This is a genomic window from Ruegeria sp. YKSF070 (assembly GCF_059612725.1).
On sequence record NZ_JBXWRD010000007.1, the window covers coordinates 1 to 109,953 of the forward strand.

General features: G+C 64.5%; 114 protein-coding genes, 2 tRNA genes and 1 pseudogene (1 of these 117 only partly in view). 43 read left to right on the top strand and 74 right to left on the bottom strand.

Annotated features, from left to right (window positions below):
* Together AC2FL1_RS05270 and AC2FL1_RS05275 are read right to left on the bottom strand one after the other, a co-directional pair.
* A pseudogene (locus AC2FL1_RS05270) lies at window positions 1–537 on the bottom strand (IS5 family transposase); the annotation flags it as partial.
* Between the two features lie 142 nt (window positions 538–679).
* Window positions 680–765: transfer RNA gene (locus AC2FL1_RS05275), tRNA-Leu, on the bottom strand.
* Between the two features lie 134 nt (window positions 766–899).
* Here AC2FL1_RS05275 and AC2FL1_RS05280 point away from each other — a divergent pair.
* Together AC2FL1_RS05280 and AC2FL1_RS05285 are read left to right on the top strand one after the other, a co-directional pair.
* The gene (locus tag AC2FL1_RS05280; protein ID WP_496876207.1) at window positions 900–1,478 is read left to right on the top strand and encodes a YqaA family protein; all 579 of its coding nucleotides are present in this window, start codon (window positions 900–902) and stop codon (window positions 1,476–1,478) included.
* The gene (locus tag AC2FL1_RS05285) at window positions 1,478–1,939 is read left to right on the top strand and encodes a disulfide bond formation protein B (protein WP_496876208.1); all 462 of its coding nucleotides are present in this window, start codon (window positions 1,478–1,480) and stop codon (window positions 1,937–1,939) included. Before AC2FL1_RS05280 ends, AC2FL1_RS05285 begins: the two co-directional genes overlap by 1 nt.
* A 100-nt stretch (window positions 1,940–2,039) precedes the next feature.
* On the opposite strand, the gene AC2FL1_RS05290 is transcribed toward AC2FL1_RS05285, so the two are convergent.
* The gene (locus tag AC2FL1_RS05290) at window positions 2,040–2,465 is read right to left on the bottom strand and encodes an Lrp/AsnC family transcriptional regulator (protein ID WP_234136786.1); all 426 of its coding nucleotides are present in this window, start codon (window positions 2,463–2,465) and stop codon (window positions 2,040–2,042) included.
* A 106-nt stretch (window positions 2,466–2,571) separates the two neighbouring features.
* On the opposite strand from AC2FL1_RS05290, the gene rocF reads away from it, so the two are divergent.
* The 3 genes from rocF (at window position 2,572) to AC2FL1_RS05305 (ending at window position 5,077) form a co-directional block, all read left to right on the top strand.
* On the top strand, window positions 2,572–3,498 hold the full coding sequence (rocF, locus tag AC2FL1_RS05295; RefSeq protein ID WP_496876209.1) for an arginase: 927 nt from the start codon (window positions 2,572–2,574) through the stop codon (window positions 3,496–3,498).
* A gap of 22 nt (window positions 3,499–3,520) precedes the next feature.
* A complete protein-coding gene (gene ocd / locus AC2FL1_RS05300) occupies window positions 3,521–4,582 on the top strand; it encodes an ornithine cyclodeaminase (RefSeq protein ID WP_496876210.1) in 1,062 nt (353 codons plus the stop codon).
* A gap of 159 nt (window positions 4,583–4,741) precedes the next feature.
* Window positions 4,742–5,077 carry a zinc ribbon domain-containing protein YjdM gene (locus tag AC2FL1_RS05305; RefSeq protein WP_496823888.1) on the top strand — a complete coding sequence of 112 codons (336 nt, stop codon included), beginning with the start codon at window positions 4,742–4,744 and terminating at the stop codon, window positions 5,075–5,077.
* A gap of 3 nt (window positions 5,078–5,080) precedes the next feature.
* On the opposite strand, the gene AC2FL1_RS05310 is transcribed toward AC2FL1_RS05305, so the two are convergent.
* Window positions 5,081–5,665 (bottom strand): HNH endonuclease, encoded by a 585-nt coding sequence (locus tag AC2FL1_RS05310; protein ID WP_496876211.1) that lies wholly within the window; start codon window positions 5,663–5,665, stop codon window positions 5,081–5,083.
* 215 nt (window positions 5,666–5,880) lie between these two features.
* On the opposite strand from AC2FL1_RS05310, the gene AC2FL1_RS05315 reads away from it, so the two are divergent.
* Window positions 5,881–6,483 carry a pseudouridine synthase gene (locus tag AC2FL1_RS05315; protein WP_496876212.1) on the top strand — a complete coding sequence of 201 codons (603 nt, stop codon included), beginning with the start codon at window positions 5,881–5,883 and terminating at the stop codon, window positions 6,481–6,483.
* Window positions 6,484–6,487: 4 nt separating this feature from the next.
* Here the strand turns inward: AC2FL1_RS05315 and AC2FL1_RS05320 are convergent, their stop codons facing one another.
* Genes AC2FL1_RS05320 through AC2FL1_RS05330 form a run of 3 tightly spaced genes read right to left on the bottom strand, consistent with a single transcriptional unit; the run spans window position 6,488 to window position 8,276 of the window.
* A complete protein-coding gene (locus tag AC2FL1_RS05320) occupies window positions 6,488–6,985 on the bottom strand; it encodes a GNAT family N-acetyltransferase (RefSeq protein WP_496876213.1) in 498 nt (165 codons plus the stop codon).
* Window positions 6,982–7,647, bottom strand: coding sequence for an alpha/beta hydrolase (locus AC2FL1_RS05325; RefSeq protein WP_496876214.1), 666 nt, complete (start codon window positions 7,645–7,647; stop codon window positions 6,982–6,984). Before AC2FL1_RS05325 ends, AC2FL1_RS05320 begins: the two co-directional genes overlap by 4 nt.
* On the bottom strand, window positions 7,644–8,276 hold the full coding sequence (locus AC2FL1_RS05330) for a DNA-3-methyladenine glycosylase family protein (protein ID WP_496876215.1): 633 nt from the start codon (window positions 8,274–8,276) through the stop codon (window positions 7,644–7,646). The genes AC2FL1_RS05325 and AC2FL1_RS05330 overlap by 4 nt, the downstream gene beginning before the upstream one ends.
* A 103-nt stretch (window positions 8,277–8,379) precedes the next feature.
* On the opposite strand from AC2FL1_RS05330, the gene AC2FL1_RS05335 reads away from it, so the two are divergent.
* On the top strand, window positions 8,380–9,597 hold the full coding sequence (locus AC2FL1_RS05335) for an MFS transporter (protein WP_496876216.1): 1,218 nt from the start codon (window positions 8,380–8,382) through the stop codon (window positions 9,595–9,597).
* A gap of 131 nt (window positions 9,598–9,728) precedes the next feature.
* On the opposite strand, the gene AC2FL1_RS05340 is transcribed toward AC2FL1_RS05335, so the two are convergent.
* The 3 genes from AC2FL1_RS05340 to cysS form a co-directional block, all read right to left on the bottom strand.
* Entirely contained in the window at window positions 9,729–10,511 is a 783-nt protein-coding gene (locus tag AC2FL1_RS05340) for a squalene/phytoene synthase family protein (RefSeq protein ID WP_496876217.1), read from the bottom strand.
* Window positions 10,508–12,142: a citramalate synthase gene (gene cimA, locus AC2FL1_RS05345; protein ID WP_496876218.1), complete on the bottom strand. Its 1,635-nt coding sequence runs from the start codon at window positions 12,140–12,142 to the stop codon at window positions 10,508–10,510. The genes AC2FL1_RS05340 and cimA overlap by 4 nt, the downstream gene beginning before the upstream one ends.
* Window positions 12,143–12,257: 115 nt before the next feature.
* On the bottom strand, window positions 12,258–13,691 hold the full coding sequence (gene cysS, locus AC2FL1_RS05350; RefSeq protein WP_496876219.1) for a cysteine--tRNA ligase: 1,434 nt from the start codon (window positions 13,689–13,691) through the stop codon (window positions 12,258–12,260).
* A gap of 257 nt (window positions 13,692–13,948) precedes the next feature.
* Here cysS and AC2FL1_RS05355 point away from each other — a divergent pair, with 257 nt between their 5' ends.
* Entirely contained in the window at window positions 13,949–15,136 is a 1,188-nt protein-coding gene (locus AC2FL1_RS05355) for a pyridoxal phosphate-dependent aminotransferase (RefSeq protein ID WP_496876220.1), read from the top strand.
* Between the two features lie 43 nt (window positions 15,137–15,179).
* Here AC2FL1_RS05355 and AC2FL1_RS05360 read toward each other — a convergent pair whose 3' ends face one another.
* Window positions 15,180–15,698, bottom strand: a complete 519-nt coding sequence (locus AC2FL1_RS05360; protein WP_496876221.1) for an outer membrane beta-barrel protein — start codon at window positions 15,696–15,698, stop codon at window positions 15,180–15,182.
* Between the two features lie 418 nt (window positions 15,699–16,116).
* Here AC2FL1_RS05360 and AC2FL1_RS05365 point away from each other — a divergent pair, with 418 nt between their 5' ends.
* Window positions 16,117–17,661, top strand: coding sequence for a trimethylamine methyltransferase family protein (locus AC2FL1_RS05365; protein ID WP_496823906.1), 1,545 nt, complete (start codon window positions 16,117–16,119; stop codon window positions 17,659–17,661).
* 48 nt (window positions 17,662–17,709) lie between these two features.
* Here the strand turns inward: AC2FL1_RS05365 and AC2FL1_RS05370 are convergent, their stop codons facing one another.
* The 9 genes from AC2FL1_RS05370 to AC2FL1_RS05410 form a co-directional block, all read right to left on the bottom strand.
* Window positions 17,710–17,955 (bottom strand): EF-hand domain-containing protein, encoded by a 246-nt coding sequence (locus AC2FL1_RS05370; protein ID WP_234145141.1) that lies wholly within the window; start codon window positions 17,953–17,955, stop codon window positions 17,710–17,712.
* A 283-nt stretch (window positions 17,956–18,238) separates the two neighbouring features.
* Complete coding sequence (locus AC2FL1_RS05375) at window positions 18,239–19,177, bottom strand: acetamidase/formamidase family protein (protein WP_496876222.1); 939 nt, start codon at window positions 19,175–19,177, stop codon at window positions 18,239–18,241.
* 9 nt (window positions 19,178–19,186) lie between these two features.
* Complete coding sequence (locus AC2FL1_RS05380) at window positions 19,187–20,206, bottom strand: branched-chain amino acid ABC transporter permease (RefSeq protein ID WP_234145139.1); 1,020 nt, start codon at window positions 20,204–20,206, stop codon at window positions 19,187–19,189.
* Window positions 20,203–21,099 (bottom strand): branched-chain amino acid ABC transporter permease, encoded by an 897-nt coding sequence (locus tag AC2FL1_RS05385; protein ID WP_496823910.1) that lies wholly within the window; start codon window positions 21,097–21,099, stop codon window positions 20,203–20,205. The genes AC2FL1_RS05380 and AC2FL1_RS05385 overlap by 4 nt, the downstream gene beginning before the upstream one ends.
* Window position 21,100: 1 nt before the next feature.
* On the bottom strand, window positions 21,101–21,799 hold the full coding sequence (locus AC2FL1_RS05390; RefSeq protein WP_496876301.1) for an ABC transporter ATP-binding protein: 699 nt from the start codon (window positions 21,797–21,799) through the stop codon (window positions 21,101–21,103).
* A gap of 62 nt (window positions 21,800–21,861) precedes the next feature.
* On the bottom strand, window positions 21,862–23,064 hold the full coding sequence (locus tag AC2FL1_RS05395; protein ID WP_496876223.1) for an ABC transporter substrate-binding protein: 1,203 nt from the start codon (window positions 23,062–23,064) through the stop codon (window positions 21,862–21,864).
* Window positions 23,048–23,773: an ABC transporter ATP-binding protein gene (locus AC2FL1_RS05400; protein ID WP_496876224.1), complete on the bottom strand. Its 726-nt coding sequence runs from the start codon at window positions 23,771–23,773 to the stop codon at window positions 23,048–23,050. The genes AC2FL1_RS05395 and AC2FL1_RS05400 overlap by 17 nt, the downstream gene beginning before the upstream one ends.
* Window positions 23,766–24,407, bottom strand: a complete 642-nt coding sequence (locus AC2FL1_RS05405; protein WP_496876225.1) for a cysteine hydrolase family protein — start codon at window positions 24,405–24,407, stop codon at window positions 23,766–23,768. Before AC2FL1_RS05405 ends, AC2FL1_RS05400 begins: the two co-directional genes overlap by 8 nt.
* Entirely contained in the window at window positions 24,404–25,174 is a 771-nt protein-coding gene (locus AC2FL1_RS05410) for an N-formylglutamate amidohydrolase (RefSeq protein WP_496823919.1), read from the bottom strand. The genes AC2FL1_RS05405 and AC2FL1_RS05410 overlap by 4 nt, the downstream gene beginning before the upstream one ends.
* 82 nt (window positions 25,175–25,256) lie before the next feature.
* On the opposite strand from AC2FL1_RS05410, the gene AC2FL1_RS05415 reads away from it, so the two are divergent.
* Together AC2FL1_RS05415 and AC2FL1_RS05420 are read left to right on the top strand one after the other, a co-directional pair.
* Window positions 25,257–26,099, top strand: a complete 843-nt coding sequence (locus tag AC2FL1_RS05415) for a MurR/RpiR family transcriptional regulator (protein ID WP_496823921.1) — start codon at window positions 25,257–25,259, stop codon at window positions 26,097–26,099.
* Window position 26,100: 1 nt separating this feature from the next.
* On the top strand, window positions 26,101–27,402 hold the full coding sequence (locus AC2FL1_RS05420) for a type I glutamate--ammonia ligase (RefSeq protein ID WP_496876226.1): 1,302 nt from the start codon (window positions 26,101–26,103) through the stop codon (window positions 27,400–27,402).
* 120 nt (window positions 27,403–27,522) lie between these two features.
* On the opposite strand, the gene AC2FL1_RS05425 is transcribed toward AC2FL1_RS05420, so the two are convergent.
* The 5 genes from AC2FL1_RS05425 to dctP form a co-directional block, all read right to left on the bottom strand.
* Window positions 27,523–28,272, bottom strand: a complete 750-nt coding sequence (locus tag AC2FL1_RS05425; RefSeq protein ID WP_496876227.1) for a sulfite exporter TauE/SafE family protein — start codon at window positions 28,270–28,272, stop codon at window positions 27,523–27,525.
* Between the two features lie 103 nt (window positions 28,273–28,375).
* Window positions 28,376–29,125 carry a sulfite exporter TauE/SafE family protein gene (locus AC2FL1_RS05430; RefSeq protein WP_496876228.1) on the bottom strand — a complete coding sequence of 250 codons (750 nt, stop codon included), beginning with the start codon at window positions 29,123–29,125 and terminating at the stop codon, window positions 28,376–28,378.
* A gap of 63 nt (window positions 29,126–29,188) precedes the next feature.
* On the bottom strand, window positions 29,189–30,592 hold the full coding sequence (locus tag AC2FL1_RS05435) for a TRAP transporter large permease (protein WP_496823929.1): 1,404 nt from the start codon (window positions 30,590–30,592) through the stop codon (window positions 29,189–29,191).
* On the bottom strand, window positions 30,585–31,220 hold the full coding sequence (locus AC2FL1_RS05440) for a TRAP transporter small permease subunit (RefSeq protein ID WP_234215826.1): 636 nt from the start codon (window positions 31,218–31,220) through the stop codon (window positions 30,585–30,587). The genes AC2FL1_RS05435 and AC2FL1_RS05440 overlap by 8 nt, the downstream gene beginning before the upstream one ends.
* A 74-nt stretch (window positions 31,221–31,294) precedes the next feature.
* Window positions 31,295–32,308, bottom strand: coding sequence for a TRAP transporter substrate-binding protein DctP (dctP, locus tag AC2FL1_RS05445; RefSeq protein ID WP_234136561.1), 1,014 nt, complete (start codon window positions 32,306–32,308; stop codon window positions 31,295–31,297).
* A 149-nt stretch (window positions 32,309–32,457) separates the two neighbouring features.
* Here dctP and AC2FL1_RS05450 point away from each other — a divergent pair, with 149 nt between their 5' ends.
* The 9 genes from AC2FL1_RS05450 to AC2FL1_RS05490 all read left to right on the top strand — a co-directional run bounded on the left by AC2FL1_RS05450 (window position 32,458) and on the right by AC2FL1_RS05490 (window position 42,314).
* Entirely contained in the window at window positions 32,458–32,733 is a 276-nt protein-coding gene (locus AC2FL1_RS05450; RefSeq protein ID WP_496876229.1) for a hypothetical protein, read from the top strand.
* 42 nt (window positions 32,734–32,775) lie between these two features.
* Window positions 32,776–34,740: an acetate--CoA ligase gene (acs, locus tag AC2FL1_RS05455; RefSeq protein WP_496876230.1), complete on the top strand. Its 1,965-nt coding sequence runs from the start codon at window positions 32,776–32,778 to the stop codon at window positions 34,738–34,740.
* Between the two features lie 10 nt (window positions 34,741–34,750).
* On the top strand, window positions 34,751–35,434 hold the full coding sequence (locus AC2FL1_RS05460; RefSeq protein ID WP_496876231.1) for an adenylate kinase: 684 nt from the start codon (window positions 34,751–34,753) through the stop codon (window positions 35,432–35,434).
* A gap of 172 nt (window positions 35,435–35,606) precedes the next feature.
* Window positions 35,607–35,891: a DUF4212 domain-containing protein gene (locus AC2FL1_RS05465; protein WP_496823937.1), complete on the top strand. Its 285-nt coding sequence runs from the start codon at window positions 35,607–35,609 to the stop codon at window positions 35,889–35,891.
* Between the two features lie 6 nt (window positions 35,892–35,897).
* Window positions 35,898–37,682 carry a sodium:solute symporter family protein gene (locus AC2FL1_RS05470; protein ID WP_496876232.1) on the top strand — a complete coding sequence of 595 codons (1,785 nt, stop codon included), beginning with the start codon at window positions 35,898–35,900 and terminating at the stop codon, window positions 37,680–37,682.
* Between the two features lie 109 nt (window positions 37,683–37,791).
* Window positions 37,792–39,615, top strand: coding sequence for a DUF294 nucleotidyltransferase-like domain-containing protein (locus AC2FL1_RS05475; RefSeq protein WP_496823940.1), 1,824 nt, complete (start codon window positions 37,792–37,794; stop codon window positions 39,613–39,615).
* Window positions 39,616–39,698: 83 nt separating this feature from the next.
* The gene (locus tag AC2FL1_RS05480; protein WP_496823942.1) at window positions 39,699–40,217 is read left to right on the top strand and encodes a hypothetical protein; all 519 of its coding nucleotides are present in this window, start codon (window positions 39,699–39,701) and stop codon (window positions 40,215–40,217) included.
* A gap of 1 nt (window position 40,218) precedes the next feature.
* On the top strand, window positions 40,219–41,631 hold the full coding sequence (locus AC2FL1_RS05485) for a 3'-5' exonuclease (protein ID WP_496876233.1): 1,413 nt from the start codon (window positions 40,219–40,221) through the stop codon (window positions 41,629–41,631).
* 182 nt (window positions 41,632–41,813) lie between these two features.
* Entirely contained in the window at window positions 41,814–42,314 is a 501-nt protein-coding gene (locus tag AC2FL1_RS05490; RefSeq protein ID WP_234184732.1) for a flavin reductase family protein, read from the top strand.
* Between the two features lie 12 nt (window positions 42,315–42,326).
* Here AC2FL1_RS05490 and AC2FL1_RS05495 read toward each other — a convergent pair whose 3' ends face one another.
* The 10 genes from AC2FL1_RS05495 to AC2FL1_RS05540 all read right to left on the bottom strand — a co-directional run bounded on the left by AC2FL1_RS05495 (window position 42,327) and on the right by AC2FL1_RS05540 (window position 51,496).
* Window positions 42,327–43,010: an ATP-binding cassette domain-containing protein gene (locus AC2FL1_RS05495; RefSeq protein WP_496876234.1), complete on the bottom strand. Its 684-nt coding sequence runs from the start codon at window positions 43,008–43,010 to the stop codon at window positions 42,327–42,329.
* The gene (locus AC2FL1_RS05500; protein ID WP_496876235.1) at window positions 43,007–44,752 is read right to left on the bottom strand and encodes a branched-chain amino acid ABC transporter ATP-binding protein/permease; all 1,746 of its coding nucleotides are present in this window, start codon (window positions 44,750–44,752) and stop codon (window positions 43,007–43,009) included. Before AC2FL1_RS05500 ends, AC2FL1_RS05495 begins: the two co-directional genes overlap by 4 nt.
* Window positions 44,727–45,575, bottom strand: coding sequence for a branched-chain amino acid ABC transporter permease (locus tag AC2FL1_RS05505; RefSeq protein ID WP_496876236.1), 849 nt, complete (start codon window positions 45,573–45,575; stop codon window positions 44,727–44,729). Before AC2FL1_RS05505 ends, AC2FL1_RS05500 begins: the two co-directional genes overlap by 26 nt.
* Window positions 45,576–45,583: 8 nt before the next feature.
* Entirely contained in the window at window positions 45,584–46,720 is a 1,137-nt protein-coding gene (locus tag AC2FL1_RS05510; RefSeq protein WP_496823951.1) for a substrate-binding domain-containing protein, read from the bottom strand.
* Between the two features lie 41 nt (window positions 46,721–46,761).
* Window positions 46,762–48,144, bottom strand: a complete 1,383-nt coding sequence (gene iaaH, locus AC2FL1_RS05515; protein ID WP_496876237.1) for an indoleacetamide hydrolase — start codon at window positions 48,142–48,144, stop codon at window positions 46,762–46,764.
* Window positions 48,145–48,203: 59 nt separating this feature from the next.
* Window positions 48,204–48,962: a helix-turn-helix transcriptional regulator gene (locus AC2FL1_RS05520; RefSeq protein WP_496823954.1), complete on the bottom strand. Its 759-nt coding sequence runs from the start codon at window positions 48,960–48,962 to the stop codon at window positions 48,204–48,206.
* A gap of 98 nt (window positions 48,963–49,060) precedes the next feature.
* The gene (locus AC2FL1_RS05525) at window positions 49,061–49,540 is read right to left on the bottom strand and encodes a DUF6505 family protein (RefSeq protein ID WP_496876238.1); all 480 of its coding nucleotides are present in this window, start codon (window positions 49,538–49,540) and stop codon (window positions 49,061–49,063) included.
* Complete coding sequence (locus AC2FL1_RS05530; protein WP_496876239.1) at window positions 49,537–50,244, bottom strand: biotin/lipoate--protein ligase family protein; 708 nt, start codon at window positions 50,242–50,244, stop codon at window positions 49,537–49,539. The genes AC2FL1_RS05525 and AC2FL1_RS05530 overlap by 4 nt, the downstream gene beginning before the upstream one ends.
* Window positions 50,241–51,302 (bottom strand): Mrp/NBP35 family ATP-binding protein, encoded by a 1,062-nt coding sequence (locus AC2FL1_RS05535; RefSeq protein WP_496876240.1) that lies wholly within the window; start codon window positions 51,300–51,302, stop codon window positions 50,241–50,243. The genes AC2FL1_RS05530 and AC2FL1_RS05535 overlap by 4 nt, the downstream gene beginning before the upstream one ends.
* Window positions 51,299–51,496 carry a DUF6494 family protein gene (locus tag AC2FL1_RS05540; RefSeq protein ID WP_234136550.1) on the bottom strand — a complete coding sequence of 66 codons (198 nt, stop codon included), beginning with the start codon at window positions 51,494–51,496 and terminating at the stop codon, window positions 51,299–51,301. The genes AC2FL1_RS05535 and AC2FL1_RS05540 overlap by 4 nt, the downstream gene beginning before the upstream one ends.
* Window positions 51,497–51,564: 68 nt before the next feature.
* Here AC2FL1_RS05540 and AC2FL1_RS05545 point away from each other — a divergent pair, with 68 nt between their 5' ends.
* A complete protein-coding gene (locus AC2FL1_RS05545; protein ID WP_496823962.1) occupies window positions 51,565–52,293 on the top strand; it encodes a hypothetical protein in 729 nt (242 codons plus the stop codon).
* A 100-nt stretch (window positions 52,294–52,393) separates the two neighbouring features.
* Here the strand turns inward: AC2FL1_RS05545 and AC2FL1_RS05550 are convergent, their stop codons facing one another.
* Window positions 52,394–54,343, bottom strand: a complete 1,950-nt coding sequence (locus AC2FL1_RS05550) for a 4Fe-4S binding protein (protein ID WP_496876241.1) — start codon at window positions 54,341–54,343, stop codon at window positions 52,394–52,396.
* Window positions 54,344–54,630: 287 nt separating this feature from the next.
* On the opposite strand from AC2FL1_RS05550, the gene AC2FL1_RS05555 reads away from it, so the two are divergent.
* From AC2FL1_RS05555 to AC2FL1_RS05600, 10 genes are all read left to right on the top strand, one after another.
* The gene (locus AC2FL1_RS05555) at window positions 54,631–55,161 is read left to right on the top strand and encodes a DUF3305 domain-containing protein (RefSeq protein WP_496876242.1); all 531 of its coding nucleotides are present in this window, start codon (window positions 54,631–54,633) and stop codon (window positions 55,159–55,161) included.
* The gene (locus AC2FL1_RS05560; RefSeq protein WP_496876243.1) at window positions 55,158–55,787 is read left to right on the top strand and encodes a DUF3306 domain-containing protein; all 630 of its coding nucleotides are present in this window, start codon (window positions 55,158–55,160) and stop codon (window positions 55,785–55,787) included. The genes AC2FL1_RS05555 and AC2FL1_RS05560 overlap by 4 nt, the downstream gene beginning before the upstream one ends.
* Window positions 55,788–55,790: 3 nt before the next feature.
* Entirely contained in the window at window positions 55,791–56,402 is a 612-nt protein-coding gene (locus AC2FL1_RS05565) for a TorD/DmsD family molecular chaperone (protein WP_496876244.1), read from the top strand.
* Window positions 56,403–56,466: 64 nt separating this feature from the next.
* Entirely contained in the window at window positions 56,467–56,658 is a 192-nt protein-coding gene (locus AC2FL1_RS05570) for a twin-arginine translocation signal domain-containing protein (protein WP_496823971.1), read from the top strand.
* A 106-nt stretch (window positions 56,659–56,764) separates the two neighbouring features.
* On the top strand, window positions 56,765–59,659 hold the full coding sequence (locus AC2FL1_RS05575) for a formate dehydrogenase subunit alpha (RefSeq protein WP_496876245.1): 2,895 nt from the start codon (window positions 56,765–56,767) through the stop codon (window positions 59,657–59,659).
* 12 nt (window positions 59,660–59,671) lie between these two features.
* Window positions 59,672–60,265 (top strand): formate dehydrogenase FDH3 subunit beta, encoded by a 594-nt coding sequence (gene fdh3B / locus AC2FL1_RS05580; protein WP_011047528.1) that lies wholly within the window; start codon window positions 59,672–59,674, stop codon window positions 60,263–60,265.
* A gap of 124 nt (window positions 60,266–60,389) precedes the next feature.
* The gene (locus tag AC2FL1_RS05585; RefSeq protein WP_496876246.1) at window positions 60,390–61,571 is read left to right on the top strand and encodes a formate dehydrogenase subunit gamma; all 1,182 of its coding nucleotides are present in this window, start codon (window positions 60,390–60,392) and stop codon (window positions 61,569–61,571) included.
* Window positions 61,571–62,836 (top strand): c-type cytochrome, encoded by a 1,266-nt coding sequence (locus AC2FL1_RS05590; protein WP_496876247.1) that lies wholly within the window; start codon window positions 61,571–61,573, stop codon window positions 62,834–62,836. The genes AC2FL1_RS05585 and AC2FL1_RS05590 overlap by 1 nt, the downstream gene beginning before the upstream one ends.
* On the top strand, window positions 62,833–62,958 hold the full coding sequence (locus AC2FL1_RS05595) for a hypothetical protein (protein WP_496876248.1): 126 nt from the start codon (window positions 62,833–62,835) through the stop codon (window positions 62,956–62,958). Before AC2FL1_RS05590 ends, AC2FL1_RS05595 begins: the two co-directional genes overlap by 4 nt.
* Entirely contained in the window at window positions 62,959–63,831 is an 873-nt protein-coding gene (locus AC2FL1_RS05600) for a substrate-binding domain-containing protein (RefSeq protein WP_496876249.1), read from the top strand.
* 91 nt (window positions 63,832–63,922) lie between these two features.
* Here AC2FL1_RS05600 and AC2FL1_RS05605 read toward each other — a convergent pair whose 3' ends face one another.
* From AC2FL1_RS05605 to AC2FL1_RS05635, 7 genes are all read right to left on the bottom strand, one after another.
* Entirely contained in the window at window positions 63,923–64,738 is an 816-nt protein-coding gene (locus AC2FL1_RS05605) for an ABC transporter substrate-binding protein (protein ID WP_496876250.1), read from the bottom strand.
* Between the two features lie 19 nt (window positions 64,739–64,757).
* Window positions 64,758–65,492 carry an ATP-binding cassette domain-containing protein gene (locus AC2FL1_RS05610; RefSeq protein ID WP_496876251.1) on the bottom strand — a complete coding sequence of 245 codons (735 nt, stop codon included), beginning with the start codon at window positions 65,490–65,492 and terminating at the stop codon, window positions 64,758–64,760.
* The gene (locus AC2FL1_RS05615; protein WP_496823986.1) at window positions 65,485–66,198 is read right to left on the bottom strand and encodes an ABC transporter permease; all 714 of its coding nucleotides are present in this window, start codon (window positions 66,196–66,198) and stop codon (window positions 65,485–65,487) included. Before AC2FL1_RS05615 ends, AC2FL1_RS05610 begins: the two co-directional genes overlap by 8 nt.
* A gap of 168 nt (window positions 66,199–66,366) precedes the next feature.
* A complete protein-coding gene (locus tag AC2FL1_RS05620) occupies window positions 66,367–67,353 on the bottom strand; it encodes an ABC transporter substrate-binding protein (RefSeq protein WP_496823988.1) in 987 nt (328 codons plus the stop codon).
* A gap of 72 nt (window positions 67,354–67,425) precedes the next feature.
* Window positions 67,426–68,271, bottom strand: a complete 846-nt coding sequence (locus AC2FL1_RS05625) for an ABC transporter permease (RefSeq protein WP_496823990.1) — start codon at window positions 68,269–68,271, stop codon at window positions 67,426–67,428.
* A gap of 94 nt (window positions 68,272–68,365) precedes the next feature.
* On the bottom strand, window positions 68,366–69,280 hold the full coding sequence (locus tag AC2FL1_RS05630; protein ID WP_496823992.1) for an ABC transporter permease: 915 nt from the start codon (window positions 69,278–69,280) through the stop codon (window positions 68,366–68,368).
* Between the two features lie 111 nt (window positions 69,281–69,391).
* A complete protein-coding gene (locus AC2FL1_RS05635) occupies window positions 69,392–70,195 on the bottom strand; it encodes an ABC transporter ATP-binding protein (RefSeq protein WP_496876252.1) in 804 nt (267 codons plus the stop codon).
* 32 nt (window positions 70,196–70,227) lie between these two features.
* Between AC2FL1_RS05635 and AC2FL1_RS05640 the strand changes: the two genes are divergently transcribed.
* Window positions 70,228–70,641 carry a cupin domain-containing protein gene (locus AC2FL1_RS05640; protein ID WP_496876253.1) on the top strand — a complete coding sequence of 138 codons (414 nt, stop codon included), beginning with the start codon at window positions 70,228–70,230 and terminating at the stop codon, window positions 70,639–70,641.
* Window positions 70,642–70,646: 5 nt separating this feature from the next.
* On the opposite strand, the gene hydA is transcribed toward AC2FL1_RS05640, so the two are convergent.
* The 3 genes from hydA to AC2FL1_RS05655 all read right to left on the bottom strand — a co-directional run bounded on the left by hydA (window position 70,647) and on the right by AC2FL1_RS05655 (window position 73,777).
* Window positions 70,647–72,101 (bottom strand): dihydropyrimidinase, encoded by a 1,455-nt coding sequence (gene hydA / locus AC2FL1_RS05645; RefSeq protein WP_496876254.1) that lies wholly within the window; start codon window positions 72,099–72,101, stop codon window positions 70,647–70,649.
* A 24-nt stretch (window positions 72,102–72,125) separates the two neighbouring features.
* Entirely contained in the window at window positions 72,126–72,422 is a 297-nt protein-coding gene (locus AC2FL1_RS05650) for a hypothetical protein (RefSeq protein ID WP_496823996.1), read from the bottom strand.
* Window positions 72,423–72,526: 104 nt separating this feature from the next.
* Window positions 72,527–73,777 carry a Zn-dependent hydrolase gene (locus tag AC2FL1_RS05655; protein WP_496876255.1) on the bottom strand — a complete coding sequence of 417 codons (1,251 nt, stop codon included), beginning with the start codon at window positions 73,775–73,777 and terminating at the stop codon, window positions 72,527–72,529.
* A gap of 163 nt (window positions 73,778–73,940) precedes the next feature.
* Between AC2FL1_RS05655 and AC2FL1_RS05660 the strand changes: the two genes are divergently transcribed.
* On the top strand, window positions 73,941–74,558 hold the full coding sequence (locus AC2FL1_RS05660; protein WP_234136529.1) for a TetR/AcrR family transcriptional regulator: 618 nt from the start codon (window positions 73,941–73,943) through the stop codon (window positions 74,556–74,558).
* Here the strand turns inward: AC2FL1_RS05660 and AC2FL1_RS05665 are convergent.
* The 5 genes from AC2FL1_RS05665 to AC2FL1_RS05685 form a co-directional block, all read right to left on the bottom strand.
* Window positions 74,539–75,816: an MFS transporter gene (locus AC2FL1_RS05665; RefSeq protein WP_496876256.1), complete on the bottom strand. Its 1,278-nt coding sequence runs from the start codon at window positions 75,814–75,816 to the stop codon at window positions 74,539–74,541. The genes AC2FL1_RS05660 and AC2FL1_RS05665 overlap by 20 nt on opposite strands.
* A 106-nt stretch (window positions 75,817–75,922) precedes the next feature.
* Window positions 75,923–76,138 carry a hypothetical protein gene (locus AC2FL1_RS05670; protein WP_496876257.1) on the bottom strand — a complete coding sequence of 72 codons (216 nt, stop codon included), beginning with the start codon at window positions 76,136–76,138 and terminating at the stop codon, window positions 75,923–75,925.
* Between the two features lie 81 nt (window positions 76,139–76,219).
* Entirely contained in the window at window positions 76,220–77,524 is a 1,305-nt protein-coding gene (gene preA, locus AC2FL1_RS05675) for an NAD-dependent dihydropyrimidine dehydrogenase subunit PreA (protein ID WP_496876258.1), read from the bottom strand.
* Window positions 77,525–77,566: 42 nt separating this feature from the next.
* Window positions 77,567–78,901, bottom strand: a complete 1,335-nt coding sequence (locus tag AC2FL1_RS05680) for an NAD(P)-dependent oxidoreductase (protein WP_496876259.1) — start codon at window positions 78,899–78,901, stop codon at window positions 77,567–77,569.
* A gap of 179 nt (window positions 78,902–79,080) precedes the next feature.
* The gene (locus AC2FL1_RS05685) at window positions 79,081–79,713 is read right to left on the bottom strand and encodes a cupin domain-containing protein (protein WP_496876260.1); all 633 of its coding nucleotides are present in this window, start codon (window positions 79,711–79,713) and stop codon (window positions 79,081–79,083) included.
* Between the two features lie 315 nt (window positions 79,714–80,028).
* On the opposite strand from AC2FL1_RS05685, the gene nbaC reads away from it, so the two are divergent.
* From nbaC to AC2FL1_RS05705, 4 genes are all read left to right on the top strand, one after another.
* The gene (gene nbaC, locus AC2FL1_RS05690) at window positions 80,029–80,571 is read left to right on the top strand and encodes a 3-hydroxyanthranilate 3,4-dioxygenase (protein ID WP_496824308.1); all 543 of its coding nucleotides are present in this window, start codon (window positions 80,029–80,031) and stop codon (window positions 80,569–80,571) included.
* Window positions 80,572–80,621: 50 nt separating this feature from the next.
* A complete protein-coding gene (locus tag AC2FL1_RS05695) occupies window positions 80,622–81,605 on the top strand; it encodes a TRAP transporter substrate-binding protein (RefSeq protein ID WP_234136523.1) in 984 nt (327 codons plus the stop codon).
* A 66-nt stretch (window positions 81,606–81,671) separates the two neighbouring features.
* Window positions 81,672–82,214: a TRAP transporter small permease gene (locus tag AC2FL1_RS05700; protein ID WP_496824010.1), complete on the top strand. Its 543-nt coding sequence runs from the start codon at window positions 81,672–81,674 to the stop codon at window positions 82,212–82,214.
* Window positions 82,211–83,470, top strand: coding sequence for a TRAP transporter large permease (locus tag AC2FL1_RS05705; RefSeq protein WP_496824011.1), 1,260 nt, complete (start codon window positions 82,211–82,213; stop codon window positions 83,468–83,470). Before AC2FL1_RS05700 ends, AC2FL1_RS05705 begins: the two co-directional genes overlap by 4 nt.
* Window positions 83,471–83,495: 25 nt before the next feature.
* Here the strand turns inward: AC2FL1_RS05705 and AC2FL1_RS05710 are convergent, their stop codons facing one another.
* Entirely contained in the window at window positions 83,496–84,068 is a 573-nt protein-coding gene (locus tag AC2FL1_RS05710; RefSeq protein WP_496824012.1) for a hypothetical protein, read from the bottom strand.
* 118 nt (window positions 84,069–84,186) lie between these two features.
* Here AC2FL1_RS05710 and AC2FL1_RS05715 point away from each other — a divergent pair, with 118 nt between their 5' ends.
* The gene (locus tag AC2FL1_RS05715) at window positions 84,187–85,203 is read left to right on the top strand and encodes a GT-B fold glycosyltransferase domain-containing protein (protein ID WP_496876261.1); all 1,017 of its coding nucleotides are present in this window, start codon (window positions 84,187–84,189) and stop codon (window positions 85,201–85,203) included.
* A 56-nt stretch (window positions 85,204–85,259) separates the two neighbouring features.
* Here the strand turns inward: AC2FL1_RS05715 and AC2FL1_RS05720 are convergent.
* Window positions 85,260–85,336, bottom strand: a tRNA-His gene (locus tag AC2FL1_RS05720).
* A 46-nt stretch (window positions 85,337–85,382) separates the two neighbouring features.
* Window positions 85,383–85,865, bottom strand: a complete 483-nt coding sequence (locus AC2FL1_RS05725; protein ID WP_496876262.1) for a GNAT family N-acetyltransferase — start codon at window positions 85,863–85,865, stop codon at window positions 85,383–85,385.
* Between the two features lie 78 nt (window positions 85,866–85,943).
* On the opposite strand from AC2FL1_RS05725, the gene AC2FL1_RS05730 reads away from it, so the two are divergent.
* Window positions 85,944–86,135, top strand: coding sequence for a DUF6324 family protein (locus AC2FL1_RS05730; protein ID WP_234136517.1), 192 nt, complete (start codon window positions 85,944–85,946; stop codon window positions 86,133–86,135).
* Window positions 86,136–86,211: 76 nt separating this feature from the next.
* Here AC2FL1_RS05730 and AC2FL1_RS05735 read toward each other — a convergent pair whose 3' ends face one another.
* Window positions 86,212–86,658: an MmcB family DNA repair protein gene (locus tag AC2FL1_RS05735; protein ID WP_496876263.1), complete on the bottom strand. Its 447-nt coding sequence runs from the start codon at window positions 86,656–86,658 to the stop codon at window positions 86,212–86,214.
* A gap of 279 nt (window positions 86,659–86,937) precedes the next feature.
* Complete coding sequence (locus tag AC2FL1_RS05740) at window positions 86,938–87,243, bottom strand: hypothetical protein (protein WP_496876264.1); 306 nt, start codon at window positions 87,241–87,243, stop codon at window positions 86,938–86,940.
* Window positions 87,244–87,339: 96 nt separating this feature from the next.
* Here AC2FL1_RS05740 and AC2FL1_RS05745 point away from each other — a divergent pair, with 96 nt between their 5' ends.
* On the top strand, window positions 87,340–88,116 hold the full coding sequence (locus AC2FL1_RS05745; protein WP_496876265.1) for a response regulator transcription factor: 777 nt from the start codon (window positions 87,340–87,342) through the stop codon (window positions 88,114–88,116).
* Between the two features lie 174 nt (window positions 88,117–88,290).
* Here the strand turns inward: AC2FL1_RS05745 and nusB are convergent, their stop codons facing one another.
* From nusB to AC2FL1_RS05775, 6 genes are all read right to left on the bottom strand, one after another.
* Window positions 88,291–88,773 carry a transcription antitermination factor NusB gene (nusB, locus tag AC2FL1_RS05750; RefSeq protein WP_234220053.1) on the bottom strand — a complete coding sequence of 161 codons (483 nt, stop codon included), beginning with the start codon at window positions 88,771–88,773 and terminating at the stop codon, window positions 88,291–88,293.
* Window positions 88,770–89,321, bottom strand: a complete 552-nt coding sequence (locus AC2FL1_RS05755; RefSeq protein ID WP_496876266.1) for a 6,7-dimethyl-8-ribityllumazine synthase — start codon at window positions 89,319–89,321, stop codon at window positions 88,770–88,772. Before AC2FL1_RS05755 ends, nusB begins: the two co-directional genes overlap by 4 nt.
* 1 nt (window position 89,322) lies before the next feature.
* Complete coding sequence (gene ribB / locus AC2FL1_RS05760) at window positions 89,323–90,444, bottom strand: 3,4-dihydroxy-2-butanone-4-phosphate synthase (protein ID WP_496876267.1); 1,122 nt, start codon at window positions 90,442–90,444, stop codon at window positions 89,323–89,325.
* A gap of 198 nt (window positions 90,445–90,642) precedes the next feature.
* Complete coding sequence (locus AC2FL1_RS05765; protein ID WP_496876268.1) at window positions 90,643–91,215, bottom strand: hypothetical protein; 573 nt, start codon at window positions 91,213–91,215, stop codon at window positions 90,643–90,645.
* A 3-nt stretch (window positions 91,216–91,218) separates the two neighbouring features.
* Window positions 91,219–91,806 (bottom strand): riboflavin synthase, encoded by a 588-nt coding sequence (locus AC2FL1_RS05770; protein WP_496876269.1) that lies wholly within the window; start codon window positions 91,804–91,806, stop codon window positions 91,219–91,221.
* A 14-nt stretch (window positions 91,807–91,820) separates the two neighbouring features.
* Window positions 91,821–91,964: a hypothetical protein gene (locus AC2FL1_RS05775; RefSeq protein ID WP_496876270.1), complete on the bottom strand. Its 144-nt coding sequence runs from the start codon at window positions 91,962–91,964 to the stop codon at window positions 91,821–91,823.
* A gap of 13 nt (window positions 91,965–91,977) precedes the next feature.
* Here AC2FL1_RS05775 and AC2FL1_RS05780 point away from each other — a divergent pair, with 13 nt between their 5' ends.
* From AC2FL1_RS05780 to AC2FL1_RS05790, 3 genes are all read left to right on the top strand, one after another.
* Entirely contained in the window at window positions 91,978–93,270 is a 1,293-nt protein-coding gene (locus tag AC2FL1_RS05780) for a capsule polysaccharide biogenesis protein (RefSeq protein WP_496876271.1), read from the top strand.
* A 95-nt stretch (window positions 93,271–93,365) separates the two neighbouring features.
* On the top strand, window positions 93,366–94,499 hold the full coding sequence (locus AC2FL1_RS05785) for a polysaccharide biosynthesis/export family protein (RefSeq protein WP_496824032.1): 1,134 nt from the start codon (window positions 93,366–93,368) through the stop codon (window positions 94,497–94,499).
* 3 nt (window positions 94,500–94,502) lie between these two features.
* On the top strand, window positions 94,503–96,506 hold the full coding sequence (locus tag AC2FL1_RS05790; RefSeq protein WP_496876272.1) for a capsule polysaccharide biogenesis protein: 2,004 nt from the start codon (window positions 94,503–94,505) through the stop codon (window positions 96,504–96,506).
* Between the two features lie 204 nt (window positions 96,507–96,710).
* On the opposite strand, the gene ribD is transcribed toward AC2FL1_RS05790, so the two are convergent.
* The 12 genes from ribD to AC2FL1_RS05850 form a co-directional block, all read right to left on the bottom strand.
* Window positions 96,711–97,799: a bifunctional diaminohydroxyphosphoribosylaminopyrimidine deaminase/5-amino-6-(5-phosphoribosylamino)uracil reductase RibD gene (gene ribD, locus AC2FL1_RS05795; protein WP_496876273.1), complete on the bottom strand. Its 1,089-nt coding sequence runs from the start codon at window positions 97,797–97,799 to the stop codon at window positions 96,711–96,713.
* A gap of 2 nt (window positions 97,800–97,801) precedes the next feature.
* Window positions 97,802–98,272 (bottom strand): transcriptional regulator NrdR, encoded by a 471-nt coding sequence (gene nrdR, locus AC2FL1_RS05800; protein ID WP_234136505.1) that lies wholly within the window; start codon window positions 98,270–98,272, stop codon window positions 97,802–97,804.
* A 128-nt stretch (window positions 98,273–98,400) separates the two neighbouring features.
* Window positions 98,401–98,811 carry a secondary thiamine-phosphate synthase enzyme YjbQ gene (locus AC2FL1_RS05805; protein ID WP_496824037.1) on the bottom strand — a complete coding sequence of 137 codons (411 nt, stop codon included), beginning with the start codon at window positions 98,809–98,811 and terminating at the stop codon, window positions 98,401–98,403.
* A 19-nt stretch (window positions 98,812–98,830) separates the two neighbouring features.
* Entirely contained in the window at window positions 98,831–99,244 is a 414-nt protein-coding gene (locus tag AC2FL1_RS05810) for a hypothetical protein (protein ID WP_496876274.1), read from the bottom strand.
* Window positions 99,245–99,604: 360 nt separating this feature from the next.
* Window positions 99,605–101,587, bottom strand: coding sequence for an RNA polymerase sigma factor RpoD (gene rpoD / locus AC2FL1_RS05815; protein WP_496824041.1), 1,983 nt, complete (start codon window positions 101,585–101,587; stop codon window positions 99,605–99,607).
* Window positions 101,588–101,698: 111 nt separating this feature from the next.
* The gene (gene dnaG, locus AC2FL1_RS05820; protein WP_496876275.1) at window positions 101,699–103,648 is read right to left on the bottom strand and encodes a DNA primase; all 1,950 of its coding nucleotides are present in this window, start codon (window positions 103,646–103,648) and stop codon (window positions 101,699–101,701) included.
* A 92-nt stretch (window positions 103,649–103,740) separates the two neighbouring features.
* Window positions 103,741–104,037 (bottom strand): hypothetical protein, encoded by a 297-nt coding sequence (locus AC2FL1_RS05825; protein ID WP_234136502.1) that lies wholly within the window; start codon window positions 104,035–104,037, stop codon window positions 103,741–103,743.
* 35 nt (window positions 104,038–104,072) lie between these two features.
* Complete coding sequence (locus AC2FL1_RS05830; RefSeq protein WP_496876276.1) at window positions 104,073–104,618, bottom strand: sarcosine oxidase subunit gamma; 546 nt, start codon at window positions 104,616–104,618, stop codon at window positions 104,073–104,075.
* A complete protein-coding gene (locus tag AC2FL1_RS05835) occupies window positions 104,611–107,544 on the bottom strand; it encodes a sarcosine oxidase subunit alpha family protein (RefSeq protein ID WP_496876277.1) in 2,934 nt (977 codons plus the stop codon). Before AC2FL1_RS05835 ends, AC2FL1_RS05830 begins: the two co-directional genes overlap by 8 nt.
* A complete protein-coding gene (locus AC2FL1_RS05840) occupies window positions 107,541–107,804 on the bottom strand; it encodes a sarcosine oxidase subunit delta (protein ID WP_496824049.1) in 264 nt (87 codons plus the stop codon). Before AC2FL1_RS05840 ends, AC2FL1_RS05835 begins: the two co-directional genes overlap by 4 nt.
* Window positions 107,805–107,859: 55 nt before the next feature.
* Window positions 107,860–109,113, bottom strand: a complete 1,254-nt coding sequence (locus AC2FL1_RS05845) for a sarcosine oxidase subunit beta family protein (RefSeq protein WP_496876278.1) — start codon at window positions 109,111–109,113, stop codon at window positions 107,860–107,862.
* 208 nt (window positions 109,114–109,321) lie between these two features.
* A protein-coding gene (locus tag AC2FL1_RS05850; protein WP_496876279.1) for a hypothetical protein crosses the window boundary here: on the bottom strand, window positions 109,322–109,953 show its 3' portion. Its footprint extends 268 nt past the window's final position; the window shows 632 of its 900 coding nt (coding positions 269–900); the start codon falls outside the window, past its right edge; its stop codon occupies window positions 109,322–109,324.

A 109,953-nucleotide genomic window follows, 5' to 3' on the forward strand; every position in this document is an offset into this window, starting at 1 on the left:
CGCGGAACCAGTCGGCATCATAGCCTCGGTCAGCGATCATCCAATCAGCGGCCGGCAAGCTGCTCAGGAGTGCCCTGGCGCCCGTGTAGTCACTGACCTGACCGGCGGTCATAAAGAACCGGATGGGGCGGCCCGAGGCATCGGTGACAGCGTGCAGCTTTGTGTTCATGCCCCCCTTGGTTCGCCCAATCAGACGTCCGCGCCCCCCTTTTTCAACCGCAGGCTCGACGCCGTGCGGTGGGCTTTCAGGTAGGTCGCGTCAATCATGATCGCCGTGTGATCGGAATGCTCGGCGGCTAGCCCCTCCATGATCCGAGCGAACACGCCCTTGTCGCTCCAACGCTTCCAGCGGTTGTAGAGCGTCTTGGGTGGGCCATACTCCGGTGGAGCATCAGACCAGCGCAACCCGTTGCGATTGATGAAGATAATCCCACTCAGAACGCGCCTGTCATCCACGCGAGGCTTGCCATGGCTCTTCGGAAAATAGGGCCGCAACCGCGCCATCTGTTCGTCGGTCAGCCAAAACAAGTTGCTCATCACGCCTCCTGAAGTTCAGGAGCTTGAATCAGCCCGGCGCCACGACTGCAACCAAATCAATGGGTCCAGAGCCTAAAGGGGGGACAGGAACACAAGCCAGATAACCAATATATTGATTTAAAAAAAGATATCTGGATTTAAGTGGTGCCCAAGGAGAGACTCGAACTCTCACGCCCGTAAAGGCGGGGGATTTTGAATCCCCTGCGTCTACCATTCCGCCACTTGGGCCACCTGAGGACATGGATTAGCCGCAGCCGCGGCGAAGGTCCAGAGGCAAAAACGAGATCGGCAAGACGGTTGACCCGGGCCGCGCCGCATGGTTTGCAACCTGCAACCTCAATCACAGGGCAGGCACGGGCGGCATGCTGACATCGCTCTATCACCGGACCATGGCGCTTGCCGATCACCGTCACGCGCTCTGGGCGCTGGCGCTGGTCGCGTTTCTGGAAAGCTCGGTCTTTCCGATCCCGCCCGACCTTCTGATGATCCCGATGATTCTCGCCCGCCCCTCGCGGGCCTGGCTGATTGCGCTGGTGGCGCTGGTGGCCTCAGTGCTTGGGGGGCTGCTGGGCTATGCCATCGGCGCTTTCTTCTATGACAGTATCGGTGCACCGATCCTCGAGGCGATGGGCAAGGCTGAGGCGATGGAGGCCTTCAACACCCGCTTCAACGATTTCGGATTCTGGGCGGTGCTGACGGCGGGCGTCACCCCCTTCCCCTACAAGGTGATCACCATCATGTCGGGCTGGACGGGCATGCCGCTGGGCACCTTCATTGCCACCTCGATCCTGGCGCGGGCGCTGCGCTTCTTCCTGGTGGCCGCGTTGCTCTGGAAATTCGGGGCCCCGGTGCGCGATTTCATCGAAAGGCGTCTCGGGTTGGTAATGACCGTCTTCATGGCGCTGCTGATCGGCGGCTTCTTTCTGGTGAGGTATCTGTGATGACACGTAAGCGCTTGGTTCTCCTGGCCGCTGGCGGCTCGGCGGCGATGCTGCTGGCGGCCTGGGGATTTCAATATCTGGGCGGCATGGCGCCTTGCAAACTGTGCATCTGGCAACGCTATCCGCATGGGGCGGCAGTGCTCATCGGGGCGGTGACGCTGGCGACCGGCTGGCGCATTCTGCCTTGGGCCGGCGCCTTGGCGGCACTGACCACAGGTGGCATCGGCCTCTATCACGCGGGTGTCGAACAGGGCTGGTGGGAGGGCCCCACCACCTGCACCTCCGGCCCGATCGGCGGGCTCAGCGCCGAACAGCTGATGGCGCAAATCATGGAGGCGCCGCTGGTGCGCTGCGACGAGATCCCGTGGGATCTGTTCGGCATCTCGATGGCGGGCTGGAACGGCCTGATCTCGCTGGCCCTGGCGCTGGTCTGGCTGCTGGCCGCGACCCGGCGGGCCTGACCGCACTCGCAATGGGCCGCACCCGCCCTGCCTCTTCATTTCGCTGAAAATACTCCGGGGGAGTCGCCCTTTGGGGCGACGGGGGCAGCGCCCCCTCCCCTCAGGTGGCTTTCTTGGTTGACAACAGCAGGCTGGTTTCGCTGGCCTGTACGCCTTCGAACAGGCGGATCCGCGCCAATGCGTGATCGAGATCTTCCAGCGTCTCGGTCCCCAGTTCAACGATCAGGTCCCAGCGGCCGTTGGTCGAGTGGATCGCCCGCACCTGTTTCAGCCCCTGCAACTGACGCGTGATGCGGGCGGCACCGCGCCCCTCGATCTCGATCATCATCAGCCCGCGCACCGGATCGTTCAACACGTCCTCTTTCAACGTGACCGTGAAACCCAGGATATCTCCACGCTGCATCAACCGCTCGATTCGCGCTCGCACGGTGGTGCGCGACAGGTTCAGTTGCAGCGCCAGATCCGACAGCGACGCCCGCGCGTCATGTCTGAGTGCGGCAATCAGGCGCTCGTCCGTTTTGTCCATGATGATTTCCGATTTGCACAATCCCCCTTCCTACTGAGCAAAATCACCACTGGAATTCAACACGTTTCGATCAGAATCTGGCAAAAACGCAAAGAGACTGCACCTTATGACTCCCAAACGCTGCATTCTGATCGGCGCCCCGGTCGACAGCGGCAAGCGCCGCACTGGCTGCCTGATGGGCCCCGATTCCTATCGTACTGCCGGCCTGGCCGAGGCGCTGGCCGATCTGGGCCATATGGTCGAGGATCTGGGTAACCTGTCACCGACCGAACACGCCCCCGAGTCGGGCGACACACATCTGCATCAGCCCAACCGCACCATCGGCTGGACGCACCGCCTGATCCGCGCCGCCGAACAGGCGATGCCCCTCGGACTGCCGATCTTTCTGGGCGGCGATCATGCGCTGGCCCTGGGCAGCGTGGCGGGTGCAGCCAACCATGCGGCAAGCGTCGGACGCCCGCAATTCGTGCTGTGGCTCGATGCCCATAGCGATTATCACACGCCCGACACCTCGGCCTCGGGCAATCTGCACGGCACCCCATTGGGCTATGTCACCGGGCGCGCTGGCTTTGCCGGCTTTCCGGTGATCAAGAATCCGGTGCCGCAGGAAAACATCTGTATCATCGGCCTGCGGTCGGTCGACCGGGCCGAACGCGAGGCCCTGCAACAGACCAGGATCCGCTTTCACGACATGCGCCAGATCGACGAACATGGTATTGCCCGCCCCCTCCAGGCCTTTCTCGATACCGTGGCCAAGGCGAACGGCTTGCTGCATGTCTCGCTCGACGTCGATTTTCTCGACCCCGCCATTGCACCCGCCGTCGGCACCACCGTGCCCGGTGGCGCCACCATCCGCGAGGGACATCTGGTGATGGAAATGATCTGCGACAGCGGGCTGATGACCTCGATGGATCTGGTCGAGCTCAACCCGTTCCTCGACGAGCGCGGCCGCACCGCTCAGCTGATGGTCGATCTGGCCGCGTCAGCACTCGGCCGGCGCGTCTTCGACCGTCCGACACAAAGCTATTCCTGATCGCCCCGGAAAGGACCCCGACATGACGACCCTCCCCCCCTCGGACAAGGCCCTGGTGCCCTTTGTCTCGGTCGATCACATGATGCAACTGGTGCACCGCATCGGTGTCGAAAAGATGATGCGCGGCATTGCCGACTATATCGAGGCCGACTTCCGCCGCTGGGAAAGCTTTGACAAGACCCCGCGCGTTGCCAGCCATTCACCCGTCGGCGTGATCGAGCTAATGCCGACCTCGGATGGTGAGCTTTATGGCTTCAAATACGTGAACGGCCACCCCAAGAACACCAAAGAGGGGCTTCAGACCGTCACCGCATTCGGCCTGCTGGCGTCGGTCGAAACGGGCTATCCGGTGCTGCTGAGCGAAATGACCCTGCTGACCGCTCTGCGCACCGCCGCAACCTCGGCCCTGGTGGCCAAGTACCTTGCCCCCAAAGGCGCGCATACGATGGCGATGATCGGCAATGGCGCCCAGTCCGAGTTCCAGACCCTGGCGATGAAGGCGATCTGCGGCCTGAAATCCGTTCGTCTCTACGATACCGACCCCGCCGCCACCGCCAAGGCTGCCCGCAACCTGGCCGGACAGGGGATCGAGGTGGTGAGCTGCACCAGCCCCGAAGAGGCGATCGAAGGCGCCCAGATCCTGACGACCTGCACCGCCGACAAGCAATATGCCACCATCCTGACCGACAACATGGTGGGTTCGGGCGTGCATATCAACGCCATCGGCGGCGACTGCCCAGGCAAGACCGAACTGGCCGAGGCGATCCTGCACCGCTCGGATATCTTCGTCGAATACCCGCCGCAGACCCGGATCGAGGGCGAGATCCAGCAACTGGCCCCCGATCACCCGGTGATCGAGATGTGGCAGGTGATCACCGGCAAGGCCCAGGGCCGCACCTCGGACCGTCAGATCACCCTCTTTGACAGCGTCGGTTTCGCCATCGAGGATTTTTCGGCCCTGCGCTATGTGCGCGACCGGTTGCAGGAGACCGGCCTTTATCACGCGCTCGACCTGCTGGCCGACCCCGACGACCCGCGCGACCTGTTCGGCATGCTGCAACGGGCGGCGCCTGCCGAGGGCTGATGACATGCGAGGCTCTGCCTCGCGCTCCGGAGTATTTGCGGCGAAATGAAAGAATGGACCCCTGGCTTTCCTCTTGCCGCAGATACCCCGCCGGAGACATCGCGCGGCACGCGCGAATAGCTGCCTTGCACGCGGACGAGTGGGCCGGTAAGGCGGGGCATGACCGATAACCTGCCCCCCTGCCCCGATTGCGCCTCATCCTTCACCTATCAGGTGGACGCGCTGCTGAACTGCCCCGAATGCGGCCATGAATGGCAGGCAAGGGAAGAGGCCGAGGTCGGCATCCGCGACAGCGTCGGCAATCTGCTGGCGGATGGAGATACGGTGACCGTGATCAAGGATCTCAAGGTCAGGGGATCCTCGGCCGTGGTCAAGGTGGGCACCAAGGTGCGCAATATCCGCCTGGTGGGCGGCGATCACGATATCGACTGCAAGATCCCCGGCATCGGCCCGATGGGATTGAAATCGCAATTCGTGAAGAAGGCCGCCGACTAAGCGTCACGCGTCCAGTTCGGCATCCCAGTAGAGGAAGTCCATCCAGCTTTCGTGCAGGTGGTTGGGCGGGAACTTGCGACCCACATTCTGCAATTCCTCGGCCTGCGGGCGACGCGGCGGACGGCGCAGCGACATGTTGGCCTGGCGCAGCGATTTCGACCCTTTGCGCAGGTTGCAGGGCGCGCAGGCGGCGACCACGTTTTCCCAGCTGGTCACGCCCCCGGCGGCGCGCGGCACCACATGGTCAAAGGTCAGATCGCCCTTGGCCCCGCAATACTGGCAGCGGAATTCGTCCCTCAGAAACAAATTGAAGCGCGTGAAGGCCACGCGCTTCTGAGGTTTAACATAGTCTTTCAGCACCACGACCGAGGGTATTCGGATCACCACGCTGGGGCTGCGTACCACCTCGTCATATTCGGCGATGATATCGACCCGGTCCAGCCAGGCCGCCTTGATCGCCTCCTGCCAGGGCCACAGCGACAGCGGATAATAGGAAAGCGGGCGGTAATCGGCATTGAGCACCAGCGCCGGGTGATGCTTCAACGCCCCCGGTTCCCGCACAAAATCAGTCCTGAAATCGCCATCCATCCCGGATTCTCTCCTTGCCCCGGATTGCCGTGTGACCAGTCCAGAGCGGGGAGCACCCGCCCCGGCTTCGAACCAACTATATATCGTGGCCGGTCGCTGGCAAGCCTTGATTTTCCACAACATGTCGGCACCGCACTAGCCTGTACAAGTAACAGTGCCGTGACGGTTATCCACAGGCTTGCCGCAGGCGCGCGCGCGCGGTATTGGCAACGCCCATGGCCTGGTTCATCCGCTTCAACAAACCCTATGACGTGCTGTCGCAATTCACCGATCGCGGCAGCGCCGACAGCCCGCGCGCAACCCTGTCGGACCATATCGACCTGCCCGGGGTCTATCCCGCCGGACGGCTGGATCGTGACAGCGAGGGGCTGATGCTGCTGACCGACGACGGCCGGTTGCAGGCGCGCATCGCCGACCCCAGGCACAAGCTGGCCAAGACCTATTGGGTGCAGGTCGAGGGCGTGCCAGATGCGGCGGTTCTCAAGGCGCTGAGCGAGGGGGTTGAGCTGAAGGACGGGCTGACCCGCGCTGCCCGTGCACGTGCCATGCCCGAGCCGCCCGACCTCTGGCCGCGCAATCCCCCGATAAGAGAGCGCAAATCGGTGCCGGACAGCTGGATCGAGCTGACCATTCGCGAAGGCCGTAACCGGCAGGTGCGCCGGATGACCGCCGCAGTCGGCCATCCGACCCTGCGCCTGATCCGGGCGCGGATCGGTGAGTGGACGCTGGACGGGCTGGCGCCCGGCGAATGGCAGAGCCTGCCGATGCCCGCCACCCCGCCACCATCAGCCTCGCAAAAGCAGCGCCCGCGCCGCTGAGCGTTCAGCCCCGCAGGTCAAACCGTTTCGAAATGCGGTCAACTGGCCGCCCGTCTATAAGCGGCACTGCCCGCGTCACCGCATGGTCGCGAAACCCCATCTTGCCGTAATAGGCCAGCCCCAGGGCATTGTCGGCGCGGATCGTGGCGTTGATCTCGGCAAGGCGTCGGTCCCGTGCCACCGCAACCGTGCGGGCAAACAGCGCCCTGCCCGCGCCCCGCAGCGCCGGTTCACGGCGGGTAAAGCTGGCGATATCGCCACAGCCTTCGGGCAGGCTGTCGTTGCGGCCCAGCCATTGGAACCCGGCCACGGCACCCGCCGCATCCAGCGCCACATGGCAACAGATCAGATCGGCGCCACTGACATACCAGGCGTCGAACTCGGCTTCTGATACCGGCTGCTCGAACGCGGTGGTGCCACCGATCTCGATGATCCGGTTCAGGATGGCGCAGGCCTGCGGCACATCCTCGGCCCGGATCGACCGGATCGCGATCTCGCTCACAGGCTCAGCTTGTCCCGCATGAAGGCCAGTGCCACGCTCAGCCCGTCGGGCGCGATGCCGTGGCCGGTGCCTTTCATCACATGGGCATAGACCTCTTTGAAGCCCGCGCCCTGCAAGGCCTCTGCCGCCTGCGGCAGCGATTGCGGCGGCACCACGTCATCGACATCGCCATGCACCAACAGCACCGGCATCCGGCTGACCACCTCGTCGGCCAGCAGGTCCGGCTCCAACAGGCGGCCCGAAAAGGCCACCACGCCAGCCACCGGGTCTTCGCGCCGGGGGGCGACATGCAGGCTCATCATCGTGCCCTGGCTGAAACCGAACAGGACAACCTGTTCAGGCAACAGATCCTCGTCGACCATCAGCGCATCCAGGAAAGCGTTGAAATCGGCCACCGCCGCTTCCATCCCGCGCCGCGCCTCCTCCTCGGAGGAGCCGTCGAGCCAGGGGATCGGGAACCACTGGAACCCGAAGGGCATGCCCGGGATCGTCTCGGGCGCGTCGGGCGCCACAAACAGCGTGTCCGGCAGATGTTCGCCCAGCACATCGGCCAGCCCCAGCAGATCGGCCCCATTGGCCCCATAGCCATGCACGAACACCACCGCCGAGCGGGTGTCGCCCGATACCGGCGCCTTGCGCTCGGCCCTCAAAACCCGTGTCATCTGATCCCTTCCCTGTCCTTTGCCACCCGGTAATAGGCCCAGAGCACGCGCGCCGCAACCGAACGCCAGGGCGACCAGGCCAGCGCCATCTGTCGCAGGGCGCGCTCGCTGGGACGCTCGGGCAGATCATAAAGGACGCGCGCCGCCTCCTGCAGGGCCAGATCGCCGGGCGCGAACACATCGGCGCGGCCCAGGCTGAACATGGCGTAGATCTCGGCGGTCCAGACGCCGATGCCCGGCACCCGGGTCAGCTCGGCCACCACATCCGCATCCGGAGCGGTCCGCAAGCCCTTGAAATCAATGCGTGCCTTGGCAAGCTCGCGGGCATAGCGGATCTTCTGCCGGCTCAGACCCACAGCGCGCAGATCGTCATCACTGGCCCAGAGGATCTTGCGCGGGCCGGTCAGCCCCGCCGCCCGCATCCGCGCCCAGATCGCATTGGCCGAGGCGACGCTCACCTGCTGGCTGACAATGGCGCTGAGCAGTTCGGCAAAGCCATCCGGCCGGCGGCGCAACGGCAAGGGCCCGGTCAGCGTCATCGCATAGGCCATGCGCGGACAGATCTCGGCCAGCCAGGCCGCCCCTTCGGCCACGCAATCTGGGGATTCGATGATACGTCCAACAGTCATCCCGACCCCTGAGATACGATTCCAGTTCACGGAAAGGTTAATCTGTTCACAATTGGTTTCAACCGGCTTGCCGCCACATGCATTCGCCGATACGCATGCGTCCATGACGCTCGCCGATAACCATACCAACGACAGCCGCGCCAAGCGCAACGTCGCCGTTCTCGTCGCCGCCCAGGCCATCCTGGGCGCGCAGATGCCGATGATCTTCACCATCGGCGGGCTCGCTGGCCAGTCGCTGGCCAGCAATGTCTGCCTGGCGACGCTGCCGATCTCGCTGATCGTGCTGGGCTCGATGCTGGCGGCGACGCCGATCTCGGCCATCATGCAGAAATGGGGCCGGCGGGCCGGATTCCTGCTGGGGGCATTGGCGGGTGCACTGGGCGGCGCGGTCGGGGCCTATGGTCTGTACCTCTCCTCGTTCCCGGTGTTTCTGGCGGGCAGCCTGCTGACCGGCGTCTATATGAGTGCGCATGGCTTCTATCGTTTTGCCGCCGCCGATACCGCCTCGGACGCGTTCCGGCCCAAGGCGATCTCTTATGTCATGGCCGGAGGGCTGGCCGCCGCGATCATCGGGCCGCAGGCGGTCAAGGCCACGTCGGATGCCTATGTTATCCCTTTCCTTGGCACCTATTACGCGGTGATCGCGGTCAACCTGTTGGGCGCGCTCCTGTTCTTTTTCCTCGACATCCCGCGCCCGACCCCGCCCGCCGCCGACAGCCCGCGCGGGCGCACGCGGATGGAGCTGCTGAAAACTCCGCGGATCGCGGTGGCGGTGATCTGCGCCATGGTTTCTTACGCGCTGATGAACCTGGTGATGACCTCGACCCCGCTGGCGGTGGTGGGCTGCGGATATGATCAGGGTGACGCGGCGGATGTGGTGACCAGCCACGTGCTGGCCATGTATGTGCCCAGCTTCTTTACCGGCCATCTGATCGCCCGGTTCGGGGTGGAAAAGGTCGTGGCCGCCGGTCTGGTCGTGCTGGCCGCAGCCGGCGTGGTAGCTCTACAAGGCGTGGATCTCAACAACTTCTTCATCGCGTTGATCCTCTTGGGTCTGGGATGGAACTTCGGCTTCATCGGCGCCACCACCATGCTGGCAGGCGCCCATGAACCACATGAGCGCGGCCGGATGCAGGGGTTGAACGACCTCTTGGTCTTTGGTGGTGTCACAATGGCCTCGCTGGCCTCGGGCGGGTTGATGAACTGCTCGGGCGGGTCGCCGGTCGAGGGCTGGACCGCTGTAAACCTGGCGATGGTGCCCTTCCTGACTCTGGCGGGCGGCGCGCTGATCTGGCTCATGCTGCGCCCCAGGGAGGCCTGAGCGGGGGCCTGCCCCCGTCGCCTGGCAGCGACTCCCCCGGAGTATTTACGGCGAAATGAAGAGATGCGTGTCTGCTGCTTCTTTCTGGTTGAAAATACTCCGAAGCGCGAGGCGGAGCCTCGCAAATCCCCTCACCAGCGGCCGGTCGCGGCCTGCAGGCCCAAGCGCAGGTGACGGGCAAAGGGGCTGAGGCCAAGCTGGCCGGTCGCCACGCGCTCGGGCTCCTTGTGTGCCTGACGCAGCAGCGCGCCGCTTTGCCAACCGGCCAGCAGCGCGGGCCGCGCGGCGTGCGAAATCAGCGAGCGTTTGGCACGGGCGCGCGACAGATGGTCAAGCCCCTCTTCGGCAAGGCGTCGGATGCCCGCAGGGGTGCCATCGAGCAGCGGGATGCGCCCGCGCGCCTCCAGCTCGGGGATGGCGCGGAACCAGTTGGCCAGCCCCGTCGCATAGCCGTAATCGCGCAAGACATCCTCGTCCGCCTGTCCCAGCGCCGTCGCGCAAACGCAAAGCAGGCTGGCGCTGCTCTGTTCCAGGTAACGGGTCAGGTGGGCTTCATCCTCAAACGGGTCGCGATAGATGTCCCAGCGCCGCACCGCTACGAACCCATCGAGCCGCGCCGCCATCTGCGGGCTGAGGATACCCGCCAGCGGCGTCACCACCGGATGCCGGCGCGGCGGCTTGCCCATGGCAAGCTCTTCCAGCGCGTCGCGCCACCATTGCAGGCGCATCTCTGCGATCATCGGTTCGGCCGAGGCCCAGGGCGCGCGCGCCACCTCGACCGCCAGCGCGTAGAGCGGGAACAGCACCCGCCGCGCCGCCACCGGCGCTGCCATGGCCGCCGCAAACCGGTCCGGGTCGGCGCGCTGGACCAGTTCGGCGCAGGCGGTCAGATCGGCGTCGAAGACGTCGCTCACTCTGCCGCCGCCTCGTGCCCCGCACAGTCGCGCAACAGCTTCCAGTTGATCGCGTCCAGAAGCGCTTCGAACGAGGCATCGACTATGTTGGCGCTGACGCCCACGGTGGACCAGCGCCGCCCCTTGCCATCCTCGCTGTCGATGATGACACGGGTCACGGCCTCGGTACCGCCTTGCGTGATGCGTACCTTGAAATCCACCAGCCGCATGTCACTCAGGATCGCCGAATAGCGCCCCAGATCCTTGGCCAGCGCCTTGTAGAGCGCGTTGACCGGGCCGCGGTCGCTGCCGGTGTCATCCAGCGACTCGCTGACCGAAAGCAGCTTTTCGCCATCCACCTTGACCACCACGACCGCCTCGGAGAGGCTGACCATGCGGTCATACTTGTTCTTGCGCCGCTCGACCGTGACCTTGTAGCGCTTGACCTCGAAGAACGCGGGCATCTGGCCCAGTTCGCGCCGCGCCAGCAGTTCGAAACTGGCCTGTGCGGTGTCGTAGGAATAGCCCTCGTCCTCGCGCGCCTTGATCCGCTCCAGGATATGCCCCAGCGCCGGATCGCCCGGCGGCACGCTCAGCCCCGCATCGGTCAGCCGCTTGCGCAGGTTCGACTGGCCCGCCTGGTTCGACATCGGGATGATGCGCTCGTTGCCGACCAAAGACGGGTCGATATGCTCATAGGTCGAGGGGTCCTTGAGGATCGCGCTGGCATGCAGCCCGGCCTTGTGGGCAAAGGCCGACGAGCCGACATAGGGCGCCTGTTTCACCGGCACCCGGTTCAGGATATCGTCCAGCATGCGGCTGATCCGGGTCAGGTCGGCCAGTGCCCCGGCGCTGACACCGGTCTCGAACCGGCTGGCATAGGGTTCCTTCAACAACAGCGTCGGGATCAGCGAGGTCAGGTTGGCATTGCCACAGCGCTCGCCCAGCCCGTTCAGCGTGCCCTGGATCTGGCGCGCACCCGCCATCACGGCGGCCAGCGAACAGGCCACCGCCTGATCGGTGTCGTTGTGGCAATGGATGCCCAGACGGTCGCCGGGGATGCCCGCAGCGATCACCTCGCCCACCACGCGGGCCACATCGGCGGGCATGGCGCCGCCATTGGTGTCACACAGCACGATCCAGCGCGCGCCTGCCTCCAGCGCGGCCCGGCAGACCTCCAGCGCATAGGCGGGATTGTCGCGATAGCCGTCAAAGAAATGCTCGGCATCAAACAGCGCCTCGCGCCCCTGCGCCACGATATGGGCCATCGAGGCGCGGATGTTCTCGGTGTTCTCGGCCAGCTCGATCCCCAACGCCTGGGTCACGTGATAATCATGCGCCTTGCCGACCAGACAGACGGTGCCGGTGCCCGCGTTCATTACGGCGGCCAGCACATCGTCGTTCTCTGCCGAGCGGCCCGACCGTTTGGTCATGCCAAAGGCAGTCAGCCGCGCGCGGGTTGCCGGGGCGGCGTCGAAAAAGGCGCTGTCGGTCGGGTTGGCGCCGGGCCAGCCGCCCTCGATATAGTCTATGCCGAGGCTGTCGAGTGCGCTGGCGATGCGCAGCTTTTCCGGGGTCGAGAACTGTACGCCCTGGGTCTGTTGCCCATCGCGCAGGGTGGTGTCGTAGAGATAGAGACGCTCGCGGGTCATGCGGTGCCTCCTCGACAGGGCAGCGCCCGGCCCGGGGTGGGCGCATAGCGCCCGCCCATGGGGGCGGGTCGGGCGCTGCCCGGGCAAGCCCGGGCGGGACATTCGTGGTGGAGGGTCATTTCAGGGCCTCCAGCTTGGCGGGGTCGAATTCTGCAGTTACGTCGATAACAACTTCAGCCTTCGAAATTCGAACTTCCAAACCAGCGTCACGCAAAATGCCTGTTATGCGATCTACTTCGCCGAAGTCCTTTGTCTCCATTGCCGTTTGCCGGGCCTTGAACAACAACTCCTCGTAGGACCCGAAATCAACCGGATCGCCCAGCAGCTTAGTAAGCGAGTAACCATGCGAAACAGACCAAATATGCGTATGGTCGAATCCGAGAAAATCCATGGCCTCGGCCAAGTCTACTTTTGCTGTCAAAGAGGTTTTCGCCTCCTTTGCCAATGCATGGAGACTACTGATGGCCTTGGATGTATTCAGGTCGTCCATCAAGGCCTCTAGAACAACATCGGGTGGATTGCTGCCTGTATACCTTTTCGCGACCTCATCTCTCGAGAGGTCTATCAGTTGCTTCCATTTCAGCAGGGTTGCCTCGGCTTCTTTCGCCTTCTTCTCGGTCCAGTCCATAGGCTTGCGGTAATGCGTGCTTAGGAACACGAAGCGGATCACCTCCCCCGGGATGCCCTGATCAAGCAGGTCGCGCACGGTAAAGAAGTTGCCCAGCGACTTGGACATCTTCTTGCCCTCGACCTGCAACATCTCGTTGTGCAGCCAGACATTCGCAAAGCGACCCTCGGGATGGGCGCAGCAGCTTTGCGCGATCTCGTTCTCGTGATGGGGAAACATCAGGTCGTTTCCGCCGCCATGGATGTCGAAGCTTTCGCCCAGCAGCTCGTAACTCATGGCCGAGCATTCGATATGCCAGCCGGGCCGCCCCCTGCCCCAGGGGCTGTCCCAGCCGGGCAGATCCGGGGTCGAGGGTTTCCACAGCACGAAATCCATCGGGTTCTTCTTGTAGGGCGCGACCTCGACCCGGGCGCCTGCGATCATGTCATCGACCGAGCGGCCCGAGAGCTTGCCGTAATGCTCTTTCCACGAATCCACCGCGAACAGCACATGACCCTCGGCCGCATAGGCATGGCCCTTGGCGATCAGGCTTTCGATCATCGCCACCATCTGCGGGATGTACTCTGTGGCGCGCGGCATGTGGTCGGGTTCCAGCGCGCCAAGCGCGCCCATGTCGTCCAGAAACCACTGGGTCGTCTCGGCGGTGATATCGCCGATGGGTCGCCCGCTCTCAGCCGCGCGCGCGTTGATCTTGTCGTCGACGTCGGTGAAGTTGCGCACATAGGTCACGTGATCCGCACCATAGACATGGCGCAGCAGCCGGTAGAGCACGTCGAACACCACCACGGGCCGCGCGTTGCCCAGATGCGCCCGGTCATAGACCGTGGGACCGCAGACATACATGCGCACGTTCTGGGGGTCGATCGGGACAAACTCTTCCTTTGTCCGCGTCCTTGTGTTGTGCAGCTTGATCGTCGTCATCGGTCTTGTTCCTCAACAGCATGCGGCAGGCGCTTGTCAGCGCGGGCTTAGCAACTTGTCTTTGCGAAGAAAACGACGAATGACCAGCCCGCGAATGGATCAGCGGGTAATGCAGCAGATAATGATGCGAATGGTGCGGGTCATGGAACATCCCTTAGCACGCCGGGCCTGCTTCTCCAACATGAAATCCGGACGGTAATTGACAAGCAGTACCGGTTCTGCCCCTCTCCGCCTGGGACACAGGCAAGGGAAGCGAGATGAGACTGTCACGGCGGATAACCGGCCTCACCGGGGGCGGATCGGACGGATGGGACCTGTTCCTGCGGGCGCGTCGGATGATCGCCGAAGGCATCGCCGTGACCGAGTTGACCATTGGCGAACATGACACGCGGACGCACAGCTCGATTCTCGATGCCATGGATCGCTCCGCGCGCGGTGGTCATACCGGGTATGCCATGGTTCCTGGCACGGCCCTGTTGCGCGATACCGTGGCCGCGCGGGTTCAGGAACGGACCGGTCAACGCACGACCCGCGACAACGTGCTGATCACACCGGGCGGTCAGGCGGCTCTCTTCGCGGCCCATAGCGCCGCCTGTGATCCGGGGGATACAGCGTTATTTGTCGATCCCTATTACGCCACCTATCCAGGTACGATTCGCGGTGTCGGCGCCCTGCCCCGCGCCGTGATCGCGAGGGCCGAGGACGGGTTCCAGCCGCGCGCCGAAGCGATCGGGGCGGAAGCAGATGGCGCGGTGTCTCTCCTGATCAACTCACCCAACAACCCGACGGGGGTAGTCTATGGCCGCGAAACGCTGGAGGGGATCGCCCGTGTCTGCCAGGACCGCGACTTGTGGCTTATCTCGGACGAGGTCTATGACACACAGATCTGGGAAGGAGCGCATCTGTCCCCCCGTGCGCTGCCCGGAATGGCCGAGCGCACGCTGGTTGTCGGCTCGATGTCCAAGTCCCACGCCATGACCGGGTCGCGCTGCGGCTGGATCGTGGGACCGGAAGCGGCGATTTCGCATCTGATCACGCTGGCCACCCATACCACCTATGGCGTGCCCGGGTTTGTGCAGGACGCGGCGGTTTTTGCCTTGGGTCAGGGACGGGATCTGGAAGAGGAGATCGCAGCGCCCTTTCGCCGCCGCCGCGACCTGGCGCGGCACATCCTGGCGGGTCAGAATGCCGTCCGTCTCAGCCCGGCCCAGGGGGCAATGTATCTGATGCTGGATATTCGGGCGACCGGCCTGTCGGGCGAGGCATTTGCCATAGCCTTGCTGGAGACCCACCATATCGCCGTGATGCCCGGGGAGAGCTTTGGCAAGGCGGCGGCGGGTCATGTCCGGGTGGCGATGACCGTCGCCGATGATGCCTTTGTCAAGGCACTCAAAACGCTCTGTCACTTTGCGGCGCAGCAGACGTCTGGCCTGTCCGAAGGCTGATATCGGGCGGCCCGCAGGCCGCCCGCCCTTGATTTCGGTCGCGTCAGAACCGCAGAGAGGCCCGCAAGTTGAACGTGTTGACGTCGAAATCGCTTGCGGCGCCGCCAAAATCCTTGAACTGGTGGCGCAGAACCTCGCCACTGACCGACAGGTAATCGGTCACCGGCATCGCCAGGCCCAAACCATAGACCACGCCGTTTTCATTGCCGAATGTCGAGGTGGCGCGCGCCGCCCCCAGCACGCCATAGCCCAGTACCGGGCCGAAGTCGTAACCGGCCTTGACCTTGAGCCGCCCGATTTCGTCCAGCGTGCCGCCACCGCCGCCCAGATCGTTGTTGACGCGGTCGTATTCCAGCTCGCCGCCCATGACGAACCGATTACCCAGATCGAAGTTGTACCCGATATGACCGCCGAAGGTAGCGGCCTCGCCATCGCGCGCGCCGGGGCCATCGACATCGCCATAACCGACACCCAGACCCAGATAGGCGCCGCTCCAGTCACCTGCGATTGCCGGGGCGGCCGCGATAGATACCGCGACCAGTGCGGGAACCAAATGTTTCATTGTTCTACTCCTTGCCACGGGACATGAGAAAACCGGCAAGATATTGTCGCCAATATCTTTTTCAGCGCTGCTCTCTTGTCTCCACCAGACAGATGCGCCTTGTCGGAGCCCGCTTCAAGCCGCCGCAGCCACGGCCCTACGGACTGGGCCAGAACCCGCCACAGGGGGGCTGAAGCCTCGCGGAATCCCGCGCACGAGCGCTGAGACACGCAGGTCGCAAACAGGACAGATCAGGTCGGATCGGGATGGCATTCTGCCACAGGATGAGGAGCGCAAGCATGCAAGAGGAACGCAGCAAGATCTGCCTGGTCAGCCGTACCATCGGTGCCGACCGGGGGCGTGCCGCACGGGGTCGGCCTGGCCACCGCTGACGCGTTTTCTTCCTTTCCATTCCCAAACTCACCAGGATTCTACCTGCATGAACGATCAGACTCGTAGCACGGCCCGTGCGGGCGGGCGTTCGGCCCGTCGCGCCGCCCGCTCTGCCGCGCTTCCCGACCATCTGCGCCCCATCCGCCCCGGTATGAGCGGTGGCGCGCTGAACCTTCTGAGCCAACAGGACATGGAGCGTATCCATGCCGCGGCCCTTGACGCGCTGGAGCGGATCGGTCTGGCCGATGCCCCGCAAAGCGGTATCGACTATCTGGTCGGCGCCGGCTGTATCCTGGGCGAGGACAAGCGCATCCGCTTTCCCCGTGCGTTGGTCGAGGACACTCTGGCGCGCGCCAACCGCTCGGTGACGCTCTACAGCCGCGATGGCAAGACCGATCTCGAACTCTCGGGCACGCGGGTCCATTACGGCACCGCAGGGGCTGCGGTTCACATGGTCGATGTAGATGGCCGCGAATACCGCGATTCGACGGTGCAGGATCTGCACGACGCCTCGCGGATTTGCGAGGCGCTCGACAATATTCATTTCGTGCAACGCCCGATGGTCTGTCGCGACATCAGCGACAATTTCGAAATGGATATGAACACGATTTATGCTTGTTGTGCTGGCACGTACAAGCATGTCGGCGTGTCCTTCACCGATCCTTCCTATGTGGCACCCGCCATCGAAATGCTGCACATGATCGCCGGGGGCGAGGCCAACTGGCGCGAGCGGCCCTTCGTGTCAAACTCCAACTGCTTTGTCGTGCCGCCGATGAAATTCGCCACCGAATCCTGTCTGGTGATGGAGGAGTGCATCAAGCACGGCATGCCGGTGCTGTTGCTGTCTGCGGGCATGGCCGGGGCCACCGCGCCCTCGACCGTGGCGGGCGCCATCGTACAGGCGGTGGCCGAATGCCTGGCCGGTCTGGTTTACGTAAATGCCGTAAAGCCCGGAGCACCCGCAATTTTCGGCACCTGGCCCTTTGGCCTGGACCTGCGCACTGGCGCGATGACCGGCGGATCGGGCGAACAGGCGCTGCTGACGGCGGGCTGTGCCCAGATGCATCGCTTTTATGACCTGCCCGGCGGCGCCGCGGCGGGGATCGCCGACAGCAAGCTGCCCGACATGCAGGCCGGGTGGGAGCAGATGTGCTCGAACGTCATGGCGGGTCTGTCGGGGTTGAACATGGTCTACGAGGCGGCGGGCATGCATGCGTCGCTGCTGGGCTTCTGCCATGAAAGCCTGATCCTGTCCGACGACCTGATCGGCCAGGCGCTGCGCTGCGTGCGCGGCATCGAAGTGACCGACGAGACGCTGGCGGTGGATCAGATCGCCGAGGTCTGTCTGGGCGGCAGCGGCCATTATCTGGGCACCGACCAGACGCTGGGCCGGATGCAGGTGGACTATGTCTATCCCACGCTGGGGGACCGGACCTCGCCCAAGGAATGGGTTGAAAAGGACAAGCCCGACCTGATCGCCAAGGCCGTTGCCCGCAAAGAGGCCATTCTGGCCGAACGCTCTCCGGCGCGGTTCGATGCCGCCACCGATGCGGCGATCCGGGCGAAGTTCAACATTCACTTGCCCGCGTAACACATTGAACAAAAACGGCGGCCCCAAGGCCGCCGTTCTTGGCGGCGGTTAGCCGTCGCTTGCGGGCAGCAGACCTGCCTCTTGTGCGGCGGCCACCTCCTCGGAATCGAGGACCGCATCACCATTGGCATCCATCCGCACAAAGGTTTCTGCGTTCACCTCGGGGTTGGCGGCCTGAACCTCGGTCAGGGTCAGCACGCCGTCGCCATCCGTATCCGCGCTGCTTTGCGCCCATGCGGTCGCAGGCAGGGCCAGTCCCAAAGCGCCCAGCAGGGCCAGCAGTTTCGGTGTCATCTGAGTCTCTCCTCAAGTGGGGTTATGTCTCTGTCTTGTCCGGACAGGCCCACAGTCCCCTCTCTGCACATCCCTGTCACCTTGCGCGAACCGACGACCCGGATTCGCGCTGACGGGCGCCGGTTGTCCCGTAACCCGTCGGCAAGGTGCCGCCCGCCGCCGCGCGCCCGAGCGGTTTCGGCGGAACTCCTCGGATGATATCGCCCGGATCCGGCAGGCTCTTGCCGGAAACCTGTTTGCGCGGCGCCGGATGCCACAGAATCCGAGTCGCGCGCCCGACCGTTCAGCCGAGCGCGGTCTTGGGAAAATAGAAACTGACGGTCCAGTTCGGCATGTCCACGATCTCGCTGATGCGCAGGTCGCCACAGACCGAACAGAGCATATAGGCATCCAGCGCGCTCATCCCCGTGGTGGCGGAGATCCAGTCGATCATGCCCGACACCGCATCGCGCGCCGCCTGCATCAGATCGGGGCCGATCCCGGTGGTGGCCTTGTAACCCGCACCATCGAAATGGCGGCTGACCGGTCCGTCTGTCTCGAACCGGGGAAAGGCCAGATCGGCGCCCTTGAGCAGGTCGATCCTGATCGCCACATCCATCGGGCTTTCGATGGCGGTGCCACAGATCTCGCCATCGCCCTGCGCGGCATGGGTGTCGCCCAGCGACAACAGGCCGCCCGCCACCTCGACCGGCAGATAGAGCGTGGTGCCCACCGCATTGTCGCGAATGTCCAGATTGCCGCCCACCCGGCGTGGTGGCACCACCGAATGATTGCCCGCCTCGGCCAGTGCCAGCCCGATGGTGCCCACAAAAGGCTTCAGCGGCACCTGCCCCCCCGGACCGTAAAGCGCGGGCCGCATCGCCACCTTGTCATAGCTCCAGATATGCAGGGCGGGATCGGGGAACTGGTCGGTCAGCAGGCCGAAACCGGGGATATTCGCGGTCCAGCCCCAGCCCGAGGGCTTGAAGTCGAGGAAGGTGATCGCCACCGCGTCACCCGGCTCGGCCCCGTCGATATGGATGGGGCCGGTCACCGGGTTCACCTTGTCGAACGACAGCGCGCCCAGATCGGCCAGTGTCGACCCCGGCCCCAATTGCCCGCCCGAGCTGTCAATCGTCTCGATCTCGACCGTCTGGCCGGGGGTGACCCGCAACACCGGCTCGATGCTGTTGTCCCAGCCGAAATGGTGAGAGTGCTTGTGGATCGTGTGATTGCAGCCCATTGCCGTCTCCTATTTCAAGATCAGATCCTCGATTTCGCGGTCGCCCATCAGCCCGCCGGGGCGCAGCGCCATGGTCAGCACGATCACCCCGCCCAGCACGATGCCCGACAGGCCCAGCGCCTCGGGCAGGTCGATGCCCAGCACCACCGGACCGGTTTCCAGCCAGCGCACCCATTCCAACCCGAACGAGATCAGAAAGGTGCCCAGCACCGCCCCTGTCACCGTCCGCATGCCGCCCAGGATCAGCATGGCAAGCGTCAGGAACACATGGTTGAAATAGAAGGGCCGCGCCGAGATCGTGCCCAGGTAATAGGCATAGGCGATGCCCGCCACCGCCAGAAGCACCCCCGACAGCACCCAGGCCATCAGCCGCAACCGGTGGATATCCACCCCCATGGCGGCGGCGCCCACCTCGTCATCGGCCGAGGCACGCAGGGCAACGCCCCAGCGGCTTTCGCGAAAGCCGCGGGTGATGAACACCACCAGCACCGCCAGCCCCACTACCCAGGTCAGGTTGAAGAGTTGCGGAATGCCGAAAAATGCCTGGTTCCCCTTGAAGATATCGGTGCGGTAGAGGAACAGCCCATGCACGATGACCAGCACCGCCAGCGACACGATGGTGGCGCCGATGCCGGTCAACCGCACGATGAACACCCCCACCAGCCAGGCCACCAGCCCGGTCAGCACCAGCGCGATCAGCGCCGAACTGACCGGGTCGAGCGCGAATGCGTTCAGCCCCCAGGGCGCATCGGGCAGCGAGATCGCCTTGATCTTTTCCGGTGTCACGCAGATCGCGGCGGCATAGGCGCCGATCCCCATGAAGGCGGAATGGCTGAGATTGGTGACCCGCGCATTGCCCATGAACACTTGCAGCGCCAAAACGACCAGCAAGTTGACATAGGCACCATAGACCAGCCGCAACTGATAGCGCGAGCCGAACCAGGTGGCGGCCAGACCGATCACGATCAGGATCAGTGCAAGCAGCGCGGCGCCGACAATGCCGCGGCGCTGGGCTCGGGACAGGGTCATATCTTGTCCCCCTTCTCGACCGGCGGCGACAGGATGCCGTCAGGCCGCCAGATCAGCACCATCGCGATGATGCCGAAGACAAAGGCGTCGGTCATCCCGCCCAGCGATTGCGGCAGCATCACCAGCATCGCCACCTCGACAGCCCCCAAGAGGAAGCCGCCCAGAACCGCGCCCGGCAGGCTGCCAAAGCCTCCCACCACACAGGCGACAAAGGCCTTGAGCACCGGGTCGAACCCCAGATGCGGATCGACCGAGCCGCGCCGCGCCATGATGAACACGCAGGCGATCCCCGCCAGCAGGCCCGAGATGGCAAATGCCATGGCAAAAACCCGGTTGGCGCGGATACCACTCAGCCGCACCATCTCGAAATCCAGCGACGCCGCCCGCATCGCCAGGCCCAGCACGGTGCGGCGCAAAAACAGCATCAGCGCCACGATCACCACCGCCGTGGTCAGCGCCTCGAACAGTTGCAGCGAGGAAACCCGTATCGCGCCCAGATCGACGGGCCAGTCGAGGAAATAGAGAGAGGTCACCGCGATTGGCCGGGGCGAGACCAGCAGCAGGAACAGGTTCTGCAACACGATCGAGACACCAAAGGCCGTGAGCAGCCCCGTGGTCGGGTCGGCATAGCGCACCGGGCGGAACGCCACCCGTTCCAGCATCATGGACCCGGCTACCGCCGCCAGCACCGCCGCCCCGATCACGATCAGCGGATTGCTCAGCGCCAGCGCGGCCATGGCGACCATGGTATAGCCGCCCACCGCGATGATTTCACCATGGGCGAAATTCACCAGCCCCATGATCGAGAACACGATGGCCAGCCCCAGCGCCAGCAGCGCGTATTCGGCACCGAAAGAGAGGGCGTTCATCGCCTGTTGCGCAACATAATCCATCTCAGCCGATCCCCGTCAGTTCCGCCATCAGCGCGTCGCTCTGGCCCAGTGTCCCGGCCGTCCCCTCGGCCACGATACGCCCGTTGTTGAGCAGATAGGCATAGTCCGACAGCCTCAGCGCCTGGGTCGCGTTCTGTTCGACCAGCAGGATGGTCATCCCCTGCTGGCGCAGCGTTTCGATCATCGCGAAAATCTGCGCCACGATGCGCGGCGCAAGGCCCAGGCTCGGCTCGTCCAGCAGAAGGATTCGCGGTTCGGACATCAGCGCGCGGGCAATCGCCAGCATCTGCTGTTCGCCGCCTGACAGGGTGCCCGCCTGCTGGTCGCGCCGCTCACCCAGAATGGGAAAGGTGTCGAACCAGCGCGCGATGCGCTCGGCCTGCCCCTCGGGCCGCATGGCGGCGCCAAGGCGCAGGTTCTCGGTCACCGTCAGGTTGGCAAAGACGCGCCGCCCCTCGGGCGAGATCGCCAGCCCGCGCCGCATCCGCGCCTCCACCGGCAGGCCGCCCATGTCGGAGCCGTCAAAGGCGATGGTGCCTGCCGCCCGCGCAATGCCGGTGATCGCCGACAGGGTCGAGGTCTTGCCCGCTCCGTTCGGCCCCAACAGCGAAACGCATTGCCCCGGCTTCACCTGAAAGGTGATCCCGTGCACCGCCTCGATCGGCCCGTGATAGACCCGCAGGTCCGTGACATTCAGCATCCGCCGCCCCAGATTTGGTTCCGGCGGGGCCAGCACGGCCCCGCCCCAGCCTCAGTTCAGCCTCAGTTCCAGTCCATGGGCGTGTTGGCGGGAACCTCGTTCGAGATCAGCACCCGCTTGCCGCCTTCGAAGCCGATCACCGGAATGGTGCGCTGCGCATAGGTCCGGGTCTCCTTGAACGAGATCGCATCCACCGACATCACCGGGATGCTGTCGGCGTTGCGCAGGGTCTCGGCCAGGGTGACCGGATCGGTGCTGCCCGACTGTTCCACCGCCCAGGCGACCGCCTTGACCGTGTCGGCCCCGGTGGCCGGGAACAGGCCCGGCACGTCGATCCCCATCTCCTTGCACTCGGCGATGAACTTCACCACCGCGCTGTCGGCATGGCTGGGCGCCAACGTGGCAAAGAACACCTTGTTCAGAATCATCGGATCATCGCTGCCGATGGCATCCAGCGACGGGTCGTCAAACCCGTCGGCGCCGACCACATAGGCCTCGATCCCGGCGCTGCGCATCTGCCGGATCAGCACCGCGATATCGGGCATGATCGACGAGATATAGACCGCGTCGATCTGCTCGCCCAATGCTTTCATCTCGGCGATCTGCGGCGACCAGTCCGAGGTCCCGAAGGAGAAGTTGAGCTTGCTCAACACCTTGCCGCCCCCGGCCTCGACCACGTCACCAAACCAGAGCGGCGTTCGCGCCGACCAAGAGCCGCCCTCGTCCGAGGTCATCAGCACAACATTTTTGACCCCGAGGCTCAGCGCGTGGTTCGCCGCTGCAGTGGCGGTGAACGGGTCGGGCGAGACGCCGGTGAAGAAGTTGTCGACAATGCCTGCATGCATTTCGACCTGGGTCGATTGCGGCTGAAAGATCGACACACCATAACCCTGGGCGACCTGCGCCACCGGGATCATCGTGTCCGAGAACGGAATGGTGCCCAGCATCACCGCGCCCTCGTCGAGGAATTTCTGCGCCAGGCTGATGGCGGTCTGCGTGTCGGCGCCGCTGTCCTGGATCAGCACTTCGATCTTCATGCCGTTCACACCGCCTTTGGCGTTGATCATGTCCGCCATGCAGCGCGCGCCCTGCCATTCGGAATAGGGCGCGTAATCGCCGGTCATCGGCACGCCGAGGCCGATCTTGATGGTATCCGCCGCCAGCGCGGGGCTTGCTATTGCAACGCAGGCCAGAGCCGCGATCGAGGTCTTTCTCATGTCATTCTCCTGTTGGTTGCCCGCCGCCCGTTCAGGCGGCGTGGTCATTGCCTTCTCCCAGATATGCGTCGATGACCTGCCTGTTTTCCGATACCTCGCGCGGGGTGCCTTCGGCGATCACCGCGCCCATGTTCAGCACCGTGATCCGTTCGCACAGCGACATGATGAATTTCAGATCGTGGTCGATGACCAGAAATGCGCAATCGGTCTGGCCGCGCACCCAAGTCAGCGCGCGCCCCAGTGCCTGGGTCTCCTGTTCGTTCATGCCCGCCGCCGGTTCGTCCAGCATCAGCACCCGCGGCGCCAGCGCCAGAGCGCGCACGATTTCCAGCCGGCGCAGCTGGCCATAGGCCAGCGCATCGGCGCGGCTGTTGCGGCGGCTGTCCAGATCGAACTGGACCATCGCCTGTGCCACCAGCGCATCGGCACTGCGTCCGGCCCGCGCGGCGGTATAGCGGGCGACGTCGATATTCTGTTCCACCGTCAGCGCCGGAAACACCCGCAAGTTCTGAAAGGTGCGCGCGATACCGCATTCGGCCCGGCGCGGCGCGCTCATCCCGTCAAGCGATTGCCCGTCCAGCGTCAATGTCCCCGCCGAATGAGAGAGCAGCCCCGAGATCAGGTTCACCAGCGTGCTCTTTCCCGCGCCATTGGGGCCGATCAGCCCATGCACCTGCCCCGCCGCCAGCCGCATCGACACATCGCGCACCGCCTGCACGCCGCCAAAGGACTTGCTGAGACCCTTGAGTTCAAGCACGGGCCAGCTCCGCCACCAGCTCTTGCGTGGTCACCTGTCTGCAATAGCCCTTGATCGCCGAGAGCGAATTGTCGTGTCGCGCCTGGGTGTAGGTCAGGCAGGCATCGCTGACCTGGGTCACCAGATAACCCAGGTCGCAGGCATCGCGGATGGCGCTTTCGACGCATTGATCGGTGATCAGCCCCGAGATCACCAGTTGTCGAACGCCCAGATTGCGCAGCACATAGTCGATATGGGTCGAAACAAAAACCGAGGACGACCCCTTGGGCAGCACGATCTCGTCCCCCTCGGGCGCGATCTGGTCGATCACCTTGCCGTCCCACGAGCCCTTTGGCACGTTGAAGCCGGTAATCTTGTAATCCAGCGAGCGGTCGCGCCCGTCCAGCGTCAGGCTTTCGATGGTGGTATACATCACTTCGACCCCGGCGGTGCGGCAGGCGGCCTGAATCGCCTGCATATTAGGGATCACGCGGCTGTCGAGCTGGTCGAAATACCAGCCATATCTGGCATCGAATTCGGCGGGGTCCAGCCCGTCGAACTCGGCCCCGTTGCGATGGGCCGAGAAGTTCTGAACGTCGATGAACAGCAGCGCCGATTGGGCCGGGATCAGCGGCAGATCGCGGGTCAGGGTCATGTCAGGCTCTCCATCACATGGGTGATCGCACCCGCCAGCAGCCCGGCCCACAGGGCCGCGCCGGGGGCGCTGTCGATCTGGTCGTTGCGAATCTCGATCAGGCAATGCGGCAGGCCACGGGCCTCTGCATGGACGGGGATAAACCAGTCGGTCTCATCCTCGATCCGATAGGGTTCGTTGATCGCCAGCACCAGATCGGGGCGGCGGTCGGCGATGTGGTCGCGCAGCGCCTCGGCGGTGGCCATGCTCTGGCGGCTCAGAAAACCGGCATGCCAGGGGCGCGCGCGCCCCGCCATGCTGGGTGTGTAGGAATGGATCGAGAAGGCCGCCCGGCGTGGCGGGCTGTCGAGCAGGTGCGCCATCTGGCGATCCATCGGGTCGAAGATTTCGGCGATGCGGCTGGCGCGCGCTGTCGCGCTCAGCCCGAGATTGCCGGGAACGGCGGCGCCATCGCTGACCTCGGGCATCGCCTCGGCGCTGTGCGGCGGGCGGTTGGCGTCAATGACCAACCGGCTGTAGCGTTGCAGGATCAGCGGCGCACCCAGCTCTGCCGCCACCGCGCGCGCCACCGCCTCGGCCCCTATATCCCAGCCACGATGGCTGTCGAGCACCCCGGGGCCCAGCCCAAGGTCACCCAAGGCGCGCGGAACCGCCCGCCCGGCATGTTCACAAACCAGCAGCAATGGCGCAGCGCTTTCGGCCTCCACCAGGTCAACCGGCGCGGGATCCGCATCTGTCAGCAAAAGAGGAGTGGCAGCAGCTTGCATGCCGCCAGAGTAGAGAAAGAATTTTTTCAATGTCAAGAAAATTGCCATTGATTGAAAATTTATTCTCATCATAATCGGACCCATGACCATTCGCCATGCAATCGAGGCCCATGCCGACAGCCTGACCCAGTCCGAGCGCAAGCTGGCTGCGGCGCTGCTGTCGGATTATCCCTATGCCGGGCTGATCTCGATCCAGGAACTGGCCGAACGGGCCGAGGTCTCGGCGCCCTCGATCACCCGTTTCGTGGCCAAGATCGGCCTCTCCGGCTATCAGGAGATGCAGCGCCGGCTGATCTCGGAACTGAAGGAAGGCGACCGCTCGCCTGTCGAACTGCATGATGGTGGCACCCGGATCGAGGGCGGCTATCTGGACGAATTCGTCGCCCGCGCGGCGGCACAGCTGCATTCGGCCCGCGACGCGATCACCGAGGGGCAGTTCTCGCGCATCTGCGCCCTGCTCGGCGATCCCAAACGCGCGGTCTACGCGTTGGGCGGGCGCATCAGCGACACCATCGCGCAGCATCTGTCATTTCACCTGCGCCAGGCGCGTCAGGGCGTGTTCCACCTGCCCCGCGACCCCGAGACATGGCCCGAATACCTGCTCAGGATGCGGCCAGGCGACGTGTTCTTCATGGTCGATTTCCGCCGCTACCAGACCAATCTGGCGCGGCTGGCCGAACAGGCCGCGCGCGACCGCAAGGCACATGTGGTGCTGATGACCGACAAATGGCTGTCGCCGGCCACCCGCCATGCCTCGGAGGTGCTGGCGGTGCCGATCGAGACGGGCACGATCTGGGACAGCTATTCGGCCGCGCTGGCGGTGACAGAGGCGCTGGCGACCCGCGTCGGCGAAGACAATTGGGACCAGACCCGCGCCCGGATCGAAGCCTGGGACGCGGCCAGGGGACATGCACGGGAGAGCTGAGATGACACCGTTGATTTTTGCGGCAACCTGCGATCTGGCGGGCAAGGTGCGGGGCAAGGGCTTTCCCGCCGAGCAGCGCGACAAGCGGCTGGTGCGTGGCGTCGGCTGGACCCCCACCAACGCACTGATCACCTGTTTCGACACCATCGGCGACAGCCGCTATGGCGCGCTGGGCGATCTGCTGCTGATCCCCGATGAGGAGGCCGAGGTCGAACTGAGCTTTGGCGAAGTCACCGAACATTTCATGCTGGGCGATATCGTCGAACTGGATGGCAGCCCCTGGGACCTGTGCACCCGCGCCCTGCTGCGCAGCGCGCTCGACCGGCTGGAGGCGCTGAGCGGTACGCGGCTGCTGGCGGCCTTCGAGCACGAGTTCCAGATCCGCGGCGGCCCCGGTCCGGTGGGCGAGGCCTATGGCCGGGGCGGGTTCGAAGCGCAGCGCGCGCTGTGCGAAACGCTGATGGCGCGGCTGGCGCAAGTGGGGCTGTCCCCCGACAGTATCATGAAGGAATACGGCCCCAACCAGTACGAGGTGGTGATCGGCCCCGAAATCGGGCTGCGTGCCGCCGATGCGGCGGTGATCCTGCGCGAGATCACCCGATCCTCCGCGCGGCATCTGGGGCAAGAGGCCACCTTTACCCCGATCCGCGACCCCGCCAGCGTCGGCAACGGGGTACATATCCACATGAGCTTTCTAAACGCCGATGGCAGCCCGGCCACCTATGACGCCGAGGGCCCCTGCGGCATGTCGGCCCTGACCGCCAGCTTTGCCGCCGGGGTGCTGAAATACCTCGACAGTATCCTGGCACTGACCGCGCCCTCGGTGGTCTCTTATCTGCGCCTGACGCCGCATCGCTGGTCGGCGGCCTATAACAACCTTGGCTTTCGCGACCGCGAGGCGGCGCTGCGGATCTGCCCGGTGACGTCGCGCGATCCGGCCTCGGTGGCGCGGCAGTACAATATCGAATACCGCGCCGCGGATGCCGCCGCCTGCCCGCATCTGGCGCTGGCCGCGATCGTGCATGCGGGATGCCAGGGCATCGAAGAGGGACTGTCGGCCCCCGAGCCAACCGAAGAGGACCTGTCGCTGCTGCCGCCCGAAGCGCTGGATGCGCGCGGCCTGGTTCGCCTGCCGCAAACGCTGAAGGAGGCGCTGGAGCGGCTGGGTGCCAATGCCACCGTGGCGGGCTGGTTCCCCGAACCGCTGGTGCCGGTCTACCTGGCCCATAAGGCGTCCGAGATTGCCCATGTGGCCGGGATGGACACGGTCGGGCGCTGCGCCGCCTATGAGGCGAGTTACTGAGGGTTTCGGATCGCTGACGCGATCCGCCGATCGGGGAGGGCTCTGCCCTCCCCGAACCCCTCCCGAGGTATTTTTGAACAGAAGAAGGTGAGGGACGGTGCCTGATCGGGGTCGCGGAGATTAGCCGCCGCGCATGGCGCGCCAGATCAGGTTGGCGCCCAATACCACGAAGAGAAGGATCAGGGCACGGCGGAACAATGCCGGGTCCGCACGGTGGCGCAGGCGCTCACCCAGGGCGAAGCCCATGAAAGTGGGCACCAGCAACAGAGCTGAGAGCCCGAGCCCGCGTGGATCGGCGTGGCCCGCTACCACATAGGAGAGCATCAGCGGCAGGCTGCCAGCGGCAATGAGCAGACCGCTGGCCTGCACGAACTCGTCCCTTGGCGCGCGGCGGGCGCTGAGATACATCGCCATCGGCCCGCCCCAACCAGCGGTCAGCCCACCGATCACGCCTGTGAGTGCAGCCCAGATCACCTCGATCAAACCAACGTGGCGTTCGGGCAGTGGCGGCACCCGGCGCAGGCTGTCGAGCAGCGCGTAGAGCAGCAGGATCGCCCCAAGCGCCCCCATCAGCAGCCGGTCGCCCGCCTCGCGACTGAACCAGGCGGTCAGCCCCACCGACAAGCCCAGGATCAGCGCAAACCGGCCATAGCGGCGAATGAGCAGGCCCAGCGGCCCGCCCCGCGCCATCTGCCAGAGATTGCTGAGCAGCATCGGCATCAGGATCAGCGTGATCGCCATGCGCGGATCGATGCCCAGCGTCAGAAGCGCCAGCGACACGGTGGGCAGGCCCAATCCGATGAAGCCCTTGATCGTGCCCGCCAGCAAAAGCACCGCGCTGGCAAAGAGCATCAGGTCGAGCGTGGTCATGGCGCCTCTCCGACTGGCCCCAGACAGGCCCGCGCCCGACCAGAGCCGCGCGCTTCGGGTCTGTCAAGGCGACAGCGTTCACGGTTGCCTTTGCGACCGCCGCTCACCCTGCCAGCACCTCGCGCATCAGCATTCCCAGCCCCAGGCAGAGGCAGAGCAGCACCAGAAGGCGCTGGAACTGCGCGTCGGTAACGCGACGGAAAGCGAAGATCCCAGCCTGCGCCGCCAATACGCCGGCCGGCAGCACCACGGCGAAAGCGGTCCAGACCTGCGCCTCGTAGGCGCCGCGCAGGGCCAGCCCGGCAACGGTGATGAGCAGGATCGAAAAGTTGTAGCTTTGCAGCACCGCGCGGGTCTCGGCCCGGGGCCAGGCCCGCATCGACAGCCAGATGGTCGGCAGCACGCCCGACAGCGAGGCGAAGCCGCCCAGAACACCGCCGACGAACCCCAGGGCCCGGTCGACCCAGCGATGCTGCCCCTCGATCCGGGGCAAGGAGCGGCGCAGGCCGAAATAGCCGCCATACAGCACCAGCACCACCGCGATGATCCGGCGCAGCACCGCCGGATCGACCCAGTCGAGCAGCATCAGACCAAGCGGAACGCCCAGAATGCCCGGCAGGGTGAAACGCAGCCAGCGGCGCGGATCGTCCCAAAGCACCGAACGCGAGATCCACAGCCCCTGCACCCCCGCCAGCACCGCCAGAAGCGCGGTCAGCGCCACCGCCGAAACCGGGTCGAGCACCACCAGAAAGAACCCCAGGGCAAAAAGCGAGGTGCCCATGCCCGCCAGCCCGTTGACGAAACCGCCTGCCAGACCGCCGAGCAGCACATAGATGACGGTCTCGATCTGCATCCGGTCTGTCCCCCTGCCCTGCCCAGTGCCGTATCGTGGCATTGGGAAGGGGTCAACGACGCTCTACCCGGCCAATGTCGGCAGCCAGAGAACGATCTGGGGAAAGGCGACCAGCAGGCCGATGGTCACCGCATCGGCGACAAAAAAGGGCATGACACCCCGGAACACGTCCTGCACGCTCAGGTCCGGGCGCACACCGGCAACCACGAAACAGTTGAGGCCGATGGGCGGGGTGATCAGGCAGAACTCGGCCATTTTCACCACCAGGATACCAAACCAGATCGCGCACATTGGCCCCGACATGCCGAAGGCACTGTCCGCCGCGCTGACCGCCTCGCCCCCGTTCAGCGCCATCACCGCCGGATAAACCACCGGCAGGGTCAAGAGCAGCATGCCGATTGCATCCATGAACATGCCCAGCACGGCATAGGCCAGAAGGATACAGACCAGGATCAGCATCGGCGACATCGCAAGCGAGGTGATCCAGTCGGAAAACGCCCCTGGCAGGTCGGCAAAGCCAAGGAAGCGCACATAGATCAGCACCCCCCAGATGATGGTGAAGATCATCACCGTGAGCTTGGCGGTCTCCAGGAGCGCGCTCTTGAACTCGGCCCATTTCATGCCGCGCAGCACCGCCATGCAGAACACGACAAAGGCCCCCAGCGCCCCGCCCTCGGTCGGCGTGCCCCAGGCATCGCCGCCAAAGGGGTTGTAGACAAAGAAGATGATGATCACGACCACGAACACGATGGGCAGCGCGCCGGGCAGCGAAGCGAACCGCTGCCGCCAGGTGAACCCGGTCACCGGCGGCCCCACCGATTTGAACAGCACCGCGATGCCCACGATCAGCGCCACATAGATCACCGCGCTGAAGGCGCCGGGCACAAAGCCCGCCAGCAACAGCTTGCCCACATCCTGTTCCACGATGATCGCGTAGATCACCAGGATCGCCGAAGGCGGAATCAGCGAGGCGAGCGTCCCCGCCGCCGCCACCACGCCCGCCGCAAAACGCTTGTTATAGCCGATTGCCAGCATCTCGGGGATGGCGATGCGGGCAAACACCGCCGAGGTCGCGACCGACGCCCCGGACACCGCGGCAAAGCCCGCGGTGGCAAACACCGTCGACACCGCCAGCCCGCCCGGCACCCAGGCCATCCAACGCTTGGCCGCCTCGAACAGCGCCCGCGTCAGCCCCGCGTAATAGGCCAGATAGCCGATCAGGATGAAGGTCGGGATCAGGCTCAGCGCCTGGCTTGCCACCTTGGAATGGGGCACCTGCCCCGCCGTCTTGACCGCCACCGTCAGCGCCCAGCCGAAATCCTGCGGGTCATAGCCCTTCTTGGACCAGAAAATCCAGATGAGCCCCACCAGCCCCGCCAGCGCTGCGGCAAAGGCCACGCGCATGCCGACCAGAACCAGGACCAGCAGCCCGCCGGTGACCCAGAGGCCGATCTCGATACTATCCATTGTCATGCCCCGCCAGTTGCTCGGCCTCGGCCGCCGCCTGGGCGGCCACATCCTGGATCAGCGGCACCGCTACCGGCGCATCAAGCCCCAGCAGAAAGGCGCGGCCATACCCCCAGACCTGCAAAACCAACCGCAGGCACAGAACCGAAAACGCCACCGGCGCCAGCAGTTTGGCAGGCCAGAGCGGAATGCCGATGTCGATAGAGCTGTCGCGGCTCCAGAGTGGCGCGTTCATGTCGAAGGCACGCAGGAAATGCGCCCAACTGCCCCAGACCAGAAGTATCATCAAGCCCAGGATCAGCAGCACCGAGATCAGCTCGAACAGCCACAGCGCCCGGCCCTGAAGCCGCCCGATGAACAGGTCCATCCTGATATGGCCGCCCTCGCGCTGTACAAAGGCGATGCCCATGAAGGCGATCAGCGGCATCGCCTGCTCGATCCAGTCCACATAGCCGGGCAAGGGCGCGTTCATCGTGTTGCGCCCGCCGACCGAGACCACAGCCAGCAGCATCAGCGCAAACACCGCCAGCCCGCTGATCAGCGCCAGGACCCGCTCCAGCCGCAAGAGCGCCCGGTCCAGACGGCTCAGCGCGCTGCCGTCCTCCAATACTGATGCATGCCCTGCCATGGCAAAGCCCCCTTACGTCCGGTTTCCGGAAAAGAACAGGCCGGGTACATGCGCACCCGGCCCCCGTTGCGGCCTCAGCTGCCGCGTGCCGATTTCAGCGTGGCATGGACCAGATCCAGCAGTTCCTGCCCCGGCAGGCCCTGCGCGGTCATGTCCTCGACCCATTTGGCGCTGATCGGTCCGGCAACCTTGGCGCGGAACTCCTCCAGCACCTCGTCCGAGATCATCACCTTTTCAACGCCCTTTTCGGCCAGCACGTCATCCCATTTCTTCAGCAGAGTGCCGTAGTTGGTCAGATAGTGGTCGATGGCCTCGTCGATCGAGCTGTCGAGCGCCGCGCGCTCGTCATCGCTCAGCGCCTCGTAGGCGTCGATATTCACCACCACGGGGCAGTTCACGGTGCCCGGATTCAGGTTGGCGGTCCACCAGTCGGCCTTGTTGATGGTGCCAAAGCTCAGATGCGCGTGCTGGGCAAAGGCCACGGTATCCACCACGCCCGATTCCATCGCGTTATAGGCTTCGGTCGCGGGCACCGAGGTCGGCACCCCGCCAACCGCCGCGAATGCCGCACCCAGACCGCCCGTCGCGCGGACCCGCATGCCCTCGAACTCGGCCAGTTCGTCGCGCGGCGAACCGGTGCCCACCAGGTTGTATTGCGGCATCGGTGAGGTCATGAGCAGCTTGGCATTCCACTGCGCCATTTCCTTTTGCGCCGCCGGATGGGCATAGACCGCGTTCGACACGGCAACCTCTTCGGCCAGCGTGTTCACGCCCAGGAACGGCAGTTCCAGTACCGTGATCGCCCGGTTCTTGTCGGCGTGATAGCCGGCACAGAACTGCGCCATTTCGAACGCGCCGATCGAGATCCCATCCAGGTTCTCGCGGGGCTTGGACAGGCCGCCATAGCTGACATTCAGGGTGAACGATCCGCCGGTCTTTTCGCTGACCAGCTCGGCCAGTTTCTCGACATGCTCGGTAAAGGCACGGCGCTTACCCCAGACCGACACGTTCCATTCGGTGGCGCCTGCCTCGACGGCAAAAGACACGGTCAGGGCGGCCGCAACTGCGCCGCTCAACATCTTGTTCATGAAGTCTCTCCCTATGCTGCGGTCCTTCCGTCCGGACCGCTTGCGGTCAAGCTAGCGCCAACATGGCAGCATGCCAAGCCCGCAACCTGGCGAGTCGGTCATGCCGCTGCGCAGCATGATTGCCCGGGCGAGACCGGCACCGAAACATTATGTCACACCCGAAATGCGGCTTTCGCGCCTTCCGTGAAACCCGGATGGGCCACGACCGCCTGCCGGTCGGGGAAAAATCCTTGACAGGAACAGGGGTTGATTTTCATCGGTATTTCCAAATTCGAGTTCACAAAATTTACAAATTACCCCTGAAATCATCAACAAATTTACATTCAATCCTTTGTTTTACAGGTATTTATTTTCTTCTTTTCAGTTTCCGCTATGATTTACGCAGGGTTGGAACGCAGATCGACAATACCCATGGGGATGGGTGAAAACGGTCGCAATGAAATCAGTGAGAGGGAGGAGCCTCATCCATGTCACCAGCAGCTCAGACCGAGACCAAGCTCTATGCGCCGTCCACCGACACCGTGGCGCGGGCGCATGTGAACGCGGAAACCTATGACCGGATGTATGCCGCCTCGATGGCCGATCCCGAAGGGTTCTGGGCCGAGCAGGGCAAGCGGGTCGACTGGATCAAACCCTTTACCCAGGTCAAGGACGTCAACTACAATTTCGGCGAGGTCTCGATCAACTGGTATGCCGATGGCACGCTGAACGTCGCGGCCAACTGTATCGACCGTCACCTGGCCAGCCGTGGCGACCAGACCGCGATCATCTGGGAGCCGGATTCGCCCACCGAACCGGCCAAGCACATCACCTACAAGGAACTGCACGGCTCGGTCTGCCGGATGGCCAACATCCTGGAGAGCCTGGGCGTGCGCAAGGGCGACCGCGTCGTCATCTACCTGCCGATGATCCCCGAAGCGGCCTATGCCATGCTGGCCTGCGCCCGCATCGGCGCCATTCATTCCATCGTCTTTGCCGGTTTCTCGCCCGACGCGCTGGCGGCGCGCATCAACGGCTGTGACGCCAAGGTGGTGATCACGGCCGACGAGGCACCGCGCGGCGGCCGCAAGACGCCGCTGAAATCCAATGCCGACGCGGCCCTGCTGCATTGCAAGGACAGCGTCAAATGCCTGGTGGTCAAGCGCACCGGCGGCCAGACCACCTGGATCGCCGACCGCGACTTTGACTATAACGAGATGGCGCTCGAGGCGTCGGATTACTGCGCGCCTGCCGAGATGGGTGCCGAGGATCCGCTGTTCATCCTCTATACCTCCGGCTCGACCGGCCAGCCCAAGGGCGTGGTGCATACCACCGGCGGCTATCTGGTCTATGCCGCGATGACGCATGAAATCACCTTCGACTATCACGACGGCGACATCTACTGGTGCACCGCCGATGTGGGCTGGGTCACCGGCCACAGCTATATCGTCTATGGCCCGCTGGCCAATGGCGCCACCACGCTGATGTTCGAGGGCGTGCCGACCTATCCTGACGCGGGCCGCTTCTGGGAGGTTTGCGCCAAGCACAAGGTCAACCAGTTCTACACCGCCCCCACCGCCATCCGCGCGCTGATGGGCCAGGGCACCAGCTTTGTCGAAAAGCACGACCTGAGCGACCTGCGCCTGCTGGGCACCGTGGGCGAGCCGATCAACCCCGAGGCCTGGAACTGGTACAATGACGTGGTGGGCAAGGGCAAATGCCCGATCGTCGACACCTGGTGGCAGACCGAGACCGGCGGCCATCTGATGACGCCGCTGCCGGGTGCCCATGCCACCAAGCCGGGGGCCGCGATGAAGCCCTTCTTCGGCGTTCAGCCGGTGGTGCTCGACCCGCAATCGGGTGTCGAGATCAGCGGCGACGGGGTCGAGGGCGTGCTCTGCATCAAGGACAGCTGGCCGGGCCAGATGCGCACCGTCTGGGGTGATCACGAGCGGTTCCAGAAGACCTATTTCGCCGATTACAAGGGCTATTACTTCACCGGTGACGGTTGCCGCCGCGATGCCGACGGCGACTATTGGATCACCGGCCGCGTCGATGACGTGATCAACGTCTCGGGTCACCGCATGGGTACCGCCGAGGTGGAAAGCGCGCTGGTCGCTCATGCCGCCGTGGCCGAGGCCGCCGTGGTCGGTTACCCGCACGAGATCAAGGGCCAGGGCATCTATTGCTATGTCACCCTGATGAACGACCGCGAGCCGTCGGACGAGCTGATGAAGGAGCTGCGCACCTGGGTGCGCACCGAGATCGGCCCGATTGCCAGCCCGGACGTGATCCAGTGGGCGCCGGGCCTGCCCAAGACCCGTTCGGGCAAGATCATGCGCCGCATCCTGCGCAAGATCGCCGAGAACGACTTTGGCTCGCTGGGTGATACCTCGACACTGGCCGATCCCTCGGTGGTCGACGATCTGATCGCCAATCGCGCCGGCAAGTAAGGGTATGACCATGGACGCTGCCACTCTGACCACCCCCGCCGTTCTGATCCTTCTCGGCCCTCCGGGCGCCGGGAAGGGCACCCAGGCCCGCATGTTGGAAGACAAGTTCGGGCTGGTGCAACTCTCGACCGGCGACCTGCTGCGTGCAGCCGTGGCCGCCGGTACCCCCGCCGGCAAAAAGGCCAAGGCGGTGATGGAGGCGGGTGACCTGGTCTCCGACGAGATCGTGATCGCCATCCTGCGCGACCGGCTAGCCGAGCCCGATTGCGCCAAGGGCGTTATCCTCGACGGCTTTCCCCGCACCACCGTGCAGGCCGAGGCGCTGGACACGCTGCTGACCGAGAGCGGCCAGTGCATCAACGCCGCCATCAGCCTCGAGGTCGAGGATGCAGAGATGGTGACCCGCATCTCGGGCCGTTTCACCTGTGGCGGCTGCGGCGAGGGTTATCACGACACGTTCAAGCAGCCCGCCGAGGCAGGCAAATGCGACAAGTGCGGCGGCACCGAGATGAAGCGCCGCGCCGATGACAATGCCGCGACCGTCGCCAGCCGACTCGAGGCCTATCACGCGCAGACCGCGCCGCTGATCGCCTATTACGACGGACACGGCGTGCTGCAACGGATCGACGCCATGGGCGGGATCGAAGAGATCGCCCAGGGCCTCGCCACCATCGTCAAGGGGGCGATGGCCTAGGCGGGAAAGACCGGGGCTCGGCCCGCGCCGCGCCCACCCCCCGCAAGACAGTTCTGAAGGACCGCCCTGGCGGACCGGAGGAGTCATGCCCGCCAGCCAATCGGCGGGTTTCAGGAGTGAGACCGTCCGGGCCGCAGCCGGGCGCCTCAGGAGGAAGCAAGGAGGACCCGCGATGGCGGACCACAGCACAACCTCCGCACAGTCCAGCGATGCCCAGGCAGGGTATTGGAAGGCCAATGTGCGGATCATTCTCATCAGCCTCGTCATCTGGGCGCTGGTGTCTTTCGGGTTCGGCATCGTGCTGCGCCCCATGCTCAGCGGCATCGCCGTGGGCGGTACCGATCTGGGCTTCTGGTTTGCCCAGCAAGGCTCGATCCTGGTGTTCCTGGCGCTGATCTTTTTCTACGCCTGGCGCATGAACAAGCTCGACGCCGAATTCGGCGTGGACGAGGAGTAATCAGCCATGGATCAGTTTACCATCAACCTGCTGTTCGTGGGCGCCTCGTTCGCGCTTTACATCGGCATCGCGATCTGGGCCCGCGCGGGTTCCACGTCGGAATTCTACGCTGCCGGACGCGGCGTGCACCCGGTCATGAACGGCATGGCCACCGCGGCCGACTGGATGTCGGCGGCCTCGTTCATCTCGATGGCCGGTCTCATCGCCTTTGTCGGCTATGACAACTCGACCTTCCTGATGGGCTGGACCGGCGGTTACGTGCTGCTCGCCTTGCTGCTGGCGCCCTATCTGCGCAAGTTCGGCAAGTTCACCGTGTCCGAGTTCATCGGCGACCGCTTCTACAGCTCGACCGCACGCCTTGTGGCCGTGATCTGCCTGATCGTCGCCTCGGTGACCTATGTGATCGGCCAGATGACCGGTGTGGGCGTGGCCTTTGGCCGCTTCCTCGAAGTGTCCAACACCGCTGGCCTGTTGATCGGCGCCTGCGTGGTGTTCGCCTATGCGGTTTTCGGCGGCATGAAGGGCGTGACCTATACCCAGGTTGCCCAATATGTCGTGCTGATCATGGCCTATACCATCCCGGCCGTGTTCATCTCGCTGCAACTGACCGGCAACCCGATCCCGGGCCTGGGCCTGTTCGGCGACCATACTGCCAGCGGCGAGCCGCTGCTGGCCAAGCTGGACGCGATCCTGAAAGAGCTGGGTTTCGCCGAATACACCACCCATAACGGCGACACGTTCAACATGGTGCTGTTCACCCTATCGCTGATGATCGGCACCGCCGGTCTGCCCCACGTCATCATGCGCTTCTTCACCGTTCCCAAGGTGTCGGACGCACGCTGGTCGGCGGGCTGGGCGCTGGTGTTCATCGCGCTGCTGTACCTGACCGCCCCGGCCGTGGGCGCCATGGCCCGCCTGAACATCACCGACATGTTCTGGCCCAATGGCACCAATGGCGAGGCCGTCTCGATCGAGCAGATCGAAACAGACCCGCGCTATGACTGGATGGCCAACTGGCAGAAAACCGGCCTACTGGGCTGGGAAGACAAGAACGGCGACGGCAAGATCCAGTACTACAACGACAATTCCGAGGCCATGCAGGCCAAGGCCGCGGAAAAGGGCTGGGCCGGCAACGAGCTGACCAACTTCAACCGCGACATCCTGGTTCTGGCCAACCCGGAGATTGCCAACCTGCCCGGTTGGGTGATCGGTCTGGTCGCTGCCGGTGGTCTTGCCGCCGCGCTGTCCACCGCCGCCGGTCTGTTGCTGGCGATCTCTTCGGCGGTCAGCCATGACCTGATCAAGGGTTCGATCAATCCGGGCATCTCGGAAAAGGGAGAGCTGTTGTCGGCGCGGATCGCGATGGCCGTGGCCATCGGGGTGGCGACCTATCTGGGTCTGAACCCGCCGGGCTTTGCCGCGCAGACCGTGGCACTGGCCTTTGGCCTGGCAGCGGCCTCAATCTTCCCGGCGCTGATGATGGGGATCTTCTCGAAGAAGATCAACAACAGCGGCGCGGTGGCCGGGATGCTGGCCGGTCTGCTTGTGACCCTGCTCTACATCTTCCTGCACAAGGGCTGGTTCTTCATCCCCGGCACCAACTCCTTCACCGATGCCGACCCGCTTCTGGGCACGGTCAAGTCGACCTCGTTCGGCGCCATCGGTGCGGCGGTCAACTTCGGCGTCGCCTATCTGGTCGCCGGCATGACCAAGGAGACCCCGCAGGAAATCAAGGACCTGGTCGAAAGCGTGCGCATCCCCCGAGGCGCAAGCGCAGCTCAGGACCACTGAGATGCAAGGCGGCCCGCACTCCCTCCCGATTGCGGACCGCCTTTACTGACCATGTCCCGCCTGGCCCTGTCCCGGCGGGACTTTTTCATTCAAGACCCGGTGCTGCCCCATGCCCCTTACCCCTGACCAGATCACCCGTTTCCTGAAATCGGTGCACCCCTATGATGCGCTGCCGCTGGAAGAACTGGAGCAGATCGCCACCCGGCTGGACGCCTGGGAGGTCGAGCGCGATTTCACCGTCTACGATCTGGGCGAAAAGCTTCCGGGCCTGTTCATCGTCTACGAAGGCCAGATCGAGATCCGCGACGAGAACGGCGCGGTGGTCTCGCATCTGGGCCTGCGCAACTCCTTCGGCGAACGCGGTCTCTTGCGTGACGGGCACGCCGTAACCTCGGCCCGCGCCGATGCTCATTCGGTGTTGCTGGTGCTGCCGCCCGATCTGTTCTCGGACCTCATGGCCGCCCATCCGGTGGTGGCGAAATTCTTCAACCGCGCCCGCGCGCCGCGCCCACAGGTGCAAAGCCTCGCCACCAGCCGGGTCGAGACCCTGATGGCCCGCGATCCTGCCACCTGCGCGCCGGATACCACGGTACAGGCGGCGGCGCAGGAGATGCGCGCGCGCTCGATCTCTTCTCTCTGTGTCTGCGAAGACGGTGCATTGGTCGGCATCCTTACCCAGCGCGATCTCTCGGGCAAGGTGGTGGCCGAGGCGCGCAGCCCCGATACCCCGGTCGATCAGGTGATGACCCCTGCCCCGCTCACCCTCGCCCCCTCGGCCATCGGATCGGACGTGCTGCACGCGATGATGGAGCGCCATATTGGGCATATCCCGATTGTCGAGGCCGGGCGGCTGGTGGGCATGGTCACCCAGACCGATCTGACCCGGTTCCAGGCGGTCAGTTCCGCCGAACTGGTGAGCCGCCTCGCCCGCGCCACCAGTGCCGCTGAGATGGCCGAGGTCACCGCCGAGATCCCGCGCCTGCTGGTGCAGTTGGTCGCCGGAGGCAACCGGCACGAGGTGGTCACCCGCCTGATCACCGATATCGCCGACACCGCCACTCGCCGCCTGCTGGCGCTGGCCGAGGAAAAACTCGGGCCTCCGCCGGTGCCCTATCTCTGGCTTGCCTGCGGCAGCCAGGGCCGGCAGGAACAGACAGGCGTCTCGGATCAGGACAATTGCCTGATGCTGGACGACAAGGTGACCGAGGCCCAGATGCCCTACTTCCGGGAACTGGCGCAGTTCGTCTGCGACGGCCTCAATACCTGTGGTTACGTCTATTGCCCCGGCGACATGATGGCCACCAACCCGCGCTGGTGCCAGCCGGTACGGGTCTGGCGCGACTATTTCCGCGGCTGGATCGCCAAGCCGAACCCCGAGGCGCAGATGCTGGCCAGCGTCATGTTCGACCTGCGCCCTATCGGCGGGCATCAGGCGCTGTTCACCGACCTTCAGGCCGAAACCCTGCGGGCGGCACGGGCCAATTCGATCTTTGTCGCCCATATGATCTCGAACTCGCTGAAACACACGCCGCCCCTGGGCCTGTTGCGCGGTTTCGCCACCATCCGATCGGGCGAGCATCGCAACACGCTCGATCTGAAACACAACGGCGTGGTGCCGGTGGTCGATCTGGGCCGCATCTATGCGCTGCAAGGCGAGCTGACCGAGGTCGGCACCCGCGCCCGGCTGGAGGCTGCCGAGGCCGCGGGCGTGCTCAGCCCGTCCGGCGCGCGCGACCTCAAGGACGCCTATGACCTGATCGCCGAAACCCGGCTGGAGCATCAGGCCGTGCTGGTGCGGCGCGGCGAGGCGCCGGACAACTACCTGGCGCCCACCTCGCTGTCGGACTTTGAGCGAAGTCATCTGCGCGATGCCTTCGTGGTGGTAAAGACGATGCAATCGGCAGTGGGCCATGGCAAAGGCATGCTGAGCTGACCGGCACGCGGGCAGAGATTTTTCGACGAAAAATCTTGCCCCTGCCGCACGGCCAAGTTGAAACGCACTGGAGGGACAAGGCGATGTTTCTGGAACTGATCGGAACCCTTGTGGCGGGTCTGGCCATGGCCGGTGTGGTCATGGCGCTGAACCGGCTCTTGGGCGGGCGCCTGCCGCGCTGGCTGGCGCCAGTGGCCGCCGGCTGCGGCATGATCGGCGTGACCATCACCAGCGAATATGGCTGGTACGGACGTACCCGCGCCTCCCTGCCCGAAGGCATGGTGGTCGTCGAAACGGTGGAAAGTCGCGCCCTCTACCGGCCCTGGACCTATCTGGTGCCATTTGTCGACCGCTTCGCCGCTCTGGATGCCACCAGCCTCAAGACCCATCCCGGCCAGCCCGGCCAGCGCCTCATCGACCTCTATTTCTTTGGCCGCTGGGCCGCGGTCAACCGCCTGCCGGTATTGATCGACTGTGACGGCCAGCGCCGCGCCAGCCTGGCCGATGGCGCCGAGTTTGCCGCCGATGGCAGTGTAGCAGGCGCCGACTGGCGCCGCCCGCCACAGGGTGACCCGCTCATCCAGGCCGCCTGCGAGGTGTGACATGCTGACCGGATTGAGCCTGCGCCTGCGCATCTTTCTTTTCTTCTGCCTGCTCGCGGCGGGAGGCGTGGCTGTGGTCCTGGGCGCGCTCTGGCTGGCCTATGCCCGCGCCGGCAGCCCCGAATTGCTGGACGCCTTCGTGCTGGCGGCGCTGAGCGCGGGCTTTGGCCTGCTGGCGCTGGTGGCGGGGGTCTGGCTCCTGTTCGACGAGAATGTCGCCAAGCCGATCGAGCGCCTGTCGGCCAGCATGCGCGCCCGCGCTCATGCGGGTGTGGCAGGCGAGCTGGACCTGCACGCGGCACGCTATCTGGGCGATCTGGCGCCTGCCGCCGCCGGGCTGGCGGGCCAACTCAGCAGCAGCGCCATGGACACCGCCGCCGTCGTTGCCGCCGAGACCGCGCATCTGGCCGCCGAGACCGCACGACTGACCGCTCTCCTGACCGAGATACCGGTCGCCATGCTCCTCGCGAACCCTGCCCATCAGATCGTGCTCTATGACGGGCAAGCGGCGGGCGTGTTGGCGCAGATCGCCCATCCCCGGCTCAATGCCTCGCTGTTCGACTATTTCCAGCGCGAGGGGCTGGAGCATGCCTATGCCCGGCTGGTCAAGACCGGGCTGGAGCAAAACTGTACCCTGACCGGCACCGATGGCGCGCAAAGCTATCAGGCGCGTATGAAGCCTCTGGGCGACGCGCCAGGATATATGCTGATCCTCGACGAGGCGAGCAGCCGCATCGCCCCCGAAGCGGCGCGCCCGCTGGTCTATGACTTCGACCTGCTGAGCCAGCCCGCCGAGGCGGCGCTGGAGGCACGCGGGATCGACAGCCTTGTCTTTGCCGTCTTCGACACCGAAACCACCGGGCTCCTGCCCCATAAGGACGAGATCGTGCAGATCGGCGCGGTGCGGGTGGTCAAGGGCCGGATCGTACCGGGCGAGCGGATCGACCAACTGGTCAACCCGGGCCGCCCGATCCCGCCCGCCTCGACCAAGGTCCATGGCGTGTCCGACACGATGGTGGCCGACGCCCCCGATATCGTGACCGCTGCGCGCCAGTTCCACCACTTCGCCCGCGACGCGGTGATCGTGGCTCATAACGCACCCTTCGACATGGCGTTCCTGCGCCGCCACGGGCCGCGCTGCGGGCTGGACTGGGATCACCCGATCCTCGACACCGTGCTGCTTTCGGCGGTGCTGTTCGGCGCCAGCGAGACCCACACGCTCGACGCGCTCTGCGACCGGCTGGGGGTCACCATCCCCGCACCGCTGCGTCACACCGCGCTGGGCGATGCCCAGGCCACTGCCGAGGTGCTGTGCAGGATGCTGCCGATGCTGCGGGCGCGCGGGCTCGACACGTTTGGCGCGGTGATCCGCGAGACCCGCAAACACGGGCGATTGCTCGAGGATCTGAACTGAGCCGGTCGCGACCCGACCCTCATGTGGCGCAATTCAAACATCAAAAACGCATATTTTGGTGTTTTGCTGCGGGCATGAACCGCAAACCCGATCTCTCGACCGCCGATTTTCAGGCGATCCCCGGCATGGACAATCCCGCCCCACCATGGCACGTGGGGGCGCATTCCCGACCCGAGGCTGAGATGACCGAGACCACATTCACCCCCGGCCCCGACAGCGCCCGCGCCTTTCGCGACGCGCTGGGCTGTTACGGGACCGGTGTGACCGTGATCACCGCGCAATCCGCGCGGGGGCCAGCCGGGATCACCGCCAACTCCTTTGCCTCGGTCTCGCTGGAACCGGCGCTGGTGCTGTGGAGCCTGGCCAACACCTCCGCCCGTTTCGAAACCTTTGCCAATACCCGCCACTACGCAATCCATGTGATGGCCGAAGGTCAGCACGCGCTCGCCCAACGCTTTGCGTTGGACGGGCTCGACTTCAGCGGCATCGACTGGGCGCCGGGGTTGAACGGGGTGCCGACGCTGGCCGGGGCATTGGCCCGGTTCGACTGCGAGATCCAGGCCCGCCACCCGGCGGGCGACCACCTGATCCTGGTCGGCGAGGTCCTGCGCGCAACCCATCGCCCCGGCAAGGGGCTGATGTTCAAGCGCGGTCAGTATGGCGGTTTCACCGACCTGCTCTGACCGCGCCTGTTGCTATAGGCTGATAACCGCCCGCAACTCGGTCAGCGAGACCCCGCCCGCCTGGCCGTTCAGCACAACCCGGCCCGCGTCGAGGCCCAGATAGTTGTCCGCGACGCCGGTCAGAAACCCGAGATTCTGCTCACACAGCATGATCGCGGCACCAGCCGCCGACCGCTCTTTCAGGCAGGCGGCCATCAATTCGATATTCTCGGGCTGCACGCCTTCGGAGGGTTCATCGAGAACGATCAGCACCGTGTCCTCGATCATGGCGCGGACAAAGGCGAGGATCTTCCGCTCGCCACCTGACATCGTACCGGCGGGTTGCTCCAGCCGTTCGCCCAGCCTCGGGAACCGGTCAAGGAACCGGTCCGGCGCCTCGCGGGTCCGGCCAAGCGTCAGGTTCTCCTCCACCGTCAGGTCATCGAACACCATACCGGTCTGCGGCATGTAGCCGATGCCAAGCCCGCGGCGCTGATGCGGGCGCAGGGTCGTGACCGTGCGGCCCTGAAACCGGATCTCGCCCGCGGCGGGGATCAGGCTGCCCTGTACAAGCCGCGCAAGCGTGGTCTTGCCCACCCCGTTCCGGCCGAACACGCCCAGGATTTGGCCCGCCGCGATCCGGGCCGACAGGTCGAACACTACATTGGTATCGCGATAGCCACCGGTCAGCCGGTCGATCTCCAAAAGCGCGCTCATTTCGTGCCTCCGGCATAGACGGCCTGCACTGCCGGGCTGCGCCGCACGGCGGCATAGCTGTCATAGGCCAGCACCTGCCCCAGATGCAAGACCAGCACCTTGTCCGAGATCGCCTCGACGATGCTCATGTCATGTTCGATGACGATGACCAGACCGCCGGTCTGCGCCTGATAGTCTCGTACCAGGTCGGTCATCAGCGCGGTCTCATCCGGGGACAGGCCCGCGCAGGGTTCATCCAGCAGCAGGACAGGCGGTTCCGCCGCGATGGTCATGGCGTATTCCAGGAACTGGCGATGGCCCTGCGGCAGCTGGCTGACCGGCTGTTCAGCTTCGGCGCCGAGCGGCACCGACGGGGTCTCGAGCAGCCGGGTCAGCGCATCCGAGCGCCAGCGAAAGGTGGCGGGGCGCAACAGGTCTCTCAGGCCTGCGCGATTGGCCATCATCGCGATCGAGAGGTTTTCGGCCACGCTCATGGAAAAGAACACCGACGGAACCTGCAACTTGCGCCCGATGCCGCTGCGCAGTGCCTTGTGCGGCGGGCGCGAGGCGATGTCATGCGCTCCCAGCAGGATGCGCCCGCCGGTGATGCGCAGATTGCCGGTGATCGTGTTGAGCGTGCTGGTCTTGCCGGCCCCATTCGGCCCGATCACGCTGACGATGCCCTTGCGCGGAAGTTCGAAGGTGACGCCGTTCAGGATCCGGACCAGGCCAATCCGCAACTGCACATCGTCAAAGCGCAGCGGCCCCGACAGATCGGCCACCCGCGCGGGCGGCGCAGCAAGCGGCGCGGGCGGGGTACCTGCCCGCTTGGCTCGGATGCGCCGCAGGGCTCTGTCCAGCAGTTCGGCAATGCCACCCGGCGCCCGCAACACCACAAGGATGAAGGTGGCGGCCATCAGCAATTCCCAATAAGGGAAGCTGTTGCGCAGCTCGGCCGAAGCCCAGCCGACGCAGATCGCCCCGATCAGAGGGCCGAACACATGGAACCGCCCGCCGACGGCGGTCAGTATCACCAGTTCCGCCGACAGGCCGAACCCGGTCGCAGTTGGCGTCACGATGCCCTGATGCGAGGCGAACAGCCCCCCGGCCAGCGCGGCGATGACGGCGGAAAAGCCAAAGGCCGCCCCTTTGAGCGCATGGGTCGGAAAGCCCAGCAACTGCAATCGCGGCTCGTTATCGGCCACCGCCCGCGCGATCAGGTTGACGGGCAGCCGGTTCAGCAGCAACAACAGCAGGCTGACCGAAACCGCGACCGCTACGATGACGTGATAGAACCCGCCGAACGGGTCCAGATTGCCAAGGCTCCGATACCCGCTCAATCCGTTGAACCCACCCGTCAGCCCGGTCGCGGTACCGGCGATCTGTTCGGCGATCATCACCAGCGCCAGCGTGATCAGCGAGAAATAGGGACCGCTCTCGTTGCGGCCCCGAAAGATCAGCGCGGCAAGGACAAAGGCGAACAGGGCGATGGCCAGCAACACGCCAAGCGCCAGAGACAGCTCCGCGATCAACCCCAGATCGGCGCGCAGGGTGATGGCGGTGGCATAGGCGGCGATGCCAAAGAACAGCGCCTGTCCCAGCGGCAGCACCCCGGTCTTGCCCCAGAGGAAACCGATCCCCTGCGCGGCGATGCCATAGATCAGGTAGAGCCCGATCTGATAGGCCGCGAAATCGCCGAACAGTTCCGGGATCAGCAGCAGGGCCGCCAAAAGCAGGCTAGCGGGAAGAAGAACGGAGACCATCAGGTTTCAGCCACAAGAAGAGAATGGAAAGGACGAGGACGGCCAGATAGCCATGGGTCTGGCTGGCAACCGCGCCCAAAACGGATTGGGTTCCGGCGATGACGCTTGCGCCGATGGCCAAACCTTCCAGACTGCCAAGCCCGCCGACGACAAGGGCAAAGAAGGAGCGGATCAGGTAATCGAGCCCCATCATCGGCTCGATCCGAATGGTCGGGGCCAGGATCAGCCCGGCCAGACCGGCGGTCGTGCAGCCAAAGACGAAAGCGCCCGCCGACAGGCGCGCGGTGTCGATGCCGATGGCCTGGGCCAGGTCGGGATTGCCGACCATCGCCTTGATCCGGGTCGCCACGCGAGAGCGCGCGTTCCACCAGTAAAGCACCGCGAACCCCGCTAGGATGCCGGCGATGACCGCGATCCGGTAAGCGGGATATTCGGCGCCGAACAGGCTGAGCGTGCCGGCGATGGGCGGGTTGACCGATTGATACCCGCGGCCAAAGATCAGCTCCACCGCTTCGCGCAGCAGGATGGCGATACCCCATGTGGCCAGCAGGCTGTCGAACATCCGGCCATAGAGGTGCCGGATGATGGTGCGTTCCAGCAAAAGGGCAACCGCTGCCACGGTCAGCAGGCAGACCGGCAGTTGCAGCCAGCCCGGCAGCCCCAGCGAGGCGGTAATGACCGGGGCATAGGCCCCGATCATCACGAATTCGCCATGCGCCATGTTCATGATCCCGAGCTTGCCGAACACGATGGCAAGCCCTAGGGCAACCAGCGCAAGCGTACTGATCTGCCAGGCGAGGTTGAGCAGCAGGACAGAGGACATCTGCCCGGTCAGTCCGCGCAGGCTTCGGACGACGCGACATTGTCGAACGCGGCGACGATCTCGAAGGCACCGCCGCTGCCATCGGCCAGATAGACCGTCTGCGCCATGTGCCGCCCGGTCAGGGTGTTGGTGCCCCGTGGCGTGGTCCATGTGGTGCCCTCGGCGGCGGCATCCATCGCGGCCACGTCAAGACTGCCGGCCTTGTCTGCCAGCGCGGCCAGCAGCATCAGACCCTCGTAGGCCGATTGCCCCAGCCCGTTGAGCGCCGGCGCCCCGGCCCCGAATTCCGCCGCATATTCCGCCGCAAAGGTGGCGGCGGCCTCGGTCTCGATCGCGGCAAAATAGCCCGCGCTGGAATAGAGCCGGTCGGCATTTGCGGCGCCGATACCGGCCAGCGTGTTCTCTTCGATCAGGGTACCCAGCCGGATCGCCTGATCGTCGAGACCGAACCCCGCGAAGCTGACATTGAACCCGACCGAGCCGCCGCCGACCAGCGTGATCAGCACCGCGTCGGCGCCGCTCTCGCGGATGCGTTGCAGCGACGAGTCGAATTCGCTGACGGTGAAGGGCACGTATTCCTCGCCGACGACCTCGCCGCCCGCCTCGGCGATGTAACCCTTTGCAAGCGCGTTGGTATCGCGGGGCCAGTTATAGTCATGACCGATCAGGTACCATTTCGAGACCCCCTCGCGCTCGGTCAGATAGGGGATCACCGGCGCCAGTTGCTGGCTGGGTGTCTCGCCGGTGACATAAAGCCCGTCGGCGCAGGAATTGCCCTCGTAGACCGGCGTATAGACATAGGGGACCTGTCCGTTGAACCGCCCGATCAGCGCCTCGCGCACAGCAGAATCGTGCATGCCGACAAAGGCCTGCGCGCCCTGCCCCTTCCACAGGCGCAGCGCCGCCTGTGCCGCCTCTGCCGGGGGTACGCCGACATCGGCAAAGAGCAGTTCGATCCGCTCGCCATTGATGCCGCCTTCGGCGTTGATCTTCTCGGCGGCCAGAAGGGCCGCGTTACGGGTCGAGGGCCCGAAGAGACCCGCCGGACCGGAGTCGGGCACAAGCACCCCGACCTTGATATCGGCGGCACCGGATACCGCGCCAAAACCCAGCGCCAGAGCGGCGCCAGAGAACAGTTTAGTCATCGTTTTCAACATTATGGTTCTCCCGTTGGTGAGTTCGGCGTCTATTGCGCCATTGCGTGTTCCACAGCCCGCGCCAGGGCCAGCAATGCCTGGTCCTGCCCCGGCAGGGCGTCGAACTCGATTCCGACCGGCAACCCCGAAGACATCGGACAGGGCAGCGAAATCCCCGGAGCGCCGAGATTCGAACACAGGTCGGTGTTGCGGATATAGGTGGTAAAGGTCGGCACCCGTTCGCCGTTCAGTTCGACGGTCTCGTCATCGCCGATGGGGCGTGCAGGCAGTGGAGTCGTCGGAAAGACGATGGCGTCAAGCCCGTGTTCCTCGAACACCTGACCGTAGATTTGCCGCATGGCCGGGCGATGCACCTCGATCGCCGCCCGATAGGCCGCTTCGGGCATCGCCTGATCGCCAAGCTGGCTGCCGATGGCTCCGGCCACATCGGCGGAGCCGATATCGGCCACCAGCGCTTCAAAGGACACTTCAGGGGCGTGAAGGGCCAGATACGCGGGCAGGTCACGCATAACCTCGTAAAACACAACCGGAAAGCCAAAGGCCTCGTTATGCGGCCAGATCGCATCGAAACCGACCTCGACCAGCTTCGCGCCGGCGGCGGACAGGGTCGTAAGCTGTGCCTCGACAGCCCGGGCAACATCCGGATCGAGCCCGTCGTAGAATATCTGCCGAGGCACCCCCAGAGTGACATCGCTCAGCGCGAGTTCGGCGGTGCTCTCCGACACCCCGGACAGCACGCTGTCGAACAGGGCGATATCGCGCACGCTACGGGCCAACGGGCCAACGGTGTCGCGCGTGTGAGAGATTGGCACCACGCCATCGCCGTCATAGCGCCCGGTGGTCGGTCGAAAGCCCACCACACCGCAAAGCGCAGCGGGCACCCGGCAGGACCCACCCGTGTCGGTGCCAAGACCGGCGGGGAAGATGCCCGCCGCGATGGCCGCCGCCGTTCCCCCGGAGGAGCCACCGGGGATCAGTGCCGGGTCGGCCGGATTGCGCACGGCCCCTGTGACCGCGTTGTTCGAGGTTATGCCGAAGGCCAGCTCGTGCATGCCTGCCTTTGCCCCGATGAAACCACCCGCGCCGGTAATCCGCCGCACCACCCCGGCGTCGGACGCCGGTGTATGACCGAGCAACGCCCTCGTCCCGCCCGAAGTCGGATAGTTGGTAGTGTTGATGTTGTCCTTCGCCACGACCGGAAGCCCGGCAAGCCTTCCGTCCGGATTGGAGGTAATGGCCTCTTCCGCCGCTCGGATACACCGTGCCGCGTCAAAGCTATGCAGCGCATTCAGGTCCGCGTGACGCACGGCCCGCTCGGCCAGTGCCGCCGCATAGTCGCCGGCCGAGATTACCCCTTCGCGGATCGCGGCAACCGCGCCCACTGCATCCAGACGTTCCAAATCCAGCGCCATTCCTGCCTCCCTGATGACTGGAGGACAGGATAGAAAGCGGCGCGGTCAGCTGCCTATCATCACAAATGATGATTTTTCTCGGCCAGAAACTGGGCCAACTGGGTGCGCCGGTTCAAACCCGATTTGCGAAAGATCGCAGCGATATGCGACCGCAGCGTCGGCTTGGAGAACCCCAGCTTGCCGCAAATCTCGTCATCGGTCAGACCAGTCACCAGCAGATCGGCCACCTCGGCCTCGCGGACGGTGAACCCCAGATCGCCAGCGATCTGGGCAAAGCGCAGCGACGGCATCTGCACCTGGGCGGTCCGCGCCCGGATCAGGGCATTGACCAGGCTCGGCCCCACCGCATCGACGATCTGGGCATCGCGCGGGGTGAAATCCTCGCGATTGGAGCCGCGCCAGATCCTGAGGTCACCGATATTGTCGCCCCGGTCATAGGCAAAGAAATTCAGCCCATAACACAGACCGTCCTGCTTGAGAAAATCGTTGAAGAACTCGGTCCTGACCAGACGGTCATGCCGCATCACCTCGCTGACCGGCGTCGCCTTCTTGCGTTTTTGCAAGGTGGGCGTGATCGGGTCGTGAAACTGGAAATAGCCCTCGTAGCGGCGCAGGTTGTCATTGGTCATGTTGATCTGGACACATGAGACGAATTGCTGTCGGTCGTCGTCCCAGACATAGGAGGCAAAATAGTCGGCCTTGAGCAGGTCGAGCATCTTTTGCCCGACACGGCGGCGCACCTCGGAATGGTCGAATTCGCCACTCAGATCTCGCATGATTGAAAAGATCAGGTCCGCTTCTTCATCGGTAAGTTTCACGCTTTCCTGCCCCCTCGGGATCCCAGCCGTATTGTTTCAACACCCTCCTCTCTCGGCAAGTGGGTTCGCAATGGCGGTGGATTTCCCCGAACGGCGGGCTATTCGTCCGGCGTGGCGTGTACCGCCAGAAGATCCAGTTCCGCCTCTTGCGGCTGGATGGTGCGATAGGCCTCGCGCACGCCCGCCTCGGTCAGCTCGCGCGCCACGGTCAACAGGGTGTTGGGGTCGTGCGCGTCACACAGATCGGCCATCTGCGCGATCTCGCCCCGCGCCACCTCCAGCGCCGCCTCAACCGACGGGGCGCCGTAATGGCTTACGAAATGGCGGGCCAGGTTCTCGGCCAGCGCCGCCACCTCGCCCTCCTCGATCCGCGTCACCGCAACGAAGGTGACCCTCCCGAATGTCTCCAGCCCCAGCCAGCCATTGGCAAAGGCCTGTCGCGCCTTCCCCTCCAGATCGGCCTCGGACCAGTTCGAAAACTCGAACCCGCCCGAGACGCACCATTCGCCGGTGCGCGCCGGGCTGTGAAAGACCCTCAGGTCGCTTTCGTCGAAATGAATGGCACGGGCCAGGTTCATGAGGGGTCCTCCAACAGATCGGTCAGCGGGATCAGCCGGGTTTCGGCACCAGAACGGATCAGCATGCCGAACCGCCCGTCGACACCCAGAAAGGTTCCTCTGCAGTTAGCGCGCGTGATCTCTTCGCCGACGCCGCGCGCCAGGCCCAGCCATTCGGCATGCAGCGGCGCGTTGCCCTCGTCCTCCCACCGGTTGATCCAGGTCATCACATGGCGGGTCCAGCTTTCCAGCAGGGTGGTGGCGGCCACATCGGCGCAGCCTTCCTCATAAAGCGCGGTCTCGTCGGGATGCGCGCCGGGCATGTCCGAGGTGGGCAGCAGCGCCAGGTCGAGCCCGATCACAAGCCAGTCGGGCTGCGCCTGAGGATCACGGGTCGAGGCGGCCACGCAAAGCCGCCCGCAGCGCCCGCCGTTCACATGGATATCGCCGGCCCAGTCCAGATGCACCGCCACCTCGGGCGGGGCCAGCGCCCCCAGCGCGTTCTGAAATCCCACCGCACATAGCGGCAGCATCGCCATCGCCTCGGCCAGCGCCACCTCGGGCGCCAGCACCAACGCCGCGCGCAGCCGGTCGGCCTGTACACTGTGCACCACCGTCCCGCCGTCACAGCCAAGCGCCGCCATGGCCCGCGCCCGCTCGAACGGATCGTCGCCCCCCTGGGCGGCGACGCCCTGCATCAGCGGCGGAAAGGTGGGCGCAGTCATGCCTGGCCCTTGGCGATCAGGTCACGGGCGATCCTGCGGAACGCCTCGGCCTGCGGGCTGTCGGGCTTGCTGACCACGATCGGCGCGCCGCCATCGGCGGCAACCCGGATATCCAGATGCAGCGGGATTTCTCCCAACAGCGGCACGCCCAGTTTCTCGGCCTCGGCCGCGACACCGCCATGACCGAACACATGTTCCTCATGCCCGCAATTGGAACAGATATGGGTCGACATGTTCTCGATCATACCCAGGATCGGGGTCTTGAGCTGACGGAACATGTCAATGCCCTTGCGGGCATCGATCAGCGCCACGTCCTGCGGCGTCGACACAATGATGGCCCCATCGACCGCGAATTTCTGGCTCAGTGTCAGCTGCACGTCGCCGGTGCCCGGCGGCAGGTCGACGATCAGCACGTCAAGGCCGCCCCATTGCACCTGGTTCATCATCTGTTGCAGCGCGCCCATCAGCATCGGACCGCGCCAGACCACCGCCTGCCCCTCGTTGGTCATCAGCCCCATCGACATCATCGTGACGCCATGGTTCCTGAGCGGCAGGATGGTCTTGCCATCCGGGCTGGCGGGCCGGCCCGACACGCCCAACATCCGCGGCTGCGAGGGGCCATAGACATCGGCATCCAACAGCCCGACACGCCGCCCCTCGGCGGCCAGCGCACAGGCGAGGTTGGCCGAGACGGTGGACTTGCCCACGCCGCCCTTGCCCGAGGCGACCGCCACGATGCGATCGACACCGGCGACCGGCTGCGGCCCCTGCGGCGCTGCCTTGGCGCGCGGCTTCAGTTCGGGCGGCGCCTTGTCGGAATGCGCCGTCATCATGGCCGAGACCTTGGTCACACCCTCGACCATCTGGGCGGCCTTCTCGGCGGCGGCGCGCACCGGCTCCATCCGCTCGGCCAGCTTGGGGTCGATCTCGATGACAAAGCGCACGGTGTCGCCCTCGACATTGAGCGCGCGCACGATGCCGGCACTGACGATATCCTGTCCGGACACCGGGTCGGTGATCTTCTTGAGATTGGCCAGAACGGCCTCGCGCAGGCTCATGCGTCACCGTCCTTTATCAGGCCGGTGACCTCGTGGCTGACATCGAGCCCCTCGATCGTCAGCACCACACGGGCGCGAAAGCTGCCGCCCTCGGGGCTGCCCGCCTTGCGCAACCCCTCTTCGATCGCCTGCTGGCCGGTAACGCCCACCTGCTTGAGGAACTTGCGCATCGACATGTTGTAATCGCCGCTCATGGCCCGGTCTCTCCTGTATCCCACGCGTCATTTGACGCAGTGCCCGCGCCGCCGTTAGGCTGCGTGACATGCGACATGCCCTCTTGTGCCTCAGCCTGCTCGCCTTCGCCACCCCCTGCATCGCGCAGGAGGCAATCGGTCTGGCCAGTCCCGAGGCCGTGACACGGTCGGGTCTTCTGCAACATATTCTGCCGCGCTTCTCGCTCAAGACCGGAATCCGCATTGTCGCGGACCCGGCAGGACCCATGCGACTGGTCAGCGAGGGCAATGGCACCCGCGTGTTCCGGCAGGGCGATACGGTCTATCTGCTCCAGATAGCGGCCGAGCCACGACAGGAGCGGTTTCGCGACTGGATGCGTTCGGAGATCGGTCAGCGCACCATCGAAAGCTTTACCCCCGCCGAAGGACCCGCATTCGTCGTTCTGAGGGACGAAACGGCGGCGGATGAGATTGTCGATTTCGAGGGCGACGCGGCGCTTGGGGCCAGCCTGGCCCAGGGTAAATGCGGACGCTGCCACGTGACAGGCGCCGAGAACAGGATGAAGGGGATCGGGTCGACCCCGTCTTTCGCGGTGCTGCGCAGCCTGCCCGACTGGGACGCGCGGTTTCAGCAATTCTATGTGCTGCGCCCGCATCCGGCCTTTACCCAGATACCGGGCATCACCGCGCCATTTGACGCCGAACGCCCGCCGCCGATCCATCCGGTGACGGTGACGGTCGACGAACTGGAGGCGATCCTGGCCTTTGTCGCGGCCACCGGCGCCGCTGATCTGGGTGCGCCGCTTATTTTGAAGTGACACGCACGACGGTCGAGGCCGGGCGCCCAGCAGATTTTTCGCCGAAAAATCTGCGCCTCCGGCGGGAGTATTTGGGGCGAAATGAAGAAAAGGGCGCCTATCAGTGATCCTTGCGTTTGGTGAAATAGTCCTCGGTTGTGACGGTTCTTGGTTTGGGCTTGGATGCGAAGGGATTGTTTTCCTGCTCGAAATGTGCGCCCACCCGACAATTGTCGCACATCTGGATCATGCGGGCCTGGGCGCTTTCAGAAAACATCGGATGTGAGCCGGCCAGTTTATCCATGATCCGCTCGACGGTGGAACGCACCCCGAAGAGCGTCCCGCATTCGATACAGGCAAAGGGCTCTTCCTCGTTCAGCACCTGCTGCCCCAGCGCCGCATCGGACAGGTCGAGCCGGGGCACCAGCGCGATTGCCTGTTCCGGGCAAATGGTCCGGCAGATGCCGCATTGCAGACAGGCGTCCTCCTGAAAGTTCAGCTGTGGCAGGTCGGGATTGTCGATCAGCGCCCCCGACGGGCAAAGCGACACGCAGCTGAGGCAGAGCGTGCAGGCATCTGTATCAACGGCCACCGCGCCATAGGGCGCGCCTTGCGGCAGATCCAGCACCGGCCCGCCGGGATTGAGGGCCTGCGCCGCCAGCCGGGAGATCTGGCGCCGGTTGCCAAGCGGCAGGACCGGGTCCGCAAGCGGTTCCGGCACCGGCGCGGTATAGAGGTGATCCGAGAGCGCATCGGGATCGGCAATGTCGAGCAGTTCCAGCCGGCCCGCCCCTGCAATCGCCTCGGCCAGCGCCTGTTCGCGGATCAGCGCGTCGCGCTCGGTGCGGGGGCCGATAAGGACCGAGAGGCTGGCAAACCCATGCGCCAACGCCGCCAGCATCTCGGCATGGCCCAGGCCCGAAACGGTGCCCAGCTCCAGCGGGATCAAATCCGCGGGCAACCCGCGCCCGAACCGGGCCGCAAGGCGGATCATCTCGGCCCCATGGGCATCATGCACCAGCAAGCGCGGCGCCACCCCGCCTGCCCCGCGATAGGCCCGTGCCAGCCGCTGCATCCGCGCCAAGAGCGTCGCTACGGTCGGTGCCTCGTAGGTGATCGCGGTCGAGGGGCAAAGCGCCGCGCAGGCGCCGCAGCCGGCACAGACCATCGGGTCGATCGCGACATGGTCCCCCGCCGGGGTGATTGCACCGGTCGGGCAGATATCGAGGCAATTGGAACACCCCCGCTGTCCGGCGCGCGAATGAGCGCAGAGACTGTCATCGAGCCGCACATAGAGCGGTTTCTCGAATGTGCCGGTCAGTTGCACTGCCTCGAGCGCCAGCCGCGCCACCGCCAGCGGATCGCGCGGGTCGGCGCGCAGATAGCCCTCGCGCTTGTCGGGTGCCGGGACAAGGGGCGTTCCTCCGGTCAGGTCGATCACGATATCGCAGGCCGACTGCGCGCCATTGCGCGGCGGGTCAAAGGCAAAGGCACCCCGCCCGCCCGGCATCAACTGACGGAACCCGTCGATCCGGACGCGAAAGCCACCCAGCGCCCCCTCGATCCGCGTCAGCCGTCCCGCCACCACGTCATAGGCCCGGCTGAGTGGCGGTTCTTCGTCGCTCAGCAGCACCGTGACCGCCAGCGCCCCGGCCAGCTGTTCAGCCAGACCGCAGGCCACATCCGCCGGTCCGGCAATCAGGCAGGTGCCCTCGCTGATCACGTCGACCGCGGGTGGGGCTGCAACGGGCATCAGCGCCTCGGCGGCCAGCGCCGCCATCTTGGGCGTTGCCTGTGCGCCCTGATCCGACCAGCCCGCGCGGTCGCGCAAATCGACAAAGCCGGGCGTTTCGACTCCAAGTTCAGCGGCCAGATCGGTGAACACCGCCTGTTCCTGGCCACAGGCGATCACCACATCGCCCGCCTGCATCAGCTCTGCCGCCTTGCCGATCTCGTCGGTGCAGAGCGCGCGAAAGACCCGCGAACAGGCAGCACCGCAACCGCTGGCGATCCGTTCGCGGTCCAGGCTTTGGCTGCCGCCGCAATCGCACAAAATCAACGTCTCGGTCATGTCGCTCCCCTTTCGCCCGGGGCCGAGCTTGGCCCAGCCCGGCCCGCCGGTAAAGCCCCCGAACGCGCCATCCAAACGGCATCGCATGAGAGGCACGAGCCATACTAAAGTCCTATTGCGCCTTGGCCGGATTTCATTTTGCGCACGAAACTGGTCAACTCTTCAGGCCAATCCGGGAAAAAGACTTGGCAGACCAGATATTCCGTCCCATAGTTTCCGATACGGAAAGAAGGGGAGAGCTTTCCGGGGAGGAGCATGTGGCCCAGGCCGCCAGAGTTCACATTGAGATGCCGCTGGGTGTTGTCGTCCGCAAAACACCGGGGGTGACCCGCTGGGCCCGGTGGTCGTGGCGGGCGGTTGCGGTGCTACCGGGCGCGGGGCCCGCCGACTGGGCCGAACTCAGGCGCGAGGGCGAGGCGGTCGAATATCACGCCGCCACTCTGCCCCTGACCCTCTGGGCCGCCGATGCCGAGGCTTACAGGATCAATCTGTCCGATGGTGTGCCCTCGATTTACCTGGTCCTGCGCGAAACTGACCAGGACGACCACCCGCTCGAGGCGGTGCTGGTTACCGCCTCGCCCTACGAGGGGCAGGATTATGCCGATACGGCGGACGATATCGTGGAAAAGATCCCGATGACGCCGGGCTTGGTAGCCTGGGTGCGCGATTTCACCTTGCAGCACCACCATGCCGAACCTTTCGTCAAACGGCGGCGCGACCGCAAGCGGGTCGACCTGGTCGAGGATGGTCGCGGCGACGCGCGTATTCGACAACAGGGTGATGTCTATCGCGCGCCCAGGCGGAAGGCGGTGCAATGAGCGCAAGAGGCGATTTCTGGAGCCGCCGGCGCGCCGGTGTCGCGGCCGAGGAACGGGCCGAGGCGGCCGCGCTCGAGCTGCGCGCCCGGGCCGAAACACAGGCCGAGCTGGAGCAGCAGGACGATGCCGAGATCCTGGCGCGTCTGGACCTGCCCGATCCCGACCTGCTGCAACCGGGCGATGATGTCAGCCGCTTCATGAGCGAGCTGGTGCCCGACCGTCTGCGCCGCCGGGCGCTGCGCCGTCTATGGCGGCTGAACCCTGTGCTGGCCAATGTGGACGGGCTGGTGGATTACGGCGAGGATTTCACCGATGCGACGCGGGTGATCGAAGGGTTGCAGACCACCTATCAGGTGGGCCGGGGCATGCTGCGCCATGTCGAGGCGCTGGCTGCACAGGCCGAGGCCGAGGCCGCGACAGATGACAAATCAGATACTTCAGACTTGCCCGCAGACGAACCGCTGGCAATGGCTGCAACCGAGGCTGCACCCGCAGCCGAGGCGGGCAACGAGGCGGTCCCCTTGCGGGACCCCGAGGCGCCCGCGCCCCCTGCCCCGGTCATTGACGATGCCGACGACACCGCCCCACCCGCGCCCCGGCGCATGCGCTTCACCTTTGAAGGATAGGGAATGACCCGGACCGAGACAGCCCCAGCAGCGATCAGCGACGAGGACCGCCTGCGCGCGGATTTCTACAACTTCCTCGGCCTGCTTTTGTCGGCCCCGCCCGACCAGCTGCTGCTCGATCAGATCGCGGGCCTCTCGGGGGACGAGACCGATCTGGGCCAGGCCATCGGCGCGCTGGCCCGGGTGGCGCGCGTGACCAAACCCGCCGCCGCCGAACGCGAGTTCAACGCGCTGTTCATCGGGCTGGGACGGGGTGAGCTATTGCCCTATGCCAGCTATTACCTGACCGGCTTCCTGAACGAAAAGCCGCTGGCCCAGCTGCGCCAGGACATGGCCGCCCGCGCCATCACCCGCGCCCCCAACGTGTTCGAACCCGAGGACAATATCGCCTCGTTGATGGAGATGATGGCGGGCATGATCGTGGGCCGGTTCTCGGCCCCCGCCCCGCTGGCCGATCAGCGCCTGTTCTGGTCGCGCCATATCGGCCCCTGGGCGGGGCATTTCTATTCGGATTTGGAAGGCGCCGAAGCGTCGGTCCTCTATGCCTCGGTCGGCTCCGCCGGCCGGGTGTTCATGGAGATCGAGCGCGAAGCCTTCCGGATGTCGGCGGCCTGAGCCGCCTTTCGCCGGCATCCCCCGCCGGGGGGTGCCAGACCCGCAAATGGAACAGGAGGTTTCCATGAGCAAGAAGACCAGAGAAGACGGCGCCAGCCGCCGGGACTTCCTGAAACTGGCCGGTACGGCGGCCCCTGCGGCGGTGGCCGCGGCGGCCCTGGGGGGCGAGGCCGAGGCGGCCGCGCTGCCCACCGACGAGACCCGCCTTCAAGACACCGCGCATACCCGCGCCTATCTGGACAGCGCCCGTTTCTGACGAATGGACGCCGTCATCCCCCGGCAGACGGTTGCGTGAGGCCCTGACGCCGGTTCCAACAGGTACCAAGCCAGCCACAACCAGTGGCCAGCACGGGAGGTAGAAGATGCTAAGGAAAAAGACCAACGGGGTTGCGCGACGCCCCCAGCGGAACTCGATCCTGTCCCAGGTCGGCGACAGCCATGTCGACCGCCGCGCGTTCCTGCGCGGTTCGGGTCTGGCGATCGGCGGCCTTGCCGCGATCAGCGCCACGGGCGGAACCGTGACGCAGGCCAGCGCCCAGACAGCCGCCGGATCGGCGGTTGAGACCGTGAAATCCGTCTGCACCCATTGTTCGGTGGGCTGCACCGTCGTGGCCGAAGTCAAGAACGGCGTCTGGATCGGGCAAGAGCCCGGCTGGGACAGCCCGTTCAACCTGGGCGCCCATTGCGCCAAGGGGGCCTCGGTCCGCGAGCACGCCCATGGCGAACGCCGCCTGAAGTACCCGATGAAGAAAGAGGGTGGCGAGTGGAAGCAGATCAGCTGGGAACAGGCCATCGACGAGATCGGCGACGGCATGATGAAGATCCGCGCCGAAAGCGGCCCGGACAGCGTCTATTGGCTGGGTTCGGCCAAGCACAATAACGAACAGGCCTATCTGTTCCGCAAGTTCGCCGCCTATTGGGGCACGAACAACGTGGATCACCAGGCCCGTATCTGTCACTCGACGACCGTTGCAGGTGTTGCCAACACCTGGGGCTATGGCGCGATGACGAACAGCTATAACGACATCCACAATTCCAAGGCCATCTTCATCATCGGCGGCAACCCTGCCGAGGCGCATCCCGTTTCGCTGCTGCATGTGCTGAAGGCCAAGGAACAGAACAACGCGCCGCTCATCGTCTGCGACCCGCGCTTTACCCGCACGGCGGCCCATGCCGATGAATATGTCCGCTTCCGGCCCGGCACGGACGTGGCCCTGGTCTGGGGCATCCTGTGGCACATCTTCGAGAACGGCTGGGAGGACAAGGAGTTCATCCGCACCCGTGTCTGGGGCATGGACCAGATCAAGGCCGAGGTGGCCAACTGGACACCCGAAGAGACCGAGCGCGTGACCGGCGTGCCCGGCAGCCAGCTGAAACGTGTGGCCCGTACCATGGCCAACAACCGTCCCGGCACCGTGATCTGGTGCATGGGCGGCACCCAGCACACCAATGGCAACAACAACACCCGCGCCTATTGCGTGCTCCAGCTGGCGCTGGGCAACATGGGCACCTCGGGCGGCGGTACCAATATCTTCCGTGGCCATGACAACGTGCAGGGCGCAACCGATCTGGGCGTGCTCAGCCACACCCTGCCCGGCTATTACGGCCTGACCGCAGGCGCCTGGGCCCATTGGGCGCGTGTCTGGGGCGAGGATCTGGACTGGCTCAAGGGACAGTTCGCCGCGATCAAGGACAAGGATGGCAAGGACAAGCCGCTGATGAACGAAAGCGGCATCCCGGTCAGCCGCTGGATCGACGGCGTGCTGGAAGATCCCGCCAACATGGATCAGGACAACAATGTCCGTGCCATGGTGCTGTGGGGCCACGCGCCCAACAGCCAGACGCGCGGGCCGGAAATGAAGACGGCAATGGAAAAGCTCGACATGCTTGTCGTGATCGACCCCTATCCCACCGTCTCGGCCGTGATGCATGACCGCACCGACGGGGTCTATCTGCTGCCCGCGTGCACGCAGTTCGAAACCCGTGGTTCGGTCACCGCGTCCAACCGCTCGCTGCAATGGCGCGACAAGGTGGTCGATCCGCTGTTCGAAAGCCTGCCGGACGAGGTCATCATGGCCAAGTTCGCCAACAAGTTCGGCTGGGCCGACCGGCTGTTCCGCAATATCGAGATGGACGACCCGGAAACGCCCAATGTCGAGAGCATCACCCGCGAGTTCAATGCGGGCCTCTGGACGATCGGCTATACCGGCCAGTCGCCCGAGCGGATCAAGAGCCACATGGCCAATCAGCACACCTTCGACCGCACGACATTGCAGGCGGTGGGCGGTCCCAACGATGGCGAATACTATGGTCTGCCATGGCCCTGCTGGGGCACGGCGGAGATGGGCCATCCCGGCACGCCAAACCTCTATGACATGTCCAAACCGGTGGCCGAGGGCGGGCTGTGCTTCCGCGCCCGGTTCGGGGTGGAGCGTGACGGCGACAACCTGCTGGCCGAGGGCGTGTCGAACCCGGGCGCCGAAATTCAGGACGGATACCCTGAATTCACCATGCAGATGCTGATGGATCTGGGATGGGACGGCGATCTGACCGCCGAGGAACGCGCCGCCATCGACGCGGTGGCCGGACCCAAGACCAACTGGAAGACCGACCTTTCGGGCGGTATCCAGCGGGTGGCGATCAAGCATGGCTGCGCGCCCTTCGGCAATGCCAAGGCCCGTGCCGTGGTCTGGACCTTCCCCGACCCGATCCCGCTGCATCGCGAGCCGCTCTATACCAACCGGCGCGACCTGGTGGCCGATTATCCCACCTATGAGGACCGGCATGCCTATCGCCTGCCTACCCTCTATGCCTCGATCCAGAAGAACGACTTTTCAAAGGATTATCCGATAATCCTGACGTCGGGCCGTCTGGTCGAATACGAGGGTGGCGGTGATGAGACCCGGTCGAACCCCTGGCTGGCCGAATTGCAGCAGGACATGTTCGTCGAGATCAACCCGCGCGATGCCAACAATCTGGGCATTCGCGACGGGCAACAGGTCTGGGTTGAGGGCCCCGAGGGCGGCAAGGTCAAGGTAATGGCGATGCTGACCGAACGGGTCGGCGCCGGCGTGGCCTTTATGCCGTTCCATTTCGGCGGCCACTTCCAGGGTGCCGATCTGCGCGAGAAATACCCCAAGGGCGCCGATCCCTTTGTGTTGGGCGAGGCCTCGAACACCGCGCAGACCTATGGCTATGACTCGGTGACCCAGATGCAGGAGACCAAGGCCACTCTCTGCAAGATCTCGGCAGCGTAAGGAGGACTGAAAATGGCAAGAGCAAAGTTTCTCTGTGACGCCGAGCGCTGCATCGAGTGCAACGCCTGCGTGACCGCCTGCAAGAACGAGCACGAAGTGCCCTGGGGCATCAACCGCCGCAGGGTGGTGACGATCAATGACGGCAAACCGGGCGAACGCTCGATCTCGGTGGCCTGCATGCATTGCTCGGACGCGCCCTGTATGGCGGTCTGCCCGGTGGACTGTTTCTATCAGACCGAAGACGGTGTGGTGCTGCATTCCAAGGATCTGTGCATCGGCTGCGGCTATTGCTTCTACGCGTGCCCGTTTGGCGCGCCGCAATATCCGCAGGCGGGCAATTTCGGATCGCGTGGCAAGATGGACAAGTGCACTTTCTGCGCCGGTGGCCCGGAAGAGACCCATTCGACGGCCGAATTCGCCAAATACGGGCGCAACCGGATCGCCGAGGGCAAGCTGCCTATCTGCGCCGAGATGTGTTCCACCAAGGCACTGCTGGCCGGTGACGGCGACGTGGTTTCGGCCATCTACCGCGAACGCGTTGTGGCGCGCGGTTTCGGCACCGGCGCCTGGGGCTGGGGCACCGCCTATGACCAGAAGGGCGGCTGAGGTTGCCTGATCCCCTGCGGCGCATCGACTTTGCGCCGCAGGACCAAGAATTTTCTGCGAAAATTCTCGCGCCGCCGCGCTGTTTCGCGGTTTTCCGGCGGTGCGGATTGCACATGAGGTTCCGATGCCGGTTCTGCGACTTCTGATCTGTCTGCTCTGTCTGGCCCTGCCCGCAGTGGCGCAAGAGGGGGCACCGGACCGCTCCGCCACCGGCGGCGCCACCACGCTCGAGGACATTCTGGCCCGGCAACGTGGCGAGGTGGTTGACGACGCCTATCGCTCCACCGATACCGGCAGCCAGACAGCACCGCTCGAGGCACAGTTGGGGGTGCGCGGCGGCGCCTCGGACAGCGAGATTTTCCGCGCCCTGCGCTATGGCGCGGCCGATGTCACCGTCTCGGCGCGCGGCCCCGCCGCCGATGTGATCATCCAGGACGATGGCATGTGGTGGCTGAGCCTGCGCGAGGGCTCGCTGCGCGATTATGGCACCTATGCGCTGGGGGGCATGGTCGTCGTGCTGGCGCTGTTCTATCTGCTGCGCGGCCGCATCCGCATCGACGGCGTAAAGACCGGTCGCAGCGTGACCCGCTTTGCCGCATTCGAGAGGTTCGGGCACTGGCTGTTTGCCGGGTCGTTCCTGGTGCTGGCCGTTTCGGGCCTGATCACGCTATATGGCCGCGACTTCCTTATCCCGCTGTTGGGCAAGGAGGCCTTTGCCACCCTCGCGCTGGCCTGCAAATGGGTGCATAACAACATCGCTTGGGCCTTTATGCTGGGCCTGGCCATCGTGACGGTGAACTGGATCGCCCATAACATTCCCAACCGGCATGATTTGAAATGGCTGGCCGTGGGCGGTGGCCTCTTCAGCAAGGGCATGCATCCGCCCGCGAAGAAATTCAACGCCGGGCAAAAGATCATATTCTGGCTGTGTATCCTGCTTGGCCTGTCGATTTCTCTCTCGGGCCTGTCGCTGCTGTTTCCCTTTGAAATGCCGATGTTTGCCAAGACCTTTGCGCTGGCCAATGCCACCGGCCTGCCGCAGGCCATGGGACTGTCCCTGCCCGAGGTGATGACCCCGCATCAGGAAATGCAGTACGCCCAGCTCTGGCACCTGATCGTGGCCTTTGCGTTCATCACCATCATCATCGCCCATATCTATCTGGGTTCGCTGGGGATGGAGGGCGCGTTCGATGCCATGGGCTCGGGCGAGGTCGAGGAGCAATGGGCCCGCGAACATCATTCGCTGTGGCTGGACGAGGTGAAATCGGCCGAGGCCAGCAAGGCCAGGCCCAGCCCGGCGGAATAATGCGGGCGCTGGCGCTGGCGCTGCTGCTCTGGCCCGCCTGCGCGGCGGCAGAGTTCTTTACCCTCAAGGGTCATGGCGGGCCGGTCATGGGCATTGCCGTTGGCCCAGAGGGGCAGATCGCCACCGCCAGTTTCGACAATTCCGTGGGTCTCTGGGCCGGGCGGACGCCGCACTGGTTCGAAGGACACGAGGCCGCCGTCAACACGGTAGCGTTTCAGCGCGGCACGCTCTACTCGGCAGGCGACGATTTCACCCTGCGCCGCTGGCCCGAGGGCACCATCCTTGGTCGCCACATGGGCAAGATCACCGGTCTTGCCCTGTCGGACACCCTCGCCGCCACCGCCAGCTGGGACGGTACCATCGGCCTCTGGCCGCTGGACGGCTCGGCGCCGCGCAGCCTTGATGCCGGCAGCGGCGTGAATGCGGTCGCCTTCTCTTCCGATGGGGCTCAGCTATATTCCGCTGGCATGGATGGCGTGCTGCGGCTTTGGGATGTTGCGAGCGGCAGCGAACGGCGCCAGATCACCCGGCACGGGTTCGGCATCAACGAGATCGCTCTGAATGCGCCTGACGGCTGGTTGGCCTATGGCGCGGTCGACGGGGTGACACGGGTGATTGACCTTGCCACCGGGGCCGAGCGCGACTTTACCCTCGACCGCCGCCCGGTTCTGGCATTGGCACTCAGCCCCGACCGCAGCCAGCTCGCGGTGGGTGATGGCGAAGGCTATATCATGGTGATCGACACAGACAGCTGGCGCATCGCCCGCGACTTCCGCGCCACCCTGCGCGGCCCGGTCTGGGCATTGGCCTTTTCGCCGGATGGTGAGAATATCCACGCCGGTGGGATTGACGATACGATGTACAGTTGGCCGGTGGCCTCGCTTTCGGAACATGGCAAGATGGCGGGGGGCGAGCGCAGCTTTCTGAAATCCCCCCAGGAAATGGACAATGGCGAGCGGCAATTCGCACGCAAATGCTCCATCTGCCACACGCTGACCGCTGATGGCGGACGTCGGGCCGGTCCCACGCTGTACCAGATATTCGGTCGGCGCGCCGGAACACTGCCGGGCTATCTCTATTCCGACGCGCTGGCCGGTTCGGATATCGTCTGGACCGAGGACAGCATCAATTCGCTTTTCGATCTGGGCCCGGACCATTACATTCCGGGTTCTAAGATGCCCATGCAACGGATCACCGGCGCCCAGGACCGCGCCGACCTGATCGCCTATCTGCGCCGGGCCACCCTGGCAAAGGAGCAGCCATGAAAGCCTTTCTCAGCGCCGTTGTCCTGATGGCCATCATCACCGTCGCCGCGCCGCAGATACTGAGCCGTGCGGGCTTTTCCGCCGCTGAACGCGGCACCGGCACGGATGTGCGTCTCGACTGAATGGCCGAGTTCCTGACCACCCGCGAGCTGGCCGACATGCTCAGGATCGGTGAGCGCAAGGCCTATGACCTCGCGGCCTCGGGCGAGGTGCCGCATGTGCGTGCCATGGGCAAGCTGCTGTTTCCCCGCGCCGAAGTGCTGGCCTGGCTCAACGCCTCGCGCGCGGGGCCGCGCGTGGCCGAGCCGCCGCTGCCCCCGATCCTGGCTGGCAGCCACGACCCTCTGCTCGACTGGGCGCTGAGAGAGAGCGGCGCCGGGCTGGCCACCTATTACGACGGCTCCTTTGACGGCCTGGTCCGGCTAAAGGCGCGCAGCGCCCAGGCCGCGGCGCTGCATATCCGCGAGGCAGACGGATTCAACACCACGTCCCTGAGGGACGCGGTCGGAGAGGCGCCGGTAGTGCTGATCGAAATCGCGCGGCGCCAGCGCGGTTTGCTGCTGGCACCCGGGATCATTGGCATCGGAGGGATCGCCGATCTGCGCGGGCGCAGGGTTGCAATGCGCCAATCCAGTGCCGCCAGCCAGCACCTGTTCCTTGCCGAACTGGAGAAACTGGGCCTCTCCCCCGCCGATCTCGCCCCAGACCCCACCTGCGCCCGCACCGAAGAGGACCTCGCCCAGCTTCTGCAATCGGGCAAGGCCGAGGCGGGCTTTGGCCTGGGCGCCCTTGCGTCGCCCTACGGGCTTGGCTTCATCCCCACCCATGAGGAGCGGTTCGACCTGGCTATCTGGCGCCGTGCCGTATTCGATCCACCGATCACCCGGCTGATGGCCTTCCTGCGAAGCCCCGCCTTTGCTGCCCGCGCCGCCGAGATGGGGGGGTACGACATCAGCAACCTCGGCACCGTCCATCACAATGGCGCCAGCGGTTGACCGCATCTTTCCTTTTCATTTCGCCGCAAATACTCCCGCCGGAGGCGAGATTTTTCGACGAAAAATCTCTCCCTGCCGCACCCGTGCCAGACTATTTCGCGTTCGGGAAAAACAGCTGCTGGCCGTCCAGCGTGTAGCCCGCAATCGCCGCCTGCCCGTCCGCACCGGTCAGCCAGTCAATGAACCGCTGCCCCGCTTCGGCCTTGACACCGGGATGCTTGTCCGGGTTGACCAGGATCACGCCATACTGGTTGAACAGCCGTGCATCGCCCTCCACCGCCACAACAAGGTCACCCTTGTTGGCAAAGGCGATCCAGGTGGCGCGATCGGTCAGCGCATAGGCGCCCATGCCAGCGGCCAGGTTCAGCGTCGCCCCCATGCCAGAGCCGGTCTCGCGATACCATCCGCCCGAGGCGGCAGTCACGTCGATACCTGCACTCTGCCAGTGGCGCAGTTCCGCCTTGTGGGTGCCGCTGTCATCCCCGCGCGAGGCAAAGGGCGCCCCCACCTCCGCAATCGCACTCAGCGCCGCCACGATATCACTGCCACCGCGCACGCCTGCCGGATCCGAGGCCGGGCCGACCAGCACGAAATCATTGTACATCACATCAAGACGTTCGACACCCCAGCCCTCGGCCACGAATTTCTCCTCGGCCGCCTTTGCATGCACCAGCAGCACATCGCCATCACCATTGGCGGCGTTCTTGATCGCCTGACCGGTCCCTACCGCGACCACCCGCACCTCGATTCCGCTCTCGGCCTCGAAGGCAGGCAGGATATGGTCCAACAGTCCCGAATTCTGGGTGGAGGTGGTGGATTGCACCACGATGAATTCTCCCGCCTGCGCCAATGTGCCCGCCATCAGGCCAAGCGCAAGAGCGCCCGCGCGGAAAACGGTTCCGATCATGTCTAGTCTCCATCAATGTTCAGAAAATCAACTCTCCGGCCAGGAAACGGCGCACCGCACCATTGGCCGGGTCATCCAGCACCTGAGCGGCAGGTCCATGTTCCACCACCTGCCCGCCCATCATCACCACCACATCCGCCGCCAGCCGCCGGGCCTGACCGATATCATGGGTCACCATCACGATCCGCACCCCACGGGCGCTGGCGCGCAGCACCAGCGATTCGACCGCCTGGGTCGCGCCCGGATCCAGCGCACTGGTGGGTTCGTCGAGGAACAGCACCTCGGGTTCGGTGGCCAGCGCACGCAGGATAGCCAACCGCTGCGCCTCGCCCACAGACAGCGAACGGGCACCTTGACGCGCGCGCGACAGCAATCCGCCCTCGGCAAGCAGCGCCGCGATCCGGGCCTGCCGCTGCGCCCGGTTCAGCCCCCGGCGGCGCAGGACGAAATCGAGATTGCCCGCTACCGATCGGCGCAGCATCACAGGCCGCTGGAACACCATGGCCTGACTTGCCCGCTCCTGGGCGTCAAGCGCGCGCCCATTCTGCCGCACTGCCCCGGCATCGGCCTGGATCAACCCATGCAGGCAGCGCAGCAGCAGGCTCTTGCCCGCCCCGTTCGGCCCTAGGATCACCGTTGGCCCCGGCCCGCCCAGCCTCAGATACGGAACATCCAGCAGGCTCTGGCCACGACGCGCGATGCGCAGGCCCTGCGTCTCGATCACCAGCCCGCTTTCCTCGACCAGATCACGCATGGGCCAGCGCCTCGGCCCGGCTGCGCGCGCCCAGCAGGCTGACCAGCGCATTGACCGCGACAGCAATCCCGATCAGGACCGCCCCAAGCGCCAACGCCAGAGCCAGATTGCCCTTGGAGGTCTCAAGCGCGATAGCGGTGGTCATCACACGGGTCACGTGGTTGATATTGCCGCCAACGATGATCACCGCGCCCACCTCGGCAATGGCACGGCCAAAACCAGCCAGCAGCGCGGTCAGCAACGCCACCCGCCCGTCCCACAAAAGCACCGGCACCGTGGACAGCCGCGAAAGGCCCAGGCTGCGCATCTGTTCGGAATATTCGGCATCCAGCATCTCGACCACCTGACGGGTCAGGGCGGCAATGATCGGGGTAACCAGAACCACCTGCGCGATGATCATGGCGGTTGGCGTATAGAGCAGTTGCAGCACGCCAAGCGGACCCGAGCGTGACAGCATCAGATAGACAATCAGCCCGACCACCACTGGCGGCAGACCCATCAGCGCATTGACCAGCACCACCATCGCGCGCCGGCCGGGAAACCGCCCGACAGCCAGCGCCGCCCCCAGCGGCATCCCGATCAGGGCCGCGCAGAGGACCGCAAACAGCGACACGCGCAGCGACAGGCCCACGATCCCCAGCAATTCGGAATCACCAGCCAAGATCATGGCAAATGCCACCTGCATTTCTTGCGCAAAATTTTGCATTTTATTCTGACTTTGGTGTATCTGAGATCATAAGCACGCATTTTGCAAATCTATGCATATCACGCCCTCGTATCCCATCCCAACCAAAACCGACACCCGCGCACGAAAAAGCGCGGCCCCAGACGGGACCGCGCTGGCCGAGGTTGCCCCGGCGTAGCTTTCCAGACGTTACTTCAGTGCCGCGTCGGTAATCTCATGCGTCCAGGCACCCTCGGGCGTCTTGGTGATCACAGGGTCCGAGCCGCCTGCCAGCAGCGTGGCAACCGTGCGGTCGAAATCAGCCGGATCCAGCGCGCCGTTCGACCCGGCGGTCAGCTTGGCAATCTCACCCATCATGCGGACCTGATGCGCCTCGGTCTGGGCACCGGTGGCGTCATTGTCCAGAACGATGCCGGCGGCCTCGTCCGGGTTGGCCTCGGCATATTTCCAGCCCTTCATCGAGGCCCGCACAAAGCGGGTCATCTTGTCCTTGAAGGCCTCGTCCTTGAGGTTGTCCTCAAGCACATAGATACCGTCCTCCAACGTGGCGACGCCCATGTCCTCGTATTTGAAGGTCACCAGCTCGTCCTCGCTGACACCGGCATCCAGAACCTGACCATATTCGTTATAGGTCATGGTCGAGATGCAATCGGCCTGGCGCTGGAGCAGCGGATCGACGTTGAAACCCTGTTTCAGCACGGTCACCCCGTCAGCGCCGCCATCAGTGCTAATCCCCTCTTGGCTCATCCAGCTCAGGAACGGGTATTCATTGCCAAAGAACCAGACGCCAATGGTCTTGCCCTTGAAGTCCTGCGGTCCGGTGATGCCGGTATCCTTCCAGCAGGTCAGCATCAGGCCCGAGGATTTGAAGGGCTGCGCGATATTCACCACCGGCAGGCCCTTTTCCCGCGCCGCCAGTGCCGAGGGCATCCAGTTCAGCATCGCATCGGCGCCACCACCGGCCAGCACCTGCGGCGGGGCGATGTCGGGGCCGCCGGGCAGGATGGTGACATCCAGACCCTCTTCGTCGTAATACCCCTTGTCCAGCGCCACGTAATAGCCGGCGAACTGGGCCTGGGTGACCCATTGCAGCTGCAGCTTGACCTCGTCGGCCGCCAGCGCCGGGCCAGCGGCCAGGGCCAGGGCAAGCGCCGCGCCATTCATCAGTTTCTTCATGATTTCACTCCTTGTTGGTTGTTCAATTCTGTGCCCCGGCTCGGTCCAGGATCTTGTCGCATATCTGTCAGCCTAGCGTCTCTGCGAGGGGTGCCAAAAGGTGACATGATGTTCGATCAATGCCACCAACCCATAGAACAGCGTTCCCGCCAACGCCGCCACAACGATTTCGGCCCAGACCATGTCCAGTGCCAGTTGCCCGACGCTGGTCGATATGCGGAACCCCATGCCAAGCGTCGGCGAGCCAAAGAATTCGGCCACGATCGCACCGATGAGAGCCAGCGTCGTCGAGATTTTCAAACCGTTGAAGATGAAGGGCATCGCCGCCGGCAGCCGGAGCTTGAAGAAACTCTGCCAATAGCTGGCCGCATAGGTTTCCATCAGGTCACGCTGCATCGACGTGGTCTCGCGCAAGCCCGCCACGGTGTTGACCAGCATGGGAAAGAACACCATCACCACGACCACGGCGGCCTTCGACTGCCAGTCGAAGCCGAACCACATCACCAGGATCGGTGCAGTGCCAACGATGGGCAGGGCTGCCACGAAATTGCCCACCGGTAGCAGGCCCAGCCGCAGGAACTCGGACCGGTCCACTGCCACCGCCATCAGGACCGCCGCACCGCAGCCGATCAGATAACCGCTCAGCGCCCCCTTGACGAAGGTCTGTACGAAATCCGCCCAGAGGATCGGCAGGCTGCCGGCAAACCGTGCCGCGATCAGCGAGGGCGCGGGCAGGATCACCAAAGGCACTTCAAGACCCCGTACCACCAGTTCCCATACCACCAAGATCGTGGCGCCAAAAATCAGCGGCACCGCCAGCCGCACCGGGCGGGTCTCGGCCTGCGGCCCCTCGGCCAGACGGGTATTCAGCCACCATGCCGCCCCCCAGACGAGCAAGGCCACCAGAACCAGCATCATCCGCGCACCCCCCAATCCTTCTTCTGTTCCCAAATACCTCGGGGGAGTCGCGCCTGCGCGACGGGGGCAGCGCCCCCCTTATGCCATCCCATCCTCATGCCATCCCCATCCGCTTCAGAACCAACCGCTCGATCACCCCCAACAGCCCCACCAGGCAAGCCGCCAGAATCGCCGCCCCGAAAAGGGCCGACCAGATCTGCACGGTCTGACCATAATAGCTACCCGCCAGCAGCCGCGCACCCAGGCCCGAAACCGCTCCGGTCGGCAATTCACCCACGATGGCGCCGACCAGCGAGGCCGCGATCCCGATCTTGAGCGAGGCAAAGAGATAGGGCATCGAGGCCGGCAGGCGCAGTTTCCAAAAGGTCTCGCCCTGCGAGGCGTTGTAGGTTCTCAGCAGGTCAAGCTGCATCGCATCGGGGCTGCGCAGCCCCTTGACCATGCCGACCACGACCGGGAAAAAGCTCAGATAGGCCGAGATCACCGCCTTGGGGATGATCCCCTGAACGCCCACCGAATAGAGCACCACGATGATCATCGGTGCCAGCGCGATGATCGGGATGGTCTGGCTGACAATGGCCCAGGGCATCACCGACATGTCCATGACGCGGGAATGCACGATACCCACCGCCAGCAACACCCCAAGAACCGTGCCGATGCCAAAGCCCAACAGCGTCGCACTCAGCGTTACCCAGCCATGATAGACAAGGCTGCGTTTCGAGGTGATCTTCTTCATCACCGTAGTGTCCCACAGCTCGATCGCCACCTGATGGGGCGCCGGCAGGCGTGGGCGCTCCTGCGCCCAGGTCTCCGGCACGGCAAACCCGTTTTTCAGCGCCAGCGAGACACCGCTCATGCCGCGCCGGGCGGCGCCATCGGACGGCTCCACCACCGCCCCGCCGCGTTCCGCCGTGACCAGCACGCCGTGAATATTCATCGGCACGCAGGCCGCATACCAGAGCCCCACGATCACAGCGAGGACGGTCAGGACCGCAAGCAGAGATTTCATGCTGCCCTCCCTTCCGCGCGCAACACCGATTTCCTGCAAGGAAATCGGGCCGGAATTCGTGCCGAATTCCGGTTCCGCCCGGCCTCGTCGCCGCGCATCCAGAAATCCAGCTCAGTCATCGGCATGTCCCGCCCGCAGACCCTCGCGCACCCGATGCGCGACCTCTATGAACTCCTTGCTGTCTCGGATGTCGAGCGGCCGCTTCTTGGGCAGCGGGCTTTCGATCACGTCGGTGATCCGGCCCGGGCGCGGGCTCATCACCACGATCTTCGTCGACAGATAGACCGCCTCGGGAATCGAATGGGTGACGAACCCGATGGTCTTGCCGGTCCGCGCCCAAAGCGCCAGCAACTGCTCGTTCAGATGGTCGCGCACGATCTCGTCCAGCGCTCCGAACGGTTCGTCCATCAACAGGATATCGGCGTCAAAGGCCAGCGCCCGCGCGATGCTGGCGCGCTGCTGCATTCCGCCCGACAGCTGCCAAGGGAATTTGCCACCAAACCCTGCCAGATCAACGAGTTCCAGGACCTTTCTCACGCGCTCTTCCTGCTCTTGCCGGGAAAACCCCATGATCTCGAGCGGCAGCTTGATATTCTTGGCAATGGTTCGCCACGGGTACAGACCCGCCGCCTGGAACACATAACCATAGGCGCGCTTGCGCCGCGCCTCGTCGGGCGTCATCCCGTTCACCGTCAGGCTGCCGCCCGTCAGTGTCTCCAGCGCCGCGATACAGCGCAGGAACGTCGTCTTGCCGCAGCCTGACGGCCCGATGAAACTGACGAAATCGCCCTTGTTGATTTCCAGGTTCACGTCCTTGAGCGCGTGAACCGGGCCGTCATTGGTCTGAAACGTCAGATCCAGCCCCTTGGCCGAAACCACGCTTGACAACTCCGGCTGCTGCCCCGTCCCATTCATAGTGTCATTATCCTGTTGGAGACCCCCAAGCGATGCCCGATCAGATGCCAGATACCTGCCAAAAACTCCGTCTTGGCGAAACCTATGCCGGCAAGCAGGGGTTCAATTATTTTCAAGGGATCGCGCGCGAGACGACCGGCGCCCGATCCATTTGCATGCACATGCTGCGCATTCCGCCGGGTGGCCGGGCCAAGGCCCATCTTCATGCCGAGCACGAGACCGCGATCTACGTGATCGAGGGGTCGGCGGTCATGTATTGGGGTCCCGCGTTGGAACACAAGATGGAGACCAACGCCGGCGACCTGATCTATATCCCCGCCGGTGTCCCGCACCTGCCGATCAACACCGGCCAGACCGAAGCCGTCGCCATCCTGGCCCGCACCGATCCGCACGAGCAGGAGAGTGTCGTTCTCCTGCCCGAACTGGATGCGCTTGTGCCCGAGTAGCCCCATCAGACCCCCGTAGCCGGAATGCCCGACCGTTCCACCGGGCGCGGCGCAGTCAGCTCCTTCCAGCTGCTGAGCGCCCGGTTCACCGGGGTATTCGCCTCGCGCGCCACGAACTTGCCATGGCCCTCCTGGGTGCGAATTTCGCCGTCATGCACCGCCACCTGTCCGCGCGTCAGGGTAAAGCGCGGCAGGCCCTTGACCTCCTTGCCCTCGAACACGTTATAGTCGATGGCCGATTGCTGGCTGCCCGCGCTGATCGTCTTGGATTTCTCAGGATCCCACACCACCAGATCGGCATCGGCACCCACCAGAACCGCGCCTTTTTTCGGATAGCAATTCAATATCTTGGCGATATTTGTTGATGTAACCGCCACAAACTCGTTCGGCGTCAGGCGACCGGTCGCCACACCATGGGTCCACAGCATCGGCATCCGGTCCTCCAGCCCGCCGGTGCCGTTTGGGATCTTCGAGAAATCGCCCACGCCATAGCGTTTCTGCTCGGTGGTAAAGGCGCAGTGATCGGTCGCCACCACGCTCAGCGAACCCGATTGCAGCCCCGCCCACAGGCTGTCCTGATGCTGCTTGTTGCGGAAGGGCGGAGACATCACGCGCCGCGCCGCATGATCCCAGTCGGGGTGGAAATACTCGCTCTCGTCCAATGTCAGATGCTGGATCAGCGGCTCGCCCCAAACCCGCTTGCCTTGCATGCGCGCGCGCCGGATAGCCTCGTGGGACTCCTCGCACGAGGTATGCACGACATAAAGCGGCACACCCGCCATATCGGCGATCATGATGGCGCGGTTGGTCGCCTCGCCCTCGACCTGGGACGGGCGCGAATAGGCATGTGCTTCGGGCCCGGTGTTGCCCTCGGCCAAGAGGCGCGCGGTCATCTCGGCCACCACGTCACCATTCTCGGCATGGACCATGGCAATCCCGCCCAACTCGGCCAGACGGTTGAACGAGGCGAACAACTCGTCATCGTTCACCATCAGCGCGCCTTTGTAGGCAAGGAAATGCTTGAATGTGTTGATCCCGCGCGACTCGATCACGGTCTTCATGTCGTTGAACACCTGTTCGCCCCACCAGGTCACCGCCATGTGGAAAGAGTAATCGCAATTGGCCCTGGTCGATTTGTTGTCCCAGCGCTTGATCGCGTCCAGCAGGCTCTCACCCTGATTGGGCAGGCAGAAATCCACCACCATCGTGGTGCCGCCCGCCAGCCCGGCGCGGGTTCCGCTCTCGAAATCGTCGCTGGAATAGGTGCCCATGAAGGGCATCTCCAGATGCACATGGGGATCGATGCCGCCGGGCATCACGTAACAGCCGGTGGCGTCCAACTCCTTGTCACCGCTCAGCCCCGGGCCGATTTCGGTGATCACGCCGTTTTCGATCCGCACATCCGCCTTGTAGGTCAGATCGGCGGTTACAACGGTGCCGTTCCTGATGACTGTGCTCATTTGCTTGAACTCCCTGTTTTCTTGTCAGACCGACCCGAAACAGCCGATCGCATTGCCATGCACCCCGATATCCAACGGCCCGAACGGCCCCTCGACACAGAGCGAGAAACATCCCGCCTGCGGCAGGTAGACGACCAGGTAGGGGCCATTCGGCCGCGTGACCGCCCAACCCTGCCCCATCACGCCGCCGCTGAACTGCACTTCCACAACCTCCGGCTCTTGCCGCAAAGCCGCGAAATCGCGCAGCGTGGCCCGACCCACCACATCCAATGGCGCGTTCGAAAGATCGGCCTCGATCGCCGCCCTGACCCGTTTGCGCATTGTTGCCGTGTCCGGCACCATCCCTTGTCCTTCATTTCGCCGAAAATACTCCGGGGGGTTCGGGGGGCAGCGCCCCCCGCTGGTCCGGGGGCATCGCCCCCGGATCACTCCACGATTTCCGCCGTCTCCACCACCGCATGGAACAGCACATCCGTACCAGCGGCGGCCCAGTCCTTCGATATCTCTTCGGCCTCGTTGTGGCTCAGTCCGTCGACACATGGGCACATCACCATAGCCGTCGGCGCCACCCGGTTAATCCAGCAGGCATCGTGGCCCGCGCCCGAGATGATGTTCATATGGCTGTATCCCAGGCGCTCGGCCGCGTTGCGGATGGCCGAGACACAGCCTTCGTCAAAGGCCACCGGGTCGAAGCCGCCCACTTTTTCAAAGGCGATCTCCAGCCCCATATCATCGGCGATCTTCTGGCCCTCAACGCGCAGCCGCGCCTCCATATCCTCGATCACCGACAATTCGGGGCTGCGGAAATCCACCGTGAACACCACCCTGCCCGGGATCACGTTGCGCGAGTTCGGGTAAACGTCGATATGGCCCGCCGCCCCCACAGCATGGGGCGCATGGCTGAGCGCGATCTCGTCCACCTTTTCCAGCACCCGCGCCATGCCCAGCCCGGCATTGCGCCGCATCGGCATCGGGGTTGAGCCGGTATGCGCGTCCTTGCCGGTGATCGTGACCTGGGTCCAGCTCAGCCCTTGGCCATGGGTAACAACGCCGATATCCTTGCCCTCGGCCTCCAGGATCGGCCCTTGTTCGATATGCAACTCGAAAAACGCGTGCATCTTGCGCGCGCCCACCTCTTCCTCGCCACGCCAGCCGATCCGCGACAGCTCGTCACCAAAGCTCTTGCCCTCGGCATCGGTGCGCGCATAGGCCCAGTCCTGCGTATGCATGCCCGCAAAGACGCCGGAACTCAGCATCGCGGGGGCAAAGCGCGTGCCCTCTTCGTTGGTCCAGTTGGTGGCGACGATGGGGTGTTTGGTGCGGATGCCCAGATCGTTCAGGGTGCGGATCACCTCCAGCCCGGCCAGAACCCCCAGCACCCCGTCATACTTGCCACCCGTGGGCTGGGTATCCAGATGCGAGCCCACATAGACCGGCAGCGCGTCCGGGTCGGTGCCCGCGCGCATGGCGAACATGTTGCCCATCTGGTCAAGCCCCATGGAACAGCCCGCAGCCTCGCACCATTTCTGGAACAGCACGCGGCCTTCGCCATCCTCATCCGTCAGGGTCTGGCGGTTATTGCCACCCGCCACGCCGGGGCCGATCTTGGCCATCTCCATCAGACTGTCCCACAACCTGTCACCGTTGATTCTGAGATTCTGTGCCGGAGCCGCCATACCTGTTCCCCTGTTGCTTGCTTTGCGTTCTTGCTGGCCTAGCTATTTGACCAACTGGTCAAACTCACGCTATCACGGGTTTGACACCAGTCAAGAAATAGCCGAGTTCCCCTGCAAGATTCCGTCACTTCGACGGGCAAGCGAAGGAAAAAAGCAGCAGATCATGCCTCAGGACCGCGCGCCGACCCGTATCCAGAAAAAAAACCGTGCCGCCATCCTGGACGCCGCTCTGAACGTTTTTTCGGCGCATGGCTTCCGCGGCGCAACGGTGGATCAGATCGCCGCTGAGGCAGGATTGAGCAAGCCCAACCTGCTCTACTATTTCCCGTCGAAAGAAGCGATGCACGAGGCGCTGCTGGCCGAGTTGCTGGATACCTGGCTGGATCCGCTGCGCGCGCTCGATGATCAGGGCGAGCCCCTGACCGAGCTTTTGGCATATGTCCACCGCAAACTGGAGATGAGCCGCGATTACCCCCGCGAAAGCCGCCTGTTCGCCAACGAGATCGTACAAGGCGCCCCGCGCATCTATCAGGCCCTGAGCGAGGATCTGAAGGCGCTGGTCGATGACAAGGTGGCCCTGCTCGAAGCCTGGATGGCGGCGGGTCGGATCGCCCGCGTCCATCCCTATCACCTGCTGTTCTCGATCTGGTCACTGACGCAGCATTACGCGGATTTCGACGTGCAGGTGCGCGCGGTTCTGGGCAATGAGGACCCGTTCGACGGCGCCGATGTGTTCCTCGATACGCTCTACCGGCGACTGCTCAGCCCGCGTCCGGAGTAATCTCAGTTTTCTCAGTCTCGACCTCATCGGACTCACCGCTTGCCAGCGCCGCGGTTTCAGGCGTGGTGGCGCGGGCGGCAGGCGCTGGAACAAAGCTCGATTTGTCGGCCTCGTCCACCGGGGCGCGCAACAGGATCCGCAGGCCCGAGAACAGGATCAGCAGCACATGCGCGGCCGCCGAGGTCATGAACAGACCGGTGCCACCCAGGGTCTCCATTCCGACCCCTGCCAGCAAGGGCCCCAGGATCGATCCAACCCCGTATAGCATCAACAGCCCGCCGCTGACCTGAATCGCCTGATCCGCGGCGGCGTGATCGTTGGCATGGGCAATGATGATCGGATACATGGCATAGATCGCCGCGCCGAAAAGAGAGGCCAGCACGAGGTTCAACATCCGTGTTTCCGGCGACAGCGCGATAAAGACCATATCGACCGCCAGCGCCAGGACCGCGACAGCGATCAGCACCGCGCGCCGGTCCAGCCGGTCCGACAACCAGCCGATGGGGATCTGCGACACCGCGCCCGCCAGCACCGGAAGGCTGGCAAACAGCGCCACCGTCGTAAGCGCCAGTCCGATCCCATCGGCATAGACCGCCGACAGCGTGCCAAAGGCGCTATTCGACACGCCGACACACAGCACCCCGATCACCGCGACGGGAGAGTTGCGCCAGACCGCCATCAGGTCGAGCCGGACACTGACCAGCGGTTTTGGCACCGCCTTGGACGACATCGCCGTCGGCATCAGCGCCAGGCAGTAAAAGATCGCGGGCAGGACGAAGAACAGAAAGCCCGACGTATCGCCCATCGTCAGCACCAGTTGCCCGGCGGTCGAGGCACCCAGGTTCACCATGGTGTATAGGCCAAAGATGCGACCGCGCGTGCTCGGCTCGGCCCGCTCGCTCAGCCAGCTTTCGACGATCATCGCCGCGCCCGCAAAGCAGAAGCCCGACATGGCGCGCAGCGGAATCCAGGTCCAGGGCGTCAGCAGCAGCAGCGAAAGCAGCACGGCAACGGCGGCAAATCCGGACATTACGCTGAATGCGCGCACATGGCCGACCTTGCCCACCAGCCGGGGCGTATAGAAACAGCCCGCGACATAGCCAAAAGCCCAACCAGTCCCCAGAAGACCCAGCGCCGAGGCACTAAACCCTTCCTGCGCGCCCCGGATCGGCAGAATCAGGCTGTTCATGCCACCTGCGAAAAGCAGCAAGGCAGAGCCAAGCAACAAGGCACTTACGGGAAGAAGCTGACGTACCATTTGGACCTGCAGACTGAACACATCCTTGTCCCGGAGTATCCGTGCGGCGGCTTGGAGACAAGGCAAGGCCTTGGGAGGCGTTAAGACTTTCTCTACCAAAATCTGGTCAGATGAGTCGATGCAGGCCCCGCCTCACCCCGTTCAGGCCCGTCGCTGGCTGGATCAGATTTTTTCCACACGCGCCGTGCAACGCGGCGCGGTCGTCCGACGATCCGTCGCCTGGGTCGACCGTGAGGTCGGGAAAGAGCGGTTTCTGACCGAAATGCGCCGCCGCAACTTTCACGTGATCGAAACGGCGGATCAGTTCGTCGTGGTCTGCCACAACGGACCGATCCGCCTTCTTTTCTGAGAAAATTCGTCGAATTTTCTCAAGCAGAGATTTTTCGGCGAAAAATCTCGGTCCTCACTCTGCGGCCCGTGCCATAGGGTTGTTGGGATGCGTGGTCCAGTTGGCATAATCGGCCTGCACCACCTTTCCGGTACGCGGGTCGGTTTCGCCCGGCTGCATCGGCACCATCGAGATGCACCCCTCGATCGGGCAGACATCGACGCAGAGGTTGCAGGCGACGCATTCGTCATCCATCACCTCGAACACCCGGTCCTCTGACATGGAAATCGCCTGGTGCGAGGTATCCTCGCAGGCCGCATAGCAGCGCCCGCATTTGATGCACTGATCCTGATCGATTTTCGCCTTGGCGATGTAGTTCAGGTTCAGGTACTGCCAATCGGTCACGTTGGGCACCGCGCGCCCGACGAAATCGCTGACGCTGGTGTATCCCTTCTCATCCATCCACTGGCTGAGGCCGGATTTCATCTCTTCCACCACGCGGAAGCCATAGGTCATCGCCGCGGTGCAGACCTGAACGGTGCCACAACCCAGGCTCATGAACTCGGCCGCGTCACGCCAGGTGGTCACCCCGCCGATGCCGCTGATCGGCAGTCCCTGCGTTTCTGCGTCGCGCGAGATCTCGGCCACCATGTTCATCGCAATCGGTTTCACCGCCGGGCCGCAATAGCCGCCATGACTGCCCTTGCCGTCAATCGAGGGTTCTGGGCTGAAATTGTCCAGGTTCACCGACGTGATGGAACTGATTGTATTGATGAGAGAAACCGCATCCGCACCGCCGTTTTTCGCAGCCCGTGCCGGATAACGGATATCGGTGATATTGGGAGTCAGCTTCACGATCACCGGCTTGTCGTAATGGGTCTTGCACCAGCGCGTGACCATCTCGATATATTCGGGAACCTGGCCCACCGCCGCGCCCATGCCACGCTCGCTCATCCCATGCGGGCAGCCGAAATTGAGCTCGATACCATCGGCCCCGGTTTCGGCCACCCGCGGGAGGATCGCTTTCCATTCCGCTTCCTCGCAGGGCACCATGATCGACACGATCACGGCGCGGTCTGGATAATCCGCCTTGACCCGCGCGATCTCTTCCAGGTTGGTTTCCAGCGGACGGTCGGTGATCAACTCGATGTTATTGAGGCCCAGCAGACGCCGGTCGGCGCCATAAATGGCGCCGTAGCGCGGGCCATTCACGTTCACCACAGGCGGCCCTTCGGAGCCGAGTGTCTTCCACACGACACCGCCCCAACCGGCCTCAAAGGCCCGGCGGACATTGTATTCTTTGTCGGTCGGCGGCGCCGAGGCCAGCCAGAACGGGTTCGGGCTTTCAATGCCCAGAAAGTTTGTCTTCAAATCAGCCATTTATACGGCCTCCCTGATGTGCTTTCGCATCCTTTTTCAGTGTCACGCGCTCAACTGGGCGTGGATGTCCATGGCGGCGTCACGACCCTCGGCTACGGCGGTCACCGTCAGATCCTCGCCGCCGCTGGCGCAATCGCCGCCCGCCCAGACCCCGGGAACCGAGGTGCGGCCCGCCTCGTCGACCTTGATCTTGCGCCCCTCAAGTTCCAGCCCTTCCGGCGCGCCTTCCAGCGTCTGGCCGATGGCCTTGAACACCTGATCAGCAGCCAGGCGCACGGTCTCGCCCGTGCCTGTCACCGAACCGCCCGCGCTGGTGGTGTATTCCAGCTCGATCTCGACCGCCGCGCCATTGCCATGCACGGCAACCGGCATCACGTTGAACATCAGTCTGACCCCCTTGGAGGCGGCCAGATCCTGTTCGAAGCCGCTGGCCCCCATCTCGGCGCGAGAGCGGCGATAGGCGACGGTGACGTTCTCGGCGCCCAGCAGCTTTGACTGTACGGCGGCGTCGATCGCGGTCATGCCGCCGCCGATCACCACCACGTTGCGCCCAACCGGCAGTGCCGACAGGTCGCCCGCCTGGCGCAGCTCGGCGATGAAATCGACCGCATCGCGGACGCCCTCCTTGTCCTCGCCCGCCGCGCGCAGGGCGTTCACCCCGGCAAGGCCAATGGACAGGAATACCGCGTCATAGTCTGCGCGCAGCGCATCGAGCGTGAGGCCCTGCCCCAGGGCCGAGCCCTGCTCAACCGTGATGCCGCCGATTTGCAGCAGCCAGTCCACCTCTGCCCCGGCAAAGCCACCGGTCGCCTTGTAGGCCGCGATACCGAATTCGTTCAGCCCGCCGGCCTTGGGCCGCGCTTCGTGGATGATCACGTCATGGCCCAGCATCGCCAGACGATGCGCGCAGGCCAGACCCGCAGGCCCCGCCCCGACAACCGCCACGCGCGTGCCGGTGGAGGCCGCGCGGGTAAAGGGATGCACGCCGCGCGCCATCAGCGTGTCGGTGGCATAGCGTTGCAGCCGCCCGATCTCGACCGGCTTGCCCTCGGCCGCCTCACGCACGCAGGCTTCTTCGCACAGTGTCTCGGTGGGACAGACCCGGGCGCACATGCCGCCCAGGATATTCTGCTCCAGAATGGTGCGTGCCGCTGCCTCGGGGTGGCCGGTCTGGATCTGCCGGATGAACAGTGGAATGTCGATCTCGGTCGGACAGGCCGTCTGACACGGCGCGTCATAGCAGAAATAGCAACGATCCGCAGCCACCGCCGCCTCGTGCGGCGCATAGGCCGGATGCAGATCGTCGAAATTCGCGGCAAGTTCGTCGCTGGAAAGCCGCCCGGCGACAATGCCGGGAGCCATCTGGCCCTGTGCCATCGTTCTTCTCCCTGAAGATATGTTCGTTATTGAGGTCAGCTTGCCACATCCAGAAATTTTATCAACTGGTAAAATTTATCTTTCGGTCAAAAATGAAGAACCCGGACGAAATCGCCCGGGCCCACAAGGCTGGGTGCAAGAATTTTCGGCGAAAATTCTTGCCGCCTGCCGCAAGGATGTCAGACCATTCCGGCGAGATGACCGGATTTCACCCAGACACGCGTGCCTTCGGCGCCGACGATCAGTTCCAGCCGCGCGCCCGGTGGCAGGCGCAGCCAGTCCCAGCGCGAAAAGGAGTCCCCGCCCTCCTGAAACCCGCCCTCCAGCACGAAGACCTCGATCCCGCCGGGGAGATCGCGCGTCACCTTCGCACCCGCCGCCCAGCTTTCCAGCCGCACCTCTTCATGCGCATCCGAAAACAGGGTCTCGTCGCTCTTTCCGGTGATCGAACGGCGCACCTCTGTGCGGTCGGCTGGGTCGAACTGGTGCAGCTTGACCAGGATGGTCGCCCCAGGTTCGGTCGCGGGCGTATGGGACGAGGTCGGCGGGTTGCGCACATAAGAGCCAACCGGAAAATCGCCCAACTCATCCTGAAACACACCGTCCAAAACCAGGTATTCCTCGCCTCCGTCATGGGTATGGGCGGCAAAGGCGCTGCCCGGCGCGAAGCGGACAATGGTGGTGGCCCGTGCCACTTCGGCCCCGATCCGGTCCAGCATCTTGCGTTCGACACCGGGCGCGGGCGACGGGACCCAGTCTGTCTGGTCGAAATGCACCGCTGCGCGTTGGCTGAAGTCCGCATTGATCCGCATGGGTTATCTCCTGCTTGCTCTGTCGCCCTTCGATCTGGCGCGCTGCGAGGACCAAGAAAGCATGTTCACGCAGAGGTGATCAACCGCCCTGACCCTCGACCGCGGTCAAGACACTTGACAGGGGCTATTCCTTTAACCTTAAAATTTCATGCATGAAGGAAGTTCGTCAGCACCCATGGTTCGCAAAGCCGGTTCCCGCGCTGCTATCGCGATTTTCGATAGCGGCATTCGGACAAATTCCTTGTCTTGCAGCCCCGCCCCGCCCGACGCTGAAACAAGCCCGCGATGGCAAGCACCGGTAAGGAGGAACACGTGATGGCCCGGCTGAGCGCCTTCAATTTCCAGAAATGGATCGACGAACACAAGCATCTGCTGAAACCGCCCGTCGGCAACCAGCAGATCTGGGAGGATGCGGATCTGATGGTGACCGTGGTCGGCGGCCCCAACAAACGCACCGACTATCATGACGACCCGGTCGAGGAGTTCTTCTACCAGCTCAAGGGCGACATGGTGCTAAAACTTTATGACGGCGGCGAATTCTATGACGTTCCGATCCGCGAGGGCGACATTTTCCTGTTGCCGCCGCACGTGCGCCATTCGCCCCAGCGCCCGCAAGAAGGCTCGATTGGTCTCGTGATCGAACCCAAACGCCCCGAAGGCGCCCATGACGCCATCGAATGGTATTGTTTCGGCTGCGGCAGCCTGGTGCACCGGGCCGAGCTGTTGCTGGAAAGCATCGTGCGCGATCTGCCGCCGGTCTATCAGGCCTTTTATGCCGACGAACAGGCGCGCACCTGCCCCAATTGCGGCGAGGTTCATCCGGGCAAGGAACCACCAGAGGGTTGGGTGAAACTGTAAACCGCGTTTAGACTGGCAAAAAACAACGATTCCAACAGGGAGAGAACCACATGACAATCAGCTTCAAGGGACTGGCCCGGGGGGTTGCCTGTGCCGCGCTGGTACTGGCGGCGCTGCCGGCGGCGGCCAAGGAATTTCGCCTGGGCCTGATCACCCCGCCACCCCATACCTGGACCAAGGCCGCCGAGGCCTTTGGCGCCGAATTGTCCGAGAAATCGGGCGGTGCGCATTCGGTCTCGGTCTTCCCCGCCCGCCAGCTGGGCAACGAGGCGCAGATGCTGCAACAGTTGCAGACCGGGGCGCTGGACATGGCCTTCATGACCGTGGCCGAAGTGTCGAACCGGGTGCCCAACATGGGGGCGTTTTATGCGCCATATCTGGCCAAGGACATCAACCACGCCTCGGCCATCCTGCGCTCGGATACCGCGCGCGGCATGCTGGCGGTGCTGCCGCAAGAGGCGGGCGTGGTCGGTGTCGGCTATGGCAGCGCCGGGATGCGCCAGATCCTGAGCCGGGGCGCGGTGAATTCCGCGGCCGATCTGTCCGGGCTCAAGCTGCGGATCACGCCGTTCGATCCGATCCTCGATTTCTACAACGCGCTGGGGGCCGCACCCACGCCGATGCCGCTGCCGGCGGTCTATGACGCGCTGGCCAATGGCCAGGTGGATGCGATCGACATGGATGTCGAGCTGATCAACGTGTTGAAATATCATGAACATGCCGACACGCTCTTGATCTCGAACCACATGATGTTCCCGATGGTCGGGCTGATTTCGGCCCGCGTCTATGCCGGGCTGAGCGATGCGGACAAGGCGATGATCTCGGAACTGATGGCCAAGCATGTGGACAGCACATTGGACGTTTACATGGCCAAAGAGCCGGAATGGACCGATGCGCTGACCAAGGTGGGCAAGACCTTCAAGCGGGTCGATCAGGACTTCTTCGGCGATGCCATCGCGCAGTGGGAGACGATCTGGGCGGACAAGGCCCCATCCTTGCCCGAACTGCGCAAGACCGCTGCGGACCTGCAATAATCCCAGAAAACCCCGCGTCGGGCCGGCCCTGTGCCGGCCCGTTTCGCGACATTTGAAGGCAGGCATATGCTGTATCGGGCATCGCATCTCTGGGCCAGGGTCGAACTGGTCTGCGCCGCCGCGCTGGCGGCGTCGGTCACCGGGCTCATACTGCTCAACGTGGTGACCCGCGCTGCGGGCAACGCCATATATTGGGTGGATGAGGCGGCAATCTATGCCATGGTCTGGATGACCTTTCTGGCCGCATCCGCCGCGATCCATTTCCGCAGCGCCATCGCCGTTACCCTGGTGAACGAGATGCTGGACGGGCACGGCGCGCGCATGCTTGAGCGGGTGGTCGATCTGGTTCTTTTCGTCTTTGCCTGCCTGATGGTCTGGATTTGCCTGCGCTGGTTCATGCCGCTGGAACTGATGCGGGCGGGCTGGGACGTGAAGGCGTTTCAGGGCCAAACCTTCAACTTCATCTATGCCGAACCCACCAACACGCTGGGCCTGCCCAAGGTCTGGGTCTGGTTGGTGATGCCATTGTTTACCCTTGGGGCCCTGCTGCATTCGGCGGCCAATCTGTTTTATCCGGGCCGACACCCCGAGGCGGAGGCCGCGCAATGACCCCGATCCTTTTCCTTGTGCTGCTCTTTGCCTCGGTCCCCATCGCGCTGGTGCTGGCGCTGACCGCGCTCTGGTACATCTATGACAGCGGCAACCTGGTTCTGTATGACAGTTTCGCCCAGCAGATGTTTGCCGGGGTCGAAAACTACGGGCTGCTTGCCATTCCGCTGTTCATCCTGACCGGAGAGCTGATGAACGAAGGCGGCATGACCCAGCGCCTGGTGCGCGCCGCCCGTGTCTTTGTTGGCGGGTTTCGGGGCGGGCTGGCCTATATCAACCTGCTTGCCAACATGTTCATGGCTGCCATCATCGGTTCGGCCGCCAGCCAGATCGCGGTGATGAGCCGGGCCATGGTGCCCGCGATGAAGGAAGAGGGCTATGACCCCGGTTTCGCCGCCGCCACCACCGCCGCCGGCGGGCTGCTGGCACCGGTCATTCCGCCCTCGATGCTGTTCGTGATCTATGGCGTGCTGGCGCAATTGCCGATCGGGGATCTGTTCATCGCGGGCATCATTCCCGGCCTGATCATGGCGGGCTCGTTCTTTGTGGTGGTGGCGCTGATCGGGCTCAGCCAACAGTTTCCCAAGGGCGACTGGATGACCATGCCGCAGGCCTTGCGCGCCCTGCGCGACGCCCTGCCCGCCTTTCTGATCCCGCTGGCCATTGTCGGCGGCATCCTTTTCGGCATCGCCACCCCCACCGAAAGCGCCGCCGTCGCCTCGCTCATCGCCTTTGGCGTGGGCTGGCTGGTCTATCGCGAGATCCATATCCGCGATCTGGGCGCCATGTTCGCGCGCACCGCCACCAATTCCTCGCTGGTGATCTTCATGATCGCGGCGGCCAATGTGTTCGGCTGGGTGGTGATCTACGAGGAACTGCCGCAGAAGCTGGCGGCGTTTCTGTCCACCGTCACCTCGGACCCGTTCACCTTTCTACTGATCGTCAACCTGTGCCTGCTCTTTGTAGGCATGCTGATCGACGGCATCGCGGCACTGATCCTGATCACGCCGATCCTGCTGCCGATCGCGATGAACAGCTATGGCATCAGCCCCTATCAATTCGGGGTGGTGATCAGCCTGAACCTGGTGCTGGGCCTGCTGACGCCGCCGGTAGGCGTGGGTCTCTATATCGCCTCGGCCATGTCAGGGGTGCGCCCCTTTACCATCTTCACCGCGCTTTGGCCGTTCCTGCTGGCGGTGGCGGTGGTGCTGGTGATGCTGAGCTATTTCCCCATCCTGAGCACCGCGCTGATTTGACCACCCTCGATAGCGGCATGACCCGTCAGGGCATCAGCACCTGTGCACGCGCGAAACTGGCACTGTCGGCGCTCAGATCGTCATAGATCAGTTCGACATCAATTTGCGCCACCGAACCCGCAGGGAAACTGCGGAATGGCAGCCCATCGCTGTCGATGATCGCATTGGGCGCGGCGGTTTCGGCATGACAGGGCGGCAGGGGCCAGATCTCGGGCGCGGCCCCGTTGATCGAGACCGACATCTGCGCCAGCCCGCAGCGCCAGGACCACAGATGCGTGACATAGAGCAGGTCCTGCCCGTCATAGTCGCGCAGCGCCACCCAGTTGCCGCGCGTGGCATTCAGGATCGGCTTCACTTCGGTCGCGGTGGTGAACTTGCCGCTGGGCACCTGCGGCTCGGCCACCAGTTGGGGCGCGGGCGACAGAAAGGCCGGCGTCGCGGGGGCCTCGGCTGTTGGTTCGGGCTTCAGGAACGCAGGGGCCGCAGGCGCGTCGGCAGGGGCCGTAACAGCGGCGCTTTCGGTTGGCGTCGGCGCCTTGCCCTCATCCTGGGACGACTGCGCCGCGCCGGCGATGAGGAAAAGCAGAATATCGAGCATCTGGAACGGGCCTTTCAAAATCAGTTGGCGGGAAATCCGGGCTTTTGGCGCCCGGCCCCTGCCCCTATACTACGTCAAAACAGGGGCGCCGCATCACCAAATCCGGCGGCGGGCAGAGATGACAAAACAACAGGTCGCGAAAACGACGGAGCGCAGACCCTTTAACATCGTGGTGGTGGGTCAGAACAACCGCCTGCAATACGAGGCAGTGCTGTTCGCCGCCTCGCTACGCCATTCGTCACCCGATTTTGACGGCCGCCTGTTCGTCGCCCACCCGCAGCCCGGCCCGAAATGGGACGAGGACCCAAGCATCCAGAGCGACGAGTTGCGCGCCGCGCTCGACATGCTGGGGGCCGAGCTTTTGCCGTTTGACAACAAGGTTTTCGGCCAGACCTATCCGCATGGCAACAAGATCGAGGCGCTGCTGGCCCTGCCCGAGGGTGAACCTTTTGTCTTTTTCGACACCGATACGCTGATCACCGGCGACCTGATGTCGGTGCCCTTCGACTTCAGCCGCCCCACCGCCTCGCTCAAACGCGAGGGCACCTGGCCGCAGCCCACTCTCTATGGTCCCGGCTATACCGAGATCTGGCGGGCGCTTTACACCAGGTTTGGGCTGGATTTCGAAAGCTCGCTGGATTTCGATCAGCCAGACGAATACTGGCGGCGCTATCTCTATTTCAACGCCGGTTTCTTCTATTATGAATGCCCCCACAAGTTCGGGCACCGGTTCCTGACCTATGCCCGCTCGATCCGCGATACACCACTGACCGAACTGGTCTGCCAAAGCCTCAATCCTTGGCTCGACCAGGTGGCGCTACCGCTGGTAATCCATTCGTTTGGCGGCGGGCGCGACAGCCTGCCCGAGGGGCTGCTGGACGGAACCGTCAGCTGCCACTATCGCCTGTTCCCGCTGCTCTACGCGCGCGAGACCGATTGGGTGGTCGAGGTGCTGGAAGAGGTCTGCGCGCCCAACAAGATCAAGAAAGTGCTGAAGAATTACGAACCGCTCAAAAAAATGGTCTATCAGGGCAAGGGGGAAAAGATCCGCGAGATGTTCGACCGCGAGAACCTGCCGCACAAGGAACAGGCAATCCGCAACCGGATCAAATCCAAGGGGCTGTGGCTGCGTTGAAACGCGGCAGGGGTGCCAGACTGCGCGCCATCATGCGATATGGGGGAAGCCGTTTATGGTACCGCCTCCCTGGCTTGAACAGGGGACCTCTGGATCCACAATCCAGCGCTCTAACCAACTGAGCTAAGGCGGCACCGTGAGGGGCGATGTACCCAACCGGGTTGCGGATTGCAAGAGGGTCAGAGTGTAATTTTCCAGCTTTGTTCGACCAGGTCGACGCCAAAGGAATGGACCGGTTTGCTGTCGACTAACTGCCAACCGGTGGCCGCGTAAAGGGCACAGGCGGCGCGGTGGCTTTCATGGGTCCAAAGCTGCATTTGCACATAACCCTTGCTGCGTGCAAAGCCCATGCAAGTGTCGATCAGACGCCGGCCCAGGCCCCGCCCGCGCGCCTCGGGCACCAGCAGGAACAGGCGCAGCTTGGCGGTACTCTCGTCCAGCCGGACACAGAAGATGCTGCCCAGCCGCTGACCATCCGCCTCGGCGATCCAACCTTGTTCGCGATCGGGGTCGTGATTGGCGATGAAATCGTCGAGGATGCGCGCAACCAGCGGCCCGAAACTGTCATCGAACCCCTCGTCCTGCGCATAGAGCGTGCCATGCCGCTCGACCAACCAGGGGGCGTCTTCAGGGCGAAAGGGGCGCAGGGTGATCGTGTCCATGGGATATCAGACCCCGGAACCGGCTTGATTCTCAACCCGGCCCGGTCTAGTCCGGCAGCAGTTTTCCCGGAGGACGAGATGGGCATCAATACCGAACGCGATATCGAGGCGAATCTTCAGATCGGCCCGACCGATGCCGGGATGGTGCGGCTCTTTGTCGAGGCGCACGGAGTCGAGGTGCCGATGGATTTCGATCCCGAGGAGGCCGAGGAAATCGCGGATGAAATCCGCGCCGCCGCACAGGCCGCCCGCCTGATGTCCAAACGCTGAGGCGGCGCCGGAAAACGACACGTTTTCCGGGCCGTTTTCCGGTGCGGAAAACGGCGCTGGCCGCTCTCGACGCGCTTCATTCGAAAATCCCGTGGCCCTCGGGGTCGCGCAGCGCCTGCAGGCGCCGTGCCGCATGGGTGGCGAATTTCTGGATCAGCACCTTACGCCGGGCCGGGGCGAGCTTTTGCTCGGGCGCCATCCGCACGATCTCTGCATCATAGGCATCGGCAATCAGCAGCCCGCTTTCCGCAGGCAGCAATTCGGCCGGAAATTCCACATCCACCGCCCAGAAATAGCGGTCGCACCACTCCAGATAACCCTGCCATTTCGAATCCGCCTGGAAATCGGCGCGACTCGACTTGCATTCGACCACCCAGATCTCGCCCTTGGGGCCCAGCCCCATCACATCGACACGCAGCCCGCGGGCAGGCACGAATTCTTCGACCGAGACGAATCCATGCGCCCTGAGGTGTCGTGAGACGCCACGCGCCAGCCGCTGTCCGGGTTGAAAATCCAGTTTCATGGGATACATGGTGAACAATAGGTGAACAAAATACAAGCCCGTTCCCGTCATCTGCCCCCTTGCGGGCAGTAGCAGCGCGCCCTACCTATGGGGACGGCGGGTTCTGCCCTTCTCGTGACAGGTAGCATTCCGGTGGCCTTAAACATTTCCGAGGGGGCTGGCTCTGTTCAGGTCCTGGCCTGATTACCTGGCGCCCACCTGTATATACAGGTCCTCGGGAATCGAACCGCACGGTCGACACTTGGTGGTTCCCGCCGCACACCACCCGATGACCCGGGATCAGCCCCGCTGTGCGGGCGCTTCCTGCCGGACCGGAACCGGGCGCAGGTCAGACACCTTGCTGCCACCGCGCGGCGGCGCATCATCCTCGGCCAGGCTCATGATCTTCCAGGCGAATTGCACTCCGGCAAAGACGATCCCGTTCATGAACCACAACATGAACACGGCAAGTAGCGCCGCATCGGACCGAGTGATCAACCCACGGAGTCCGGCGATATCGAGCCACATGAGACCCGCGATGAACACCGCCGAGATCGCAAAACCAACCAGAACCTGGGTGACGTAGAGACGGATCAGGCGAGGCATGGTCTTACTCCTTGTTGTTTCTTCTCATCTTAGCGCAGAATGATCTGAAAGGCAGGGTATCCCAGCGGATCTGCGACAATATATGCCGGAGACGGAATGCGAAATCTAACCGAGTTTGCGCTCGATCTGTTGGAAAGCCTCTCACACATCTTCGACGACGACGCCCGCTGGGAGCACACGGTTGCCCGTCTGAACGCCTTTGGTTTCAAGGCGCTCAACATGGGGCAGTTCACTCCAAAAACCGGGATCCTGCACTGGGCGCACAGTTCGATGGCGCCGGACTGGCTGAAAACCTATGCCGAGGGCGGCTATTCGGATGCCGATCTGGTACTGGCCCAGACCGTCCAGGGACCGGAAAGCCTCTATATCGATTCGGGCCGCCGCTTGCAGGAGAGCAACTCGACCACCGCCACGGCGCTTTATTCGGGGTTGGTCGAACATGGGTACCGACATGTCTTTAGCCTGGTGGTGCCCTGCCCCGGCAATCTGGCCATGCTTGTGGCGCTGTTTACCGATCACCCCGAAGCCGGGGCCTGGATGACCGAACAGGCCACGGGAATGCGTATCCTGGCCACCGTGATCGGCACCAATCTGGGTCCAGGAACCGACCGGGGCTTGCGCCCCGGACAGGACCTGACCCCGATTCTGGGCACGACCGCGCCCCTGTCGCGCCGTGAAAGCGAGGTGCTGCATTTGCTGGCCGACGGCCTGCGCAACGAACAGATCGCCGACGCGATGAAGATCAGCGAGATCACCGTGCGCATGCACCTGAAATCGGCCCGCGACAAGCTGCGCGCACCCACGCGCGAGGCGGCGCTGGTTCGTGCGGTGCAGATGGGACTGCTGACCAATCCCCCCTATCGGAACAGATAGGTATCCACCGCCGGGTCCGTAAGCTAGCGTTCACGGGCCGGGTATCAGTCGTGAGTGGTGGCCCCGGTGAATTTTATCCAAATATTTCAATATGCGGCGGCGGTGTAGTCCCTTGGACAACCCGCCGCCGGTTTGCCTGCTCTTCGCGCCGCCAACACAAGGCGACAAGGCGCTTCAGAACGCCTCGGGACGCGCCTCGCGCGCCATGTGATCCAGCACCGCGTTCACGAAACTGGTCTCACGCCCCTCGGGAAAAAACGCGCGCGCGATATCGACGAATTCGGTGATCACCACCTTGGGCGGTGTGTCGTTCTGGCTCAACTCGGCCCCCGCGGCGCGAAACAATGCACGCAGCGTCGGGTCGATCCGCGCGATCGGCCATTTCGCCACCAGCGCGCGGTCGGTCATCTGATCGATAAGCGCCTGATTGTTGACAGCTTCGCCCACCAGCGCGCGAAACAGCTTCGTATCCCCTTCGGCCAGTTCGTCACCCTCGTAGACGGCGCCGAAACGGTGGTCGAGAAACTCGGACACGACGGATTCGACCGTCTGGCCCGAATGCTCCATCTGGAACAGCGCCTGCACGGCATAAAGCCGCGCGGCGGATTTCATCTGGCGTTTCCGGTTGACCGGTTTGGGGGTGTCGCTCTGGCTCATGCGGTGCGGGATCCGTTCTTGTCCTCGGCGAGAAGAATGTCCTCCGCCTTGGGGCGGAAACCCACATCCTTTCTCGAAGCGCCCCACTTACGTCCGAGCGCGATCAGATGCAAGGCCGCAGCAGCCGCGCCGCCACCCTTGTTCATCGCCGCCGGATCGGCACGCACCTCGGCCTGGGGGCGGTTCTCGACCGTGAGGATGCCGTTGCCGATGCACAGGCCCTGAAGCCCCATCAGCTGGATCGCGCGGCTGCTGTCGTTGCAGACGGTGTCGTAATGGGTGGTCTCGCCCCGGATCACGCAGCCAAGCGCCACGTAGCCGTCGAAATTGCTCTGCCGGTCGGCCATGGCGATGGCGGTGGGCACCTCAAGCGCGCCGGGCACCTCGACCAGCTCCCAGCTGCCGCCCACCGCCTCGATCTCGGCCTTGGCGCCGGCGACCAGATTGTCGGCGATGTCCTTGTAATAGGGCGCCACCACGATCAGCAGTTTCACCGGCTTGTCGAATTCGGGGCGCGGCAGGGTGTAATGGGTCTCGTGTCCGGCCATGTCAGGCGTCCTTCAGAATGGGGCGGGTGCCGACGATGGTCAGGCCATAGGCGTCGAGCCCGAGATACTTGGTTTGCGGCGAGTCGGTAAGCAGAACCAACTCGTGCAGGCCCATCTTGGACAGGATCTGGGCGCCCAGACCGGTCTGCTTGATGGTGCGCACGCCGTCCTCGTCGCTGGCATAAAGCGCGTTGCGCGGCTGGCGGAACAGGCAGACGACGCCGCGCCCTTCGGCGGCGATCTTCTCCATCGCGCGGGGCAGTTCCTGCGTCGGCTTGGGGCCGAGGCCCAGCACATCGGACGCCTCGTGCAGCGCATGGGTGCGGGTCAGCACCGGTTCGGGGGTCGAGATGTCGCCCTTGACCAGCACCACATGTTCGATGCCGTGGGTCTGGTCGGTAAAGATGCGCATCTCCCACGCGCCACCATATTCCGAGGTGACGGTGCTGCGGGATGTTTCGTCCACCAGATTGTCGTTGCGGGCACGATAGGAGATCAGGTCGCTGATGGTGCCGATCTTCATTCCGTGCCGCTCGGCGAAATCGACCAGGTCCGGCAGGCGGGCCATGGTGCCGTCTTCCTTCATGATCTCGCAGATCACGCCCGAAGGGTTCAGCCCGGCCAGACGCGAGATATCCACCGCCGCCTCGGTATGACCGGCGCGCACCAGCACCCCGCCCCGCTTGGCCCTGAGCGGGAAGATATGGCCGGGTGTGGCCAGGCTTGCCATGGTGTTCTGTTCGTTGATCGCGGTGGCGACCGTCAGCGCCCGATCGGCGGCGGAAATGCCGGTCGAAACCCCCTCGCGCGCCTCGATCGAGACGGTAAAGGCGGTCTCGTGCCGCGAAGAGTTGTTGACCGCCATCATCGGCAGGCCCAGACGGTCGATCCGGTCAGCGGTCATCGGCAGGCAGATCAGCCCGCGCCCATGGGTCGCCATGAAATTGATCGCGGCGGCATCGGCAAACTCGGCGGCGATGCACAGATCACCCTCGTTCTCGCGGTCCTCGTGATCGACCAGGATATACATCCGACCGTTGCGCGCCTCGTCGATGATCTCTTCGATCGGGCTGATCGCGTCGCGCAGGCGGGCCTCGACGGGTCCGGGCGTCTCAAAGCTCATGGGGCGGCCTTTCAGCTGTCTTGTCTGCCAGCGCAGATAGACCACCACGCGCGCGAATGCCAGTGCACAAACGGCAGGCAAGGTGCGGGACGCGGCGTTCAGGCCTGGCTGCGGGGGGTGGATTGGGGGCGCTGCCCCCGTCGCCTGTGGCGCCTCCCCCGGAGTATTTTTGGCGAAATGAAGGGGAGAAGGTCGGCGCTAACCCAGCTGATGGGCGAAATACTCGGCCGAGGGCAGGTATCCGGCCGCGCGCCCGGCTGCGGCCCAGTCAGCCTCGAGAGGGGCGTCGCCGATGACCAGCACGCCCGCGGCGGGCAGGCGCTGACTGTGGATCAGTCCCTGCACCCGTTCGCGCACCTGCGCCCAGCTATCGGAAAGATGCGGCGCGCGGTCGGCGGCGGCCAGTACGTGGTTGACCGCTAGCACCGCCTGTGGCGTGGCGGGCGGATGCACCAGGGTCAGGCGCGTGGCGCTTTTCACCTGTTCGATCTGGCGCGCTTCGGGCGCGGCAATCTCGCCGCCCGAGCCAAAGATACGCAGCGCGTTCGACGAGAACAGTAGGCCCAGGATATCCTGTCCGGAATGTTGCCGTACCTTTGCGTAGGTGCGGTAGGTCATACCCAGTTCAGCGGCGCGGTGCATGCGCATCCGCAAAACCAGCATCGGGATCGCCTCGGGCATCAGCGCCTTTTGCGCCTGCCGCCAGGCATGGGTGCGCCATAGGCGCCCGCTCTCTATCGAGGGTCCGCGGTTATGCCCGATCCCGGCCATCGCTCAGAGCGCCTCGGCCAGCCGCGCGACGTAGCGCGCCAGCATGTCGATTTCCAGGTTGACCCGATCCCCCACCGCAACACCGCCCCAAGTGGTGGCCTCTTTGGTATGGGGGATGAAGTTGATGCCGAATTCGGCCCCCTCGACCGCATTCACGGTCAGCGAGGTGCCGTTCAAAGCCACAGACCCCTTGGGCGCGATGAAACGAGCCAATTCAGCGGGTGCGCGCAGGGTGACGCGGGTGCTGTCGCCCTCGTCGGCGATGGCCACCACCTCGGCCACCCCGTCCACATGGCCCGACACGATATGGCCGCCCAGCTCGTCGCCGACCTTGAGCGCGCGTTCGAGGTTCAGCCGCTTGCCAACCGTCCAACCGCCCAGATTGGTCTTGGACACGGTCTCGGCGCTGATCTCGACATCGTACCAGTCCTCTCCCAGCGCGATCACGGTCAGGCAGACCCCGTCGCTGGCGATCGAGGCGCCGATGTCGATGCCCCCGGTATCGTATCCGGTGCGGATGCGCGCACGCAGATCTCCGCGCTGTTCCAGCTCGACCACGGTGCCGATATCGGTGACGATGCCCGTAAACATGGTTCTTACCCTTGCTATGCCATTCCTGAACCGGGGTAGCGCCCCGCCGGGCGCACGGCAAGCCCCCGCTTGCGCCGCTGCCCCGCCCGGGTCATAGTTTCGCCCGATTGGCCGGTCAGGATGGTGGCCATGCCCAAGATCCGGGCGGCGTTAACCATGAAAGGCGCAGGTATGCCCCAACCGACCCAGACCAGGCGGGTCTTTCTGTTCCTTCAGGGGCCGCATGGGCCCTTCTTCCACGCGCTTGGCCGCATGCTGCGCGCGGCGGGAGCCGAAGTCTGGCGCGTGGGGTTCAACGCGGGCGACCGTGCGTTCTGGTTCCATCCGCCAAGCTTCATTCCCTACAAGGGCGCGCATGAGGACTGGCCGCAAGCGTTCGAGGAGTTGCTGGAGCGCAAGGGCGTCACCGATATTGTCCTCTACGGCGATACCAGGCCCATCCATGCCAACGCGGTCACGGCGGCCCGGGCGCGCGGTCTGGGCATACATGTGTTCGAGGAAGGCTATCTGCGGCCCTATTGGGTCACCTATGAGCGCGAGGGCTCGAACGGCAATTCACGCCTGATGCAAATGACGCTGGAGGACATGCGGGCGGCGTTGGCGCTGTCGGATCTGGAAACGCCGCTGCCGCCTTCGCATTGGGGCGACATGCGCCAGCATATCTTCTATGGCGCGCTCTATCACTGGTTCGTCATGTTCACCAATCAAGGCTATCGCCGGTTCAAGCCGCATCGCGACCTGCCGGTAACAAAAGAATTTCAGCTTTACCTGCAAAGGCTGCTGCTGATGCCTGTGCTGGCGGTCGAGCGGATGCTGGCCACCGCGCGGATCCGCAATGGCGGTTTCCCCTATCACCTGGCCCTGTTGCAGCTGGAACACGACAGCTCGTTCCAGCAACACTCGCCCTTTTCCACGATGACCGATTTTCTGGAAGAGATCTTTGACGGCTTTGCCCGCGGCGCCCCCCGGCACCACCATCTTGTCGTCAAGGCGCATCCGCTGGAGAACGGTCGGGTGCCGCTCAGGCGCGAGGTGCGGCGACTGGCCCGCCAGCATGGGCTGGCCGGTCGGGTCCACTACGTGCGTGGCGGCAAGCTGGCTCAGCTCTTGAACGATGCGCGCAGCGCGGTCACGGTGAACTCCACCGCCGGCCAGCAGGTGTTGTGGCGCGGTATCCCACTCAAGGTGTTCGGCCGCGCGGTGTATGACAAACCCGAATTCGTCTCGACCCAGCCCGCAACCGAGTTCTTTGCCGCCGCCAACCGGCCCGACGCCCGCGCCTACAAGGAGTATCGCCGCTATCTGCTGGAAACCAGCCAGTTGCCGGGCGGCTTCTATTCGCGCAAGGGTCGGCGCCAGTTGCTGCGACAGGTCGTCGACATGATGCTGTCACCGGAAGATCCCTATGACGCGTTGAAATCAGGCAAAGCGGCACCTCGGCAACAGTTGCGTCTGGTGAACTGAAACCAGATGCAGCCGGGACTGGATTTTTCATCCGGATTCCGATAGTTTGACAAAAAAACTGAGGCAGAAACATATAAGGTCGAGGAGACCGAGCAGTGAAACTGATCCCCGTCCGCTGGGCGAAGCCCGTTCTTGTGCTGGCTGCGATGTCTGTCGCGGCCTCATGTTCGTTGCCGAAAGTCGGCCCCAACAAGCGGGAAATCTTCGCCGGATCCGTTCAGAAGGAGGGCGACGCCTTTATCGTCGCCGTCAATGACCGCGTCACCCGTGCCACCGCCGTCGTGCCGGCGCTGGGCTTTTCGGATTCGTTCAAAAATGCATCCCCCCTCACCTCGGACACGATCAGGCCCGGTGACGTGCTGGGCCTGACCGTCTGGGAAAACGTCGATGACGGGCTGCTGGCCAACGAGGCCACCAATGCCACCATCCTTGACGAAGTGCAGGTGGACAGCGCCGGTTTCATCTTTGTGCCCTATGCCGGGCGTCTGCGTGCCTCGGGCAATACGCCCGACCAGCTGCGCGAGATCATAACCTCCAAGCTCGAAGAGCAGACCCCCGATCCGCAGGTGCAGGTGCGCCGCCTGGCCGGTGACGGCTCGACCGTGTCGCTGACCGGCGCGGTGGGCGGTCAGGGCATCTATCCGATCGAACGCCCCACCCGCACCCTATCGACCATGCTGGCCCAGGCTGGCGGCGTGACCATCCAGCCCGATATCGCCGAGGTGACCGTGATCCGCGGCAACCAGCAGGGCAAGGTCTGGTATCAGGATCTGTTCAATCATCCCGAGCTGGACATCGCCCTGCGTGGCGGCGACCGCATCCTGGTCGAAGAGGATACCCGCTCGTTCACCGCGTTGGGAGCCACCAACACCCAGGCGCGCGTGCCGTTCGAAACACAGGACCTGTCGGCGCTTGAGGCGATCGCCCAGGTCGGCGGCCTGATCTCGGCGGCCTCGGATCCGACCGGCGTCTTTGTCTTCCGCAACGAACCGGCCGAGATCGCCGGCCAGGTGCTGGGCCGTGACGACCTGCAAGGCGCGCAGCGCATGGTCTATGTGTTGAACCTGACCGAGCCGAATGGCCTGTTCACCGCCCGTGATTTCGTGATCCGGGACGAGGATACGCTCTATGTCACCGAGGCGCCTTATGCCCAGTGGACCAAGACCATCTCGCTCATCTCCGGCGGCCTGACCCCGCTGGCCAACCTGCAGACGATCGCTGGCGGCTGACGCATGTCGCCCAGTGGCAAGAACCGGGCAGCCGGGGGCGAGCGCTCTCGGCTGTTCGTTTATAACGGCGGCTTTCTGACCCAGCGCCGCCTGCGCCGGATCCTGTCGCTGGCCGGATACGACATCCGGCTCGGCCTGCCGGGTGACGGCGACCCGGTTGGCATCTGGGGCAAAAGCCCGACCGCCCATCGCGGGCTTGCCGTGGCCGCACGCCGCTCGGCCCCTCTGCTCCGGGTCGAGGACGCCTTTCTGCGCTCGCTCTTTCCCGGCCGCGCGGGTGAGCCACCCCTGGGCTTGCTGCTCGACCGGGCGGGCGTGCATTTCGACCCCACAACGCCCAGCGATCTGGAACAGATTCTGGCAACCCACCCACTAGACGATACCGCGCTGCTCAACCGGGCACGTGACGCCATGGTGCGCATCCGCGAAAGCCACCTGAGCAAGTATTCCGCCACCGATCCGGACATGACACCGCCCGAACCGGGCTATGTGCTGGTGGTCGACCAGACCCGAGGCGACGCCTCGGTCACCGCCAGCAAGGGCACCGATGCGCTGTTTCGCGAGATGCTGGTCTTTGCGCAAGAGGAACATCCCGGTGCAAGGGTGCTGATCAAGACCCACCCCGAAACCGCCGCCGGATTCCGCCCCGGTTATTACGGTGACAGCGATGCCACTGCGCGGGTCAGCCTTTTTGATGCGCCCGTCAGCCCCTGGGCGCTGCTCGAAGGCGCGGTGGGAGTCTATACGCTGTCTTCGCAACTGGGGTTCGAGGCGATCCTGGCCGGGCACAAACCCCGCGTCTTTGGCCAACCCTTTTACGCGGGCTGGGGGCTGACGCTGGACGAACACCCGGTGCCCCGCCGCGAGCGCCGCCTGACCCGGGCGCAGCTCTTTGCCGCCGCGATGATCCTCTATCCCACCTGGTACGATCCGTTTCGCGACCGGCTGTGCGAGCTTGAAACCGTGCTCGACACGCTCGAGGCGCAGACCCGTGCCTGGCGGCAGGACCGCGCCGGCTGGACCGCTGGCGGGATGCGACTGTGGAAGCGCAAGCCGTTGAAACAAATGTTCGGGCAATACGGCAAGGTCAGTTTCACCGACAGCCCTACCCCAAGCGACCCCCGCCCGCATATGGTCTGGGCCGCCCGCGCCTCCGGTGTCAACGAGATCACTCGGGTCGAGGACGGGTTCCTGCGCTCTCGCGGGCTGGGCGCAGAGCTGGTCCCCCCCCTGTCACTGATCACGGATGAAAGCGGCATCTACTACAATCCGACCCGGCCCAGCGATCTGGAAACGCTGATCGCCCGCCGCGCGACCCTGCGCAACGATCAACGTCAAAGGGCCGAGACGCTGGTCCGCACGCTGACCACGGCGCGCATCAGCAAATACAATCTCGGCGGCACCCTGCCTGATCTGCCCCCCGGCCACCGCATCCTGGTGCCCGGCCAGGTCGAGGACGATGCCTCGATCCTGACCGGCACCGGCGAGATACGCAGCAATCTCGAGTTGTTGCGGGCCACCCGCGCCGCCAATCCCCAGGCGGTGATCGTCTACAAGCCACACCCGGATGTCGAGGCGGGGCTGCGTGTCGGCGGCATCGAGCCCGGAGAGCTGGCCGACGTGGTCGCAACCAAAGCCGACCCGATGCAGCTTCTGGATCAGGTGAACGAGGTCTGGACCCTGACCTCGCTCTTGGGGTTCGAGGCGCTTCTGCGCGGCCTGCCGGTGACCACTCTGGGGGCGCCGTTCTACGCCGGCTGGGGACTCACGCGCGACCTGGGTCCAGTGCCGGCCCGGCGTCAGGCCCGGCCAGACCTGGCCGGTCTCGTCCATGCCGCGCTGATCGACTATCCGCGCTACTGGGATCCGCGTACTGGCCAGCCTTGCCCGGTCGAGGTCGCCGCCCAACGCCTCGCCTCGGGCGCCATCCCCCATCCCGGCGCCGCCAACCGGCTGCTGTCAAAGCTGCAAGGTCTGCTGGCCACCCATGCCCATCTGTGGCGTTGAGATCCGCATCACCTGCGCCCGTGACAAATTCGGAGATGAGTATTTACAACCAGAAAGAAGCAGCAGTCCCTTCACTTTGCTCCAAATACTCCCGCCGGAGGCATCCGCCCTTGCAAGAACACTCTTCTCCCGGAAACCGGCGATGCCAAGCCTCAAAGCCCAAGATAAAGCGCGCCGAAGGCGCTCAATGGGATCAAGGCAGGGTTATGGGCGCTGCCAGCGGTGCAGGATGTCGGCGCCGATGGCGCGAGCCTCAATCAGGTTGAACCGCGCCGCCTCTGACAGCTGCTCCAACCCCAGCACGCCCACGGCGGGCAATCCCTCGGCCCCGATCGCGAGACCTGCGGTAAAGCCCACCAGTTCATCGACCAGATCGGCCGCCAAAAGCGAGGCGGCAAGCGACGCGCCGCCTTCGCAGAACACACGCGTGAGCCCTTGCCTTCCCAGTTGCCGCATCAGGTCGGTCGCGCTGATCTGACCAGCCTCGACCGCACAGGGGATCAGCCGTGCGCCGGTACCTTCCCAGGCGCGGGCGCGGTCGCCATCCACGCCGGGCCCATGGCAAAGCCAGACCGGCACCTGCCGCGCGGTCCGGGCCAGCTGGCTCATCAGTGGCAGGTCGAGATAGCGCGACACCACCACCCGCACCGGCTGTTGTGCCACGCCCATGTCACGCACCGTCAGCGAGGGGTCATCTGATCGCGCTGTCCCCGCCCCCACCAGCACCGCATCGTGACGCGCGCGCATGGCATGCACCGCGCGCCGCGCCTCGGGGCCTGTGATCCATTGGCTTTCGCCCGAGGCGGTGGCAATACGACCGTCAAAACTACTTGCCAATTTCAGGGTGACCCAGGGCCGGCCGAGCTCGGTATTCAGGAAGAAGCCCGCAAGATCGCGCGCCGCCTCGGCTTCACCGATGCCGACCGACACTTCGATCCCGGCCTCGCGCAGCATTTCAAACCCGTTCCCCGCCACGCGCGGATCGCTGTCCTCGATGGCCGCGACCACCCGTGCCACACCGGCACCGATCAGTGCCTCGGCGCAGGGCGGCGTCTTGCCGTGATGGGCGCAGGGTTCCAGCGTGACATAGGCGGTGGCGCCGCGCGCCGCGGCGCCCGCCTGGGCCAGTGCCACCACCTCGGCATGGGGCCGCCCGCCCGGCTGGGTCCAGCCCCGCCCGACGATGCGACCCTCGTTGACGATGACGCAGCCCACCGCCGGGTTGGGCCAGCAGACACCCTGCCCACGCCGGCCCAGCGATAGGGCCAGCGCCATGTATCGCGCGTCAGACATGCTCACTCTTCGGTTGGCGGGCTTGGCGGGCGCAGTTCATGAACGAAGTCCTCGAAATCGTCTGCCGCCTGGAAGTTCTTGTAAACGCTGGCAAAGCGCACATAGGCAACGGTGTCGATCCGGGCCAGAGCTTCCATCACGATCTCGCCGATCTTCTTCGACGGAATATCGGTCTCGCCCATGCTTTCCAGCCGCCGCACGATGCCGGAAATCATCTGGTCGATCCGCTCGGGGTCGATGGGGCGTTTCTGCATCGAGATGCGGATCGAGCGTTCCAGCTTGTCGCGGTCGAAATCCTCGCGTTTGCCGCTGGACTTGATCACCACGAGATCGCGCAGCTGCACCCGTTCATATGTCGTGAACCGGCCGCCACACGCGGGGCAGAACCGGCGTCGGCGGATCGAGACATGATCCTCTGCCGGGCGTGAATCCTTGACCTGAGTGTCGATATTTCCGCAAAACGGGCAGCGCATCCGCCGTCTCCTCGTCCGTTAATCCGCCTCTTTTGTGAACGCTTCGGCTCACTTATCCACAACTATAGGACCAACGCTAGGATTTGGGTAGAGGAGATTTGCAGCCCCAACATAATGGGCGGCAAGCGTCAGGCGAAATGGGCGGCGATCCGTCGATCATGGGGCGCAAGGCGGTGTTCGACCAGGTAGATGCCCTGCCATGTGCCCAGCAGCATCGCCCCCGCCCGCACCGGAATGCCCAGGGACACCGGCATCAGCGCTGCCTTGATATGGGCGGGCATGTCGTCGGGGCCTTCGTAAGTATGGCGCAGATAGGCCATCGAGGGGTGGTCGGCGGGCGGCACGAGACGGTCGAAAAAGGCGGTCAGATCGGTCTGCACCTCGGGATCGGCGTTTTCCTGGATCAGCAACGAACACGAGGTATGCCGCACCATCAGAGTCAACAGCCCGTCCCCCTGCCCCGTGAGCCAGCGGCTCACCTCGCCGGTAAACTCGTAGAGGCCCACGCCCCGGGTCGAGATCGAAAACTCGGTCAGCACGGCACCCGCGCCCTTGGCCTCAGGGCCGCACCGGGCCAAACTCGCAATAGCTGTTGCCCTGATTGACGGTCATGTTGTCCCCGACCTTCAACCCGGTGCGGATGGTGGTCAGCTCGTTTTCCAGCGGCGTCACGCCCACCGCCTCGGGCGTCATCGAGAATTGCACCGCCGTCTTGCGCCCGGTGGTCACGCTGGGCCCGCGCCCGCGCACCAGATAGATGCGGTCATTCCAGCCCGCACCCAGCTCGCGCCGGGCATATTCCGAGGCCGCGCACCAGAAATCGCCGACCCGCTGCTTGCCGCGCGGAACAACCTCGAACACCGCGTCATTGACCGGCAGAACCCGGTGTCCCATCCGCGTGGTCAAGGCCTGGGCTTGAGCGCCGGTCACCAGAAGTGCGGTCACCGTGAGAATCTTTGTCAGTCCGGTCATGGTCTCGATCCGTTTTGCTTATATGCTCTATCTAAGGTGCATCTGTGGACAGAGACAGGGGAGAGCACGCAGAAATTACCCGATCGCATGGATTTGCCGCAGGAAATTGAGACAAGAACGGCGCCTCTGGCCTCTCTGATGAAACAGGGGCGCTGCCCCTCTGGAGCCCTTGGCCCCATTCACCCCGGGATATTTTGGGCAAGAGGAAGCGGAATGCATGCTCTGTCGCAAAAGAGGGGCACGTCCGACCAAGCGTTGCGACAGAGGCAACTGCACAGGATTGTCAGACGGCATTGCGCTCTGTTCATGTTGTGCAAGCCGCGTCCCAAAAGAAAACGCCCCCTTGCGGGGGCGCCTTGATCACTGATCCAGGAAGCTGCGCAGTTTGCGCGAGCGGCTTGGATGTTTCAGTTTCCGTAGCGCCTTGGCCTCGATCTGGCGGATACGCTCGCGGGTGACGCTGAACTGCTGGCCCACCTCTTCCAGCGTGTGGTCGGTGTTCATGCCGATGCCAAAGCGCATGCGCAAAACCCGTTCCTCGCGCGGGGTGAGCGAGGCCAGCACGCGGGTCGTGGTTTCCTTGAGGTTTTCCTGAATGGCGCTGTCCAACGGCAGAACGGCATTCTTGTCCTCGATGAAATCGCCCAACTGGCTGTCTTCCTCATCCCCGATCGGGGTTTCGAGGCTGATCGGCTCCTTGGCGATCTTCATCACCTTGCGGACCTTTTCCAGCGGCATCTGCAGCTTTTCGGCCAGTTCCTCGGGCGTGGGTTCGCGGCCGATCTCGTGCAGCATCTGGCGCCCAGTGCGCACCAGCTTGTTGATCGTTTCAATCATGTGCACCGGGATACGGATGGTGCGGGCCTGATCGGCGATGGAGCGGGTGATCGCCTGACGGATCCACCAGGTCGCGTAGGTCGAGAACTTGTAGCCCCGACGATACTCGAACTTGTCCACCGCCTTCATCAGGCCGATGTTGCCTTCCTGAATGAGGTCGAGGAATTGCAGGCCGCGGTTGGTGTATTTCTTGGCGATGGAGATCACCAGGCGCAGGTTGGCCTCGACCATTTCCTTTTTCGCCTGACGGGCCTCTTTCTCGCCCTTCTGCACCTGTTGCACGATGCGGCGGAATTCCGAGATATCCAGACCCACATACTGGCCGACCTGGGCCATGTCGGCGCGCAGCTCTTCGACCTTGTCGCTTGATCGTTCGATGAACATCTGCCAACCGCGACCGGGCTTTTCACCCATCTCGGCCAGCCAGTTCGGGTCCAGTTCGCGCCCGCGATATGCGTCGATGAATTCGCGGCGGTTGATACGGGCCTGGTCGGCGAGCTTGACCATCGAACTGTCGATGGACATGACCCGCTTGTTGATACCGTAAAGCTGGTCGATCAGCGCCTCGATACGGTTGTTGTGCAGGTGAAGTTCGTTCACCAGCAGCACGATTTCCGAGCGCAGCGATTGATAGGTCGCCTCGTCGTTGTCACTGAACGAACCATCCTCGTTCAATGTGGCCGAGATACGGCTGTCCTGCATCTCGCTCAGCTGCGCATAGTCGGACGAGATCCGCTCGAGCGTGATCAGCACCTTGTCCTTGAGCGCGGCCTCCATCGCGGCCAGCGACATGTTGGCCTGATCGTCCTCGTCATCGTCGTCTTCGGTGGCAATCGGGTTGCCGTCGGCGTCGTATTCCGGCGTTTCCTCGCGCTGCGGCTTGGCGGTCTGCACGGCGCTGGTGGACACCACCGGCTCTTCGTCCTCGTCATCCAGCTGGTTGCCGAACGTGGCCTCCAGGTCGATGACGTCGCGCAGCAGGATGTCTTCGGAAAGAAGTTCGTCATGCCAGATCGTGATCGCCTGAAAGGTCAGCGGGCTTTCGCACAGCCCGGCGATCATCGTGTTCCGACCCGCCTCGATCCGCTTGGCGATGGCGATTTCGCCCTCGCGGCTGAGCAGTTCGACCGACCCCATTTCGCGCAGATACATGCGCACCGGGTCGTCGGTACGGTCGAGCTTCTCGGTCTGGGCGCCCGCGAGCGCAACCTCGCGATTGCTTTCGGTGGTGACCAGATCGGTCGAGCCCTTCTGCTCTTCCTCCTCGACCTCCTCGTCCTCGATGATGTTGATGCCCATCTCGGAGAGCATCGACATCACGTCTTCGATCTGTTCGGAACTCACCTGATCCGGCGGCAGCACCTGGTTGAGCTGATCGTAGGTGATGTAGCCCTTTTCCCGGGCCTCGGCGATCATCTTCTTGACTTGTGCCTGACTCATGTCGAGCGAGACTTCGTCTTCCTGGTCTTCGGGCTTCTGGTCTTCGGCGGTGTCCTTGGCGGCCATTCAGTGCTCCTGCAGGGATGGGCGATTCGTGTAAGCCGAATCATTAGTGCTCAGAATTGATTCGGCCACCCGTTTACCGGTTTTATTTTGCCTTTTCCTTAGGAAAACGCCCTAGCGGCGTTTCCGGCGAAAATCGATTCCCGCCATGATCGCGTCAAAGGCCTCGCGTTCGTCGCGCTTGATTCGCGCGCCATTGTCGGCCACGTCGAACAGCGCCTTGTCCTCGTTCTGGCTGCGCGCAGCGCGCTGTTTCTCTTCGGCGGCCTGTGCAACGCGCCAAGTCAGCGACTCGTCGGCATCCTCGGCGATGTCCTCTCGGGCCTCCTCGATCTCGGCGTCATACCCCCTCAGCGCCTGGAGTTTTGCGAGTTCCTCCGCCAGCGTCATTTCCGCCAGCTCAACATCGCCCGGTCTGCGCACACAGGGGATAATCTGGACATGGCGCAGCGCGTAGAGGTTTTCAAGGGCCTCGGGGCCGAGATTGTCGTCAATCCTGTCACGCAGCCCCTGCGGGTCGTCAATCCCGATGCGCAACGCCAGATCGCGCAGCATCGCCAGGTCGGCATCGCGGCAGTCGAGCCGTTCCAGCGCGTGTTCGAACCGCACGATCACCTCAGGTGTGGCAATGGCGGCTGCCAGGATCACCGTCTCGCGCAGCCGGATCTGCGCCGCGTCGTCGGAGCTGGCCAAGAGCGAGGCCCGCGTGCCAGGCGTGGCCGCAACCGGCGCCGCCTTCCATGTACCGCGCGGCTGCCAGGGCTGTTTCGGGCCGCGCTGTGGCCGGAACAGCTGCCAGCGCAGGTCCTTGATCTCCTGCCCGTAATGGGCGCGGATCGAGGGGTCGCGGATCAGCTTGATCTTGTCGCGCAGCGCCTTGTCCAGCGCCGCCTTGCGCTCGGGGCTGTCGAACACGCGGCCTTCGGTCTCGCGCTGCCACAAGAGCTGCACCATGGGTCGGGCCTGATCCAGCACGCTTTGCATGGCTGCGGCTCCTTCGGCGCGGATCAGGTCGTCGGGGTCCTTGCCCTCGGGCATTATTGCAAAACGGACCGACTTCCCCGCTTCCAGCAGCGGCAGCGCCAGATCGACCACCCTTAGCGCCGCACGTAGCCCGGCAGTGTCGCCGTCGAGCGCCACGATGGGTTCATCCGCAATACGCCAGATCATCTGCAACTGATGCTCGGTGACGGCCGTGCCCAGCGGCGCCACCGCGGCGCCGAACCCGGCCTCGGACAGCGCGATCACGTCCATATAACCCTCGGCCACGATCAGCGGCTGGCCCTGCCCCGCCGCCGTCCGGGCGGGACCGTGGTTGAACAGGCTGCGGCCCTTGTCGAAGAGCGCGGTTTCGGGCGAATTCAGGTATTTGGCATTGTCCTTGGGATCCATTGCCCGCCCACCAAAGGCGATGCAGCGCCCGCGCGCATCCCGGATCGGGAACATGATCCGGTTGCGGAAGGTGTCATAGGGCTTGCCACCCTTGGTCGAGGGTTTGGCCAGCCCCGCACCGGTGATCAGCTCCTCGCCCACGCCTTTGCCGCGCAGGTGGTCCCACAACCCCTGCCAGCCATCGGGGGCAAAGCCGATCTCCCAGCGCTCCAGCGCCTGTGCGCTGAGACCACGCCGGGCCAGATAGTCGCGCGCCGCCGCGCCGCCCCCGGCGCTCAGGTTCAGGCGGAAAAACCGCACCGCCTGTTCCATCACCTCGGCCAGCTGGCTGCGGTGGTCCTGTTTCTCCTGTGCCTTGGGGTCGCGCGCGGGCATGGTCATACCCGCCTCGCGGGCCAGGATCTCGACCGCTTCCATGAAACCGACATTCTCGGTTTCCTGCACGAATTTCAGCGCGTCGCCCTTGGCCTGACAGCCGAAGCAGTAATAGAACCCCTTGCGGTCATCCACATGGAACGAGGCGGTCTTTTCGTGGTGAAACGGGCAAGGCGCCCACATGTCGCCCTTGCCCTGGTTCGACTTGCGCATGTCCCACATGACCTTGCGCCCGACAACCTGTGTCAGGCTCAGGCGGTTTCGCAGCTCGTCCAGAAATCCGGGGGGCAGTGACATGGGACCACGATGGCAGAAAGCGCAAGGCGCGCCAAGCGGGCGGCGCGCCTTATCCACAGCGAAGACGGCCCGTCAGGGCCGGACAAGCGCGCCTATTGCTTCAGGCACAGTTCCAGCCAGGCCGCCGACAGGTCCTGTTCACGCACATCGCGCATCTTCTGCTGATAGACCCAGGGCGCGATCAGCGGGATGGCGGCATTATAGTTCGCGGGCCAGGTCGGGTTGGTGGCGGCCACGGCGGCGGGCACGTCGCGTTCCTTGACCCGGTCCAGCCGCGCCTGCTGGATCGCGGCCACCACATCGGCCTGATACTGGCAGCTTTCCTGCTTGGTTTCCGCCGCCGCCAGCGGCGAGGCCGCAAGCAGCGCAACAAGGGCGTAACGGTACATGGGTCGTCTCCCGGGATTCGAAGGTTCCCCGGACCTTACCCGCGCGCGGCCACCGCTTCCATCGCCGATTTCAGGTCATGCAGCAGGGTTTGCGCCATCGAGCGGAACACCATCAGCAGAAATCCGCCAGTCTCCAGCCGGGTGACCGAGCCTGCCATATGCCCGATCCGGCAACGTGCCGTGGCGCCCGGACCAAATCCGGGCGCGCGCAGATCGACCGGCACCAGCCGCGCCAGAACCGCCTCGGCGCCGGTGCCGTCAAGACGCACCACCGTCCAGGCATCCGACTGATCGACCAGCACACCCGGCCCGGCCAGCGCCGCATCCGGCGCGGCGCCGGTCAGCAGCACGCTGTCATGGCCGAACCAGATCGCGCGCGCGTCACCTGCCGCCGTGGCCCGGCCCGCGCCGGGCCAGTCCAGCCCATGCGCCGCGCCCAGCGCCCCGGCCAGTGCGGCCCCCTGCCCCTTGCGCGGCGACAGCGCCGTCATCGGGCCCGGGTCCACCTCGCGCACCGTCATGCCGCCGATGCTCAGCGGCAATTGCCCCGCACAGGGCGTCTTTGCGAACAACCTATCCACGCATCCGCCCTCCCTCGGGGTCATAGAAGACCGGGCTGACCACCTCGCAATAGGTGGTCACTCCGCGCAGCCCGTCGACCATCTTGACGATCTCTCCAATCCGCTCGGGCCCATCGGCCAGAAAGCCCAGCCCGATCATGCGGCCCTGAACCGGCGAATGGCAAACCGAGGTCACATAACCCTGATCATGTTCGCGCCGGGCGGCATCCTCTTGCCGATAGAGATGCGCGCCCGCCAGCAGTTTGCCCTCGGCGGCGATGGGTTTCAGCCCCACCAGACGCTCGCGCCCCGGCTCCTCCAGCCCCGGACGCTGCGCCATGGTCTTGCCGATACAATCCTTTTTGGCCGAAACCATGCCGCCCATGCCGATGTCATAAGCGGTGACGCGGCCATGGATCTCGGCATGGGTGATGAAGCCTTTCTCGATCCGCAGCACGTTCAGCGCCTCCATCCCGTAGGCGCCGCCGCCCAGCGCCTCGGCGCGACGGACCAGCAGGTCAAACAGGCTGGCGCCATAGCGGGCGGGCACGGCGATCTCGTACCCTTCCTCACCCGAGAACGAGATCCGGAACAACCGCCCACCAACGCCCAGCACCGACACCGCACCGCAGGACATGAAGGGCCAGTCCGCCGGATCGACCGGCGTGTCGAGCAGCCCGTTCAGCACCTCGCGCGCCCTGGGACCGGCAACGGCGAATTGCGCCCATTGCTCGGTCACTGAACAGATCGACACGTCCCATTCGGGATGCAGGCCCTGGGTCACGAACTCCAGATGCGCCATCACCTGCCCAGCGGCGGCGGTGGTGGTGGTCATCAGGTAGTGATCCTCGCCCAGCCGCGCGGTGGTGCCGTCATCCAACACATGACCGTCCTCGCGCAGCATCAGCCCATAGCGCACGCGCCCGACCTTCAGTGTCGAGAACATGTTGGTATAGACGAAATCCAGCAACCGCGCCGCATCCGCCCCCTGAATGTCGATCTTGCCCAGGGTCGAGACATCGGCCACCCCCACCGCGTTGCGCACGTAACCCACCTCGCGGTCGCAGCTCTGTTGCCAGTCGGTCTCGCCCGCCTGCGGGAAATAGCTGGGCCGGTACCACAGACCGGCCTCGATCATCGGTGCGCCGCGTGACAGGGTGGCAGCATGCGAGGTGGTAAAGCGCTCGGGCTGGAACCCCTTGCCCTCGCCCCCCGCGCCCAGCGCCGCGATGGCAATCGGGCTGTAGGGCGGGCGAAAGGTGGTGGTGCCGGTCTCGGGGATGCCGCGCCCGGTGGCATCGGCCAGCACCGCCAGCGCCGCCACGTTCGAGTTCTTGCCCTGATCGGTCGCCATGCCCTGCGTCGTATAGCGCTTCATATGCTCGACCGAGCGGAAGTTCTCGACCGCCGCCTGTTTCACGTCCTTGACGGTGACATCGTTCTGAAAGTCGAGCCAGGCCCGCCCGCGCCCCGGCACCGCCCAGAGTGGCTCCAGAGCATAGGGCGTCTCTTCGGCCTTGGGCAGTGTACCCTGATCCGCCTTGAGCCCCAGCGCGTTCAGCGCCTCGGACGCCGCCTCGGCCCCTTCGCGCAGACAGGCCATGGTCGAAAAGGCGCCGTTGCAGGCGCCTGCCGCGCGCAGGCCGGGCACCATGCCCGCCACCGGCACAAAGGCTGCAATGTCGCGGCGCCATTCGGGCCGCCCGTTCATATGGCAGGTCAGGTGCAGGCTGGGGTTCCAGCCGCCCGACATGGCCAGGCAATCGGTGGCGATGCGCTCCTCGCCACCGGGATGGCGGATGGTGATCCGCTCCAGCCCCTGCCGCCCGCCGCTGCTGCAGACCTGACCGCCCCGGATCATCCGCACCCCGTCCAGGCGCGGCGCGTCATGACGGCTGTCGATCAGGGCCGCCACATGTACCCCCGCCGCCAGCAGGTCGCGCACGGTACGATGGGTATCGTCATTGTTGCCGAACACGGTGACCGCACGGCCCGGGCTGACGCCCCAGCGGTTCAGATAGGCACGCACCGCGCCGGCGCTCATGATACCGGGCCTGTCATTGTCGGCAAAGGCGATAGGGCGTTCCAGCGCGCCCGCCGCCAGCACCGCGCGCCGCGCAACGATACGCCAGAAACATTCCAGCGGCGCCCCCGCGCCCCGGTCGGCGCGGTGATGCGAGACCCGCTCCAGCGCCGCATAGGTGCCCTGGTCATAGGCGCCCGCAACGGTGGTGCGCGTCATCAGACGCACATTCTCCATCCCGCGCAGCTCTGCCAGCGCCTCCTCGGCCCAGACCGCCCCCGGCTTGCCATCAATCTCATAGGTCTCGGCCAAAAGGCGCCCGCCCATGCGCGCGTCTTCATCAGCCAGTATCACGTCGGCCCCGGCGCGGCCCGCTACCAGCGCCGTCATCAGCCCCGCAGGCCCGGCGCCGATCACCAGCAGATCACAAAAGGCAAAGGCGCGCTCATAGCGGTCGGAATTATCCTGCCCCGACAACGCGCCCAGACCCGCAGCGCGGCGGATCACCGGCTCGTATAGCTTCTCCCAGAAGCTGCGCGGCCACATGAAGGTCTTGTAGTAGAACCCCGCCCCCAGGAACGGCGCAGCCAGGTCATTGATTGCCATCAGGTCAAAGCTCAGCGAGGGCCAGCGGTTCTGGCTCTGCGCCTCCATCCCCTCATAAATCTCCTGCACCGTGGCGCGCACATTGGGGTCCTGTCGCCCACCGTGTCCCACCGTAACCAGCGCGTTGGGCTCTTCGCTGCCCGCCGTCAGAATGCCGCGCGGGCGGTGATACTTGAACGAGCGCCCGACCAGCCGCACGTCATTGGCCAGCAAGGCCGAGGCCAGCGTGTCGCCCTGATACCCGCTGTAGCCCACCCCGTCGAAGGTGAACGAGACCGGCCGGTCCCGCTCGATCAGCCCCTTGTCCTGAACCCTCATCGCCGTGCCTCCGAGGCCAGTTCGCAGCCCAGCACCTCATGGGTCAGCGTGTTGCGGGTGACCACCAGCCAGGCGCCGCAGCCATAGTGGTGATGCCACAGGTCGCGGGTCTCCCCGGCCGGGTTCTCGCGCAGATGCACATAATCGTCCCAGGCCTCGGCCCCTGCCTCAGGCGCCGGACGCTCCAGCGCCAGCGCGTGGCCCTTATAGGAAAACTCGCGGCTGTCACGACCGCCGCAATGCGGACAGGTAATCCTCATCGCCGTCCCCCAATCTTCATTCCGCCAAAAATACTCATATCCGGCCTCTCCCCCCTCAATGCAGGTTGTGTTGAGAGCCGGTGCCCTCTTCATCCAGGATGCCGCGCCCGGTGCGGAAGCGGTCCAGCTGGAACCGTGTTGCCGCCGGGTGGTACTGGTCCGTTGCCAAGAGATGCGCAAACACGTTGCCCGAAGCCGGTACCGCCTTGAACCCGCCGTAGTTCCAGCCGCAATTGACATAAAGCCCGTCGATATGGGTGCGGTCGATGATGGGCGAGCCATCGGGAGACATGTCCATGATGCCGCCCCAGCTGCGCAGCACCCGCGCCTTGCCGATCATCGGCATCAGCGCCATGCCCGCCTCCATCACGTGCTCGACCGTGGGCAGGTTGCCGCGCGCCGCGTAGGAGGCATAGAAGTCAAGGTCGCCGCCAAAGACCAGCCCGCCCTTGTCGGACTGGCTGATATAGAAATGCCCCATGCCAAAGGTGATCACGTGGTCGATCACCGGTTTCAAGCCCTCGGTGACAAAGGCCTGCAGGATATGGCTCTCGATCGGCAGGCGCATGCCCGCCATCGCTGCCACCTGGCTCGATCGGCCCGCCGCCACCATCGCCACCTTCTTGGCGCGGATCGGGCCGCGCACCGTCTGCACACCCGTCACCCGCCCGTCTTCGACGTCGATCCCCGTGACCTCGCAATTCTGGATCAGGTCGACGCCGCGACTGTCCGCCCCCCGCGCATAGCCCCAGGCCACCGCGTCATGACGGGCGGTGCCGCCACGCGGGTGATAAAGCGCGCCATAAAGCGGAAAGCGCTGATCGTCGAAATTGAGGAACGGTACCTTGGCGCGCAGCTCTTCGCGCCCCAGCAGGATGGCGTCGTCGCCTTGGCTCAGCATCATGTTGCCACGCCGCGCCGCCGCATCGCGCTGACCGTCGGAATGGAACAGGTTCAGGATGCCGCGCTGCGAATGCATCACGTTGTAGTTCAGGTCCTCTTCCAGCCCCTCCCAAAGTTTCAGCGAATGCGAGTAGAATTCGGAATTGCCCTGAAGAAAGTAGTTGGCCCGCACGATGGTGGTGTTTCGGCCAATGTTGCCCCCACCGATATAGCCGCGCTCCAGCACTGCGACATTGGTCAACCCGTGATCGCGCGCCAGGTAATAGGCGGTGCTCAGCCCGTGGCCGCCGCCGCCGATGATGACAAGGTCATATTCCGGCTTGGGAGCCGGGTCGCGCCAATGCGGCCGCCAGCCCTTGTTGCCGGTCAGCCCCTCCTTCAACACCCGAAGGCCCGAAAACCGCATCGCCGTCTCTCCCAACCTGGTATCGCCGTCATAACGAGTAACACTGATGGGCAAGGTCTCAAGGCCGTAATCGACAGAGACTGGTCTGTCCGCGACTAATCCTGTCGCTCACACGACAGAGACCAATCCCGGCAACGACGACCCGAAGCCAAGTCAAACCATATCGGGGATCAGAGGTGCCGGTTCAGCGGCCTCGGGGTCCGCGCGATCAGAAGCGGATCCGAAAGGCAATGCCTGCGACCGGAGCGGTGCCATAGGATTGGCGACTGATTTCAGCCCCTGCGGCATTCTCCAGCTTCAGTTCCCCGTCCAGTTCGACCCCCGCGAAAACCGTCAGGCTGGTTCCAGGATTGGGCGCATAGTCCAGCGACAGCACGACCGGGATGCTGGTTTCCTCGCCCACGCCCCCCGGAGCGGGGCCGCTTCCGTCCAGCCGGAACCGCACGCTTTCCGACCGGGCGCCCAGCGAAAGGCGCATTTCGTCTGACAGGGCATAGCTCAGGGACAACCCCGGCCCCTGCGTCGCGCCAAGACCGGAACCGGTGCTCAGCGACCAGCGGTCGTCTATCTGCCAGTCGACCAGCAAAGCCGGAAAGACCTGCAACCCGCTGTCACCCAGCTCGGAGAAGGCGCCAAAAGCGGGGCCGATCCTGAGACGGTCATTCACCTGCCACGCCAACCCCGCGAACATGCCCCAGGTACGCCCGTCCGAGGCGCTGGCCCCGGCTTCGTAGTTCCACCGCACCTGTGGCGCAAGGAACAGGCTGGTTCGCTCACCAACCGGCAGGCGTAGGGGGGCCGAGACCCGGATATCGCGAATATCTCCCCAAGGCTGAACCG

Excerpts from the sequence above, each read along its gene's own strand:
- AC2FL1_RS05730 (WP_234136517.1), top strand. The coding sequence starts at position 85,944 with ATGGGCATCAATACCGAACGCGATATCGAGGCGAATCTTCAGATCGGC.
- ocd (WP_496876210.1), top strand. The coding sequence starts at position 3,521 with ATGACGACCCTCCCCCCCTCGGACAAGGCCCTGGTGCCCTTTGTCTCG.
- AC2FL1_RS05705 (WP_496824011.1), top strand. The coding sequence starts at position 82,211 with ATGACCCCGATCCTTTTCCTTGTGCTGCTCTTTGCCTCGGTCCCCATC.
- dctP (WP_234136561.1), bottom strand. The coding sequence starts at position 32,308 with ATGAACAAGATGTTGAGCGGCGCAGTTGCGGCCGCCCTGACCGTGTCT.
- AC2FL1_RS05440 (WP_234215826.1), bottom strand. The coding sequence starts at position 31,220 with ATGGCAGGGCATGCATCAGTATTGGAGGACGGCAGCGCGCTGAGCCGT.
- AC2FL1_RS05335 (WP_496876216.1), top strand. The coding sequence starts at position 8,380 with ATGACGCTCGCCGATAACCATACCAACGACAGCCGCGCCAAGCGCAAC.
- AC2FL1_RS05280 (WP_496876207.1), top strand. The coding sequence starts at position 900 with ATGCTGACATCGCTCTATCACCGGACCATGGCGCTTGCCGATCACCGT.
- AC2FL1_RS05330 (WP_496876215.1), bottom strand. The coding sequence starts at position 8,276 with ATGACTGTTGGACGTATCATCGAATCCCCAGATTGCGTGGCCGAAGGG.
- preA (WP_496876258.1), bottom strand. The coding sequence starts at position 77,524 with ATGGCTGATTTGAAGACAAACTTTCTGGGCATTGAAAGCCCGAACCCG.
- AC2FL1_RS05510 (WP_496823951.1), bottom strand. The coding sequence starts at position 46,720 with ATGACTAAACTGTTCTCTGGCGCCGCTCTGGCGCTGGGTTTTGGCGCG.
- AC2FL1_RS05395 (WP_496876223.1), bottom strand. The coding sequence starts at position 23,064 with ATGACCACGCCGCCTGAACGGGCGGCGGGCAACCAACAGGAGAATGAC.
- AC2FL1_RS05810 (WP_496876274.1), bottom strand. The coding sequence starts at position 99,244 with ATGACCGGACTGACAAAGATTCTCACGGTGACCGCACTTCTGGTGACC.
- AC2FL1_RS05475 (WP_496823940.1), top strand. The coding sequence starts at position 37,792 with ATGCCCCTTACCCCTGACCAGATCACCCGTTTCCTGAAATCGGTGCAC.
- AC2FL1_RS05550 (WP_496876241.1), bottom strand. The coding sequence starts at position 54,343 with ATGACCGAGACGTTGATTTTGTGCGATTGCGGCGGCAGCCAAAGCCTG.
- rocF (WP_496876209.1), top strand. The coding sequence starts at position 2,572 with ATGACTCCCAAACGCTGCATTCTGATCGGCGCCCCGGTCGACAGCGGC.
- AC2FL1_RS05765 (WP_496876268.1), bottom strand. The coding sequence starts at position 91,215 with ATGGCCGGGATCGGGCATAACCGCGGACCCTCGATAGAGAGCGGGCGC.
- AC2FL1_RS05460 (WP_496876231.1), top strand. The coding sequence starts at position 34,751 with ATGGACGCTGCCACTCTGACCACCCCCGCCGTTCTGATCCTTCTCGGC.
- AC2FL1_RS05310 (WP_496876211.1), bottom strand. The coding sequence starts at position 5,665 with ATGGATGGCGATTTCAGGACTGATTTTGTGCGGGAACCGGGGGCGTTG.
- fdh3B (WP_011047528.1), top strand. The coding sequence starts at position 59,672 with ATGGCAAGAGCAAAGTTTCTCTGTGACGCCGAGCGCTGCATCGAGTGC.
- AC2FL1_RS05615 (WP_496823986.1), bottom strand. The coding sequence starts at position 66,198 with ATGCAAAATTTTGCGCAAGAAATGCAGGTGGCATTTGCCATGATCTTG.
- AC2FL1_RS05465 (WP_496823937.1), top strand. The coding sequence starts at position 35,607 with ATGGCGGACCACAGCACAACCTCCGCACAGTCCAGCGATGCCCAGGCA.
- AC2FL1_RS05780 (WP_496876271.1), top strand. The coding sequence starts at position 91,978 with ATGCCCCAACCGACCCAGACCAGGCGGGTCTTTCTGTTCCTTCAGGGG.
- AC2FL1_RS05845 (WP_496876278.1), bottom strand. The coding sequence starts at position 109,113 with ATGCGGTTTTCGGGCCTTCGGGTGTTGAAGGAGGGGCTGACCGGCAAC.
- AC2FL1_RS05380 (WP_234145139.1), bottom strand. The coding sequence starts at position 20,206 with ATGACCCTGTCCCGAGCCCAGCGCCGCGGCATTGTCGGCGCCGCGCTG.
- AC2FL1_RS05755 (WP_496876266.1), bottom strand. The coding sequence starts at position 89,321 with ATGGCCGGACACGAGACCCATTACACCCTGCCGCGCCCCGAATTCGAC.
- AC2FL1_RS05485 (WP_496876233.1), top strand. The coding sequence starts at position 40,219 with ATGCTGACCGGATTGAGCCTGCGCCTGCGCATCTTTCTTTTCTTCTGC.
- AC2FL1_RS05595 (WP_496876248.1), top strand. The coding sequence starts at position 62,833 with ATGAAAGCCTTTCTCAGCGCCGTTGTCCTGATGGCCATCATCACCGTC.
- AC2FL1_RS05430 (WP_496876228.1), bottom strand. The coding sequence starts at position 29,125 with ATGCAGATCGAGACCGTCATCTATGTGCTGCTCGGCGGTCTGGCAGGC.
- acs (WP_496876230.1), top strand. The coding sequence starts at position 32,776 with ATGTCACCAGCAGCTCAGACCGAGACCAAGCTCTATGCGCCGTCCACC.
- AC2FL1_RS05415 (WP_496823921.1), top strand. The coding sequence starts at position 25,257 with ATGACCATTCGCCATGCAATCGAGGCCCATGCCGACAGCCTGACCCAG.
- AC2FL1_RS05745 (WP_496876265.1), top strand. The coding sequence starts at position 87,340 with ATGCGAAATCTAACCGAGTTTGCGCTCGATCTGTTGGAAAGCCTCTCA.
- AC2FL1_RS05315 (WP_496876212.1), top strand. The coding sequence starts at position 5,881 with ATGGCCTGGTTCATCCGCTTCAACAAACCCTATGACGTGCTGTCGCAA.
- AC2FL1_RS05655 (WP_496876255.1), bottom strand. The coding sequence starts at position 73,777 with ATGGCGGCTCCGGCACAGAATCTCAGAATCAACGGTGACAGGTTGTGG.
- AC2FL1_RS05355 (WP_496876220.1), top strand. The coding sequence starts at position 13,949 with ATGAGACTGTCACGGCGGATAACCGGCCTCACCGGGGGCGGATCGGAC.
- AC2FL1_RS05385 (WP_496823910.1), bottom strand. The coding sequence starts at position 21,099 with ATGGATTATGTTGCGCAACAGGCGATGAACGCCCTCTCTTTCGGTGCC.
- AC2FL1_RS05610 (WP_496876251.1), bottom strand. The coding sequence starts at position 65,492 with ATGCGTGATCTGGTCGAGGAAAGCGGGCTGGTGATCGAGACGCAGGGC.
- AC2FL1_RS05585 (WP_496876246.1), top strand. The coding sequence starts at position 60,390 with ATGCCGGTTCTGCGACTTCTGATCTGTCTGCTCTGTCTGGCCCTGCCC.
- iaaH (WP_496876237.1), bottom strand. The coding sequence starts at position 48,144 with ATGGCGCTGGATTTGGAACGTCTGGATGCAGTGGGCGCGGTTGCCGCG.
- nrdR (WP_234136505.1), bottom strand. The coding sequence starts at position 98,272 with ATGCGCTGCCCGTTTTGCGGAAATATCGACACTCAGGTCAAGGATTCA.
- AC2FL1_RS05685 (WP_496876260.1), bottom strand. The coding sequence starts at position 79,713 with ATGCGGATCAATGCGGACTTCAGCCAACGCGCAGCGGTGCATTTCGAC.
- AC2FL1_RS05770 (WP_496876269.1), bottom strand. The coding sequence starts at position 91,806 with ATGTTTACGGGCATCGTCACCGATATCGGCACCGTGGTCGAGCTGGAA.
- AC2FL1_RS05740 (WP_496876264.1), bottom strand. The coding sequence starts at position 87,243 with ATGCCTCGCCTGATCCGTCTCTACGTCACCCAGGTTCTGGTTGGTTTT.
- AC2FL1_RS05540 (WP_234136550.1), bottom strand. The coding sequence starts at position 51,496 with ATGAGCGGCGATTACAACATGTCGATGCGCAAGTTCCTCAAGCAGGTG.
- ribB (WP_496876267.1), bottom strand. The coding sequence starts at position 90,444 with ATGAGCTTTGAGACGCCCGGACCCGTCGAGGCCCGCCTGCGCGACGCG.
- nbaC (WP_496824308.1), top strand. The coding sequence starts at position 80,029 with ATGGCCCGGCTGAGCGCCTTCAATTTCCAGAAATGGATCGACGAACAC.
- AC2FL1_RS05565 (WP_496876244.1), top strand. The coding sequence starts at position 55,791 with ATGACCCGGACCGAGACAGCCCCAGCAGCGATCAGCGACGAGGACCGC.
- AC2FL1_RS05650 (WP_496823996.1), bottom strand. The coding sequence starts at position 72,422 with ATGCGCAAACGGGTCAGGGCGGCGATCGAGGCCGATCTTTCGAACGCG.
- AC2FL1_RS05545 (WP_496823962.1), top strand. The coding sequence starts at position 51,565 with ATGCGACATGCCCTCTTGTGCCTCAGCCTGCTCGCCTTCGCCACCCCC.
- AC2FL1_RS05390 (WP_496876301.1), bottom strand. The coding sequence starts at position 21,799 with ATGCTGAATGTCACGGACCTGCGGGTCTATCACGGGCCGATCGAGGCG.
- AC2FL1_RS05635 (WP_496876252.1), bottom strand. The coding sequence starts at position 70,195 with ATGAATGGGACGGGGCAGCAGCCGGAGTTGTCAAGCGTGGTTTCGGCC.
- AC2FL1_RS05480 (WP_496823942.1), top strand. The coding sequence starts at position 39,699 with ATGTTTCTGGAACTGATCGGAACCCTTGTGGCGGGTCTGGCCATGGCC.
- AC2FL1_RS05555 (WP_496876242.1), top strand. The coding sequence starts at position 54,631 with ATGCCGCTGGGTGTTGTCGTCCGCAAAACACCGGGGGTGACCCGCTGG.
- AC2FL1_RS05360 (WP_496876221.1), bottom strand. The coding sequence starts at position 15,698 with ATGAAACATTTGGTTCCCGCACTGGTCGCGGTATCTATCGCGGCCGCC.
- dnaG (WP_496876275.1), bottom strand. The coding sequence starts at position 103,648 with ATGTCACTGCCCCCCGGATTTCTGGACGAGCTGCGAAACCGCCTGAGC.
- AC2FL1_RS05560 (WP_496876243.1), top strand. The coding sequence starts at position 55,158 with ATGAGCGCAAGAGGCGATTTCTGGAGCCGCCGGCGCGCCGGTGTCGCG.
- AC2FL1_RS05790 (WP_496876272.1), top strand. The coding sequence starts at position 94,503 with ATGTCGCCCAGTGGCAAGAACCGGGCAGCCGGGGGCGAGCGCTCTCGG.
- AC2FL1_RS05375 (WP_496876222.1), bottom strand. The coding sequence starts at position 19,177 with ATGGGCTGCAATCACACGATCCACAAGCACTCTCACCATTTCGGCTGG.
- AC2FL1_RS05775 (WP_496876270.1), bottom strand. The coding sequence starts at position 91,964 with ATGGTTAACGCCGCCCGGATCTTGGGCATGGCCACCATCCTGACCGGC.
- AC2FL1_RS05625 (WP_496823990.1), bottom strand. The coding sequence starts at position 68,271 with ATGATGCTGGTTCTGGTGGCCTTGCTCGTCTGGGGGGCGGCATGGTGG.
- hydA (WP_496876254.1), bottom strand. The coding sequence starts at position 72,101 with ATGAGCACAGTCATCAGGAACGGCACCGTTGTAACCGCCGATCTGACC.
- AC2FL1_RS05470 (WP_496876232.1), top strand. The coding sequence starts at position 35,898 with ATGGATCAGTTTACCATCAACCTGCTGTTCGTGGGCGCCTCGTTCGCG.
- AC2FL1_RS05530 (WP_496876239.1), bottom strand. The coding sequence starts at position 50,244 with ATGACTGCGCCCACCTTTCCGCCGCTGATGCAGGGCGTCGCCGCCCAG.
- AC2FL1_RS05605 (WP_496876250.1), bottom strand. The coding sequence starts at position 64,738 with ATGATCGGAACCGTTTTCCGCGCGGGCGCTCTTGCGCTTGGCCTGATG.
- AC2FL1_RS05425 (WP_496876227.1), bottom strand. The coding sequence starts at position 28,272 with ATGACCACGCTCGACCTGATGCTCTTTGCCAGCGCGGTGCTTTTGCTG.
- AC2FL1_RS05660 (WP_234136529.1), top strand. The coding sequence starts at position 73,941 with ATGCCTCAGGACCGCGCGCCGACCCGTATCCAGAAAAAAAACCGTGCC.
- AC2FL1_RS05570 (WP_496823971.1), top strand. The coding sequence starts at position 56,467 with ATGAGCAAGAAGACCAGAGAAGACGGCGCCAGCCGCCGGGACTTCCTG.
- AC2FL1_RS05630 (WP_496823992.1), bottom strand. The coding sequence starts at position 69,280 with ATGAAATCTCTGCTTGCGGTCCTGACCGTCCTCGCTGTGATCGTGGGG.
- AC2FL1_RS05525 (WP_496876238.1), bottom strand. The coding sequence starts at position 49,540 with ATGAACCTGGCCCGTGCCATTCATTTCGACGAAAGCGACCTGAGGGTC.
- AC2FL1_RS05370 (WP_234145141.1), bottom strand. The coding sequence starts at position 17,955 with ATGACACCGAAACTGCTGGCCCTGCTGGGCGCTTTGGGACTGGCCCTG.
- nusB (WP_234220053.1), bottom strand. The coding sequence starts at position 88,773 with ATGAGCCAGAGCGACACCCCCAAACCGGTCAACCGGAAACGCCAGATG.
- AC2FL1_RS05835 (WP_496876277.1), bottom strand. The coding sequence starts at position 107,544 with ATGAGGGTTCAGGACAAGGGGCTGATCGAGCGGGACCGGCCGGTCTCG.
- AC2FL1_RS05840 (WP_496824049.1), bottom strand. The coding sequence starts at position 107,804 with ATGAGGATTACCTGTCCGCATTGCGGCGGTCGTGACAGCCGCGAGTTT.
- AC2FL1_RS05305 (WP_496823888.1), top strand. The coding sequence starts at position 4,742 with ATGACCGATAACCTGCCCCCCTGCCCCGATTGCGCCTCATCCTTCACC.
- AC2FL1_RS05710 (WP_496824012.1), bottom strand. The coding sequence starts at position 84,068 with ATGCTCGATATTCTGCTTTTCCTCATCGCCGGCGCGGCGCAGTCGTCC.
- AC2FL1_RS05735 (WP_496876263.1), bottom strand. The coding sequence starts at position 86,658 with ATGAAACTGGATTTTCAACCCGGACAGCGGCTGGCGCGTGGCGTCTCA.
- AC2FL1_RS05640 (WP_496876253.1), top strand. The coding sequence starts at position 70,228 with ATGCCCGATCAGATGCCAGATACCTGCCAAAAACTCCGTCTTGGCGAA.
- AC2FL1_RS05590 (WP_496876247.1), top strand. The coding sequence starts at position 61,571 with ATGCGGGCGCTGGCGCTGGCGCTGCTGCTCTGGCCCGCCTGCGCGGCG.
- AC2FL1_RS05715 (WP_496876261.1), top strand. The coding sequence starts at position 84,187 with ATGACAAAACAACAGGTCGCGAAAACGACGGAGCGCAGACCCTTTAAC.
- AC2FL1_RS05600 (WP_496876249.1), top strand. The coding sequence starts at position 62,959 with ATGGCCGAGTTCCTGACCACCCGCGAGCTGGCCGACATGCTCAGGATC.
- AC2FL1_RS05505 (WP_496876236.1), bottom strand. The coding sequence starts at position 45,575 with ATGTCCTCTGTCCTGCTGCTCAACCTCGCCTGGCAGATCAGTACGCTT.
- AC2FL1_RS05700 (WP_496824010.1), top strand. The coding sequence starts at position 81,672 with ATGCTGTATCGGGCATCGCATCTCTGGGCCAGGGTCGAACTGGTCTGC.
- AC2FL1_RS05450 (WP_496876229.1), top strand. The coding sequence starts at position 32,458 with ATGTCACACCCGAAATGCGGCTTTCGCGCCTTCCGTGAAACCCGGATG.
- AC2FL1_RS05680 (WP_496876259.1), bottom strand. The coding sequence starts at position 78,901 with ATGGCACAGGGCCAGATGGCTCCCGGCATTGTCGCCGGGCGGCTTTCC.
- cysS (WP_496876219.1), bottom strand. The coding sequence starts at position 13,691 with ATGACGACGATCAAGCTGCACAACACAAGGACGCGGACAAAGGAAGAG.
- AC2FL1_RS05365 (WP_496823906.1), top strand. The coding sequence starts at position 16,117 with ATGAACGATCAGACTCGTAGCACGGCCCGTGCGGGCGGGCGTTCGGCC.
- AC2FL1_RS05285 (WP_496876208.1), top strand. The coding sequence starts at position 1,478 with ATGACACGTAAGCGCTTGGTTCTCCTGGCCGCTGGCGGCTCGGCGGCG.
- AC2FL1_RS05575 (WP_496876245.1), top strand. The coding sequence starts at position 56,765 with ATGCTAAGGAAAAAGACCAACGGGGTTGCGCGACGCCCCCAGCGGAAC.
- AC2FL1_RS05725 (WP_496876262.1), bottom strand. The coding sequence starts at position 85,865 with ATGGACACGATCACCCTGCGCCCCTTTCGCCCTGAAGACGCCCCCTGG.
- AC2FL1_RS05490 (WP_234184732.1), top strand. The coding sequence starts at position 41,814 with ATGACCGAGACCACATTCACCCCCGGCCCCGACAGCGCCCGCGCCTTT.
- AC2FL1_RS05405 (WP_496876225.1), bottom strand. The coding sequence starts at position 24,407 with ATGACCCTGACCCGCGATCTGCCGCTGATCCCGGCCCAATCGGCGCTG.
- AC2FL1_RS05620 (WP_496823988.1), bottom strand. The coding sequence starts at position 67,353 with ATGAAGAAACTGATGAATGGCGCGGCGCTTGCCCTGGCCCTGGCCGCT.
- AC2FL1_RS05695 (WP_234136523.1), top strand. The coding sequence starts at position 80,622 with ATGACAATCAGCTTCAAGGGACTGGCCCGGGGGGTTGCCTGTGCCGCG.
- cimA (WP_496876218.1), bottom strand. The coding sequence starts at position 12,142 with ATGACCCGCGAGCGTCTCTATCTCTACGACACCACCCTGCGCGATGGG.
- AC2FL1_RS05665 (WP_496876256.1), bottom strand. The coding sequence starts at position 75,816 with ATGGTACGTCAGCTTCTTCCCGTAAGTGCCTTGTTGCTTGGCTCTGCC.
- ribD (WP_496876273.1), bottom strand. The coding sequence starts at position 97,799 with ATGTCTGACGCGCGATACATGGCGCTGGCCCTATCGCTGGGCCGGCGT.
- AC2FL1_RS05825 (WP_234136502.1), bottom strand. The coding sequence starts at position 104,037 with ATGTACCGTTACGCCCTTGTTGCGCTGCTTGCGGCCTCGCCGCTGGCG.
- AC2FL1_RS05535 (WP_496876240.1), bottom strand. The coding sequence starts at position 51,302 with ATGAGCCTGCGCGAGGCCGTTCTGGCCAATCTCAAGAAGATCACCGAC.
- AC2FL1_RS05500 (WP_496876235.1), bottom strand. The coding sequence starts at position 44,752 with ATGGTCTCCGTTCTTCTTCCCGCTAGCCTGCTTTTGGCGGCCCTGCTG.
- AC2FL1_RS05420 (WP_496876226.1), top strand. The coding sequence starts at position 26,101 with ATGACACCGTTGATTTTTGCGGCAACCTGCGATCTGGCGGGCAAGGTG.
- rpoD (WP_496824041.1), bottom strand. The coding sequence starts at position 101,587 with ATGGCCGCCAAGGACACCGCCGAAGACCAGAAGCCCGAAGACCAGGAA.
- AC2FL1_RS05290 (WP_234136786.1), bottom strand. The coding sequence starts at position 2,465 with ATGGACAAAACGGACGAGCGCCTGATTGCCGCACTCAGACATGACGCG.
- AC2FL1_RS05435 (WP_496823929.1), bottom strand. The coding sequence starts at position 30,592 with ATGGATAGTATCGAGATCGGCCTCTGGGTCACCGGCGGGCTGCTGGTC.
- AC2FL1_RS05410 (WP_496823919.1), bottom strand. The coding sequence starts at position 25,174 with ATGCAAGCTGCTGCCACTCCTCTTTTGCTGACAGATGCGGATCCCGCG.
- AC2FL1_RS05325 (WP_496876214.1), bottom strand. The coding sequence starts at position 7,647 with ATGACACGGGTTTTGAGGGCCGAGCGCAAGGCGCCGGTATCGGGCGAC.
- AC2FL1_RS05495 (WP_496876234.1), bottom strand. The coding sequence starts at position 43,010 with ATGAGCGCGCTTTTGGAGATCGACCGGCTGACCGGTGGCTATCGCGAT.